We start from the raw sequence: 111,033 nt of genomic DNA on the forward strand, positions 1-111,033 counted from the left end.
CCGTGGCGGTTTTCTCTGGGAGTGTCGAGTTCCATCTCGACATGGGTTCAGGCTGTGCTGAGTTGTTTGAGTGTTTGTCGAGACGCCGCTGGCCGAGATGGAACTCGGCCTTCCCAGGGGCGTGGCCGGCTGACCGTGGCGGTTTTCTGGGAGTGTCGAGTTCCATCTCGACACAGGGGCCCAGGCGGCGCAGGGCAATGACTAGCCGCGCTGGTAGGTGCCGATCAGACGGTTCATCGCCAGGCAATGCGGCTCAACCTTCGCCAACAGCTCCCACAATGTGAGGCCTTCAGGCAGGTTCAGCTCGCTGTCCAGCGCCAATACCCAGAAATAATACTGATGCTTGCCGTGACCTTCGGGGGGCATCGGGCCGTTGTAACCTGCCTTGCCGAAGTTGTTCTTGCCCTGCGTATGCTGATCACAGCCTTCCGGAATCGAGGTGACCGAGCCGGGAATATTGTAGTGCACCCAATGCACAAAGCCGTAGGTGCCGTTAGCGGAGATTAGCGGCGCGTCCGGGTCATGGCAGACCACGGCATAGCTTTTGGTGCCTTCGGGGGCATTCTTCCAGCTTAGCGCCGGGGAGACATCTTCACCCTCGCCAGTATGCTTGCTGGGGATGGCGGCGTCGTTGCCGAAGGCGCTGCTGCTCAGTTGCAGATCATTGCTGAATGCGAAACCCATAATGTTCTCCTCGAAAATAGTCCGGGTGAAATTCGGTTGGTATCACGCGTCAGCGTATCAGGGCGCTGAGCAACCATAAACCCAGCAGACACCAGATCACGCCGCCGATAATGCGTTTGTTTATGAAGGCCCGCACCCCCGCATAGATCAGGATCAGCCCTAATACTACAAAAATGATGGTGAATATATTGCTGTCGACCCCCAGCGTCCGGGCAAAGCCATTGACGAAAGCCGAACTGGCGCTGCTGAGCACGTCAAAGATCCAGGCCAGACTGTCAACCAGCAAGCGGATCACGGTGCCTAAGGCTTCGCCCAGCCATTCAAAGGGATTGGTGTTCAGTTGCATCGATGCCTTCACTATACGGGTGGATGTGATGGAGCACTTTATCAGAAAACGGGTTTTGAGCTTAGTTCACTGGGGCGGGGTGGTGTTTGAAACCCTTCGCGGCGAGGCCGCCGCTCCTACCAGTGCAAGAGCACAGACTGCTTGGGTCGGAGCCCCGGCCTCGGGGCGAATGGGGGTTGCCTTTCGCGGCGAGGCCGCCGCTCCTGCCGTTGTGTTTAGACGCGTTCGATAACCGTGGCCACACCTTGACCCAGGCCAATACAGAGGCTGACCAGTGCGTAGCGCTTACCGGTGCGCTCCAACTGACGCAACGCGGTCAGGGTTAAACGGGCACCCGAGGCGCCGAGCGGGTGACCGACGGCGATGGCGCCGCCGTTGGGGTTCAGGCGCGGATCGTCGAAGGCAATGCCCAGTTGCTTGGCGCAGCCGAGTACCTGTGCAGCAAAGGCTTCGTTGATCTCGATCACGTCCATATCATCCAGACTCAAACCGGCACGGCTCAGCGCCTTCTTGCAGGCTTCCACCGGGCCCAGGCCCATCACCCGTGGGGCAACACCGGCCACAGCGCCAGCAAGAATCTTGGCCCGCGGCTTGATGGCGTACTTCTGACCGATGGCTGCAGAGCCGATCAGCAGCGCGGCGGCGCCGTCATTTACGCCTGAGGCGTTGCCGGCAGTGACTACGCCATCCTTGAATAGCGAACGCAGGCCGCAGAGCACCTCCAGTGTGCTGTCAGCGCGCGGATGCTCATCCTGATCAACCCGTTTGGCCGGCTTCTTGCGACCTTGAGACACTTCGATCGGGTGAATTTCTTCGGCAAAGAAACCCTCAGCACGCGCTGCTTCATACAGCGCCTGGCTGCGCGCGGCGTAAGCGTCAGCCTGTTCGCGAGTAATACCTAGCTCGGCGGCAACGTTGTCGGCGGTCTGCGGCATGCTGTCGTCGCCGTATTCATCTTCCACCTTGGGATTGGGGAAGCGTGCACCAATGGTGCTGTCAAACGCGCGGAAGTCGCGCGAATAGGCACTTTCGCTCTTGGCAATAACGAAAGGCGCGCGGCTCATGCTTTCGGCGCCACCGGCGACAAACAACTCGCCTTCGCCGGCTTTCACCGCACGCGAAGCATCCAGAATTGCTGCCAGGCCAGAGCCACACAAGCGGTTGATGGTGACGCCAGCGACTTCCTGCGGCAGACCGGCCAGCAGGCCGGCGTGACGCGCGATATTGCGTGCATCTTCACCGGCCTGATTGGTGCAGCCCATGATCACGTCTTCGTAATCCTGGCCTGCAAAACCGTTACGGGCGACCAGCGTACGTATCACTTCGGCAAGCAGGTCATCGGGACGCACGCGGGCTAGAGCACCAGCGTGGCGGCCAAACGGGGAGCGCAAACCATCATAAATATAGGCAGTCATTCAGATTACTCCTGGATATCGGGTGTGGTCAGCGGCAGGTCGAGCTGTACGCGGCGTCGCAGCCAGGGGCTGGGGCGGTAGCGCGGCTCGCCATACACGGCCTGCAGGTTGTTCAATACGGTGAGAATATTGCACTTCTTGTAATGTTCGCCGAACGCCAGCGGGCCTTTGGGGTAGCCCAGGGCCAGTTGGACGGCGCGGTCTAACGTTTCCGGTGTGGCAATGCCTTTCTGTGCGATCTCGCAGCCAAGGTTGACCACACTGGCAATCAGCCGCTGAATGATGAAGCCGGGAGAATCATTGATGATCTCCACCGGCACGCCATCGGCGCTTAGCGCCTGACGCGCCTGGGCCACGGTGTCGGCGCTGCTGGCTGGGTTACGCATCAGCACGCGGCGTTTGTCCCAGTCGGCGAAGCAGTCGATGGCTACCGTGCGCTCGGCCGGCAGTGCCTGGCGCGCCAAGCTGTTGGTGCAGTCTTCACCCAGGGGGGCGACCAGGCAGATCGCCTCCTGGCTCGGCAGGTTTGTGTCTTCCAGGGTCGCGCCAGCGGCGGACAGGGCTGCGGAGACATTACTGCGCACCACATCGTCATGTGCGTCGAGCCAGAACGGCCGGTTGACGATCACTGTCTCAGGCTCGACTTCGGGCCGCTCGATCTTCTGGCCATCTTGGTATCGATAGAAACCCTGCCCGGTCTTGCGCCCGAGCAAACCAGCGGCCACGCGCTGGGCGGCAATAAAGGACGGGGTGTAGCGCGGGTCGTGATAGAACTGCTCGTATACCGACTCCATTACCGCATGCGAGACGTCCAGGCCAGTCAGGTCGAACAGCTCGAACGGGCCCATGCGAAAGCCCGGACCATCACGCAGAATGCGATCGATCTGCTGCGGCGTAGCCACCCCTTCACTGAGAATCCGCAGGGCCTCGGTACCGAAGGCGCGGCCGGCATGGTTGACCAGAAAGCCGGGGGTATCCGGGGTAATCGCTGGAAAGTGCCCAGCGGTTTCGGCCAGCGCGACCAGGCCCTGCACATAGCGCTCATCAGTGCGTTCGCCGCGCACGACCTCGACAATTTTCATCAGCGGCACAGGGTTGAAGAAGTGAAACCCGGCGACGCGTTCCGGCCGCTTGCAGGTGCTGGCGATGCGCGTGACCGACAGGGAAGAGGTGTTGGTCGCCAGTACGCAATCGTCACGCACTATGGCTTCCAACTGATCGAACAGCTTCTGTTTGACCTCCAGCAGCTCGACGATGGCTTCAATCACCAGGTCGCAATCCTTCAGCGCTTCCAGTTCGGCGGCCGCTTGCATGCGTGTCATGGTGGCGTCGAAATCCGCTTCGCTGAGCTTGCCCTTGGCGACTGCCCGCTGCAGAAGATTGCGGTTGAAGCTGATAGCGTCGTCAATCGCTTCGGTGCGGGTATCGTAAATCAGTACCTGCTGGCCACTGCTGGCAAATAACTGGGCGATACCGCGGCCCATGGCGCCGGCGCCGATCACGCCAATTCGGTTGAACATGCAATGATTCCTTATTCACCCTATCAATTCCGCATGGCGGAATAGAATTTCGTTTAAGATGGTGCGAGATTAAATCCTGCCGGGGATCAGTGCAAGTTCGCTGGTTTGGCTCAGGCTGGCGCACATCAGGTTCAAGCTGGCCTGTGACATACTTGTCTTGCTGCAATACAACAAGATGCACGCCGGTCTTTGGCGGTCTGCGGAGCAAGGCCGCTTGAACAATCTCCGGGGTTGATAAAAATGAGTGTAGTAAAAAAGGGTAGGTGTCCGTGAATAAAGACCAACAGCAAGCCGTTGAACGCTCCGTAACCGGTTTCTTTCAAGATCTGGGTTGTGAATTGCTGGAGTATTCCGAAGGTCGCGCGGTGATTGGGCTGACCTTGGCGCCACGGCATATGAACAACGCCGGTAATCTGCACGGTGGGGTGACCGCCAGCTTGCTGGATATTGCCATGGGCTTGTGCGGCACCTGGGCGCCGACTGCCGAAGAGCGCCGGGTGGCCATTACCCTGTCGTTAAATGTTAATTTCTCCGCGACTGCCAAAGTAGGCACTCAGGTGCGCGCGGTGGCGACCTGCCGCAGTGCCGGGCACAAGGTGTTTATGGCCGCCTGTGATCTGCTGGATGAAAACGACAAGCTGATCGGCTTTGGCGAGGGTGTGCTGAAAAAGGGTGCCTACCGCAAGGACATGCCGTGAGTCGCCACGCATGAAATTGGCCCTGCTGCCCCTCGGCGTCGGCCTGGAGCTGCTGGCACTGCTGCTGCAGTTGCCCTGGCTCAGTTGGCTGGCGGCGGCGGTCTTTCTGCTGTATTTCCTGCTGCATTTCAGCCGCCTGAATCGCTACCCGCAATGGCTGGGCATTATCACGCTGGCGGTACTGGTTGCCGCTGCGCTGAACGCGCGTACCGATGCCAGCCTGTGGCCAAGACTCGCCGCGTCAGCTGCCTATTACACCAGCTTCCTTGCCGCGCTCGGATTAATGCAGTTGCTGGCAAAGCGTTTGCCGCAGCTCAGTGAGCTGCACAAGGCATTGCTGTCCGGCTCCAAGGTGGTGCTCTATCCGCGCTACGTGCTGACCGCCGGCAGCATCGGCTCGATTCTCAATTTCGGCATGATGAATCTGCTCTGCGGCACTCTCACTACCCACCTGAAACGCTACCCTTTGACGGATGACCAGCGCCGCGAAGGCCTGCGCAGCGTTATGGTCACCACTTTGCGCGGTTTTGCTCTGGTGCCTTTGCTGGCCCCCACCAGCGTGACCATCGCGATCATCTCCCGAGAAATGCCCGAACTGTCCTGGAGCGCGATGCTGCCCTACGGGATAGTGGCGGCAGTGATGATGATTCTGGTTGGTTGGCGCCGTGAAACCCGCGGGTTGCTGGCGCTGCGCGACAATATCGGCGATAGCACCAAGGCCAAAGGGATGATCGGGTTACTGATCGGCAGCCTGCTCGGCTTGCTGGCCATCGGCGCCTTGGCATCAGTGACGGCACTGACCGCGTCGCAGTCGGCGATGGTGCTGGTGCCGATAGGGGTGATCAGTTATTTGTTGTGGCGCGACCGTTCGCCCCAGCGGGCGCTGGAGGAAGTCGCCGAGAATATGCGCAGCATGCACAACGAGATGTTTATCTTCGGCTGTGCGGCGCTGCTGGGTGGAGCGCTCGGCGCCATCGCGCCGCTGGAAGACATGGCCGCCTGGCTGGCGGCGGAGCCCAAGTACAATCTGCTGCTGGCGATAGCCAGTTTGTTCAGTACCATCACGTTGGCGGTTATCGGGGTGGCACCAATTGTGTCGCTGTCATTGATCGCCGGTCTGCTGGCGCAACTCTCAGTGCTGGGCGTACCCATCATGACCCCTGCGGTGGGGCTGATGTGTGGCTTTTCCCTGGCGATGATCTGCTCGCCCTTTGGACCCTCGACCCTGATTCTGGCGCGTTACAGTGGCGAGACGCCGTTCCGGGTGGCCTTTGGCTGGAATGGCCGCTTTGTGATGAGTGTGATGCCGTTGTTGTTGTTGCTGTTGTTTGGGACTTATTGGTGGCATAGCTGAAAGCTTCAAGTCATAAGCCTCAAGCGCTTTGTCTGTGCTTATAGTTAGGCCTAAGTGAGCCGGGCGGCCGCTCGGCTCACAGTTTGCTACGTTCGCTGCCTGTAAACTGGCCGGGGTTTGGTGTAGTTTGCAGGCGATTCAGTGAGGGCATGTTGAGCCGCTACAGCTATATGAGGCGCCGGTCAGCCGTCCCGCTTTGCTGTACCGTCGGAGCCCCATGGATGGGCGACGCCGAGCGCCCAGGGATGGGACAGCGTGTCAGCAAAGCGGGACGGCTGATTGGCGGCCCGCACGGACTCAATGCTCAGCATGCCCTAACGCACAGCTTCGAACCAACGCATAACCTTTGAACAGGCCGCTACATGCCCGAGCTACCCGAAGTAGAAACCACCCGCCGCGGCATCGCTCCGCACCTCGAAGGTCGCAAGGTGACCCGGCTGATTGTGCGCGACAGCCGCCTGCGCTGGCCGATTCCCGAGGACCTGGCGATCCAGATTGAAGACCAGACCTTCAGCCAGATCCGCCGCCGAGCCAAATACCTGTTGATGGATATCGGCGGCGGCAGCCTGATCAGTCATCTGGGCATGTCCGGCAACTTGCGGCTGGTGCCGATTGGCAGCCCGGTGGCCAAGCATGAGCATGTGGATATCGAACTGGATTCGGGCATGGCGCTGCGTTATACCGACCCGCGGCGCTTTGGCGCCATGCTCTGGATCAAGGCCGGTGAGCTGCATCCGCTGTTGTCCCGCCTGGGGCCCGAGCCGCTGTCAGAGCTGTTCGACGGCGAGCGCCTCTATCAATGTTCGCGCGGCAAATCCATGGCAGTGAAACCCTTCATTATGGATAACGCAGTGGTGGTCGGCGTCGGCAATATCTACGCCACTGAAGCGCTGTTCGCGGCCGGGATTGATCCGCGCCGCGAAGCCGGACGCATCAGCCGTGCGCGTTATCAGATACTCGCCGAAGAGATCAAACGCATCCTCGCCTACGCCATCGAACGCGGCGGTACCACCTTGCGCGACTTTCTTGGCGGCGACGGCCAGCCGGGTTATTTTCAGCAGGAGCTGTTCGTCTACGGGCGCGGCGGGCAGCCCTGCAAGGTCTGCGGCATGGAGTTATCAGAATGTCGGCTGGGCCAGCGCAGCTCGGTATTCTGCCGTCGTTGTCAGCGCTAAAATGCGCGAATAAAGGCCATGGTTGGCATTTTTCACCCACCTGATTCCGAAACCGGCGTAATGTGCCTACAATGAAGGCTGAAGGCTACCCTGGATGGGAGTCTCGCCAAGAATAACGCCTATGGGCAACTATCAGGGATTCAACTATGCGCCTGTTACGTCACACTACCGCTCTCATGGCCGGCCTGCTGCTCAGCGCTAGCGTTCTGGCCCAAGAAAACTCGCATTCGCCTTACCAGGATCATGTAGAGAACCCCGGCATCTTCGCCATGGTCGGTGACCTGGTCATCGCGCGACCCTTGCTGTTGGGTGTCACTGCGATTGGCGCGGCGGCCTTTGTGGTCAGCCTGCCATTCACCCTGGCGGGTGGTAACGTGACAGAAGCGGGTCAGGAGCTGGTTTTGCGTCCTGGTACCGAGACTTTTGTACGCTGCCTGGGATGTACCAAAAGCGGTTATGGCCGTCGCCAGCAGGATGAAAATCTCTAATCAGGTTTTCCGTTCGATATGAGTTCAGGCCGCTGATCGTCACGTTGGTGGTCTGCAGCCTCTTTGTAGAGTAGTCAGGCTGATGCGCGTATTGTTCAAACCATTATGGGTACCCGTTGTTCTGCTGGTGCTCGTACTCCTGTTCGTCTGGAAATCCGAGCTGGCTACCCTGGCTGCGGGCATCGCCCTGTTCATGCTCGGGATGTTTCATCTTGAAGATGGTTTCCGTGCCTTCACTGGCGGCGCGCTTGAGCGCTGGCTGTCGCGAAGCACCAATCGTCTGTGGAAAAGCCTGCTATTCGGTATTACCAGCACTGCAGTGGTTCAATCCAGCTCCTTGGTGACCGTACTCAGTATTGCCTTTCTCAGCGCTGGAATGATCAGCCTGGGTGCCGGCATTGGCATTGTCTTTGGTGCCAACCTGGGCACCACCACCGGCGCCTGGTTAATTGCCCTGGTGGGTCTGAAGGTGGATCTTGCGGTGGTGGCCATGCCATTGCTGGTGTTCGGTGTGTTGCTGGGCCAGCGCACGCAAAGCCTGTGGAAAGGTCTGGGTCAGGTATTACTCGGCGTAGGTTTGCTGTTTCTGGGCATCGACCTGATGAAAGACGGCTTCGCCAGCTTCGAGGGCTTGCTAGTGCTGGACGGCTTTGCCGATCAGGGCTGGGTCAGCGTGTTGTTGTATGCGCTATTGGGCCTGCTAGCGACCATTCTGATGCAATCTAGCCATGCGGCGATGATGATTACCCTGGCTGCGTTAGCCACCGGGCAATTGGCTTATGGCAATGCGCTGGCCATGGCCATTGGCGCCAATCTGGGCACCACCGTAACGGCGTTGCTCGCTGCGCTGGGCAGCAATAATGCCGGGCGGCGGCTGGCGGCTGCACATATTCTGTTCAACGTGGTCACTGCGCTGGTCGCGCTGGCGATACTGCCGAACCTGGCGCGGTCGGTGGACTGGCTGGCAGAGGTGCTGGGCATTGCCGCCGATGCCTATACCCTCAAGCTGGCGCTGTTTCATACCCTGTTCAATGTCCTGGGGCTGGTCATCATGCTGCCCTGGATTCCACTGATGGTGAAGTGGTTGATGCGCTGGTTGCCTGATGCCGCGCCGGTTGGCAGTCCGCAGGCCAGCGACGCGGCCTTGAGTGAGCAGCCGCGCATGCGCGCGCAATTTCTCAATGATTCGGCTTTGTTGCACGCGGATACCGCGCTCAAGGTGTTGGGTCAGGAAGTGCAGAATCTTGGCGCGCTGAGCCGTCAGGTGATTGCCGCCGCATTGTATTTGCCGCCGGGCGATCTGAGCGACCTGTCACGTGAGCAACTGCACAAGGTGGTATTGCGCGCGGTGCCGGAAGATCATCGCGAGGATGCCGACGCGCTGTATGAACGGCACGTCAAGGGCGTCTATGCGGACATTATCGACTTTATCAGTCAGTTGGATCTGTCTTTGCTGCCCGCCCAGCAGCAGGCCTTGATGGATTACAACACGGCCGCCCGTGAGCTGATAGAGGCAGTAAAAGCCGCCAAGCATCTGCAATCCAATCTGCGTAAGCAGATCGATAGCCGTCAACCAGCTATCCATGAAGCCTATGACCTGTTGCGCGAGGAAGGTGGCCAGGCATTGGTGGATATGGGCCGGTTGATGAACATGCAGGGCGATACGCAAGCGCGGGGAGACCTGTTTGATGCCTACGCAGAGCAGGAAAAGCTATTTGCCGATCATTTCCAGCAAATCGTGCAGACGCGCCTGCGTAACCGGGAGTTGGATGGTTGGCAGGCGACCTCAATGCTCAATGACCTGCATTACCTGTTGCGCATCCGTCAGCATCTGTACCGGGCACATGCGGAGTTGCATGATCAGGATGAGCAGGCGTTGAGCCCCGCGTCCGACGAGCGCATCGAGCCCTCGCTCAGTCTGCTGTGACCGCGCGTGGCTCTGACCGACGCTGGGTCTGCTGCCCGGCGTTGCGTTTGATCAAGGCCTGACCCACGCCGCGCGGATCACTCGCGGCTCGCAGCTCGCCGGTTTGCTTGTTCCAGTGCACCGCGTGCATATCACCGTAATCCCGGCCCACTGGCTTGATGGTATGGCCTAGCGCTTCCAGCTCACCCTGTACCTCCGGGTTGAAGGCGCCATCCTCAATCTGAATATGATCCGGCAGATACTGGTGATGGAAGCGTGGTCTGCTGACCCAGGATTCCACCTTCTCACCTTCAATCGCTTCAAGCGCACCGAGCAGCACCATGGTGATAATCCGGCTACCGCCAGGCGTTCCCAAAACCGCCAGTTGCTCTTCGTTTTCCAGCATGGTCGGGGTCATGCTCGACAGCGGGCGCTTGCCCGGCCCGACGCTGTTCGGTTCGCTACCGGCCAACTGGTAAGCATTTTCGCCCGTGGGATCGGTGGCGAAGTCGTCCATTTCGTTATTCAGCAGCACGCCAGTGCCGGGCACGGTGAAGGCTGCACCGAATGGCAGGTTGATGCTGAGTGTGGCAGCCACGGCGTTGCCCTGACTGTCGATCAGCGAAAAATGGGTAGTGTCGGTACCTTCATTGAAGGGAGCAGGTTCCCCTAGCTCAGTGCTTGGCGTAGCTTTGCGCGGATCTATGCTTGAGGCCATCGCGCGCGCGTGCTCAGCGGATAACAGCTTGGCAGTCGGCACCTCGACGAAGTCGCTGTCGCCAAGCAGCATGCGGTCGCGGTAGCTGCGGCGCATCAACTCGACCAACTGGTGGGTCCAGGCGGCCGAGCCAGGAGTAGCGCGTGGCAGCACTTCCAGCCCCTGCAACAGATTAGCCAGGGCGATGCCGCCGGCGGAGGGCAGGGGTGAGCTGATGACCCGCATGCCGAAGCTGTTGAAACTCACCGGTTGGCGTTCAACTACGCGGTAGTTATCCAGATCAACCTGTTGCCAAACGCCACCGCCAGCTTGCACGGCGTCAAGCAGTCGCTTGGCGACCGGACCTTGATAGAAGCCTGCTTGGCCGCGCTCGGCCAGGGCTCGCAGAGTCTCGGCCAGTTCCGCCTGGTGGATCAGGGTACCTACCGCTGGAATCTCGCCGTCGCGCAGGAACAGCCGCGTGGTTTCCGCATTGCGGCGCATGGCTTCCAGGCGAAAACCGCCGAGCATGCGGTAGCGTTCGGTCACGCCGAAGCCTTGCTCTGCGGCGTCGATGGCCGGCTGCAGGCTCTGCTTCAGGCTCAGATTGCCATACTCCTCGGCCAGCAGCACCAGTGCCGCTGGCAAGCCGGGGATACCCGCCGCGTGGGGGCCATTCAGTGCGGGATCACGCTGGAACTGGCCCTCGGCATCCTGATAGAAGTCGCGATCGGCAGCCAGCGGGGCGGTTTCCCGGGCGTCGAGAAAATGGTATTCGACGCCTGCCTCGCGCTGTTGCCGGAGGAGGAAAAAGCCGCCGCCGCCAAGGCCGGAGCTGTAGGGTTCCACTACTGCCAGTGTGGCAGCAACAGAGACGGCCGCGTCGAAAGCATTGCCGCCCTGATCCAGTATGCGGTGGCCGGCTGCGGTGGCAGCAGGGTGGGCACTGGCTACCGCCTGTTGATCAGGTGTCTGCGTCTGGGCCTGCGCCAATGGCGCGAACAGTAAAGCGCACAGCAATAAAAGCGATGGGGCTTGCAGTTGCGGCCTGAACATCCGTCTAGCTGCCGGTCAGAATCTGATATTTGGCCATCAGCTCGTCCTGGCTTTCCACGTTATCGGGATCCAGAGGGATACAGTCCACCGGGCAAACTTGCTGGCACTGCGGTTCGTCATAATGCCCCACGCATTCAGTGCAGAGGTTGGGGTCTATTTCGTAAATTTCTTCGCCAGCGGAGATAGCCCCATTGGGGCACTCGGGCTCGCAGACGTCGCAGTTGATACAATCGTCGGTAATGATCAGCGACATGATTCAGTGACTCCGTTGGGCAATAGGCCCGGTTATTCGTGGTAGCGCTTGATCAGCGCGGCATTGACCGAGGGGTGCACGAATTTGGTAACGTCCCCATTGAGTGCGGCAATTTCACGCACCAGCGAGGAGGAAATATAAGAGTATTTCTCCGAGGGGGTCAGAAACAGGCTTTCAACATCGGGTGCGAGCACGCGGTTCATATTCGCTAGCTGGAACTCGTATTCGAAATCCGATACCGCGCGCAGGCCGCGCAGTAGCACATTGGCGTCTACTTTCTTGGCGAAATGCGCGAGCAGTTCGGCAAAGCCTACCACTTCGACATTGGGAATGTGCTTGAGTACTTCACGCGCCATGTTTACCCGCTCATCCAGGGTAAATACCGGGTTCTTCTTGGTGCTGGCGGCCACGGCAACGATCACCTTATCGAACAGCCGCGCAGCGCGCTCGACCAGATCCGTATGGCCTTTGGTGATCGGATCGAAGGTGCCGGGATAGAGAACCGTGTTCATGCGCATGTTCCTGCAGCAGTGGGGATGGGCAGATGGTAGCTGAATGCTGCCCCGGGGCCAACTGGCTTCAGCTGCAGTGCACTACGTCAGCCGCGCTGCCAGGTCTGTGGCGAGCCTCGAGACCAGGCCATATATCGACAGTTGCGGGTTGGCGCCAATGCTGGTGGGAAACAGCGAGCCGTCGAGTACCGACAGGTTCTCCAGTTGGTGATGCTGACCCTGGCTATTGGTCACCGCCAGCGTTGGATCCTCGCCCATCGCGCAACCGCCCATCACATGGGCACTGGCCAGGCGCACATCGTAGCGCGCATAACGCAAATTGTTGACCTGCTCTTGAAAGTCCTGCCAGTTGCTGCTCAAGCGGCCGTGGCTGTGGGTTGGCATGACGGCCGTCGCGCCCGCGGCGAACTGGATCTCGCCCATGGCCAGCCAGGCACGCCGCGCGCCGTCCCAGATATAGTCATCAAGCGGATAGTCCAGCACTGGATTGCCATCGTCACGGAGCATGACTTCGCCACCCTGGCTGCGTTCATCGAAGCCGTCACGCAACAACGCAATAAGAATATTGCTCTGCGCCAGTTTCTGCATACGCAGGAAATGTTCCTGGCCATGACCGCCGAGCAGCGCGGCGGTGATACTCGGTTGCATGGGCGGTACTTCCAGTTTGAAGCCTATCGGTCCTGTGGTGCCGTTGTTCCACTGAAAATGGTCGGAATACACCGACTGCGGTGCGCCGTAGAAACCATTAATAGTCTTGTCGTACTGGGCCAGGGAAAAATTCACCGGATGCAGGAAGGTGCGTTTGCCCAGGCGGCCATGCGGATCAGGCGCCTTGGAGCGCAGCAGCAGGGCTGGGCTGTTGATCGCGCCACCGGCAAGAATCACATGCCGCCCACGCAGTTGAACACTACGGCCGTCCGCGCGGTTCAGCTGTTCATTCATACCGCGGCAGCGTACTTCCGTTATCCGCTCGCCCTCGAACACCAATTGCTCGGCCTTGAGCCGGTGAATCAGGATAGCGCCCTTTTCCAGCGCGGCGGGCAGAGTGGTGACCAGCATCGATTGCTTGGCGTTAGTCGGGCAGCCGGTACCGCAATATCCTAGATTCCAGCAGCCGCGCACGTTGCGCGGGATGACTTGCCAGTGCCAGTCGAGCGCTTGGCAGCCCTGGCGAATGACGTCGTTGTTGGCATTGGCAGGGACAGCCCAGGGGGCCACACCCAGGCGTTCCTCCATCCGCGCGAACCAGGGTGCCATGCTTTGCGAGTCCAGCCCCTTGACCCCGTGCACCTGGGCCCAATGGGCCAGGGTCTGGTCTGGTGTGCGAAAACTACTGGTCCAGTTAACGGTGGTGGTGCCGCCCACGGTGCGGCCCTGCAAAATACCGATGCCGCCATCCTGGGTGGCACGGGCTGCGCCCTCCTGATAGAGCTCGGCGTAGGCTTTGGCTTCATCGTTCTTGAAGTCGCTGGAGGTTTTCAGTGCGCCCTCTTCGACCAGCAGCACCTTGAGCCCGGCGTTGGCAAGTATCTCGGCACTGGTACCGCCGCCTGCGCCCGTGCCGATGATAATCACGTCGGCTTCAAAGCTGCGGTCGGTCTCCAGTTCGCTGGCATCAATGACCTGCCAGCCGCGGGCAATACCTTGAAGAAATAGATCAGGAACGGGCATGTTGGGTCACCTGGTAAAGGGGCTAAAAGGGGCGTTTAAATCGTCGGCGGACCGGGGTAGCCAACGGCTTCCCAGGAAACCGGAGTGGCGTACCAGGCCATTTGCAGCAGCTGATTCAGCGCGCTGTGGCCCTGACGCAGCATGTCCAGGCGGCTATCGCGCCAGCGCTCGAGGAAGGCACGCACATCTTCATCGGTGGCGTTCTCCCAACTGCCCCAGATACCCGTCAGGGGGCCTCGGGTAAGTCCCATGCTGAGCATGCCGAGCAAATCAGTCAGCTGTTTTTGTACTGCCGTGGAGGTCCAGGCCAGGGTTTTGTCCAGCTGCGCAATTGCGCCATCCAGATTCGCTGGGTTCAGCGCCGGATGCGGGCCGATCAGGGTCGACATTATTGCCGTTAGCATGGGTATGTCGCTGCTGCGCAGCACCTGGAAGCCACTGGCCGGAGCGTCACTACTACAACCCGACAGCGTGGCAGTCAGGCCGGCCGTAGCCAGTACTGCGCTGGCGCCGAGGCCCAGCTTGAGCAGGCTGCGGCGGCTCAGTTGCGGTGCAGAGATAGTCGACATTGGGTGCGCCTCGTCTTGTTGTTATGGGCGTATTATTTTTTTTTAGGCAGTGCTTGGCGAAGCTCAGCGGGTAGTGCGAGTAGTAAGGCTCAGCGAATAAACAGCTTGTAAACCAGCTTGAGCAGCAGCCCGCCATAGGGTGGATAGATCGGCTTGGCGCCATTAAAGCGCTGCTTGATATACACACCCTTGGCCTTGCTGAACGTCAGAAAGCCCTCATGGCCATGGTAGTGGCCCATACCGGAGGGGCCGACGCCGCCGAACGGCAGATCATCCTGGGCCACATGCAATATGGTGTCGTTGATGCACATGCCGCCCGCGTGGGTCTGCTCCATCAGGCGCTGCTGTTCGGCTTTGTCGTAGCCGAAGTAATATAGCGCCAGCGGCCGGGGCCGGTCGGCAACGTATTGCATGGCCTGATCCATGCTGTCATAGGGCACAATTGGCAGTAGCGGACCAAAGATTTCATCCTGCATGACTTTCATGTCGTCGTTAACCTTGAGTAGCAAGGTCGGGGCAATGACCCGCGTCCGCTCGAAATTCTCGGCGCCGGGGTTCAGTTCGATCACCTGCGCGCCCTTGCTCCGCGCATCCTCCAGATAGCTTTGAATACGCTGATATTGGCGCGGGTTGATGATCTGCGTGTAGTCCGGATTGGCTGCCAGATGCGGATAGAGTTTTTTGAACTGTTTGCCCAGCGCGGCGACCAGCTCGTCGATACGTTCGCGCGGGCAAAGCACATAATCAGGCGCGACGCAGGTCTGGCCGGCGTTCACGCCCTTGCCGAAGGCAATGCGTTCGGCGGCGTCGTCGATCGGAACGTCCAGCGAAACAATCGCCGGCGATTTGCCACCCAACTCCAGGGTTACCGGCGTGAGATGTTCTGCGGCGGCGCGCATTACGTGGCGGCCGATACCGGTGCCGCCGGTGAATAACAGATGGTCGAAAGGCAAACGGGAAAAGGCTTCGCCCACCTCGGCTTCACCGGTGATGACTGCGACCTGATCCTCGGTAAACACCTCGGCCAGCATCTGCGCGAATGCCTCGGCGGTGGCCGGGGTGGACTCGCTCATCTTGATCAACACTCGGTTGCCCGCCGCGAGGGCCGCCGTCAGCGGTCCCATGGCCAGATAGAGCGGGTAATTCCAGGGCACAATGACGCCGACCACGCCCAGGGGCTGATAAATCACCTGCGCCTTGCCCGGTTGAAAGGCCATGCCCACGTGGCGCTTGGAGGGTTTCATCCAGCGCCGCAGGCGTTTGGTAACGTAGTTAATGCCCTCGACCGAAGGCAGTATTTCCGCAAGTTTAGTTTCATCAGCGGAGCGTCGGCCGAAGTCCTGATTTATCGCTTCTATCAGGCTTTGTTGATGGCCAAGTAGCGCACCTTTGAGCGAGTTGAGCATTTCCACGCGACTGTCGGCGCTGGGCATGGGCTGATGCCTGAAGGCCTGTTGTTGCGCGCTGAACAACTGCTGCATGCGCGCAATCGACTGTTGTTGATCCTGTATGTAGGCAATATCGGCTACCATGTCACTCTCCGCAGAGTCCGCGTACGGCTCTGTTTTATGGGATATGAGGCATTTTTAGAGCAAATACTCTAAGCTGTCAAACAGAGATTTGTAAGCCGCGCTAGCGGACCTCTTTGAGCCAATGGAAACAGGTAATGAAAACCCGCGATCGTATTCTTCAGGCTAGCTTGCAACTGTTCAATGAACAGGGTGAGCGGCTGGTCACCACCAACCATATTGCGCAGCATATGGGGATGTCGCCGGGTAACTTGTATTACCACTTTCGCAACAAGCAGCAGATCATCGCCGAGCTGTTCAGTCATTATGAAGCGCGGGTAGACGACTATTTGCGCGTACCCGAGGGCCGTGAGCTGGAGGTGGCGGACAAGGCGGTGTATCTGGAGTCAATCTTCCGCGGCCTGTGGGAGTATCGTTTTCTGCATCGCGATCTGGAGCATCTGCTCAACAGTGATGCTGAGCTTGCCGAACGCTATAGGCTGTTTTCCCGGCGCTGTGTACAGAGCGGTCAGGCGATCTATCAAGGCCTGGTGGATGCAGGCATTCTCTGCGCCGAACGTACGGACCCGCAGGCGCTGGCGATTAATAGCTGGCTATTGATGACTGGCTGGGTCGGGTACCTGTGCACTACGGTGCTGGATGCCGAGCAGCCGGATCTGACGCCAGAGTTGCTGCGCCGTGGGGTTTACCAAGTGCTCTCGCAGGAGGCGGGGTTGCTCACCGAGCGCGTCAGGCCTCAGGTGGAGGCGATGCTGCGCGAATACTATGCCCCGTTGCGCTAGTGCCGTCCCGCTGCACTGACGGGTTGGCTGGGGGCTCAAGCTGTTGCTGCAGCCATTGTGGTAGGCGCCGTTCCAGGTAGTAACCAGGCCTCCAGGGCGGGCCCTCGATAAATCCGACGTGGCCGCCACCGGCATGTAGCTCCAGCTGCGTGCTGGCTGACAGCTCCTGAGTTTCAGGCACACTGTGCGGATACACAAAGGGGTCGTCGGCAGACTGTACAATCAGCGTTGGCACTCTGATACCGCCAAGGAAAAAGCGGCTGCTGCAGCGGCGATAGTAGTCTGCCGCGCTGGCGAAGCCGTGCAGCGGGGCGGTCACGCGCTGGTCAAAATCCCACAGGCTGTCCATGCCTTCCAGAGAGCCCAGAGCGGCCAGCCGGGCGTGCTCGGCGTGCAGACCCTGGTGCGCAAACAGGCGCTGTTTATTGACTACATAGGCCAGCAGATCGCGCATGAAACGCGCCTGATAAATGCGCGAAAAACCGACGCTAATGCGATCGGCGCATTGGTCCAGACGAAAGGGCACCGAGACCGCCGCTGCGGCCGCCAAAGGACAATCGCTGGCGCTTTCGCCCAGGTACTTGAGCAAGACGTTACCGCCCAGGGAATAACCGATCGCAGCCAGCGGACGTCTTGCAGGCAGTGCGCTGCGTAGCTGGTTGACCACCTCGGCCAGGTCTTCGCTGGCGCCGGAATGGTAACCTCGAGCACGCTGGTTGGGCTCTCCGGAACAGCCGCGCCAGTTCACCGCCACGCTCTGCCAGCCCAGGCGGGCCAGCGCCTGTTGCTGGCCAAGAATATACAGCGAGTTTGAGCTGCCGGTCAGGCCGTGCAACAGGATCACGCAGGGAGTTTTTGCGTCGTGGCTGGACCCGTGTGGCTGCCCTGGCGCGTGCGTCGTCTCGACCCCGTCTAAATCCAGCCAGTCCAGATCCAGAAAATCGCCGTCGGCCAAGAACATGCGTTGCCGCCGCCGGGTGAGGGTCGGCGGCTTTCTGAACAGGGCGCCAAACAGCGTTTGCAGGTGCGCGCCAGGCAGCCAACGGGCTGGCCGGTAAACGCTCACGCGTGCCGTTGCCACAAGCTGTACCAGACCTGGCCAGCACGCTTCTCGCGGTGCAGGCTCCAATTGGCCGGCCGCTCCAGCGTGGCTGGGGCAGACTCGCTTTCGGTATAGATCCACGCATTGTCGGTCAGCCAGCCATGGCTCTCCAGGGCGGCGCAGCTGGGTGCCAGCAAGCCCTGGTGAAAGGGTGGGTCAAGAAACACCAGGTCATATGGCCGCTCCGGGCTATTGGCCAGGAGCTTCAGCGCGTCTTGCTGTTGAATATCCGCTTGCTCGCATTCCAGTGTCTGCAGGTGCCCGCGCAGGGTATTGACCACGTCGCGGCTGGTGTCGCAAGCCAAAGCGTAAGCGGCGCCACGGGACAAGGCTTCCAGCATCAAGGCACCGCTGCCGGCATAGGGGTCCAGGCAGCGGGCACCTTCAATTCGCCCGCTGAGCCAATTGAACAGGGTTTCGCGCACGCGGTCTGGCGTGGGTCGCAGGCCCGGCTGCTCGGTGAAGCTGAAGCGTCGGCTGCGCCACTGGCCGGCAATGATGCGTAACTGGCTGGTTCTGGCGGCTGTGGTTTTCATGCCTCGGGCGCCTCCGCCGCTGGGTTGGCGCTGGCGTCAGCGGGCGACTGGTCCGCCGCTTCTATCAGCGGCTGGCCAACGGTGAGCGTAAAGCGCTGTTCGGCGCTCAGGTGGCGCTGAAAAGCCTCGCGGACGTCGGCTACCGTGAGCTTCTCGACCTGATCGAGAAACAACTGCAGATGGTTCAGCGGCAGGTTATAGAAGCCGATCATGCCCAACTGGCTGACGATGGCGCTGTTGCTCGCGGTGGACAGCGGAAACTGGCCCATGATCTGACGCTTGCTGCGGATCAGCTCGGCCTCAGTCGGGCCCTCGCTGATAAAGGTGTCCAAGGTGCTGTTGATCACCTCCAGCGCCTGCTCGACCTGGTCGCTACGCGTTTGCATGTTGATCACGAAGGGGCCGGTGGCCTGCATCGGCGAAAAGCTGCTACTGACCGAATAGGACAGCCCGCGGGTTTCCCGGATCTCTTCCATCAGCCGTGAACCGAAGCCGGAGCCAAGTATCTGGTTGCCCACATACAGCGCCGGATAATCCTCGGCGCGGCGGCTGACGCCATGCTGGCCAACCATGATATGCGTCTGCTGGGAGTTGAAGTCGACATGTTCGCGGCTGGCCACGATAGGCTCGGGGTCGCTCACCACTGGGGCTGCGGGGCCTGCGGGCAGTGCTTGGGACACGCGCGCGGCAATGCGCTCGGCCTGCTGCCGGTCAATGTCACCGACCAGGGATATCACTGCATTGCCGGCGGCGTAGTATTGCTGGTGAAAGGTCCGTAGATGCGCCGGAGTGATCTCCGCCAGGCTGTCTGCCTGGCCCTGGGGCAAGCTGCCATAGGGGTGGTTGGGGTAAAGGCTGGCCCAGAAGGCTTCACTGGCTTGGGCCGAGGGGTTTTGCAAGCGGAACTGCAGGCCGGCCAGTAGCTGGTTACGCAGGCGCTGGTAGGCGTTTTCCGGGAAGTCAGGTTGGCTGATGACGCGAGTAAATAGCGCCAGTGCCGGGTCCAGCTTGTCGGCGGCGGTCAGGCTACGCACGCTAGCCAAAGCCATATCCCGATGTGAGCTGTTCTCGAATTCGGCGCCCAGGCTTTCAAAGCCAGCGGCGATTTCACCCGAGTCCATGCCGTCGGCGCCTTCGTTGAGCATGCCGTTGACCAGCGTGGCCAGGCCCGGTAGCTCTGCGTCGCGGCTGGCGCCAGCGGCAAACAGCAGTTGCAGATCAAGCATGGGCAGTTCACTGGCCTGCATGAAATATACCCGCGCCCCTTCCGCAGTGGTCCAGTGCTGTAGATCCAGGCTGCGCCGCGCTGGCGCCTTGTCACGGTCTATGCTTTGCAGGGTAGTCAGCGGTGGAATCGGGTCAAGTTCTGGATCGATATCCGGAACGCTGATCGCCGTCTCTGCGACCGGCTTGACCGGTGGCGTGGCGGGCGGCTGATTGCGCTTGCTGATGAGGGTGGCAAAAATCAGAACCAGTACCGCGATGGCCACAAACCAGCGCAGGGGAGACATCGGCTTGGCGGACATCAGTTGCTTTCCTCTTGTTCTGGGCGGGCTGCTTCGGTGCTCGGCGCGGTAGCGGCAGGCAGTACATGCCCGCGGGTCAGGCGTTCGCGGGTCAAGTATCGCTGGGCAACGTCACTCACCTGTTGCGCGCTGATGCTCTCCAGCGCTTGCTGATCCTCCTCGATCAGTTGCCAGGGCAGGCCGACACTTTCCAGCTGACCCATTTGCGTGGCCTGGTGGGCAATGCTGTCCCGGGCATAGACGTCAGCGGCAATCAGCTGCGTCTTGACCCGGGTTAGCTCGGCGGCGCTCGGAGGGGTGCTTTTCAGTTCGTCTATTTCTGCCCAGAACGCCTGTTCCAATTGCTCCAGACTGATGTCGAGCGCCTGATTGGGCAGGCCGCTGAGGGTGAACAGGGTATCGCCACGGGCAAAGCCGCTGTAACTGGCCGAAGCAGAGGTGGCGATCGCGTTGCCGCGCTCCAACCGGCTGGCCAGCCGGGCGCTGTAGCCGCTGTCGAGTACGCCGCTAAGCAGACGCAGCGCGTGTACCTCCCAGGCGTTTTCAGCGGTGCTCAGGCTGGGCACGTTAAAGCTCAGCAGCAGGCTGGGCAACTGCACATCCAGATGCAGGGTGACTTGGCGCTCGGCACCGCCGGGCAAGTCTAGGGGACGTTTGTGCTCGGGAATCTGGCCTGCCGGTATGGGTGCGAAATAGCTATCGACCAGCGGCTTGACCTCATCCAGGGTCACATCGCCGACAATGATCAGTACCGCGTTGCCTGGCTGATAATGGGTCTGGTACCAAGCTCGCAGGTCGTCCACGGTCAGCCGTTCTATGTCGTGCATCCAGCCGATCACCGGCTGCGAATAGGGGCTGGCGATATGCGCTTGGGTCAGGAAGCGTTCATAAGCCAGGCTGTTGGGGTTGTCATCGACACGCAGGCGCCGTTCTTCCTTGATCACTTCCATTTCGCGGATGAACTCATCTTCCGGCAGGGTGGCGGTATGCATCCGCTCGGCTTCCATTTCCAGCGCGATGGGCAACTGGTCGCGGCTCAGAACCTGGTAATAGGCGGTGTAATCGCGGCTAGTAAAGGCATTTTCTTCAGCGCCGAGGCTGCGTAAAACGCGTGAGGATTCGCCCGGGCCAAGATTCTTGCTGCCCTTGAACATCATGTGTTCCAGCGCGTGGGAGATACCCGTCTGCCCCGGCGGCTCATGGCTGCTGCCGACCTTGTACCAGAGTTGCGAGACCACCACAGGCGCGCGGTGGTCTTCGCGTACTATGACCTTCAGACCGTTGTCCAGGGTCAACTCGTGGGTCGGTTGCCGGGTGCTGTCTGCCGCCACTGGGCCAGCCAGGAGGGCCAGCAGCATATAAGAGAGGGAAATTTTCAGCCGTGCCATGTATGCATCCTGTAGGAACTTACCGCCTGCGGCGGAAGTGGGGTAGGATAACCTAACCTTTAACGCGGTGGCTAAACGGCCTTCGCCAGCCATAGATAGTGATCGTCAATGTTTGGTTCCAAAGACAAGCCAGAACACCCCGAAACACCCAAAAAAGACCAGGACCAGGCCAAAGCCGAGAAAAAAGGCCTGTTCGGCTGGGGGCGTCGCAAGCAGGAAGATACGCCCGAGCCGCCGGTCAACCACGACCAGGCAGCCCGGGATGCCGCCGCGTCGCTGTTTGCTGGCCTCGGTAGCGCCGAGTCAGCTCAGCCGAGCAGTGAGCAGAACGCCCAACAGAACCCGCTACAGAGCACCGAGCAAAGCAAAGAGCCGCAGGGCTTTTTTGCGCGGATGAAGCAGGGCCTGTCGAAAACCAGCGTCAATCTGGGCGATGGCATGGCCAACCTGTTTCTGGGCGAGAAGGATATCGACGACGAGTTGCTCGAAGAGCTTGAGACGCGCCTGTTGATGGCTGATGTCGGCATCGAGGCCGCGACCCTGATCATGGAGTCGCTGCAAACGCGCGTGCGCCGCCATCAACTGTCCAACCGCAAGGCCCTGTATGCGGCGTTGCAAGGCGAGCTGGAAGACTTGCTGGCGAATGTCGCCAAGCCCATGGTCATCAGCCCCGAGAAGAAGCCGTTCGTTATTCTGGTGGTAGGTGTTAACGGGGTAGGCAAAACGACGACTATCGGCAAACTGGCCAAGCGCCTGCAGGGCGAGGGCAAGCAGGTCATGCTGGCCGCCGGCGATACCTTTCGCGCTGCTGCTGTCGAGCAATTGCAAGTCTGGGGTGAGCGCAACAAGATTCCGGTGGTGGCTCAGCATACCGGCGCCGATTCTGCTTCGGTGGTCTTTGATGCATTGCAAGCAGCCACATCCCGCGGTGTGGACGTGTTGATCGCGGACACCGCCGGACGCCTGCACAATAAGGACCATCTCATGGACGAGCTGAAGAAGGTTAAGCGGGTGCTGGCCAAGCTCGATCCAGAAGCGCCGCACGAAGTGCTGCTGGTGCTGGATGCCGGTACCGGCCAGAACGCGATTTCCCAAACCAAACTGTTCGATCAGGCGGTGGGCCTCACCGGTCTGGTGCTGACCAAGCTGGATGGTACCGCCAAGGGCGGGGTGATTTTTGCTTTGGCCAAGCAGTTTGGCCTGCCGATCCGTTTTATCGGCGTGGGCGAACAGATCGACGATTTGCGACCCTTCACCGCATCGGAGTTTGTCAAAGCCCTGTTTGGTCGCGATTAAGCCATGATTCGTTTCAACCAGGTCAGCAAGCGCTATCCCAACGGCCATATGGGTCTGGACCAGCTCACCCTGCATATCAAGACCGGCGAAATGGTGTTTATTACCGGGCATTCCGGCGCCGGCAAGAGCACGCTGCTCAAGTTGATCATGTGCATGGAACGCCCCAGCTCCGGGCAGGTGCACGTGGGTGGGCAGAACCTGGCGGACCTGAGCAGCGATGACATCCCCTATTTGCGCCGTCAGGTCGGCGTGGTGTTCCAAAATCACCAGTTGCTGTTCGACCGCACCGTGTTCGATAACGTCGCCTTGCCGCTGATCATCAATGGCACACCGCCCGACGAGATTGGCCGGCGCGTGCGTGCGGCGCTGGACAAGGTTGGCCTGTTGAGCCGCGAAGCGTTGTATCCAATTGCGCTGTCCGGCGGTGAGCAGCAGCGCGTCGGCATTGCCCGTGCGGTGGTGCACAAACCGGCGTTGCTGCTCGCCGATGAGCCGACCGGTAACCTTGACCCGGAACTGTCAGCCGAGATTATGGGCCTGTTTGAAGATTTTAATCGGGTCGGCGTGACGGTGATCATCGCCAGTCACGATTTACCCTTGATCGCCACGCTGGACCACCGCATGTTGACGCTCGACCAGGGCACTCTGCTCAGGGATGGTGATCAGCATGGCTGAAGATAAACGTAACGGCCCTAGTAAAGCCGCTGTTAAAACCCCCAGGCGCCCGCAAAAGGCGCCCGCAAAAGGCGCGGCGCGTTCCGAGCGCAGTTGGCGGCATCCGCTGCGCAGCTGGGCCGGAAGCCATAGGGCCAGTGCCCGGCAGGCGGTAGATCGGGTCAGGCATCATCCACTGAGCAGCGCCATGACCATACTGGTAATGACCATAGTGCTGGCCTTGCCGATGGGTTTGGCCGTGCTGATCGGCCAGGTTGAGCGGCTTGGCGTTGATTGGCAGCGCGCTGCGCAACTGTCGGTATACCTGCAGGACAGCGTCTCCAGCGAAGCGGCTGAGCAATTGCTCGGCGAGATCCGTGCGGTTGAGGGCGTGGCAGAAGCCAGGTTGCTCGACAAGGCCCTGGCGCTTGAGGAGTTTCAGCAGCATTCGGGTATGGGTGAAGCACTGCAACAGCTGTCCTACAACCCTTTGCCCTCGGTTATTGTGGTTACCCCGGCGAGTCTTGACGGCGGCGCCGCTGCGCTGGAGCCGGTGCGCGACCAACTGGCGGCGCTGCCGGGCGTGGAACTGGTACAGATTGACCTGCTGTGGATCGAGCGTTTGACCAGCATCCTGGCTATGCTCGAGCGCTTTACCGGCGGCTTGGCAGTGTTACTGGTGCTGGCGCTGCTGCTGGTCATGACCAATACCATTCGGTTGGCGATCGAAAGTCGCCGCAACGAGATTCTGGTGATCAAGCTGGTGGGTGGTACTGATGCCTTTGTCCGCCGGCCATTTCTGTATATAGGTGTGCTTTATGGTCTCTTGGCCGGGCTGCTGGCGTGGTTGCTGCTGTGGCTAGGCATGCTCTGGTTGAACCTGACGGTGCGTGAGGTAGCGGCGCTGTACCAGAGCGATTTCGAGCTGGCCGGCATGCCCTTGCTGGACGGGCTGAGCCTGGTTGCCGCAGCGATGTTGCTGGGGCTGGTCGGCGCCTGGTTGGCGGTGGGACGGCATATCCGCGACATACAGCCGCAGTAGCAAACCGCTTTTAAAACGCTAAAATCTGGCTAACCTATTGATTTAAATAGATAAGGCATCCTGTAAGGGAACTTATTTAGACGATTCACACTCTCAGTTCGGAGTGATACACTCGTCCATCGTTATATTGGAGTTCAAGCATGAGCACTGCGTTGCAGCCCATACATAGCCTGGTCCCCGGCGCCAATCTGGAGGCCTATGTTCAGAAAGTGAGTGGCATCCCGATACTCAGTGTCGAGGAAGAGCGCACGCTAGCTGATCGTTTGTACTACAACGAGGATCTGGAAGCGGCACGCCAACTGGTTATGTCGCATCTGCGTTTTGTTGTGCATATTGCGCGCAGCTACTCCGGTTATGGTCTGAATCAGTCCGATCTGGTGCAGGAAGGCAATGTCGGCCTGATGAAGGCGGTCAAGCGCTTCAATCCGGAAATGGGTGTGCGCCTGGTGTCCTTTGCCGTGCACTGGATCCGCGCCGAGATTCACGAGTTTATTCTGCGCAACTGGCGCATCGTCAAGGTCGCCACCACCAAGGCCCAGCGCAAACTGTTCTTCAACCTGCGCAGCGCCAAGAAGAAGCTGTCCTGGTTGTCCCAGGATGAAGTCGATGCGGTAGCCGCTGATCTGGGTGTGGCCACGCGTGAAGTGCGCGAGATGGAAAGCCGACTTTATGGTCAGGATTTGGGCTTTGATGGCGCCCAGGATGATGACGATGACAGCGTAGCCTACGCGCCCGTGCATTATCTGGAAGACAAACGCTACGATCCGGCCACGCAGCTTGAGTCCGCAGACTGGTCCGACAGTTCGGTCAATCAGTTGCAGCAGGGCCTGGAGCAACTGGACGAGCGTAGCCGCGATATTCTCTATCAACGCTGGCTGGCTGAAGAAAAGGCCACGCTGCACGAGCTGGCGGCCAAATACCAAGTATCGGCCGAGCGCATTCGTCAGCTGGAAAAGAACGCGATGAACAAGCTGAAAAAGAATCTCGAGACCGAAGACGATCTCTGATTCGAATAGCTGCGCAGTTGATCAAAGGCATCCTCCGGGATGCCTTTTTTGTTACCTGGCTGGCAGCCGCGCAGTTCAGCCCGCATAATCCCCCGCTCAATCAATCCCGCTCAAACAATCAATGGAGCTTCGCATGACATTCCGCCCGCGCCTTGGTATGGCCACGCTGTTCAGTCTGATCATCATTGGTTTGTTTGCGCTCGGTAGTTGGATCATGGACAAGTCTGACGCGCAGCCCGAACCCCTTGAGTGGCGGGCTACCTACGAGGAGAGGCTCTGGGCTCCGCTGCGTGACGGCAATCTCACCTTGGCGGATGTCGAGGGCGTGATGGGTCAGCGTGGCGAGCTCTGGATGATCAGTGCCGACGGCGAGCCGCAGCTGATCAGTCGTCATGTTATGCACAGCGATGGCGCAGACTGGCGCTTGCAGGCAGTCATCAGTCTGGATGAGCGGCGCATGGACAGCTTGAAGACGGCGCAGGACTGGAAAGCCGACATGGTCGATCAATCGGTATCCCCGGCGGTCGGCGCGGCGCTGGTCGGGCAAGCGGTGGAGCGCATGAGTCTGACGCCGTTCAAGCCGATTGAGACCCCGCGCATTATCGCCACCCTGGGTGAACCGGACATGCGCCTGGAAGTCAGCGGCGATGATCAGGCCTGGGTTTATGGCCGCGCCGGCATCGTCGTTGCGGTAACCGGCGAGCAGGCCTACTCGATCATGTTCGGTCTGCGTGGCAATCACTGAAGGTTTACACCTCCAGACGATTGCGCCAGTAACGCAGACTCAACCATTCCGGTAACCGCCGGCCAGCCTCCATCTCACGCAAATAATGGGCGCCACCCAATTGCCGTGACTGCTGCTGAATCCAGTTAGCCCGGCGTTGCACATGCGCTGGCGGGGCCGCAGCGCTCCATTCGCGCGGATTCGGCAGCACTGCAGCGAGCTGCGCGGCCTGGCGGTCAGACAGATAGCTGGCATCGATGCCAAAGTGTTGTTGGGCCGCAGCTTGAACGCCAAACACCCCTTCATCCCATTCGACGATGTTCAGATAGATTTCGAGGATGCGCTGTTTCGGCCAGAGCACTTCGATCCACAGGGTAAACCAGGCTTCCAGCGCCTTGCGCGGCCAACTGCGACCGGACCAGAGAAACTGGTTTTTCGCTACCTGCTGGGTCAGTGTACTGGCGCCGCGCAGGCTGCCGCCCTGACGGTTATGTTCAACTGCGGCCTTGATTGCGCTGAGATCAAAGCCGAAATGCTGGGCAAAGTGCTGATCTTCGCCGGCAATCACGGCCATCTTCATACTATCGGGTATGCTCTTGTACGGCACCCATTGCCGACTGATCTCGATCTGGCTGTTATCCTGGCGAAACTCCACCCAGCGCTCAACCATCAATGCCGAGCCGGGGGAGGGGATCCAACGCAGGAGGATGACCGGGATCAGGCTCAAGGCCATAAGAATGGTCAGCCATTTGGCGGTCTTGAGCAGTAACTTTTTCAACATGGGCGGGTCGTCTGTCGGTTTGGCTCGCAGTATAGAACGAGGGATTCAAGCTTGGCCAAACTATTGCTTTTACTGGCGTCATTCAGTGGTTTTACCGGCGTGGCATTGGGCGCGTTCGCCGCGCACGGTTTACGCAGCCGCTTGCCGGAGAATCTGCTCGGTGCTTTTCAGACCGGGGTGCAGTATCAACTCTGGCATACCGCTGCCTTGATGGGCGTGGCGCTGCTGTTGCTGCGCTGGCCGGAGGCGACGCTGTTCAAGAGCGCGGGCGCGCTGCTGGTACTGGGCATGCTGCTGTTTTCCGGCAGTCTGTATGTGATGGCGCTGACCGGGATCACCAAGCTGGGCATTATCACGCCCTTTGGCGGGGTGGCGTTCCTACTCGGTTGGCTGTGCCTTGGCATCGGTGTCTGGCGGCATTTGTAGGTGTGTCAATTGGGCGCGGCGTGGCCATGGCGGCGCTCGTCGCGCTATACTGCGGCCTTTCCCGCACGACCACAGAGACCTTACCCATGCAGATCCAACTGAATGGCGAAGCCTGCTCCCTTGATCACCCTGTCAGCATTACCGAGCTGATTGAGCGATTGGGGCTGACCGGCAAGCGATTGGCCGTGGAACTGAATCTGGAGATTGTGCCGCGCAGCGAACACGCCCAGATACGGCTGGCCGACGGCGATCGGGTGGAAATCGTGCAGGCCATCGGCGGCGGCTAGCCGCTCCATCGGAGAACCGCATGACAGATACGACTCAGGACGCCTTTGAAATTGCCGGCGTGCGCTACCGCTCCCGTCTGCTAGTGGGCACGGGTAAATACAAGGACATGGACGAAACCCGCGAGGCCATCGAGGCCTCAGGTGCGGAAATCGTCACGGTGGCGATCCGCCGCAGCAATATCGGCCAGAACCCCGACGAGCCGAACCTGCTGGATGTGATCCCGCCAGACCGTTACACCATCCTGCCGAATACCGCCGGCTGCTACACCGCCGACGACGCTGTGCGTACCTGCCGCCTGGCGCGTGAACTGCTGAACGGGCACAAGCTGGTCAAGCTGGAAGTACTGGCCGATCAGAAGACCCTGTTCCCCAATGTGATCGAAACCATCAAGGCCGCCGAAGTGCTGGTCAAGGACGGCTTCGACGTGATGGTCTATACCAGCGACGACCCGATCATCGCGCGCCAACTGGCAGAGATGGGTTGTGTGGCAGTGATGCCGCTGGCCGGTTTGATCGGCTCTGGCCTGGGTATCTGCAATCCCTACAATCTGCGCATTATTCTGGAAGAAGCCACGGTGCCGGTGCTGGTTGATGCTGGTGTGGGTACCGCCTCGGATGCGGCCATTGCAATGGAGCTGGGCTGTGCCGGGGTACTGATGAACACCGCGATTGCACACGCGCAGAAGCCGGTGCTGATGGCCGAGGCGATGAAGCATGCGGTGCTGGCAGGCCGTAGCGCTTATCTGGCCGGGCGTATGCCGCGCAAGCTGTACGCCACGGCATCGTCACCGCTAGATGGCACCTTCTTCTAAGGGCTGTTTCCAACACGAGCTGTATCCGATCTGATCCAAATTCAGATCTGCCATTTAACGCTACCGAGCCTGACATGACCGAGAACCACGATCTGCCCGACACCTCCGATCTGCCCGAGGCGGGTGCCGAAGCAAGCTTTCCGCGCCGCGCCATCCGCAGTTTCGTGATGCGCGCCGGGCGCATGACCGACGCGCAGAAACGCGGAATCGATCTGGGCTGGCCGCGGTTCGGACTGAATCTGCAAAACGGGCTGCTGAACCTGGATACGCTCTTTGGCCGCGAGGCACCGCGCACGCTGGAGATTGGCTTCGGTATGGGCCAATCTCTGCTGGATATGGCCCAGGCCGCGCCGGAGCAGGACTTTATTGGCGTTGAAGTACACCTGCCGGGCGTCGGCTCGCTACTCAATGGCGTGCTGACAGCAGGAATCGATAATCTGCGGGTATTCGACTGCGATGCCATCGAAGTGCTGAATCAATCTATCCCTGACGGCAGTCTGGACCGCGTGCTGCTGTTCTTCCCCGATCCCTGGCACAAGAAGAAGCACAACAAGCGCCGCATCGTACAGTTGGCCTTTGCCGAGCAACTACGCAGCAAGCTGAAGATCGGCGGCGTATTCCATATGGCCACCGATTGGGAAGCCTATGCCGAACATATGCTGGAAGTCATGAGCGCCGCGCCCGGCTACCGCAATCTGGCCGCAGACGGCACCTACGTACCGCGCCCTGAAGAACGCCCGATCACCAAGTTTGAACGCCGCGGTGAGCGATTGGGGCATGGGGTCTGGGATCTGAAGTTCGAACGTATCGACTGAATCTGCCGGTAACGACCGGGAGAACCCCGTAGTCCTTCGTCTGTTCCGTGCTTTTATTACTCATTGGTGTGCTCGTACCGACGCTGGATGCGCGCCAGCTCGCCCGATTGGCGCAGTTGCTCCAGCGCCTGAGCCCAGGCGGCTACCAGCTCGTCGTCACAGTCGAGGCTGAAGGCGATGTACAGCGATGAGCGATAGATCTCGATGGGAATCTGCCGCAGTGTACCAGGGGCGATGTCCAGTTGTTGGCTGTGGTGAGCCACGCCCGCAGCGGTGTCGCCGATGATGATGTCGGTACGCCCGGCTAGCAGCATGCGGTAGAGCTGCTGGCTTTTGGTGGCGCTTCTGTCGAGGTTGTTGAAGCCCAGTGAGTGCAACAAATCGGGAACCAGGCCAGCGTGTCGCGTGGTGATCCGTGGGGCACGCAGCAGTTGCTCCAGAGAGTCTACCGGCTGCGCCGCACTAGCCAACTGATAAGGGTGAATGGACTCTTCCGTGATCGGGCCGACCCACTTGTATAGCGGCGCGCGCTCTGCGGTGCGGAACAGAGAATACATGATGGTCTTGGGCCGGTCATTCAGGGCGCGGGTGGCCCGCATACTAGGCAGCAGGACCACCTTAAAGTCATCCCCGGTCAGCGCCATGATGGCCTGAACAATCTCCGTGGTCATCCCGGTGAGCTGATTGTTTTTCTGGTAGTTGTACGGCGCCCACTCTTCGGTAACGACCTGATACTGCTCAGCCCTGGCGATAGTAATAGTGCCGAGCAATAAGCAGAGCAGCGCTGCAGAAAGTGTCGAATATTTCACGTGTTCTGCCTGGTCATCCGTGGGCTCCTCAAGAGTAGCTCTGATCACAAGCGTAATCTAAGCATAGACCCTGACACGAGTCTAAAGTCTGGTGCAGCCCCCTGGTAATGGCAAAACGTTTAAGTAGTGCTTTGCGGCTGGGCTGCACTGTTCTTTGCCAGAACGTCTGACAGCAGCGCAAAACCCAGCGGTCAATCAGATATACCCGCCCGCTTACACTGGCGCGTGGATCTGCGCCGATCTGCACGGCCATCTGCAAGCCATCGGTTGGCTTGGCCCTACCAGCCAACACTGTCTGCTGGCATAGAGTTGCCTGCGACAAGTTCAAAAGATGGCGTTTGTATGTGTTGCGAGCCAGTAAGGCGCATATGCCCATACCCGATGGATCCTCCAGCATGCGCTCCAGCAATGCTCCGGAATATCAAATACCTGAAGAAAATAAATTTGCCCCCTTTTTCTGCCCCCTTTTCCTGAAAAAGGTTCGAATGCAGATTGTTTTTAATTAATGCAAATAGTTATTATTAGTATTCGATATAATCTTGCCTAAGCTATGGCCTGAATGAGATGAGCCGGGTCAATGCTCGGCAGCTACAACGACGAGCTGTTTACCTACTCCGACGATTACTACCCTTGACCGTTCACAGTTGGCCGCCCGTTGCCTGATGGGGATCGAGCAACGGGCGGCCTGATCCTTACCAACTTGAAAAAACCACTTCACACTAGGAGCCTCCATGCACGTGAAGAACGTCTTCGACTACCATCCATTGGCGCTGGCCTTGCTTCTCAGTGGTCTGTCGCTAAGTGCCGTCCACGCTGCCGACAGCACAAATGCGGCAACGCCAAGCGACGCGCTGGTGTTGCAGGAAGCCTACATCTATGCGGAGGCGATCGAAAACCCGACCGGTCAGCTCAGTGGCCCGGTGGCAACGCGCAGCACCAGCGCAAGCAAGACTGACTCGGCGATCAAGGAGATTCCACAGTCGATTTCGGTCATCACTCGCGACGAAATGGATAACCGCAAAACTGACACCCTGGCCGAAGCCCTGAGTTACACGCCGGGCGTAATTGCCCAGCCGGGCGGCTTCAGTCGTGTGGGCGATGATTTCGTGATCCGTGGCTTCAACGTGGGGTCGGGCACGGGCGGTATCCTGCGCGATGGCATGAAGCTGCAAGGCAGCGTGTATGACGGCGGCATCGAACCCTACGGCCTGGAGCGCGTGGAAGTGGTCAAGGGCGCCTCTTCGGTGTTGTACGGCCAACTGTCGCCAGGCGGCCTGATCAACACCATCACCAAGCGCCCGACCGATACACCACTGCATGAAATCAACGTCGAATACGGCAGCCATGCGCGCAAGCAGTACAGCTTCGACCTGGGCGGTCCGATCGACGAAGCCGGGCAGTTTTCCTATCGCCTCACCGGCCTGTGGCGCGACAGCGACACTCAGACCACGGACACCGACGATGACCGCCGCTACATAGCGCCGGCCTTCACCTGGCGACCTGACGAGGACACCTCGCTGACGTTCCTGGCCAGCTATCAGGAAACCCGCACCAGTTTCGCTCCCCCCCTGGACTATGACCTGACGACCTCGTCCAGCGCCGCTTACCCCAAAGTCGACCGCGATCTGTTTACCGGCGAGCGAGGCTTCGACCACTACAACAACTACTCGACCACGATCGGCTACCTGTTCGAGCATAACTTCACGCCCAACCTGAAAATCCGTCACGCCTTGCGCCACTTCGAAGCTGACCTGAGCTGGGATTACATGCAAGTCGCCGATACCGGCAGTGCCGCCTTGCGCGACCAGGGCCTGCTGGCACGCCGGGCAAGCATCCGCCGCGAGCGATCCGAAGGCTGGACCAGCGACAACAACGTGCAATGGGCACTCAACAGCGGCCGCTGGCAGCACACTCTGCTGGCTGGCGTGGACTATTACCACAAGACCTACGACTCGCATCGTTTCGCAAGCGCGACCTCCATCTTCAACCCGGCCAACCCGGTGTACGGTGCACCGACGAGCATTACCTCCGCCGACAACGGCTCGGACCTGCACAGCGCTCAGTCGGGCGTTTACCTGCAAGACCAGATCAAGTTCGACAATAAGTGGATCCTGCTTCTGGGCGGTCGCCAGGACTGGGCGGAAAGCCGAACCTACGCCAACGCCACGGGTGCACGCACCCCACGCGATGACAAGAAAGCCACAGGCCGCGTAGGCCTGGTCTACGAAGCCGACAACGGCCTGGCCCCGTACGTCAGCTGGAGCCAGTCGTTCCTGCCAGCCAACGTGTTCAATCCGAACGCTAACACCTCGTTCAAGCCGACCGAAGGCGAGCAGTACGAGGTCGGCGTGCGCTACACTCCGCCAGGCACCAATGCACTGTTAAGCGCAGCGGTATACGACCTCAAGCAGAAAAACTCGCTGAGCACCGACCTCTCCGGCGACACCGTGCAGTTCGGTGAGACTCGCTCACGGGGCGTCGAGCTGGAAGCAAAAGCAGATGTCACTGCCAACCTCAGCACCACCGCTTCCTATGCCTACACTGATTCAAAAATCACGGATGACTCGGTGGCCAGCCGGGTTGGGACGCGCATCGACGGCGTGCCTTACCATATGGCCAGCCTGCGGGCCGACTATCGCCTGGCCCGTATGGGTTTGCCCAAGGTTGTAGTCGGCGGTGGAGCTCGCTTTATGGGCACCAGCCGTACTTCCAGCTCGGACACTGACGAGAAGGTGGACGCCTATACCCTGTTTGACGCGAAAGTCAGCTACGAAGTGGATAAGAACTGGACTCTGGCCATGAAGGCGCAGAATCTGGCCAATGAGAAATACTTGTTCTGCAACGCCTCGTGCCGTTATGGCGACGAGCGCACGTTGATCGGTTCGGTCAACTATCGCTGGTAACAGGCGGGTCGCGACACAACGAAAATCCGATGCCAGATCTCTGGCATCGCCTCGCGCAAACTGGCAGGGTGCATGTCGCTCCAGTTGGCTTCGATGCATGCCAGGCAGTCGGCCTTGAACTTGGGCCAGATCGAGTACTGTTGCTCCTCATTGATCACCACCAGAAACTGCGTGTCTTCACGGTCAACAGTACCTTGCGAATGTTCGGAATAGAGGGTTAGCGATAGACCGGATGACGACGGCAGAGCGCCACAACCTGTTCGCGTACCTGGTGCCTGACTTTCTCGCTATCGCCGTTTTCCAGGGCGTCCAGTACGTCGCACAACCAACCCGCTGCTTGCTCGCACTCGAACGCGCCGAAACCTCGGGTGGTAACCGCCGGGGTACCGATGCGCAACCCGGACGTCACGAACGGTGAGCGCGGATCGTTGGGTACCGAGTTCTTGTTGGCGGTAATGTAGGCGTCGCTCAGTGCCGCATCGGCTTCCTTGCCGGTGTAAGGCCTGCCGGACAGGTCGATCAGCATCATGTGGTTGTCGGTGCCGCCGGAGACGATCTTGTAACCACGACGTTGCAGCACGGCTGCCATGGTCCGGGCGTTGATCACCACTTGCGTCTGATAGGTTTTGAACTCGGGCGTCAGTGCTTCCTTGAAGGCGACGGCCTTGGCAGCGATCTGGTGCATCAACGGGCCGCCCTGAATGCCCGGAAATACCGCAGAATCGAGCTTTTTGTAGAACGCCTCATCTTGCCCCTTGGACAAAATCAAACCGCCTCGTGGTCCGCGCAGGGTTTTGTGTGTGGTGCTGGTGACCACGTGGGCGTGAGGCAATGGGTCCGGGTATTCGCCGGCGGCGACCAGCCCCGCGACGTGGGCCATGTCGACCCAGAAAATGGCCCCGATTTTGTCGGCAATGGTCCGCATACGCGCCCAGTCTTTGTACCGGGAGTAGGCAGAAAAGCCACCGATCAGCATTTTTGGGCGCGCTTCCAAGGCGATGCGTTCCATCTCATCGTAATCGAGAAACCCCGTTTTCGGGTCCAGCCCATAAGGGACGATCTTGTAATGACGGCCCGAGAAGTTTGAAGGGTTACCGTGGGTCAGGTGGCCACCTTGGGCCAGGTTCATCCCCATCACCGTGTCGCCGGGATTGATCAATGCCAGGAATACTGCAGCGTTCGCCTGGGCGCCCGCATGGGGCTGCACGTTGGCGTAATCACACCTGAACAAGGTCTTGACTCGCTCAATGGCCAGTCGCTCAGGCACATCAACATATTCACAGCCGCTGTAGTAGCGCTTGCCCGGATAACCTTCGGCGTATTTGTTGGTGAGCACGGTGCTCTGGATTTGCATTACCAGAGGGCTGGCATAGTTCTCGGAGGCGATCAGTTCTAGGTGGTCTTCCTGACGATGTTCTTCGTTATGAATCGCTTCACACAACTCGGCGTCGAATGCGTCAAGGGTCAGCGTGGAGTCGTACATGATGAAAGGTCCTTGTTTGGAAAGTAAGTCGGTTTACGACAGGAGCCGAATGACACGCGCGGCAATGTCGTCGATCTGCGAGTCATCGCAGATCAGCGGCGGAAGCAGTCGTAAGGTCGTGCCGCGAGTCACCGTGATCAGCAGGCGGTGTTCGTCGCGCGCCCGGCCGACCAGTTCGGCGCACGGGCGGTTCAGTTCGATACCGACCATCAGGCCCAGGCCGCGAATACTGACGACCTCGCTGTGGTTGCGTAGCGCTCGCTGCAGCGCGGTCAGCAGCCGATGGCCGGAGGTGGCTGCGCGCTGCGGGATATGATCGCGTTGCATTATGTCGAGTACGGTGCATCCCACGCGACAAGCCAAGGGGTTGCCGCCGAACGTGGACGCATGATGGCCCGGGGAAAACAGTTCGGCAGCCTTGCCGCGAGCCAGGCACGCACCAATGGGAAAGCCATTCCCCAGGGCCTTGGCCAGCGTGATGACATCCGGGACAATCCCCGCATGCTGGAAGCCAAACCAGGCGCCGGTGCGCCCCATCCCGGTTTGCACTTCATCGACCATCATCAGCCAGTTGTGCTTGTCGCACAGTTGCCGCAAGGCCTGTAGATAACCGGCGGATGCCGCATGCACACCGCCCTCACCCTGCACCGGTTCGACCAGCACCGCCACGATGTTGGGTGATTGCTCCGCGACTTGGCGGACCGCCTCGATATTGTCGTAAGGCACCCGCAGGAAGCCTGGCATCAAGGGCTCAAAACCACGCTGCACGGCGGGGTTGCCGGTGGCCGCGAGGGTGGCCAAAGTGCGACCGTGAAAGCTGTTTTCCATCACCAGCACTTGTGGCTGCACGACACCCCTGGCCTTGGCATGCAGCCGGGCCAGCTTGAGCGCCGCCTCGTTGGCCTCAGCCCCCGAGTTACAAAAAAAGGCACGCTGCATGCCCGATAAAATGCACAAGCGCTTACCCAATTGCTCCTGCCATTCGATGCGAAACATATTGGTGGTGTGCAGTAACTGGCTGGCTTGCTCGGCAATGGCTACGGCAATTTCGGGGTTGGCATGCCCCAGGCTGGTCACCGCCACGCCGGCAATTGCGTCCAGGTATTCGACCCCGTGGTTGTCCCACAGAGATGCCCCTTGGCCTCGGCTGAAGGAGACCGTCTGACGAGCATAGGTGTGCATGAGGTACGGAGGTGCAGAGGACATTGCATGCGTTCCTGTAAAGATGGATCAAAACATTAGGGTGTTGTCAGCAGCGACTATTCGCCGGCTTGAGCAAGAGCATCCGCAGTCGGCCAGTAGTAGGCATCCGGCATCGCACGCGCGCCGAAAATGGCTTGGCCGACACGCACCACGGTGGCTCCTTCTTCAATCGCAATTTCAAAGTCGCCGGACATGCCCATGGAAAGTTCTTCCAGCCCAACGCCCTGCGGGGCGAGCTCGCGCAAACGATCGCGCAGTTCGCGCAGGCGTACAAAACAAGGACGAACACGGGCCACGTCGGCTGAAAACAGTGCCAGCGTCATTAATCCGCGCACCCGTAACGCCGGGAACGATGGCAGCGCAGATATAAAATCCGCGACAGCCTCGGGCGCCAGGCCGTACTTGCTGGCTTCGTCGGAGGTATTAACCTGGACGAACACATCCAGTTGGCGTTTCTCAATGTGCAGGCGACGATCCAGGGCCTCCGCCACTCGCAGGCTGTCCAGCGCCTGAAATTCACTGGCAAAACGCGCCACCTGCTTGACCTTATTGGTTTGCAAGTGGCCGATAACCGACCATTGCAGGTCTACCAGATCGCTCATGGCCTGCCACTTGTTCTGCGCTTCCTGCACCTTGTTCTCACCCAGCATCCGGCAGCCGGCTGCGTAGGCCAGGCGCAGATGCGCTTCGTCAAAGGTTTTGCTGACCGGCAGCAGACGTACACTCGCGGGGTCACGTCCAACCCGCTGGCAGGCATTGGCGATACGTTGCTGTACCGCTGCCAGGTTGTGGCGAAAGTCCTCGACGCTGGTGGCCTGGGGATAACGGCCATGACGCTTGTGCAGGGGGGCGATGTCTTGCGGCTGGGCGAACATCAGTGAGAGGCTCCTTTGGTCACAACAGCGTCTTCGGCGGTAGTTGCCACGGTCTGACGACGCGGCAAGCGCCCATTGAGCAAGGCATAGGCGGCCAGACCGATCAGCAGCCCCCAGAACGCGCCGCCAATCCCCAGCATGGTGATATTGGCAGCGGACGCCAGAAATGTGATCAGCGAGGCTTCGCGGGATTTGACGTCAGCCATGGCACTGGCCAGGCTCGCGGCGATGGTGCCGAGCAGGGCCAGCCCGGCCAACGTTGTGATAAAGGTGGCCGGGAACACCATGAACACGGCAGCGAGGGTCACCCCGAAAATCCCGACGAAAATGTAGAAGACACCGGCGGCAATCCCGGCGATCCAGCGCTTGGACGGATCCTCGGAGGCCTCCTTGCCGGTGCAGATGGCGGCGGTAATGGCTGCGACGTTGAAGGCGTGAGAGCCGAACGGCGCCATCAACAGAGAGCCCAGCCCGGTCACAGCCAGGATGGGGCTGGCGCTGGTTTTGAAGCCATCATTGCGCAGCACCAACATGCCCGGCATGTACTGGCCGGTGAGGGTAATCAGAAACAACGGCAGTGCGACACTGAGCAACGCATTGACCGAGAACTCGGGCCGCGTGAATACCGGTGTCGCGAATTGCAGCGTCAACCCTGAAAAATCCACGCGGCCTTGCGTCAGTAGAAACCCCAGCCCCAGCACGAGAATGCCCACCACCGCATAACGCGCGGTAAAGCGCTTGAGCACCACGTAAGCGGCAATCAGCAATCCCGCCAGAACGGGATCAAGACTCATGCCCGCAAACGCGCCGATCCCGAACTGCAGCAGGATACCGGCCAGCAGGCCTGCGGCCACGCCCGGCGGAATCAGGCGGATGACCTTGTCGAAGCAGCCGGACAAACCCAGCAGAACGAAGGCAGCGGCCGAAATGATATACGCGCCTATCGCTTCGGCGTAGGGCGTGGTGGACAACGCAACGACCAGAAACGCCGCGGCGGGTGTCGACCAGGCGGTAATGATCGGTTCACGGCTCACCCAGCTGAGAAGCAGCCCGGTCATTCCCACGCCAATCGACACCGACCACACCCAGGATGCCGTCAGATCGGGGCTGAGTCCGGCGACCTTGGCGGCTTGAAAGATCAGGATGAACGTGCCGCCGTAATTGACGATGACTGAAATCATCCCGGCGACAACCGGATGCAGAAGGTCACGCAGATGCAGGCGCGACGCAGCGGCCGAAGAAGACATGATGGCTTTGCTCCTTGCAAAATGAGGTGGTTAACCTCGGGTGAGAGGTGTTGTATAACGCTTGAATGGAATGTTTTGCCCATAGGCTTTCCAGCTGAATGCCAGACCACTTTGCGGCGAACCGCGATGGTTCAAGCCCCCCGCATCAGCCATGCACCCGGGCAAACCCCTTCATGAAGTCGGTCAAGTCCTCGACCGCCTGTAGCGTGATCGCGTTGTAGAGGCTGGCACGCATCCCTCCGACCGAGGCGTGCCCTTTTAGCCCATTGAGCCCGGCCTGCTCGGCCCGCCGTAAGAACGCTTTTTCCAGCCCCGCATCAGCGAGCACAAACGGCACGTTGTTAATCGAACGAAACGGGGCCTGCACGCTGTTGCGGTAAAAACCATCGCTATTATCGAGGGTGCGATACAGCAACTCGGCCTTGGCCTGATTTTGCCGGTGAATGCCTTCGAGGCCACCGCTGCGCTTAATCCATTTGAGCGTCAGGCCGGCGAGGTACCAGGGAAAGGTCGCCGGCGTGTTGAGCATCGACTGCGCGTCAATGCTCCGCGCGTAGTTGAGTAGGTCGGGGGTGAACACCTGCGCAGTCGCCAGCAACGCCGGGTCAACAATGACCACCGTCAGCCCGGCCACGCCCATGTTTTTTTGCGCGGCGGCATACACAAGGCCATGTCTGGCTACGTCTATAGGCTTGGAAAGCAAGCTGGAACAGGCATCGCACACCAAGGGTGCCGGGCCATTAGGGGCATCGACAAATTGTACGCCGTGTACGGTTTCGTTCTCGGTGTAGTGCAGGTAGGCGGCGGTCGGGTTGAGGTTCCAGCCCGAGACGTCGGGGATGCGATCAAAGCCAGACGCCTTGCCGCTGGCGACGATGCGAACGTCACAGTAGCGCTGGGCGGCTTCAATGGCTTTGCCTGACCAGAGTCCGGTATGCAGATAGTCGGCCGTGCGTTTATTGCCCAACAGGTTCATCGGCACCTGGGCAAACTGCAGCGAAGCGCCTCCTTGCAGGAAGAGCACCTTGTACTCGCCGGGGACCTGCAGAATGTCCCGCAGATCCTGTTCGGCCTGGTAGGCAACCTCCATGAATACCTCGCTGCGATGGCTGATCTCCATCACCGACATGCCCGTACCCGCGAAGTCAAAAAACTCCTCATGCGCTAGGGTAAGTACCTCCATCGGCAACGCCGTCGGGCCTGCGCTGAAATTGTGTGACCTGGCCATAGCTGAATAACCCCTGTTAAAAACCGCTCGCAACGCACGTGATCGCCGCGCACAAAGGCAGTGGCGAGAGGCCAATTCTACGGATAGAATGGACTGCCTTTGCAGGCCAATTTTTTAAAGCAGAGCAGACCGCATGGCGAGAACGTTCGAGCTCGAAACGCTGAAGATGCGCCTTAACGATGCTGAGTTTCAGTTGCTGGATCTGCACCAGCGGATTCAGCGCGCACTGCGAGAGCTGATCCTCGATGGCGCCCTTGACCCCGGTTTGAAGCTACCCGCGACTCGGGTGTTGGCCAAGTCGCTCGGGATTGCCCGCGACACCGTGGAGAACGCCTATGTGCAACTGCACCGGGACGGTTTTATCGTGCGGCGCGGGGGTGCTGGCAGTTATGTCTGCGAAACAGTGGGCACCGAATTGCGCGGCGCAGCGCGGCGACGCATCAAAGCGCAAGAGGTCAACAGCAACCAGGCAGTGCCAGGGGCGGGGCTGAGCCAGCGCGGACGGATGATCTTCGACAGTGGCGGCGTGAACGATCAGCAGGTGATCAGGGCGTTTGCCACCGGCCTGCCGGAAACCCGCACCTTTCCGACCGATGTCTGGGAACGCCTGCAGCGCCAGGTGATGAAGGACTATCGCGCCAACGTGCTATTGCACGGCGACCCGCAAGGTGCCGAGCCGCTGCGCAAGGCGATTGCCACCTACTTGAACCTCGAGCGCGGGGCCAAATGCTCCCCCGACCAGATCCTGGTGCTGAGCAGCACTCGCCAGGCTCTCTTTCTGTGTGCGCAGTTGCTGGTGGACGCCGGCAAACCGATCCTGCTGGAAAACCCGGGCTACTACGGTGCCAAAAAAGCCTTTGAAACTGCCGAGGCCAAGGTTGTGCCCATCGATGTCGATGAACTGGGCATACGCACCGACCTGCTGTACGCCGACCGTAGCGGCGCCAATTGCGTCTATGTTACGCCTTCTCATCAATACCCAACTGGCGCGACCTTGCCACTGGAGCGCCGGCTTGAGCTGATCAACTGGGCTGCGGAGAAGGGCAAGTGGGTCATTGAAGATGACTACGACAGCGAGTTCCACTACGACGGGCAACCAACCGCCTGCGTGCAGGGCCTGGACAAGTACCAACGCACCCTCTACCTCGGCACCTTCAGCAAGACTCTCTACCCCGGGCTGCGAATGGGCTATATGGTACTGCCCCACGAGTTGGTCAAAGCCTTCACCTACGCGCGCAGCATGATGGACGGCCACACTCCACAGATCCTGCAGCTGACCCTGGCGCGCTTTATGGAGGACGGCCATTACAACGCCCATGTCCGGGCCATGCGTAAGCTGTATGCCGGGCGCCGCTCGGTTATGCTCGACGCGATCGGCAAGCATCTGCACGGCATCGTTACCGCCTTGCGTCCTCCTGGCGGGCTACAAATCCCCTGCCTGTTGCACGATGGCTGGCCTGAGGAAAAAACCATCCGCCAGGCAGCCAGTGCGGGCGTCCAGCTTTCCGGTCTGAGCCGGTTGTACGCCAGCGAGGAGAAGAAACAAGGCTGGCTATTGGGTTACTCGTCCTTGACCGCTTATGAAATCGAAGTGGCCATGCTGCGCCTGGCCAATGCACTGAAAACCCGGTAGGGCAATGTCTGGCGGCCAGTGGCCTAGCGCATGGTTTATGGCGCGCTTCATCTGTTTGGCGCAGGCGACAGCGGCCACTGACAGGGGTCGTAACGCATTCCGCCGAGCAGTGCGAGAATCATGTCACCCGACGCCAGTAATGCCAGACATCGCCTGGCTCTCCCAGCAGGGCCAGGCATTACCCGAGCAATATAAGGTGCTCTGTCGAAGGCTGAGAGGGCACTACGCGTAAACTTTGGTATCAGCGGTAATATCGCCGCGTTAAAGCGGTTCCGGTATGGGTCGTAGAGCATGTCTGGGTGAAATGGTTGAAGCGATACACATTACCTGCGGTGAAGCTGACGACCACAAGACCTGCGAAGATGATGAGTTGAGGAGCCGGATGCGTTAATCGTGCCCGTCCGGAGCTCTGGGGGGCGACGGTGCCAACATCGTCGTCTACCCGACCTTTTTTGCTCGTTTCACTCACAGGCAAAAGACCTGACCTGACCCTGATTTCGACCCTGATTTCACATTACTCGCCTGTAAACCTCTTCGATATAGTCGAAGACATGCTCCGGAACGGTATATCGGTATTGCTTGCGGCGGTTGCCAGAGATCTTTCTGCTGTTGCTCAGGCACATCATGACCAGTTGGGTCAGGTCGCTGCCGCGCACGTCGAAGCGCTCGTCTAAGCACCGATAATTGGTGTCATAGCGCTCCAGGAAGGTGGTTTCCTTTTGAAGCTCCTCCTCTAGCGTTAACTGGGCCATTTTCAGAGTAAGCACTACGCTGGGCGTGGCATCCCAGTAGCGGTAGATGGTCTCGTGGCCCTGGAAGATGAAATCGTACTGGCCATAGTCAATCCACCGAACCTTCCAGAAATCCCGGGCAGGGCGCGAGAATGCTTGCAGGGCTTCAAGGTACTGCCGCTCCTGCCGTTTCATGGCGACCGACACGGGCAGGGCCTGAGCCAGCACGGTCAGGTTGATGTCTTCGTGTTTGAGCGCGAACAGCACATGACCGAGCACGTCCTCGGCATCCGGCGCGAGGCTCTGAGGGACGGCTAGAGCATTACCGATTTTCTCAATGCGCGTCACCGGACGCACCACAGCGGGACAGGTAAGCGGAACCGGCGGCTAATCGAACCCCATCCACCCCAACAATACCCCCACATACGCCTCCATAACTCAACTGGTCCCTGTGACCGGTCAGTTCTACACTGGTCGGCATCTGATCAACAGGGAGCACCCCATGTCTTACGAAACACTCGACTACCAGGTACAGGATGGCATTCTGACTTTGACTCTGAACCGTCCCGATCGCATGAACGCCTTCAACGCTGCGATGTGCCGCGAACTGATCGCAGCTTTTGACGCTGCCGATGCCGATGACAATGTGCGGGTCATCATCATGACCGGCGCGGGTAAGGCGTTCTGCGCTGGTGCTGATTTGGAAAAGGGCGGTGATACCTTTAACCGGCACAAGCGCCAGAGTGAGCCGGAGGGTGACACGCTGCGGGACGGTGGCGGTACGGTGTCACTGCGTATTTACGAGTCCACCAAGCCGGTGATTGGTGCCTTTAATGGTGCGGCGGTGGGTGTGGGCGCGACCATGACGTTGCCGATGGATATTCGTATGGCTTCGACCAAGGCGCGGTTTGGTTTTGTGTTTGCGCGCCGTGGTATCACCATGGAAGCCTGTTCCAGCTGGTTCCTGCCGCGCTTGGTCGGCCCTATGCAGGCTGCTGAGTGGGTGTATACCGGCCGGGTGTTTGATGCCGAAGAGGCGCTCAAGGGCGGTCTGATTCGCAGTATTCACGAGCCGGAAGAACTGCTGCCTGCCGCCTATGCGCTGGCGCGCGAAATTGCTGACAACACCTCGGGCATGTCCGCGTTGCTCAACCGTCAGTTGTTGTGGCGCATGATGGCGGCGGATCATCCGATGGAAGCGCACAAGGTCGATTCGCGGGCGATTGCCTTTATGGGCGAATCGGAAGATGCCAAGGAGGGCGTGCAGTCCTTCCTGGAAAAACGTCCGCCGCAGTTCAAGCTCAGCCCAAGCAAGGATCGCCCTGCGTTCTACCCCTGGTGGGATGAGCGGCCCTTCAAGTAATTCCGCCTACGCAGTGTAAACAATCGTTTGCACTTGCGCGCTTCGAGCGGGTCAATGGGAATGTTACTCTTGTAACTCTTTCCATTGACCTGCCCGGGAGCTATTACCATGAGTCGCCATTTTGAATCCGCTGTCGGACTCTGCGAAAACCGTGATCCGGCTACCGAAGGCTTTGTTTTCAACCAGACCATGTTGCGCATCAAGTCGCCTGAAGCGACGTTGGATTTCTATACGCGCATTATGGGTATGACGCTGGTGAAAAAACTGGATTTCGAGCAGATGAAATTCAGTCTGTATTTTCTCGCCGCGATCGATACCCATGAGTTGGTCGACTGGTCGCATGATTCCCGCGAGCGTTTGGTACAGACGTTTGGTCGTCCAGCAATGCTGGAGTTGACGCATAACTGGGGCACCGAGGACGACGCAGATTTCAGCTATCACAACGGCAATGACGAGCCCAAGGGCTTTGGTCATATCGGTTTTGCCGTGCCGGACCTGGAGGCGGCCTGCGCGCGTTTCGAGGAGCTGGGAGTCAGCTTCGTCAAACGCCCGCAGGATGGCAAAATGAAAAATATCGCTTTCATTCGCGATCCGGACGGCTACTGGATTGAGCTGTTTACGCCGGGTGATCTGCCCGCTGTGCTGGGCTGATCTTCAGACCAGCAACTTCTCCAGCGCGGCGCGCGGCCCAGCCGGTATCGCGCAGGAGCGATTGCTGGTGCGTTCGACGAATACGTGAACGAAGCGGCCTGCGGCGCAGGCTTCTTCGACCCCTGCCTTGAACACAGCCAATTCATAGTGCACTGAGCTGTTGCCTAGCTTGGCTACGCGCACGCCGATTTCGATCGCCTCGGGAAAAGCGATAGGGGCGAAGTAGTCGCAGCCGGAACTGACGACAAAGGCTATCTGCTCGCCCCGGTGGATATCCAGCCCGCCCTGTTCAATCAGCCAGCTATTTACCGCGCTGTCGAAGTAGTTGTAATACACCACGTTGTTCACATGCCCATAGACGTCATTGTCGTGCCAGCGGGTGGTGATGGGATGAAGATAGGGGTAGTCGCTGCGTTTGGGTTTGTTGCTCATATCAAAGTCTTCTCTCAGGAAGCGTGGTTCCACTAATCACGGGTTCGGCATCGGCGGCCTTGGGCGACACCCTCCTTAGACACGCCGTAAACCCATCCCTGGGGGCTCGACTGCGCCCGTCCTGGGCGCAGACGGTCTACTGCGGGTATCACCCAAGGCCGCCTGGCATTGGTGTTGTCTGCTGGAAAAAACTAAAACGCTTCGCGATAAATCGCCAGTGCATCTGTTTCGGTCATTTCCCGTGGATTATTAACCAGCAGGCGCTGTTGCAGCATCGCGTCCTTGGCCAGTTGTGGCAGGCTGTCTTCGGGTACGCCGGCATCACGTAGGCGCGAGGGCAGGTTGCAGCGTGGGCTGAGGTCGGCCAGTGCGGCTACCAGCTGTTCGGTCAGGCTGGTGGCATTGCCGGGTTTCAGGTCGGTGACCAGTAGTGGTGCCAGTTCGGCATACAAATGTTCGGCGGCGGGGGCGTTAAAGCCGATCACCGTGGGCAGTACCAGGGCGTTGGATAGGCCATGGGGAATATGGAAATGGCCGCCCAGCGGATAGGCTAATGCATGCACTGCAGCAACTGGCGCGTTGGCGAAGGCTTGGCCAGCGAGCAGTGCGCCGAGCAGCATGGCCTGGCGGGCTTCGCGGTTGCTGCCGTTATGCACGGCTTCGTCCAGATTGGCCGCCAGTAAACGCAGTGCTTCGCGGGCGAGCATGTCGGACAGGGGGTTCTTTTTGATCTTGCTGGTATACGCCTCGATCGCATGCACCATGGCATCGATGCCGGTTGCGGCGGTAACGGCTGGCGGCAGGCCCAGGGTCAGGTCGGCATCCAGCAGGGCCATATCCGGCAGCAGGATCGGCGAGACCACGCCCATCTTGGTGGTTTCGCCAGTGGTGATAATGGAGATCTGCGTGACTTCCGAGCCAGTGCCGGCGGTGGTCGGCACCTGGATCAGCGGCAGGCGCTGACCCTTGGCATTGCCGACGCCGTAGATATCGGCCAACTGTTGCTGACAGCCGGGATGCGCGAGAAAGGCCACCAGCTTGGCTACGTCCATGGAGCTGCCGCCGCCGAAACCGATCACCAGATCGGCGTGCATGGCTCGGCCCTGTTCGACTGCGGCCATGACCACCGACTCTGGCGGGTCGGCCTGTACGGCATCGAAAATGTCTACCGCCATTCCGGCTTTGGCAAAGCCTGGCAGTATCTCGTTGAGCATGCCCAGTTTGGTGATGCCCGGATCGGTGACGATCAGCACGCGGGTGGCGCCGCGCTCCTTGCAGAGTTCGGCCAGACGAATGGCCGAGCCGGATTCGCAGAGAATCTGGGCGGTGGTGGCAAACAGGAAGGGAGACATGGGTACCTCGGTAAATGAGACAGTTTGCGATACTGTATGGGGGCGGGGGCTGGGCTGCAAGTGGTAGGCGACCGGTGAAGGTCAAACCCTTCGCGGCGGGGCCGTCGCTCCCACCGGCTGTGCTACTACCATGCAGCTTCTACCGGGGAGGGCCGCACACTTTGTTGGTAGGAGCGGCGGCCTCGCCGCGAAGGGGTTGGCTGGCCACTAAAGAAACATTTCCAGCAAATCATTAAGAAACAGCCGGCCACGCTCGGTCGGGCGCAGCTGCTGGTCCCAGGGTTCGAGCAGGCCTTTGCGCACGGCTTCATTCAGCACAGGCGCAATCGCTTCAATCGGCTGGCCGGTGCGGGCCAGGTAATACGCGGTGGGCACGCCATCGCTCAGGCGCAGGGCATTCATCAGGAAATCGAACGGTAGATCACCCGCAGTAATGACCTTGCGGCCGGCGCAGTAGTCTTTGCCCGGATCCAGGTAATCCTTGGGCAGGCGGGTCTTCCAGTAGCGTTCGATACGGCCGTCGGGATGGCTTAGCTTGCCGTGGGCACCGGCGCCGATACCGAGAAAGTCGCCGTACTGCCAGTAATTCAGGTTGTGCCTGGCCTGGCGGCCCGGCTGGGCGTAGGCGGAGACTTCGTATTGTGCTAGCCCCGCTTGCGCAAGCCTGGCCTGGCCGGCCTCCTGAATGGCCCATAGTGTGTCTTCAACTGGCAAAATCGGCGGCTGACTGTAGAACACCGTATTGGGCTCCAGGGTCAGCTGGTACCAGGACAAATGCTCTGGCCCCAGCGCGATGGCCTGGTTGATATCCGCCATGGCATCGTCCAGGGACTGGTCCGGCAGGCCGTGCATCAGGTCCAGGTTGAGGTTGTCGAAGCCAGCCTTGCGTGCCATGGCTACCGCTGCCAGGGCTTCCTGATCGTCATGAATACGCCCCAACGCCTTGAGGTGGCGGGCGTTGAAGCTCTGGATGCCGATCGACAGGCGATTAATGCCGGCCGCCCGGTAGCCGGCAAACTTGGCTTGCTCGAAGGTGCCGGGGTTGGCTTCCAGGGTGATTTCGATATCCGTGGCGAAGTTCAAGCGACTGGCCATGGCGTCGAGCAGGCGGCCGAGACTCTCTGCGGAAAACAGGCTGGGCGTGCCGCCGCCAAAAAAGATTGAGGTCAGTTCGCGGTCTTGTTCGCACCCCTGGGCGCCGGGCAGGTCCAGCTCCAGGTCGGCAATCAGCGCGTCTACGTACTCGGCTTCAGGCAGGCCTTGCGCACTGACGTGCGAATTGAAGTCGCAATAGGGGCATTTGCGTACGCACCAGGGGATATGCACATAGGTCGCCAGGGGCGGCAACGGCAAGTTGTCCGAGTGACTGGCTGGGCTGGCTTGCCGTTTGGAGCTGGTCGCGTGCAGCTTGGTCAATTGAGTCCCAGCCGCGTACGCAATTGCGCCATGGCCTTGGCGCGGTGACTTAGGTGGTTTTTCTCCGCTGGGCTGAGTTCAGCGCTGGAGCAGTTGGCTTCGGGTGCCCAGAACAGTGGGTCGTAGCCAAAACCATGATCGCCGCGGGGCGCGTTGAGGATGCTGCCGTGCCAGACGCCTTCACAGATAATCGGCGTGGGGTCTTCGGCATGCAGCATCAACACCAGAACGGAAATAAACCGGGCACCGCGCTGCTCGGTGGGTAGCCCTTCAAGCGCCTCCAGCAGTTTGGCATTGTTTGCGGCGTCACCGCCGGCACCGGCGTAGCGGGCGGAATAGATGCCGGGGGCACCAGCTAACGCATCCACGGCAATACCGGAATCGTCCGCCAGCGCCGGCAACCCCGAAGCGCTGCAGGCATGACGCGCCTTGATGATGGCGTTCTCGACGAAGCTGAGGCCGTCTTCGACCGCTTCCTCGGCCACAAACTGGTTTTGCGGCAACACTGTGACCTGCTCGCCGAGCATGGCTTGCAGTTCTTTGAGTTTGCCGGGATTGCCGCTGGCGAGAATCAGTTGCTGAAAGGGCAGGCGCACATCATTCATCGGGGAAGAACTCCTGCTGGAAGCGCAGGGTTTGCGCAGTGCCGCCGGTGCTCGGGCGGACCTCTACCTCAAAGCGCAACAGGCCGCGCTGGGTAGAGGTGTAATTGGCGACAAAGTAGATTGACTCCTCTTCCTGCAAACGGATAAATCGCAGCGTCGACCTCTGACCCAGCATATTGGTCACGTTGCCGGTCAGAATGGCATCGACCGCAACCGGACCCTCGGCTGTCTGGCGTTGCACGGCAATGCTGACCACGCCGTGGGTGGGGCCGCGCGTCAGCCCGGTGTTGGCCGCGATATCGGGTTGCAGATAGCTGCTGTTGAAGGTGTTGTAGTACACCAGCAGATCGCCGAAGCGCTGCGGGCTGGTTTGCTGGGCGCTGGCGAGTGCGGGCAGCAGGAGCAGGCTCAAGAGCAGGGCGCGGAACATGATGATTCTCCTTCAGGGGCTATTTAGGCCTAGCGGGTAACCCGGTAAATGGCGATTTCGCCCAATAAATTCGGCCACAGGCCGCTGAGTACACCGCTGCGGTGGGTCTGATCGACCACCAGGCGGTCAAGGATGCGAATCGAGCGCTCACGGCACAGCGCTTCGAAATCCTTGAAGGTGCAGAAGTGGATATTGGGCGTGTTATACCAAGTGTAGGGCATGAACTCGGAGACCGGCATGCGACCCTTTGTACCCAGATATAAACGGCAGCGCCAATGGGCGAAGTTGGGGAAGGTCAGGATCGCCTCGCGGCCGATGCGCAGCATCTCTTCCAGCACCTGATCGGGGTAGTGCACGGCTTGCAAAGCCTGGGTCATCAGTACGCTGTCAAAGGTGTTGTCACCAAAATTGCTCAGGCCGGTATCCAGATTCTGCTCGATCACGTTGACGCCGTTGTTGATGCAGGCGTTGATCTTCTCCGGGTCGATCTCCAGGCCATAGCCGGTGACCTTGCGCTGCTCGGACAGGTAGCGCAGCAGTTCGCCGTCGCCACAACCCAGATCCAGCAACCGGCTACCCGGCTTGATCCACTCCTGAATGATTTCCAGATCTGCGCGCATGCTCATGCGTCCACCTCGATTTGGTTCATGTACGCTTGCAAGGCCTGCACATAGCGGGGAATCGGCAGCAGGAAGGCGTCGTGGCCCTGGGCTGCTTCAATTTCCAGGTAGCTGACCTGCTTGCGCGCGGCGAGCAGGGCGTCGACCAGTTCGCGTGAGCGCGCCGGCGAGAAGCGCCAGTCGGTGGTGAACGACATGACCATGCAGCGCGCCTGAATACCTTCCAGCGCTTTCGCCAGGTTGCCATCATGGACGCCAGCGGGGTCGAAATAATCCAGCGCCTTGGTCATCAGCAGATAGGTGTTGGCGTCAAAGCGCTCTGAGAATTCCTGACCCTGGTAGCGTAGGTAGCTTTCCACCTGAAACTCGACACTGGTGAAGTCGTAATTGAGCACATCGGTACGCAGCTCGCGGCCGAATTTCTCGCCCATGGAGTCGTCTGACAGATAGGTAATATGCCCGACCATGCGCGCCAGCATCAGCCCGCGTTTGGGGATCACACCGAAGGCGGCGTAATCGCCGTTGTGGAAATCCGGATCGGTGATGATTGCCTGGCGCGCCACTTCGTTAAAGGCGATATTCTGCGCCGAGAGTTTCGGTGCCGTGGCAATCGCCAGGCAGTGGCGAATACGCTGCGGGTAACTGATCGCCCATTGCAGCGCCTGCATGCCGCCCAGGCTGCCACCAACCACCGCGGCCCAGGTGTCTATGCCCAGTTGGTCGGCCAGCAGCGCCTGGCTGTGCACCCAGTCCTCCACGGTCAGCACCGGGAAGCTGGCGCCATAGGGCTTGCCGGTCGCCGGATTGATGCTCGAGGGGCCGGTGGAGCCGTGGCAGCCGCCCAAGTTGTTGAGGCTGACAACAAAGAAGCGGTTGGTGTCGATGGCTTTGCCCGGGCCGATGCAGGCGTCCCACCAACCCGGCTTGCGCTCATCTGCGCTGTGAAAGCCGGCGGCGTGATGGTGGCCGGACAGCGCATGGCAGATCAGCAGCGCATTGCTGCGGCTGGCATTCAGTTGGCCGTAGGTTTCATACACCAGCTCGAACTGTTCCAGGGACTTGCCGCAGGCGAGTTTCAAGGGCTCGCTGAAGCTAAGGCGCTGGGGTGTTACCAGTCCGACGGAGTCGGCAGGGAATGTCGACATGAATAGGCAGTTCCTTTATAGGTTGGCGGTGGCCAGCCAGGGGCGGTGCCAACAATCGAGGCGCCAGTCTAAAGAGCGCCACCGCTGGACGCAATATTTCCCAGCGGGGCGATGCCTAGCATCTCTGGCAGTCGCTCGGGTGCCTGGATAAGTACGCGTTTCTGCCTGCTTTGCTGACCGCTGAGCAAGCTGACCTGCCGTTTGCTGACGGCGAATTCCTCTGCCAGAAATGCCAGCAATAACAGATTGGCCTTGCCATCAACCGGTGGAGCGCTGATGCGGATTTTCAGTCGTTCGCCGTGCTGCCCGGCAAAACCCATGGTTTTGGCGCCGGGCTGCAGATGGCAATCGAGGATCAGATCGGCGCCGCGCCAGTGATAGAAGCTCACTAGTTATGCCTTTTTCGGGGCCGCCTAATCAGATTGCCAGCGTCAGTCCGCGCGGCATACCGGTCGCGGCGGCGATGTTGGCAATGATCAGCATGTCGAACAAGCGTAGCGCGATAAAGCCGAAAATCGGCGACAGATCTAGCCCGCCCATCGACGGCAGAATTTTGCGGATCGGCGCAAGCACGGGTTCACATAGCTGGTGCACCAGCAGCGCGGCGGGGTTGCTGCTGGTGGGCGCGACCCAAGACAGGATCACGCTGATGATCAGCGCAAAGAAGAAGATCTTCAGGAACAGCGCGGTCAGCGCGATCATCGACCAGACCAGCAATTGCAGTACGTTCGGCAAGGCATAGCCCATCAGCTTGATGATCACCGTCATCAGCAGCATCTGCAGGATCAAGGCAAGTACCAGAGAGGCAAAGTCGATACCGCCAAAGCCGGGGATTACTCGGCGCACAGGCATCAGCAGTGGTTTGGTGGCGCGCACAATGAACTGGGAGACCGGGTTGTAGAAGTCGGCCTTGACCAGTTGCAGCACGAAGCGCAGCAGTACGATAAGCAGGTACAGACTGCCGAGGGTCTGGACGATGTAGATGGCGGCCATATTAACGCTGTTCATGCGATTTCCTCAGGCTAGTTCTTTGGTCATTTCGGCGGCGCGTGCGGCGGCGGCCTGCATGGCGCGCGCGACGATCGCAGGCAGGTCATCTTCGGCAAAGCTGTTGATCGCGCGCTCGGTGGTGCCGCCGGGGGAACACACGCGGCGGCGCAGCTCGGCCGCATCCACGTCACTGTGCACGGCCATATCGGCGGCGCCCAGGGCGGTGAATAGCGTCAGGCGCTCAGCGGTGTCGCGCGGCAGGCCGAGTTGTTCGCCGGCGGCGGTCATGGCTTCCATCATGTAGAAGAAGTAGGCCGGGCCGCTGCCGGACACGGCGGTTACTGCGTCGATCAGCTCTTCGCGCTCCAGCCACAGGCTGATACCCACGGCGTTGAGGATAGCTTCGGTTTGTTGCTTTTGCGTGTCGCTGACCTGTGCGTTGGCGAACAGACCGCTGACACCCTGGCGGCGTAGCGAGGGGGTGTTAGGCATGCAGCGGACGATGGCTGTGCCGCTACCCAACCAGCTTTCCAGGCTGGCGCAGCTGATGCCCGCCGCAATGGAGATGATCAATTGGCCTGATTTGCGCTGTGCCGGCAGGGCGCGACAGACTGCCTGCATCACCTGCGGCTTGACTGCCAGCACCAGGACGTCACATTCGGCGGCAAGCAGATCATTATCTGTGCCAGTGCGAATGCCGAACTGCTTGCCCAGTCGCTCGGCCTGCTCGGCGGTGCGATCGCTGGCCAGAATCTGGCCGGGCTTGATGTTCTGCTGCAGCATGCCGCCGATCAAACTGGTGGACATGTTGCCGGCGCCGATGAATCCGATGGTCGGAGCGCTCATGGGGTTATCCTTGCTCGGAATGGGTGGGGGGGTGAATGCGCTCGCCGAACAGCGCGGTGCCGATGCGCACCTGAGTAGCGCCTTCCTGCACGGCTTCGGTCAGGTCATCGCTCATGCCCATAGACAGTGTATCCAGTGGCAAAGGCAAGGCCTGCAAGGCTTCGCGCAGGGCTTTCAGCGGCGCACGGCGGCCTTCGCTATCCGATGCGGGTGCGGGTATCGCCATCAGGCCGCGTAACTTCAGGTTGGGCAGCGTAGCGACCTCGGCGGCCAACGCCGCCAGCTCCTCGGGTAATACGCCGGATTTGCTAGGCTCGCGACTGATGTTTACCTGTAAACAGATGTTCAAGGGGGGCAGGTCAGCGGGCCGCTGCTCGGACAGCCGCCGGGCGATTTTCAGCCGATCTACGCCATGCACCCAGTCGAAATGTTCGGCGATGGATTTGGTCTTGTTCGACTGGATGGGGCCAATGAAATGCCATACCAGCGGCAGCTCGCTCAACTGCGCCTGCTTATCCAGGGCTTCCTGCAGATAGTTCTCGCCCACATGTCTTATGCCAGCGGCCCAGGCGTCACGTATCGCGCTGGCTGGACGGGTTTTGCTGACAGCAATCAAGGTGACCTCTTGAGGATTGCGCCCGGCACCGAAGGCAGAACGCTGAATACGCTCATGAACGTTTGCAATATTCTCTGCTATCGTAGACATTACGGACATTAAAACCTGCCAATCTAAGAAAAATCTTCTGGCATTCTACATGCTTGCTGGTTGTTATGGGGAACCCTATGGATATTACCGAGCTGTTAGCCTTCAGCGCCAAACAGGGCGCGTCGGACTTGCACCTGTCGGCCGGACTGCCGCCCATGATTCGTGTCGATGGCGATGTACGCCGCATCAACGTACCCGCTATGGATCACAAGATGGTTCATGGTCTGATCTACGACATCATGAACGACAAGCAGCGCAAGGATTTCGAAGAATTTCTGGAAACGGACTTTTCCTTTGAGGTGCCCGGTGTGGCGCGCTTCCGGGTTAACGCCTTCAACCAGAATCGCGGCGCCGGTGCGGTGTTCCGGACCATCCCCTCGAAAGTGCTGAGCATGGACGATCTGGGCATGGGCGATGTGTTCAAGAAAATTTCTGATGTGCCGCGTGGTCTGGTACTGGTGACCGGGCCGACCGGCTCGGGCAAATCCACCACCCTAGCCGCCATGCTCGACTATCTGAACAACACCAAATATCAGCACGTATTGACCATCGAAGACCCGATCGAATTCGTTCACGAGTCGAAAAAGTGCTTGGTCAACCAGCGCGAAGTACACCGCGATACACTGGGTTTTGCCGAGGCCCTGCGTTCGGCACTGCGTGAAGACCCGGACATCATCCTGGTGGGTGAGATGCGTGACCTGGAAACCATTCGGCTGGCGCTTACCGCTGCAGAAACCGGTCACCTGGTGTTTGGCACCCTGCACACCACCTCCGCAGCCAAAACCATCGACCGTGTAGTCGACGTGTTTCCGGCCGAGGAGAAATCCATGGTGCGCTCGATGTTGTCCGAATCGCTGACGGCGGTGGTATCACAAACGCTGCTGAAGAAGATCGGTGGCGGCCGGGTAGCGGCCCACGAGATCATGATCGGCACGCCGGCCATTCGTAACCTGATTCGTGAAGACAAGGTGGCGCAGATGTATTCGGCTATTCAAACCGGCGGCAACATCGGTATGCAGACGCTGGATATGTGCCTCAAGAGCCTGGTCGCCAAGGGCCTGGTTACCAAGGAAAGTGCGCGCGAAAAAGCCAAGAATACTGACGGATTCTAACGCGCAGCAATTATAGCGGTGCAGGCGTGAATGCCTGTACCCAGGAGTGAGAAGAGGCACATCATGGAGTTTGAAAAACTGTTGCGGCTGATGGTTGAAAAGGGTGCATCAGACCTTTTCATCACTGCCGGCGTTGCCCCGAGTATGAAGGTCAACGGCAAGATACTGCCCGTCACCAAGACGCCCCTGTCGCCCGAACAAACGCGCGAAACGGTGCTTGGCGTGATGACCGAGTCCCAGCGCCGTGAATTCGCCGAAAAGCGTGAGTGCAACTTTGCTATCAGTGCCCGCGGGATCGGCCGCTTCCGGGTCAGCGCCTTCTACCAGCGCAACCTGGTGGGCATGGTGTTGCGCCGTATCGAAGTGAATATTCCGAGTATGGAAGAACTGCGTCTTCCGGAAATACTCAAGCAGCTGTCAATGACCAAGCGCGGTCTGGTGATTTTTGTTGGTGCCACCGGTACCGGCAAGTCCACCTCTCTGGCATCAATGATCGGTTACCGCAACAAGAATTCCAGCGGCCACATCATTACCATCGAAGACCCGATCGAGTTTATTCACCAGCATCAGAACTGCATCGTTACCCAGCGCGAGGTCGGCATCGATACCGATTCTTTCGAAGTAGCGCTGAAGAACACTCTGCGTCAGGCGCCGGATGTGATTCTGATCGGTGAAGTACGTACCAAGGAAACCATGGACCACGCGGTGGCCTTCGCTGAAACCGGCCACCTGTGCCTGGCGACGCTGCACGCCAACAATGCCAACCAGGCGCTGGACCGGATCATTCATTTCTTTCCCACCGAAATGCATCAGCAGGTGTGGATGGATCTGTCCCTGAACCTAAAGGCAATCGTTGCCCAGCAACTGATTCCGACGCCGGACGGCAAGGGTCGCCGAGCGGCGATTGAAGTATTGCTGAATACGCCACTGGCGGCAGACATGATTCGCAAGGGTGAAGTGCACGAGCTCAAGCCGTTGATGGCGCGCTCTACCGAGCTGGGTATGCAGACCTTTGATCAGGCCTTGTATCGGCTCTATAGCCAAGGCGAGATCACCTATGAAGATGCTTTGCTGCATGCCGACTCGGCCAACGATCTGCGCCTGTTGATCAAGCTGGGCTCAGAAACCGACGGCAAGCAGCTGATGGGCAGCAAGAATGATTTTGCTCTGGAGGGCGACGACGAGGATCACCGCCGCTAACGCGGTGATTAGTTGGCAGCGGCGTCAGGTACTGCCAGTTCGATGCGGTCACGGCCGGAGCGTTTGGCCAGCAGCAGGGCAAGATCTGCCTGATTGATGGTGTCAGAGTAACTGCAGCCCTGCTGATACTCTGCCACGCCAATGCTGGCGGTTGCTCTAATGGTTTCTTCTCCATTGCGCACTACCAGGTTGGCTATGGATGTGCGGATACGCTCCATGACTTGGGCCGCGTGCTCCAAATTGGTTTCCGGCAGGATAATCAAAAACTCTTCTCCTCCCCAGCGTCCGCACAGGTCCTGTTCCCGCACTTCAGCATCCAGTACGCGGGAAATCTCCACCAGCACCAAATCGCCTAGCTCGTGCCCGTGATCATCGTTGATCGATTTGAACCGATCAATATCGAGCATGGCGATGCTGAACGAGCGGTTGTACCTGCGCGCGCGCTCGGTTTCTTCCTTGAGCCGTTCCAGCAGTAGCCGGCGATTGCCCAAGCCCGTCAACGGGTCATGGTTGGACGCCTCACGCAGGGCCAGGTTCAGGTCGTGCATCATTTTCTGATAGTGGTCGGAAATCCGTGCCACTTTGCTCAACTGACGCAGTTGCTTGTTAAGGCGCTCGGTCAGGGTTAGCTCGTTTTCCTTGGCAAGGGTCTGATAGACATCCGAAATGCGGCTGATACGGTCAATCCGCCGGGCTAGATCGCGGTGCGCGGACCAGAGTCGTTCCAGCGGCTCATAAAGAGCGTTCTGGCGGGTGCTTTCATCGGCCAGTAGCTCTTCTATCAATGCTTCCAGAGATTTATCGGCGCCAGCCATAATCAGCCACTGAGTATGTCGAAGGGAAAGGAGCAGTCTTCCTTGAATTCCTCAGCCAACTCGGCGACGCGCTCATTGCGAGTGTCGTAGTGCCATTTCACACTGACCGATTTGCCCTCGCCGTGGGCCGCTTCGAGTTGGTCGAAAATATCCATTAGCGCTTTGATGCTGCTGGTATTTAAATACAGCAGGTGCAACTGGAGACTCAATGGGCGAGCGTTGTCGCGCAAATATTTCTCGATCCAGTCAAACACCTGGGTGAACAGTTCAAAGGAGTTTTCCGGGTAAGAATCGCCCTGCATGTACAGTAAACCCGCTTCCCAGTCGCTGCGGATCTCGGGGGTGGACTGGGTGCCGGGTATTGAAAAATCATTCATGTCGTTTAACTCGTTTACCTTCAGATAACAGCGCGCAGGCTGAGAAAACCCCGACCTTCGGTCACTGGGCGCAAAGAGGCATGGAGCGGCTGGCTGGACTTACGCGCGATGTCGATCAAGCCCAGTCCTGCACCGCTGCTTTTCTCCGCGTTTCGCGGTTTGCGCAGTTGCTCCTTGTACAGCGCTTTGAGTTCGGCCTTGTCCAGCCCGGCCAGATCGTTGACCGCCTGGAGCAGCGTCTCACCATCGCGCTGTTCCACCAGGTTGCCGGCCGAAACAACATAATGGCCCTCGGCATCACGCGAGACCACAACCGTGGCCCCCGACTCCTGCTCGCTCCAACCGCGGACCCGTGCATAGTGGCTGATGTTCTGGGTCATTTCGATATAAACGGCGAAGACATCCATCGCCGCAGAGGGGTGTGCGTGGTCGGCGCTGAGATAGTTACGCAGTGCGTTGCCTATTTCTTCAATCAGACTGCGCGATATAGGTCCGTTAAAACACAGCATAATTTGCTGGTTGTCGAACCGCTCGCGCATGGCAAACAAGTCAATCGTATCCATCACTGCTCCATTAAGGCAGGGTTGTCATCGGAGGCCAGGGCAAGCCCGGGCTGGTCAATCGAAACGAAAACACAACAGGGTAATGTCGTCACGCTGAGCATAGTCACCCTGGTAGACGGCCAGAGTGTCACTGAAAGCGTCGCTTTGCTGCTCCAACGGTAGCCGTGCGTGCTGTACTAGCATATCGGCAAAGCGGCTGTTGCCAAAGCCAAAACCGTTCTCGCCACCGGCCTGATCCAGAAAGCCATCGGTACTCAAGTAAAAGGTACGGCCGGATTTCAGGGCAACGCTCTGGTTGACATACTGCGTCTGGCGCTTGTCGCCCAGTGCCCGCTTGGCGCCCGGTATCAGGTCGACGCGTTCGCCGTCACTGTAGTACAACGCAATCTTGGCCCCGGCAAAAATGACCTCGCGCTGGTCCAGATTTACGTAGGCCAGGCCTACATCCATATTAGTTGCCAAGGCTTTGTATTCCGGCGCATCACTGAGCATCTTGCGAATGATCTGGTCGGTGCGTTGCAGCACGCCTGCTGGATCGAGCATGCCGCAGTCACTGATGGCTTGATCCAGTGCGGCGTGCGCGAGCATGGTCATCAGTGCGCCGGGGACGCCATGGCCAGCGCAATCCACTACGCCGAGCAGGCAATGCTGACCTTCATTGCGGAACACATAGAAGTCGCCACCGACCACATCCCTGGGCCGCCATAGCACCGCATGATGCTCACCCAGAGCGCTGACCAGTTCGCGATCGGGCAGGATCGAACGCTGAATCAGGCTGGCATAGTCAATCGAGTCGCCGATTTTCTTTTGTGCGTTGGCCATTTCCTGGTTAGCCTGCTCTAGCTCGCTGGTACGCTCTTGCACGCGCTGTTCTAGCTCAAGAGTATGGTGCCTGACCTTGTTGGCCATGATGCCGAAGGCCGTATTCAATTCTCCGATTTCGTCGTCACGGGCCGCCGGCATCTGTACATCGTAGCGGCCGGCCGCCATGGCCTGAGCACTGCGCTTGAGTTGGCGCAGAGGGTTGAGCAGCAGGCGTTCTATTGCCAATGCAAAAAGCAGCATCAGTACCAGAATCAGTCCGCCCAGGGCGAAAAGAATGGGCAGCAGCCACTGGCTGTCTATGACCTGAGCACTGTCCAGGTCCACCCCGTTGGCGACGAACCAGCCCAGCTCTGGCAGATAGCTCAGCGCGAGTAATTGAGGTTCGCCATCGAGCGTGACCCGCAGCGTGACCACGCTGTCTGGTTCAGCCAGAGCGCGTAGCATCGCGCTGCGCACTTCATTGCGCTGAGCCTCGTCGGCAAGCATGCCAAACAGACTGAATTGCTCTTGCGCATTGGCGTCAGCGCCGGAGTTCAGGGCAATCAGGTCGGCATTCTGGTGTGCTTGAATGGCGCCATTCTGGTCGAATATCATCGGGCTTACGCCGGGTACATCGCTGGCGATGAAGTCGCGCACGAAGTCCGACAGGTCCAGCCCCGAGCCGGCCAACCCGATGGTAGTGCCGTCGTGGTCATTAACCAGGATATTGAACCAAACCTTAGTGGTGTTCAGCGTAGGGTTAAAGTCGACGTTAATGTTGTACAGCTCGGTGTCGCGCAGCGTGCTGAAGAACCAGCTGTCGGCGGCTTTATTCGCGTCGAGAATATAGCGTGGTTGCTGGTTGAGAGGTTCGTCGTCACTGTTGAAATAGTAGCCTTGACTCGACACGCTGCCGATAAAGTAGGCATGGTCGCGAAAATCCTTGCGGTAACCTTCAGCTTCGATGAAAAACAACTCGCGCTTGGCTTCATCCGCTTCATCCAACAACCATTGGCGGGTAACTTCAGAATCAGCCAGGCGCAGTGATAGGGCCAGTTCCCGGGAAATGGGCGCGCGGATTTTCTCCCGGTTCAGCAGCGTGGCATTGCGCGCATAGCCATCACCGAAATGCGCATGGATGCTTTGCAATGCCAGCCAGCCGATTAGCGCAGCGGGCACCAGCGCCAGCAGACAAGCCAGCAGCAGGGCCAGCAATGATTTGCCGCGTAAGCCAAAAGTTGCCATAGCACTCGACCCTCTTCCTTGTTTTGTCAGGCCTGATAAACCAGCTTGCCGTGGCTGATAGTGTGGGTGACTTTGCAGGGTGCCCCCGTGCCGATAAACGGACAGTTGGCGCCCTTGGACAGCCAGTTATGGCCAATCAGGCTCGCCGCCACCGGGTCAAAAAGGGTGATGTCCGCGCGCTCGTGGAGGCTGATTGAACCTGCGGGCAGGTTCAGCGCGCGGGCCGGTCCACAGGTCAGGCGTGCCAGTAGCGCAGGCAACTCCAGCAAGCCATCGGCGACCAGTGTCAGTGCTAGCGGCAGGAGTATCTCGACGCTGCTGATGCCTGGCGCGGAAGCGGCAAAGGGCACGCGTTTAGCTTCCTGCTCATGGGGCTGGTGGTGCGATGCGATGGCTTGCACCACGCCGCTTTGAACGGCCTGACGCAGCGCATGGCGATCCTGCCTGCTGCGCAGCGGGGGTTGTACGTGCAACAGGCTGGAGAAACCTTCCAGATCCTCGTCACACAACAGTAACTGATACATGGCCACGTCTGCGCTGACGCGCAAGCCGCGGGCCTGGGCGTCGGCTAGCATATCCATGGCGCGGGCACTGGTCAGGCCGCTGAAGTGCGCCTGTACGCCAGTCTGTTCGACCAGCAGCAGGTCCCGAGCCAGGGCTACGGTTTCGGCTGTTTCCGGAATCCCGACCAGCCCCATACGGGCGGCAGTGGCACCTTCATGAGCGCTGCCGCCTTCGGCAATGTCCGGGTCCTGGGGCATAAAGACCACGGGCAGGTCGAAGCTGGCCGCATACTCCAGCGCGCGGCGCAGAATGCGGTTGCTTTTCATCGGTGCCAGACCCTGGGTAAAGGCCACACAGCCAACATCCCGCAGGGCCACCAGCTCGCTCAAATGTTCGCCATCCAGCCCGCGCGTCAGCGCGCCAAAGGGGAACACGCGGACCTGGCCGGCCTGAGCGCAGCGATCCAGAATCAGTTCGGCTACCGCGGGTGTATCCAGTACCGGTAGCGTATCGGGCAGGCTGCACAGGCTGGTTACGCCGCCAGCGGCGGCGGCGCGGGTTTCGCTGTCGATGCTGCCCTTGCGGGTGTGGCCGGGTTCGCGCAGGCTGACATTCAAATCCACCAGCCCGGGGCTGGCAATCAGTCCGCGGGCGTCGATGCGCTGGTTGGCAGTGAAGCCTTCCGGGGCCTCGCCGATGCCGACGATATGGCCGGCGGCGATATGCAGATCGGTAATCTGGTCCAACTGGCTGGCCGGGTCAATGACCCGGGCGCCTTCAATTGTCAGTCGCATGCTGGGGTTTCCTGACCTGATTTCCTGACCTGGTTAGCTAACAGGATTTCCTGGTTGTGCTGGCGCTGGGCGTTTTGTCCGGTCATGGCCATGGACATCACGGCCATGCGCACGGCGATCCCGTAGGTCACCTGATTGAGGATCACCGACTGGGCGCCATCGGCGACTTCGGATTCGATTTCCACCCCGCGATTGATGGGCCCAGGGTGCATGACCAAGGCATCCGGCTTGGCCAGCGCCAGGGTTTCCCGGGTCAGGCCATAGAGCCGGTAGTACTCGCCTTCACTGGGCAGCAAGCCGCTTTGCATACGTTCTTTCTGCAGGCGCAGCATGATCACTACGTCGACATCGCGGAGGCCGACACGCAGATCGTTGAATACGCGCACGCCGTATTGCTCTATGCCGGCCGGCAGTAAGGTACGCGGGGCGATCACGCGAATATCCGGGCAGCCGAGGGTTTTCAGCGCCTGCATATTCGAGCGGGCCACGCGCGAATGCAAAATGTCTCCGACGATCGCCACTGACAGCTTAGTGAAGTCGCCCCGATGACGGCGTATGGTCAGCATGTCGAGCATCGCCTGGGTCGGGTGTGCGTGATTGCCGTCGCCGGCGTTGATAATCGCCACATCCGGACAGACGTGCCCAGCGATAAAATGCGCGGCCCCGGAGTCGCCGTGGCGGACCACGAACATGTCCGCGGCCATGGCCTCCAGATTGCGCAGGGTATCGTAGAGAGTTTCGCCCTTGCTGGTCGAGGAGGTCTGAATATTCAGGTTAAGTACGTCGGCTGAGAGCCGCTTGGCCGCTAGCTCGAAGGTGGTACGGGTGCGGGTCGAATTCTCGAAGAACACATTGCACACGGTTTTGCCGCGCAGCAGCGGCACCTTCTTCACTGCCCGTTCGCCGACCTCCAGAAAGGAGTCGGCGGTGTCGAGCAGCTCGGTGAGCAGCTCGCGGGACAGGCCTTCGATGGTCAGAAAGTGCCGCAGCTGACCCTGGAAATTGAGTTGCAGATGGCTGGGTGGGGTGCTCATGGGCCTCTCAGTGTGTGGCAACAGGGTTCAGGGTGAGCTGCAGCGGGTCAGGGCCGGTCAGTTTTACCCGCTGGCCGGCGGGCAGGGCCAGACTGCTGCCCAGCACATCAGCGCGTATGGGCAATTGCCGTGCTTCGATGTCCAGCAAGGTTACCAGGGTAACGGACGCAGGCCGGCCGTAATCGAACAACTCATTGAGTGCGGCGCGGATGGTGCGCCCGGTCATCAGCACGTCATCGACCAGAATCAGGTGGCGATCATCTACCGAGAAGGGCAGCTCGGAGGGCTGAACCCCCGGCTGCAGCCCGTTTTGGGCAAAGTCATCGCGATAGAAGGCGATATCCAGTGTGCCCAGCGGCGCATCCGGCAAGCACAAACCACGCAGCTGTTCTGCCACCCACACGCCACCGGTATGAATGCCAACGAAGGCTGGATCCTCAATTTGGTGCTGGGTCAGGTAGTCGGTTAGTTCGCCAGCCATGCGTTGCAGCAACGGGCCGACCTCGGGTAGGGCGCTCATGGCGTCTCCTTGGGTTGGTCGCCAAGCCAGGTTTCCAGCAGCAGGGCGGCGGCCAGACTGTCCACCGGGTTGTCCCGGTAGCTGGTCGGGCTGCGTCCGCTGTCGCGCAGGCTCTGTTTGGCTTCGAATGTGGAAAGGCGTTCGTCGATGCAGTGTACCGGCAGGTTATAACGGCCATGCAGGCGGCGGGAAAATTTCTCTGCGCGGCCGCTCATCTCGCTGGGGCTGCCATCCATGTTAAGCGGTAAGCCGACCACCAGAGTGTCGGGCTTCCACTCGGCAATCAGACGAGCAATGTCATCCCAGTTGGGTACTCCATCTTTGGCGCGCAGCACGGCTACCGGCTCGGCGCGGCAGGTCAGCGTTTGGCCGACCGCAACGCCTATCTGCTTGGTGCCGTAATCGAAGGCCATGGCTCGTTGCGGTGCTGCCATCAAGCGTGCCCGGCCTGGCTGGTAAGCAGACGCAGGTCTATGCCCAGGCTGCGCGCGGCGGCCAGCAAGCGCTCTTCACTGGGTAGCTCGAACAATATGTGCGGGTCGGCAGGGCAGCTCAGCCAGACGTTGTCAACCAGCTCCTGGTCTAGCTGGCCAGCGTCCCAGCCAGCATAACCCAGGGCGATCAGCACCTCGGAAGGACCGATCCCATGCGCCATGTCGAGCAGAATGTCGCGCGAGGTGGTCAGTTGCATTTGTCCCAGGTCCATACTGGCCTCCCACTGCTCTGGGCCCCGGTGCAGTACGAAGCCGCGCTCGGTCTGTACTGGTCCGCCGTTATAAATAGGGAAGCTGGCAACCTTGCCGGGCTGATCTACGGCCGGTTGCAGTTGTTCGAGTATATCGGCCAGATGCAGGTCGCTGGGTTGATTGACGACCAACCCCATGGCGCCGTCCTTGTTATGGTGACACAGGTAGATCAGGCTGTTGACGAAACGCGGATCTGCCATATGCGGCATGGCAATCAGGAAATGATGCTTGAGGTAGTTCGCATTGGTTTGGCTCATGCCCATAGTATTGGGCTTTGCGCGAGAAGCTTCAAGCGCCAAAGGGCCGCACACAGGGTCTCAGAAACTGGAAACCCGGTCGCCGGGCTCAAAACGCCAGGTACGAATAATCTCCAGCACGTCGACATCCATCAGGTCGCCGGTGAAAGGCGCATAGGGTGCTGCCAAACGCACGATGCGTAGCGCGGCGTTGTCCAATACCCGGTGTCCGGAGGACTCCAGTACCTGTACTTCGCGCAGGGTGCCGTCGCGGTTGATCGAAACGAGCATGCGCAGGCTGCCGTAAATGCCGTTGTCACGTGCTTCGGCAGGGTAGTTCTGATTACCGATACGCTCGACCTTGCGGCGCCAGGCATCTTTATAATAAGCGCCCTTGTCCTGCATGGTCGACGCGGCATTGAGGCGATGTACGCGAGGCCGATTGGCGTATTGCTGACGCTCTTCGGCGAGCTGTGCCTCGAGGCTGGCTATTTCCTGCGACAAGCGAGTGATGTCAAAGCGTTGCAAGGTCACGCTGGTGTCTACCGGCTCGGGTGTCGGCGGGGCTTTGACCACGCGTTCGGGTTGCGGCGCGGTGGTGGTGACCACTTGCTGTTCGCGGACCGGTTCGGGCTCCGGAGCGCTCGCCTCCTGTGGCGGGGCGACCTCGTTGATTTCGGTGTCCTGAAACACTGCTTCTTCAGTGGTGCTGGGGGCGGCCTTGTGTTCCAGCGTGCCGCTACCCTCCTGATTCATCTGCGCCAGATAGTCGGCTTTTTCCGGCTGTTGCTCGGAAGGCTGGGTCGCCAGGGTGATCTCCAGGGTCTTGGAGAGTTCGCTGGGTGTTGGCAGATCAAAGGTGATGCCAAGAATCACCAGGGCATGCAGGACCGCTGCCAGAAACAAGGTAAAACCCAGGCGATCGCGGGCCGTAACCACAGGGGGCTCAGGCTGATTGGCGATATCCGGGGGTGTCACGGCTTTATTCATGCTGTCCGTAGGCTGGCGGCGGCTGACATTTTCCTGCGAAGTCTGCCGCGCCCGTCGTCAAAAGTCTATGCGCCCCTGCGTGCTTTGAGACGTTGATCAATGACGTCCATCAGCTGGCCGCCAATATCGGTGTGATAGGCAGCGTCAATTTCGCGGATGCAGGTTGGGCTGGTCACATTGATCTCGGTCAGATAGTCGCCAATCACGTCCAGCCCGACAAACAGGAGGCCGCGTTCGCGCAGGCTGGGTCCGACCTGATTGGCGATCCAGCGATCGCGCTCGGTTAGCGGTCTGGCTTCGCCGCGACCACCGGCGGCCAGGTTGCCGCGCGTCTCGCCATGCTGTGGGATACGTGCCAGACAGTAGGGCACGGGCTCACCGTCGATCATCAGAATGCGCTTGTCGCCATCCTCTATCTCGGGCAAATACCGCTGGGCCATGATCTGTTGCTGACCAAACTGAGTCAGGGTCTCGATAATCACACTGAGGTTCGGATCGTTCTCCTGGATACGAAAAATCATCGATCCGCCCATTCCATCGAGCGGTTTGAGAATAACGTCACGGTGTTTTTTTGCAAAAGCGCGCAGAATGCTCGCGCGGCGGGTAACAACATGTTCTGGCGCGCATTGAGGGAACTGCGTGGCAAACAGCTTTTCGTTGCAGTCGCGCAAGCTGGCAGGTCGGTTGACGACCATGGCGCCGGCGCGTTCGGCGGCTTCGAGAATGTGTGTCGCGTAGAGAAACTCGTTGTCGAAGGGCGGATCCTTGCGCATCAGAATCACATCCAGCTCGGCCAGCGGCCTGTGTTGATGCTCTTCCAGGTCGAACCAATGCTGCGGATCGGCATGAACCTTGAGTGCGCGCATGCAGCCCATGGCTTTCCCATCGGCCAGATAGAGGTCCTGGGGCTCCATGTAGTGCAGCTCCCAGCCCCGCGTTTGAGCGGCCAGTAACATGGCCAGTGAGCTGTCTTTCTTATACTGGATCGCGTGTATCGGATCCATGACGATGCCAAGGCTAATGCGCATAAGGTGGTCGGTCCGCATGTATAGTTGAGCATTGATGGCTGAGCGATGATGGCTAAGCGGTGTGCGAGTCAGTGTACTCTGCGGATGGCTTGTGATGAAGGGTTGACTAATGTCGGCGGATGTCTCATATCTGGTGCGTGGCGGTAAAAAAGCGGAAAACGGTGTTGCCTCAATAGATTGGCTGCATAAACTATGTTAAAAGTACGCGGAAAAGGGATCGGCTGGTGATGCGTCGGCATCATGCCATTTGCGCTAACCACCCACCATTAATAACAAGGGCTGGTCATAATGGAAGAAAATTTCGAAAGCCTGAAAGTCATGGTCATTGACGACAGCAAGACTATCCGCCGTACGGCAGAAACACTGCTGAAAAAAGTCGGATGCACCGTTATTACTGCTGTTGACGGCTTTGATGCGTTGGCCAAAATCGCCGACAACCACCCCGATATTATCTTTGTCGATATTATGATGCCGCGTCTCGATGGCTATCAGACCTGCGCGTTGATAAAGAACAACAGCGCCTTCCGCGGTACACCGGTCATTATGCTGTCGAGCAAGGATGGTCTGTTCGATAAGGCCAAGGGGCGCATTGTCGGTTCTGACCAATATCTGACCAAGCCTTTCAGTAAGGAAGAGCTACTGGGTGCGATCCGTGCCCATGTTCCACAATCGAACGATTTAGCAGGTGCGTCGGGCGCTTGAGTTTGCCGCCGCCTTATAGCCATACCGGGGGAGTTGCATGGCCAGAATTCTAGTAGTAGATGATTCGCCGACCGAGCTGTACAAGCTGACAGGCATGCTGGAGAAGCATGGGCACGAAGTGCTCAAGGCCGAAAATGGCGCAGACGGGGTTGCGCTGGCACGCCAGGAGAAACCGGATGTGGTGCTTATGGATATTGTCATGCCTGGTCTGAATGGTTTTCAGGCGACTCGGCAATTGACCAAGGATCCTGAAACGGCCCATATCCCGGTGATTATCGTCACCACCAAAGATCAGGAAACCGATAAGGTCTGGGGCAAGCGGCAGGGCGCCAAGGATTACCTGACCAAGCCGGTTGAGGAAGATACCCTGATCAAGACATTGAAGTCGGTGCTGGGCGGCTGATAACAGTTGCTGGCATGTTGCCGCATAACAACCAGAACAGGCAAAGCATGGCAGAATCAATACATCCTTTCGATCTTCTTCAGCAACTGGCCGCGCGCTGTCGTCGTCAGGCCATCGGCCTGCCAGCGCAAGACGTGGTCAGTGAAACCTGGAGTGGCGTTGGTTTCCGGGTTGCCGGGCAGCCAATGGTCGCGGCCATGGGTGAAGTCAGTGAAATCCTGCATGAGCCGCGCTATACCGCATTACCTCGGGTCAAATCCTGGGTTCGCGGAGTGGCGAATGTGCGCGGCCGCCTGCTGCCCATCATCGATTTGAGCCGGTTCTTCGGCTCCACCGTCAGCATTCCCCGTAAGCAGCGGCGCGTCCTGGTTCTCGACCGCGATGGCCTGTTTGTGGGGTTATTGATTGATGAGCTGCTGGGCATGCAGCATTTTCCAGTCAGCAGTTTTAGCACCGAATTGCCCAGCATTGAGGAAGGCTTTAGACCTTTCGTGGTGGGAGCTTATGTCCAGGAGTCGGCATCATTGGTATTCAACTTCCGGGCATTGGCGCGCGATCAGGCGTTTCTCGACGTGGCGATCTGATTGAGGGAGGGGGCGGCCGGTCAACCCGGTGTCGCGACTAAATCCAGGATAGCAAGAATAATGTTGTAGGCCAGGTAGGGGCCAGATGATGAAAAAGTTTGATAAGCAGATACTGTCCAACATGCGCAGCAATCGCACGCTCACCGGCTTGTTTGCCGCTCTGATCGTTTCTTTGCTGCTGCTCTTCGTCAACTTCCTGTACCTGAACATTCAGAGTGCCTACGACACCGAATACATAGGTCACGCTGGTGAGCTGCGGGTGTTGTCTCAGCAGATATCCAAATCTGCCAGTGAGGCAGCAACGGGTACGCCCGAGGCCTTCGCACTGCTGCTCGACGAGCGTAATGACTTCCAGCAACGCTGGGAGTACCTGACCGATGGACGCGAAGAAACCGGCCTGCCGGCGGCTCCCCAGTCGTTGCAGGAGGAAATGCAGACGGTGCAAAGCAACTGGGATCGAGTGCGTAACAACGCTGACGAGATTCTTGCCAGCGAAGCGACTGTGCTGTCGCTGAATGAAGTGGCCCTGACGCTGTCCGACACCATCCCGCAGTTGCAGGTTGAATATGAGGACGTGGTAGACGTGCTCATCGATAGTGATGCCGCCGCAGACCAGGTGGCTATTGCCCAGCGTCAGTCGTTGCTGGCCGAGCGCATCCTCAACTCGGTAAACCGAGTACTGGCAGGTGATGAAGACGCGGTGATGGCGGCGGACAGTTTCGGCCGCGATGCGAGCCTGTTTGGGCGCGTGCTGCAAGGCATGATCGAAGGCAACCCAGCCATCGGCATCGAACGGGTGACGGATGCCGACGCCCTGGTGCGGTTGAACGATATTGCCGACCTGTTCACTTTCGTATCCGAATCGGTTGATGAGATCCTGCTGACGTCTCCCGAGCTGTATCAGGTGAGTCTGGCTGCCAGTGAAACCTTTACCGACTCCCAACTGCTGTTGGACAACGTATCGCAGCTCACCGCTGGCTTTGAGGCGCGTAGTGATGCGCGCTGGATCAATACCTTGCTGGGTTATGTACTGGCGTTAGTTGCTCTTGGCAGTATTTTGCTGATCGGTGTGCAAATGACCCGCGAAACGCGCCTGCGCTTGGCTGAAACGGCAGAAAAAAATGACAAGAACCAGGCGGCAATTCTGCGTCTGCTCGATGAAATTGCCGACCTTGCCGATGGTGACTTGACCGCCCAGGCAACGGTAACGGAAGACTTTACCGGGGCGATTGCCGACTCTATCAACTTCTCCATTGACCAACTGCGTGCCCTGGTACAAACCATTAACGAAACCGCACTGCAGGTATCCTCGGCCGCCCAGGAAACCCAGGGAACAGCAATGCATCTGGCCGAGGCCTCCGAGCATCAGGCCCAGGAAATTGCCGGTGCCTCGGCTGCGGTGAACGAGATGGCCGTGTCGATTGACCAGGTATCGGCCAACGCCGCCGAATCCTCCGCGGTAGCAGAGCGCTCGGTAGCCATCGCCAACAAGGGTAACGAGGTGGTGCAAAATACCATCACCGGCATGGATACCATTCGCGAGCAGATTCAGGACACCTCCAAACGGATCAAGCGTCTGGGTGAATCTTCCCAGGAGATTGGCGACATCGTTAGCCTGATCAACGATATCGCCGACCAGACCAACATTCTGGCCTTGAATGCCGCTATCCAGGCCTCTATGGCGGGTGATGCCGGCCGAGGCTTCGCGGTGGTAGCGGACGAAGTACAGCGCCTTGCGGAACGTTCTTCCTCGGCAACCAAGCAGATCGAGGCGCTGGTAAAGACCATTCAGACCGATACCAACGAGGCGGTTATCTCCATGGAGCAAACCACCTCCGAAGTGGTACGGGGTGCGCGTCTGGCGCAGGACGCGGGTGTCGCGCTGGAAGAAATCGAAAAAGTATCCACCAGTCTCGCGGCGTTGATTCAGAACATCTCCAACGCAGCACGCCAGCAGGCCTCTTCTGCGGGCCACATCTCCAATACCATGAACGTGATCCAGGAGATCACCTCGCAGACCTCTGCCGGTACTACCGCTACCGCACGCAGCATTGGCGAACTGGCTGTCCAGGCAGAGTCCATGCGTCAGTCGGTTGATGGCTTCACCCTGCCGCAGCAGTACTGACAAGAGACGTCGGGTAGCCTGCTGGCTGCCCGTAAGCCGGCATGAGCAAAGGACACATTGTGCAGAGAACGCCTAACTGGTCATTGCAGCAAGTGCCGGAGATGGATGCAGAACAATTCCATCAATGGCAGGCATTGCTCGAGTCGCGGACCGGCGTCTGCGTCAATGACCAACGCAAGGTGTTTTTGCAGACCAGTCTTTGTGCGCGGATGCGTGAGCTGAATATGGCCGACTACCAGGCGTATTACCAACACGTCACCCAGGGGCCTGCGGGTGCGATTGAATGGTCTGCGCTGATTGACCGTTTGACTGTGCGCGAGACCAGTTTTATGCGTCACAGACCTTCCTTTGACGCCGTGGGCCGGCATCTGCAGGCACTGTTGGTGGCACGCGCAGCCACGCAGCCGCTGCAGCTGTGGAGCGTAGGCTGTGCCAGTGGTGAGGAAGCCTACTCACTGGCCATGATCAGTGAGCAAGCGTTACTTCAGGCGGCCAACCAGCAGGCGGCCAGCAAGGCGCCGGGCTATGGCATATGGGCCACGGATATCAGCCTCAAGGCGTTGGAACAGGGGCGCGCAGCGCGCTACTCACGTTCCAGACTGGGCGGCCTCAATGAGGCGGAGAAGCAGCAGTGGCTGCAAGAAGCGGACGCAGAACAGTGCGAAATAGTCCCGGCACTGCGTGACCGGATTTGCTTTGCCAGGTTGAATATCCTGGAATTGGCCCAGGCCCCGATCAGGGACCTGGATATCATTTTTTGCCAGAACCTGCTCATTTATTTCCGCCGCTGGCGCCGCCGTGATTTGTTGAATCTGCTGGCCAAGCGGTTGGCACCTGGCGGTATGTTGGTGATCGGATTGGGTGAGATAGTGGACTGGAATAATCCTCTGCTGGAGCGTCTGCCCGATGATCGGGTACAGGCCTATGTGCGACGGGATATCAATGGACGTCTGGAGTGAATATGGGTGATCGGCACGACTATGTCGCCCTCGACTGGGTCAAAGGCGAAATTTCCGAGACGCTGAATCAGGCGCGTCAGGCCCTTGAAGCTTTTGTCGAGAACCCTGAGGATTCGACTCGGCTGCGCTTCTGTCTGACCTATATCCATCAGGTTCACGGCACGCTGCAGATGGTCGAGTTCTATGGTGCAGCGCTGCTTGCAGAGGAAATGGAAAAGCTCGCCCAAGCGCTGATGCATGGTAGCGCCAGCCGTGAAGGCGAAGCGCTGGATGTGTTGATGCAGGCCATCCTGCAGTTGCCCACCTACCTTGACCGTGTGCAGAGCGGCCGCCGCGACCTGCCTCTGGTCTTATTGCCACTGCTCAACGACATGCGTACCGCGCGCGGTGACAAACTGCTCTCAGAGACGTCACTGTTCAGCCCCGACGTGGATACCGGCGAGCCCGTCGACGTATCCGAGCGGTTAACCAATTTCACCGATGAACACACCGTATGGCAGCTACGCAAATTGCGTCAGGCCATGCAGATTGCCCAGGCCGGCATCATTCGTAATCAGGCTGTGGCCAGCAATGCCAAGCAGCTGGGTAAAGTATTTGCGCGCTTGCAGGCACAATGCCGTGGCTCTGCCCATGCGGACCTTTGGGCCGCGTATGCAGGCGTGGTCGAAGGCGTTGAGCACGGCACCATCGAGAATGGTGCGGCTATTCGCCAATTGCTGCGCCAGGCTGACAGGGAACTCAGGGTGCTGCTTGACCAGGGCCCGACGGCGCTGGATACACCGCCAGCGCCGGAGCTGCTACGCAACCTGCTGTTCTATGTGGCCAAGAGCCCAGGCGGAAGCCCGCGCCTGGATGCGCTCAAACAGCGTTATCAGCTTAAAGCCCTGCTGACAGAAGACGATATCGCCAATCAGGCCACCGGGTCGCGACTGGTCGGGCCGGATCGCAGTGCGATGCAGTCAGTAGTCCAGGCGCTGGGTGAAGAGCTGCTGCAGGTAAAAGATCGGCTGGATCTGTTTGTTCGCAGTGATCGCAGCCAGTTGGGCGATCTCGCCGCGCTAGCGCCCGGGATGAAACAGATTGCCGATACGCTAGCGATGCTGGGTTTGGGGCAGCCGCGACGCGTCTTGCAGGAACAGATCCAGCAGGTCGAGCATCTGGCTGCGGGGCAGAGCGAGATCAACGATGCTGCGCTGATGGACGTGGCCGGCGGGCTGCTATACGTCGAGGCCAGCCTGCAAGGCATGCTGGGTCTTGAGCGCCAGGATACGGCTGACAGCAAGGGCGCTGAGATGCCGCCTCTTGCTGCCACTCAGGACATGACGCTAGTCCATCAGCAGGTCATTCAGGAAGCACGCAACGCCCTTGAGCAAACCCGTGAGGCGATCAATGCCTTTATTGCCAGCCAATGGGACCATAGCCAGCTTGAGCCGGTCAGTGATTTGCTCAACAGCGTCCGCGGTGGGTTGGCTATGCTGCCGTTGGAGCGTGCTGCAGCGACGGTGGGCAGTTGCCGCCGGTATATCGATGACCAGTTGCTGGGCCCTAAAGCGATCCCTGACTGGGTTGCACTGGACGCATTGGCCGATGTCATCACCAGTGTGGATTACTACCTCGAGCGTCTGGCTGAGGATGATGCCGAACGCAGTGACAATATTCTCGCGGTCGCTGCCGAGCGCTTACGTACCCTCGGCTATGATCTCGACGGCGAGATCGGTAGCAGTGCTGAATCACGTGAGCCACCGGCGCCAGAGCGTCCTTTGGACATTGCAACCGCGACGCCAGCGCCGATTGAACTGCAGGCCAGCACCGCACCTGAGAACGACAGCGATACGGCTGCCGAGAGTCGTGCTGACGCCGCTCAGCCGGCCTCGGCTGAACTACCACAGCCAGTCGCGCAGAATCCTGCGGTAGAGCAGGATGACCAGGACGACGAGCTGGACGCCGAACTGGTAGAGATCTTTGTTGAGGAGGCTGGCGAAGTTCTGGATACGCTGAGCGAGTTCACTCCGCTGTGGCAATCCAATGAGGAAGATCACAAGGCTCGGGCTGAAGTGCGGCGGGCGTTCCATACCCTCAAGGGTAGTGGTCGGATGGTCAAGGCGGGGATACTCGCCGAACTCGCCTGGTCGGTTGAGAATATGCTCAATCGGGTTATCGATCGCAGCATTGAACACACGCCGGTCATCTTCGAGGTGATCAATGCCGTACGGGCTTTGATGCCGCGTTTGGTAGCGGATTTTGAGCAGAACGATCAGCAGCCTCTGGCTGAGGTGGCACAGCTAGCGGCGCTGGCCGATGCGCTGTCCCAGGGTGAGTCAGGCGAAGAGCTGATGCTGGCCTTGCAGGCCGAGCCCGATGCACAGGAACTCGATTCCAGCGATGAATTCGTTGCGGATACGTCAGTTGAAGCCGAGATGCATGGCGTTGAGCCGTCGGCCGATCAGGCTGAGGAGCAGCGCGCGCCTGAGCCTATTGCAGAGCTGCAGGATGAAGGGCTTGATGACCTGTCGGTTGAGCCGTCCAATGCAGAACCAGAACCAGAACCAGAACCAGAACCAGAACCAGAACCAGAACCAGTGCTGCAAGCTGTCGCTGATAGTGGTCTGGATCCAGTGCTGCTGGAAATCTTCCGCAACGAAACCCAATCGCATATCGAGCAGGTCAACGCTTTCCTGGCGCAATGCGCCGAGGCGTTGCCACGGCCCGTCAGCGACGCGCTTCAGCGCGCGCTGCACACGCTTAAGGGCAGCGCGCACATGGCCGGTATCCAGCCGATTGCGCTGCTGGCCACACCGCTGGAAAAGCTGGCCAAAGACTTCAAGGCCAATCTGATCTCGGTGGAACAACCCTTGGTCGATTTGCTCACGGATGGCGTCCAGCTGATAGAGGCGGGCGTCGCGCAGCTGGATACTACTCCCGAGCTGAACATCCCTGGGACCGAGCAGTTTCTCGAGCAACTGGAGACGGTGCGCCAGCACGCTATGGCCGCGCGCCACAGCAGTCGCAACGATGTGCAGGAAAGTACTGGCAGCGTAAGTTTGCTGTCGATCTTCCTGACCGACGGCATCGACCAATTGATGGACGCAGCCGATGTGCTGCAAGCGCGCCAGCAAGGTCAGAACATTGAGCTGAACAGCCACGGACTGCGTCAGAGCTTACGCGCGTTGGCGGACGTGGCGGTTGAAGTGGACTTGCCGCAGATCGAGGGCCTAAGCCAGTGCCTGGAAGATGTGCACGAGGCCTTGGGGGCTGGGCATGTGCAGTTGGATGAGGCGGCAATAAGCGCCCTTGCCATAGGCCACGAGCGCTTGATCGGCATGATGGATCAGGTCGCCGCGCATCAGCATATTCCGCCGGCTACGGCCGAAATTGCGGCGCTGCGTGCGTTGCTGCCCGCAGCCGCTTCGGCGCCAAGTCGCATTGAACCGGAGATCGCCGCCGCAGGCACCTGGAACCCGCGCGATGCGGTGACGGACGCGGAGCTGGTGGAAATCTTTCTTGAAGAGGCACAGGAGATTATCGACAGTGCCTCGGCTAGCTTGCAGCAGTGGATTGCTGACAGCGGCAACAGTCTGGCCGTTGAGTCATTGCAGCGCGATTTGCACACGCTCAAGGGCGGTGCACGGATGGCCGAGATTCCGCCGGTAGGGGATCTTGCCCACGAGTTGGAGTTTCTTTACGAGGGGCTGGCTGATCAACGTTATCAGCCCAGCGATGGGCTGAATGAGCTGTTACATGCCTGCCACGACAGCCTGGCGGAAATGGTTGAAGGTGTTGTCGCTGGGCGGATTATTAGCGACGGTTCTGGCTTAATTGCTGCGATCAAGGGCTTCCGTGCCAGACCTGATCTGCCACCGCAGTTGCCTGGGCAGGTGCTGGCAATGGCCGACAGGCAGCCAGAAGTGCAGGCCCTGGCTGAGCAGACGGTCGCTGATCCGTTGCTGGCTATGTTCCTGGAAGAAGCTATCGAACTCATGGCTCCCTGTCATGCATTGCTGGTGCAGCGCGATGGGGACAGTGGCGGGGCAGCGGAGCTGCTGCATCGCGTGCAAACCCTCAAGGGCAGCGCGCGCATGGCGGGTCAGACGGCACTCGCGGATCAGGCCAAGGAGTTGGAGGCAGCCCTGCAGATGCAAGGTATGCCCGAAGAGACACTAGATGACGGGCTGATGGCTCTATTGGCCGGTCTGGAAGGTTTGGCCGCGCGCGGAGATCTGGGCCCGGCTGACTGGAGCATGCCAGCGTTGCCGGAAACCAGCGCGCCGGTCAGCGCCCCGGCCGAGCCGCTGCCGCCGCAGATCAGTGCCGCGCCGCGGCAAACACTGGCTCAGGTAAAAGCCATTCTTCAGGGTGCTATGCAGGCCAGTGAAGCGGGAGACGATAACCAGAACCGGGTATCCGGGCAGGAAACCGTCAAAGTATCCGCCAAGCTGCTTGAGGAACTGGTCAACCTGGCCGGGGAGACATCGATTTTCCGTGGTCGTATCGAGCAGCAGGTGAATGACCTGGGTAATACCCTCAGCGACGTAGACGCCACTATTGAACGGGTGCGCGACCAGTTGCGACGGCTGGATATGGAAACCCAGGCGCAGATTCTGTCGCGGCACCAGGAGGAGATAGAGCAAGGCGGTTACGAGGAGTTCGATCCATTGGAAATGGACCGTTACTCGCAGTTGCAGCAACTCTCGCGCTCGCTGTTCGAGTCGGCCTCCGACTTGCTTGATCTGAAGGAAACCATGGCGGCCAAGAGTCGCGATGCTGAAACGCTGTTGCTGCAACAGGCGCGGGTCAATACCGAATTGCAGGAAGGCCTGATGCGCACGCGCATGGTGCCTTTTGATCGGCTACTGCCACGCATGCGTCGGGTGGTTCGCCAGGTGGCCGGAGAGCTTGGCAAGCAAGTGGCGCTGGATGTAGGCAATGCCGAAGGCGAGATGGATCGTAGCGTATTGGAGCGCATGATCGGGCCGCTGGAACATATGTTGCGCAATGCAGTTGATCACGGCATCGAGATGCCTGATCAACGTGCGGCGCAAGGCAAACGGGAAGAGGGCCGCATCCGTATTGACCTGCACCGCGAAGGCGGTGAGATCGTGCTGCAACTAGCCGATGACGGTGCCGGTATCAACCTTGACGCGGTCAAGCGCAAGGCAATCGAGCATGGTTTGATGGACGCCGACGCCGAGTTGACCGACCAGGAAATTCTGCAATTCATTCTCGAGGCGGGATTCTCGACCGCCGACAAGGTGACACAGATTTCCGGGCGGGGTGTCGGCATGGATGTCGTCAATGCCGAGGTCAAGCAGTTGGGCGGCAGCATGAGCCTGGACACCCAGCCCGGTCAGGGCAGTGTGTTCACCATTCGCCTGCCGTTCACCGTATCGGTGAACCGCGCGTTGATGGTCTATTCCGGGGACGATCTGTACGCTATCCCGTTGAATACCATCGAGGGTATTGTGCGGGTCTCCGGCTATGAGCTGGAGGCCTATTATGCGCCGGACGCGCCGCCGTTCGAATATGCGGGTAAACGTTATGACCTGCGTTACCTGGGCAATCTGCTAGTGACCGGTCAACAACCGAGGCTAAGCGGGCACACGCTGCCTTTGCCGGTGATTCTGGTGCGCGGGGCCGAGCATACCGTGGCAGTGCAGGTCGATGCCCTGGCGGGTTCGCGCGAGATCGTGGTAAAGGGTTTGGGTAAGCAGTTTGCGGTAGTGCCGGGGATTTCCGGTGCGACCATTCTCGGTGACGGTCGGGTGGTGGTGATTCTCGATCTGCTGGCGGTTATTCGTGCCCAGCAGGCGTTGCAATCCCTGCAGCGGTTGGCTGCCGAACGGGCCCAAGCGATTACCGAGAAAGAGGCCGAACGTTCGACACTGGTCATGGTAGTGGACGATTCGATCACAGTACGCAAGGTGACATCGCGCCTTCTTGAGCGCCATGGCATGGAAGTGATTACCGCCAAGGACGGGGTTGAAGCGATTGCGCGCCTACAGGATGTGCATCCGGACATCATGCTGCTGGATATCGAAATGCCGCGCATGGACGGTTTTGAAGTGGCCACGCTGGTGCGTCACGATGAACGGCTGATGGATCTGCCGATCATCATGATCACCTCGCGTACCGGTGAAAAACACCGCGAGCGCGCCCGTACCATTGGCGTTAATGATTATCTAGGTAAACCCTATCAGGAAGCTCAGCTACTGGAGGCGATAGGCAAGCTGGTCAAGATTCGTGGCTGAAGCCTTCGCTCCGGCTATCGGACTGCTGGCGGCCAACCCGGATAAACGTCGGCTGTTGCACTCGGTGCTCAGCCACTTCGGCTACCGGGTGGTGTTCTGTGATGACCCAGCGCAGTTGGACTGTCGGCGACTGGCTGCCATCACCACCGAGGCCTGGCTGCTGGAGCTGCCGGAGGAATCAGCGCTGTCGGACTGGTTGTTGGAGCACAGCGCGGTGCCAGTACTGCTGGGTGCTGGCGAAATTCCGCCGGCTGACAGCGAGGATTATCCGCGCTGGGAGCGGCGCCTTTACAACAAGCTACTGCCGTTGTTGGGTCCCGTGGAGGGCGGGCAGTTGCCGAGCATGTTGACGTTCAAGGGCACTACCAAGGAGGTGCATAACGCCCGCCAGCCAGCACGTTGTGTGTGGTTGCTGGGAGCGTCCCTGGGCGGGCCGGCGGCGGTCAAGGTGTTTCTCGACAGCCTGCCGGCGGATTTGCCTATCGCTTTTATTTACGCCCAGCACATTGACGCCGGGTTCGAGAGCCGCCTGCCGAGCATCATTGGCCGCCAGAACGACTGGCGTATTATCAATTGCGTGGCTGGTACCGCGCTACATGACGGCGATGTGCTGGTTGCGCCGATCAAACGCAGCCTGAGCTTTTCTCCGGAAGGCCGGGTGCGTCTTAGTGATACGCCTTGGCCGGGCTGCTATCAGCCCTCGATTGAGACGTTGCTGGATCAGGTAGGCGGTGCGTTTGCGCCAGCCTGCGGCGCTATTATTTTCAGCGGCATGGGTGAGGATGGCGTGCAAGCCTGCCGGCGCCTGCGCAAGCAGGGCGTCGAGGTGTGGACCCAGGATCCCCGTAGTGCTGCCTGCTCGGTGATGCCCGAAGCGGTAGCGGCTGAGGGCTTGAGCAGCCGGCAGGGCGATCCGGCAGAGCTGGCCGTTGCGTTGCAGGCGTGGCTGGCGCAGGAGTAGCCACTGGCGCTGTAGCTGCCAGCGGAAATCTATCAAGAGGAAAGCACATGTCAGATGCACTGGAAAGCCTGAATGGTCTTATTGTTCCGCTTACCGAGCAGGGGCTGTTGTTGCCGAACGTTGCCGTGGCAGAGCTGGTCAGTTTTCGCATAACCCGTGATGTGCCGGGCGCGCCGGACTGGTTTCTAGGCTGGACGCGCTGGCGTGAGCAGCAGGTCCCGCTGGTCGATCCTTATCGGTTGCTGGGTCAGACGCCGGATAACAGTGGGCGCCAGCCTCGTACCTTGATCATGAATGCCATTGGTGGGCGTGAAGGGGTGCATTTTATCGGCATGCGGGTGTGGAGTATTCCACGCTCGCGCAAAGTGCTGCGCGGGGAAATCAATGAAGTAGACGGCTCTGAGCTAGGCGAGCCTGCTCCTTATATCAGCCAGTCAGTACAGCTGGCTGATGAGGCTGAATGCTTGATAATTCCCGATCTGGAGGCTATCGAATTGGCGTTGGAGCAGGCCGGCCTGCTGCGAGGCTGAGCGGCCTGCTCCACTCAGATAGGGAAGCTGAGCCGGGCTTCGGTACCGCCACCGCTGCGGTTGAGCAGTTGCACTGTTGCACCGTGGGTTTCGGCAATGCGTTTGACAATCGCCAGTCCCAGGCCGGTGCCGGTAGTGGTTCTGGCCCGATCGCCGCGAATAAAGGGTACGAACAGTGATTCACATTCGGTCGGGTCGATCCCCGGCCCGCGATCCAGCACCGCGACCACCAGATAAGGCTGAGCCGCTGCACGTGTCACATAGGTGCAAACCTCGATGCCACTGCCGCCATGGTATAGCGCGTTGTCGATCAGGTTGCTTATCACCCGTTTTATCGACAAGCGCCTGAGCTTGATCTTAGGTACGGGTTCCAGGCATAGCCGGACTTTCTCCTCGCCGGTATTCAGCGGTGCGACGACTTCCCTGATGATGTCGTTAATGTCTTCCGGCTCAACCGCTTCAGTGCTGCCATCGCGCATGAACGCCATGAACTGATCGAGAATCGCGTCCATGTCTTCGATATCGCGAATCATGCCTTCGGTCAGATCTGGGTCGGCGGAGGATAGCAGCTCGGTGGATAGCCGCATGCGTGTCAGTGGGGTACGCAGGTCGTGGGAGACACCGGCCAACAACATCGAGCGGTCCCGGTTGGCCTGTTCGACATCCTGGGCCATTTGGTTGAAGGCCCGATACACTTCGGCGATTTCGGCCGGACAATTGGTATCCAGCAAACGTACGCTCTGGCCCTTGCCGATGCGCCTGGCGGCGTGCTCGAGTTTTTTCAGCGGTTTGTTCAACTGACGCACGAATACCCACGCGGCGGCGGTCGACAGGATGCCGATCGCCAGAAACCACAGCACTACCATCCAGATGCGTTGGCCACGCAACGGGTGAGCATAGAGAGGAACTTTCAGCCAGTTGTCCTGGTAGGCCGGTTGGTGCACCCAGATTGTGGGTTCACCCTGAATGCGCACGCGCACTTCAGTGCGGTCTCCGAGTTCGGCCCGCAGCTGATTGGTGAATATGCCGGTGTACGGCCAATGCACTTCGCCGCGCGGCACCTGATAGTGGGGGACCAAGCTCATGCCGGTCATTTTTTCGATGTCGGCACGGGTTTCCGGGCCGGCGGCCCAGTAAGAACCGATCAACATCGCGGTACCGTGACTGTACTGGCGGTCGACCAACAGGTCTTCGTTGCTCATCAGATAGAACATGGTGAGCAACTTGGAAAACAGTGTGACCAGTAACACCAGCAGAATAGTGCGGGCAAAGAAGCTACGTGGCAGCAGCGGGTGCCAGCCAGGGCCGCCCTTCACGAATGCTTACCGTCCGGCACAAAGACGTAGCCCACACCCCATACAGTCTGGATATAGCGAGGCTTGGATGGATCGGGCTCAAGCATGCGCCGCAAGCGCGAGATCTGCACGTCGATCGAGCGCTCCAGGGCATCCCACTCGCGGCCACGGGCCAGTTGCATTAACTTGTCGCGCGTCAACGGTTCGCGAGGGTGCTGGACCAGTGCCTTGAGTACCGCGAATTCCCCGGTGGTGAGCATATGCACCTCTTCGCCGCGGCGTAGCTCGCGAGTGGCCAGGCTGAGCACAAACTCGCCGAAGGTGACCTCTTCGTCCTCGCCACCGGGAGCACCCGGTACCTGTGGCGCCTGACGGCGCAGCACCGCTTTGATACGGGCGACCAATTCACGGGGATTGAAAGGCTTGGGCAGGTAGTCGTCTGCGCCCTGTTCCAGGCCGAGAATTCGGCTGGCTTCGTCGCCTTTGGCGGTGAGCATGATGATCGGCGTGGTGTTTTCCTGGTCGCGCAGGCGCTTACAGGCGGTCAGGCCGTCTTCGCCAGGCAGCATCAAGTCCAGCACGATGAGCGAATACAGCTCGCGGGCCAGCAGTCTATCCATCTGCTCGGTGTTCTCCACTGCACGCACCCGGTAACCCTGTTCGGTCAAAAAGCGCTCAAGTAGCCTGCGTAATCGAACGTCGTCATCAACAATTAGGATTTTTTCGCCTTCGCTGATCATGCGCTATTCCACCTTATTCAAGTTGTAAGCATTGTCGCTGAAGCCGCCGGTGTTAGTGCTCGGGCATTGTTACAAGAGGTTTCTTTTGTACAAGTTTTTCGGCGTTTTGGCCAGACTTCTCCCGCTGTCTTACGGTCACCCCCAACCAGGTATCTGTCGGTTATACTGCCGGGCCTGCCAACCTTGATCTGGATACTTCAGTATGGAATCTATTGCCTCGCGTATTGCCAGTGAACTGACGGTTCGCCCGGAACAGGTCGACGCCACTGTCAGACTGCTTGATGAAGGTGCCAGCGTGCCCTTCATTGCCCGTTACCGCAAGGAGGTCACCGGCAGCCTGGATGATACCCAGCTGCGCTATCTTGAGGAGCGGCTGCGCTATCTTCGCGAAATGGAAGACCGACGCCAGACGATTCTCAACAGCATCACCGAACAGGGCAAGCTAACCGCCGAACTGGAGCATGATATTCGCGGCGCTGAGACCAAGACCCGGCTGGAAGACCTGTACCTTCCGTACAAGACCAAGCGCCGCACCAAAGGCCAGATTGCTATCGAAGCAGGCCTTGAGCCGCTGGCGGATCAGCTGTTTGCTGATCCGACCCTGAGCCCCGAGCAGACCGCCGCAGGCTATGTTGATGCGGACAAAGGCTTTGCCGATGTCAAAGCGGCGCTGGACGGCGCTAAATATATTCTTATGGAGCGTTTCAGTGAGCAGGCCAGCCTGCTGGAAACGCTGCGTCGTGCATTGCGTGAAGATGGTCGGGTGGTTTCCAAGCTGGTGCCGGGCAAGGAGCAGGACGGTGCCAAGTTTCGTGACTATTTTGAGTACGCCGAGGCGCTGAGCAAGGTCCCGTCGCATCGCGCGCTGGCAATCTTGCGTGGCCGCAACGAAGGCATGCTGAGTATCGCCCTGGAGTTGGGTGATACTGACGCGCCTGCCGGTACGCCCCATCCCTGTGAGGGCATGATCGCCCAGGCTTTTGACATCCGTGATCAGGGCCGCGCAGCCGACAAATGGCTGGCCGAAGTGGTGCGTTGGACCTGGCGGGTAAAATTGCTCGGGCATCTGGAAACCGAATTGCTCGGCGATCTGCGTGAAGGTGCCGAGGACGAAGCGATTCGCGTGTTCGCCAGTAACCTCAAGGACCTGCTGTTGTCAGCCCCCGCCGGGCCGCGGGTCACGCTCGGGCTGGACCCTGGGCTGCGCACCGGGGTCAAGGTGGTGGTGGTGGATGCCACCGGCAAGTTGGTTGATCACACCACCATATTCCCGCATGCGCCACGTAACCAATGGAACGAGTCGCTGGCCGTGCTGGCTGCGTTGAGCAAGAAACACAGCGTCACACTGGTTGCGATTGGCAATGGCACAGCGTCACGGGAATCCGACAAGCTGGCCAGCGAATTGCTCAAACTCTGTCCAGAGTTGCCGATGCAAAAGATTATGGTCTCGGAAGCGGGCGCCTCGGTCTACTCTGCGTCGGAACTGGCCGCCAAGGAGTTTCCGCAGCTGGATGTAACCTTCCGCGGCGCGGTGTCCATTGCCCGGCGCCTGCAGGATCCGCTGGCTGAACTGGTCAAAATCGACCCCAAATCCATCGGCGTTGGTCAGTACCAGCACGACGTTTCGCAAGTGAAGCTGGCGCGCAGCCTGGATGCGGTGGTGGAGGATTGCGTTAACGCGGTCGGCGTAGACTTGAACACCGCCTCGGCGCCTTTGCTTACCCGCGTCTCGGGTCTGAACCCGAGCATCGCGCAGAATATTGTTGATTATCGTGACCAGCATGGCGCTTTTGCCAGCCGCCGCGAACTGCTCAAAGTCAGCCGCCTGGGCGACAAGACCTTTGAGCAGGCCGCTGGCTTCCTGCGGGTGATGAACGGCAGCAATCCACTGGACGCCTCGGCGGTGCATCCCGAGGCCTATCCGCTGGTCGAACGTATTGCCAGCGAGACCGGTCGGGACATTCGTGGCCTGGTCGGCGATTCGGTATTCCTGCGTCAATTGGAGCCGTCGCGCTACACCGACGAGCATTTCGGCGTGCCGACCATCACCGATATCCTCAAGGAGCTGGACAAGCCCGGCCGTGATCCGCGCCCCGAATTCAAGGCGGCTACTTTTCAGGACGGCGTGGAAAGCATTCGCGATCTCAAGCCCGGTATGCAGCTTGAAGGCGTGGTCAGCAACGTGGCCAATTTTGGCGCCTTTGTTGATATCGGCGTGCATCAGGACGGCCTGGTGCATATTTCCATGTTGTCGCAGCAGTTCGTCAAGGACCCGCGGGAAGTGGTCAAGGCCGGCGATATTGTTCGCGTCAAGGTGATGGAAGTGGACATTGCGCGGCAACGCATCAGCCTGACCATGCGCCTGTCTGATGAGCCTGGTGCTGCAGGTGAGAAGGTTGGGCAGGCGTCAGGCGCGCAAGGTGAGCGCAATCGGAATCAGGGTAAGGGCCAGGGCCGCAATCAGTCTGGCGGGGCTGGTGCGCCAGCGCCAGCCGGTGGTACCTTTGCCAACTTGTTTGCCAATGCCAAAGACCTGAAGAAGCGCTGACCATGAGCCAACACCCCCATCTGCATGAGATCGCGAAAAACCGCATGAGTCCGTTTACCAAGATGCTCGGCTTGGAATTCAAGTCGCTTGAAAAGGGCTTGTGCACCCTGTTGCTGAGCATCCGCGAGGAGCATTTCAACGGTACGGCGCGGGTGCATGGCGGCGTGATTTTCTCGCTGCTGGATTCGGCCATGGGCGCTGCTGCCTTCAGCGTGCTGGAGCCGCACGAATCCACTGCTACAGTGGAATGCAAGATCAACTACACGCGCGCGGTGATCGGTGGCGAACTGGAATGCTTTGGTAAGGTCGTACATGCGGGTACCCGCACCGTAGTGGTGGATGGGGAAATCTGGCAGGACGGTGCGCTGGTGGCCAAGGCGCTGGGTACTTTTGCCCGGATCTGATCCGTACTAATCACGTTCACGCTGGTACGCAGATCGTGCTGCCAGCCTGACAGCTTCAGGAGTGGCAACCTTGTCACCAACGTTTAGCAATACCCTTGAACTGCTGGCCCAACCGACCTACCGCGAGCGGCTAAATGGCTGTCAGCATGGGATTGAAAAAGAAAGCCTGCGAACCACGCCAAGCGGTGATCTGGCGTGTACACCGCACCCGCTGGCGCTGGGCTCGGCGTTGACGCATCCGACCATTACTACCGATTATTCAGAAGCGTTGATCGAGCTGATCACCCCAGTCAGTACCAGCCTGGATACGCTGTTTGAGCATCTGGATATCACGCACCGCTTTGTTTACAGCCAGTTGGAACATGAGCTGCTGTGGACCGAGTCGATGCCCTGTAAGCTGCCGGCGGTGGATGCTGATATTCCGATCGCCTGGTATGGCACCTCGAATATCGGCATGCTTAAGCATGTCTACCGGCGCGGTTTGGCCATTCGCTATGGCAAGGCCATGCAGTGCATTGCCGGCATTCATTACAACTTCTCGCTGCCGCCTCAGCTCTGGGCGGTGTTGCAGGAGCAGGCGGGCGACGCACGCTCGGCGCAGGATTATCAGTCCGAGCGCTATATGGATCTGATCCGTAACTTCCGCCGTTATGCCTGGCTGCTGATGTATCTGTTTGGCGCCTCGCCGGCGGTCTGTGCGACCTTCCTGCAAGGTCGTGATCACAAGCTGTTGCCGCTGGGCGAAAAAAGTCTGTACCTGCCCTATGCGACCAGCCTGAGGATGAGCGACCTGGGTTACAACAACAACGCTCAGTCCGGTCTCAACGTCTGCTACAACAGCCTGGACAGCTATATTGCCAGCATGCAGGAAGCCATCAGCTTGCCTTATGCGCGTTATGATCAGATGGGTACGCATGACGCGCAGGGTCAGTGGCAGCAACTCAATACCAACCTGTTACAGATCGAGAACGAGTTCTACAGCCCTATTCGTCCCAAGCGAGTGACGCGCAGCGGCGAGAAGCCGGTATACGCCCTGGCTTCGCGCGGGGTGGAGTACATCGAAGTACGCTGTATGGATATCGACCCCTTTGTGCCGCTGGGTATAGAGCCGACCAGCGCCTGTTTTCTCGACAGCTTTTTACTCTACTGCGCTCTGCAGGACAGTCCTGCACTGACTGAAGAGGCTTGCACCGAGACCAGTGACAACTTTGCCCTGGCGGTCAAACGCGGCCGCGAGCCAGGCCTGCAGTTGGCGGATGGCGGCCAGTCGCGGGATCTGAAGGAATGGGGTCTGGCGCTGCTGGATGACATCGCTGAGTGTGCGAGTCTATTGGACCGCAGCCATCAGACCAGTGCCTACCGTGACAGCCTGGCGTTGCAGCGAGCGAAACTCGAGGATGCAGCGCTTACGCCTTCGGCACGAGTGTTGGCGGCGCTTGCCGAACACGACAACAGCTTCTTCCGCTTTGCCCTGGCCCAATCTCAAGCACATGCTCGCGAGCTGCTCAGCCGGCCGCTGGATGCCGAGACACTGCGCGCTTGCAGAGCCCAAGTCGACAGCTCCCTGGCGGAGCAGGCGGCCATAGAGGCGGCAGATGAAATGGATTTTGACAGCTTTGTCGAGAGCTATCTGAGTCAGCGCGCCTGAGCTTCAGGCGCGCCACTCGATGGGACCCTACTACTGGGTGACCAGGTTGGTGAAAAGCAAGTCATCTACCAGCGGCTTGCCTTCCTCTTCTTCCAGTACCGCACGGACGGCCTCCAGCGCCTGCTTCTTGAGCTGCTCCTTGCCTTCCAGCGTGGCCAGCCCTTCAGGCGTCTGACGCCCGAACAACGACACCAGGGAGTTGCGAATCAACGGGTCGTGATACTGGATGCGCTCCACTGCAGTCGGATCGTTGGCGCGTAGCGCTACATCGACTTTCATGTACTGGATGCGCGGCCCAGGCCCTATGGTGCCAACAAAGGAAGGGCTTAACTCCACATACTGTGCTCCCGGCGCGGCGGCCTTCTCACTGGCCTGTACCGGCAGCCAGACCGCCATCGACAACAACAGCACATACAGGGTGTTTCTCAATGACATCAGCGTTGACTCCCTTATCGTTGGCCTCAGGATAGCCGAGCTGGCCCTTGTCGCCAAACTTTCGTCGCCAGACTTTCTTCGGTAAACATTGCCTGTCGGATTCTTATGGGTGTCAATCAATTCAAGGTATGGTCATTGACCCCGTTGCCCTGCATGCGACTAGACTGTATGAAAACCTGATAACAGTGGAGTCGTCATGAAAGCTGTATTGTGCAAATCCTTTGGCCCGCCGAGTAACCTGGTACTGGAAGAGGCCGCTGATCCGGTCGCCAAGCCCAACGAAGTAATAGTCGATATTCACGCAGCCGGTGTTAACTTTCCCGACACTTTGATCATTGAAGGCAAATACCAGATCAAGCCGCCATTCCCGTTTTCACCCGGCGGTGAAGCGGCGGGCGTGATCGCCAGCGTCGGTGACAAGGTCAAACACTTGAAGCCGGGTGACCGGGTCATGGGTCTGACCGGTTTTGGCAGCTTTGCCGAGCAGGTTGCCATCGATGCGTCGCGTATCCTGCCGATGCCCAAGGATATGGATTTCGTTACCGCCGCCGGTTTCAGCATGACCTATGGCACTTCAATGCATGCGCTCAAACAGCGCGCTAACATTCAGCCTGGCGAAACGCTGCTGGTGCTCGGTGCTTCCGGCGGCGTGGGCTTGGCTGCAGTGGAGATCGGCAAAGCCATGGGCGCCCGAGTCATTGCCGCTGCGTCCAGCGCCGAGAAGCTGGAAGTAGCCAAGGCCGCTGGCGCCGATGAGCTGATCAACTACAGCGAAGTCAGCCTCAAGGATGCGGTCAAAGAGCTGACCAAGGGCCAGGGCGCGGATGTGATCTATGATCCGGTCGGCGGCGATCTGTTTGATCAGGCAGTGCGCTCGATCAACTGGAAGGGTCGTTTGCTGGTAGTGGGTTTTGCCAGTGGCCGCATTCCCGAATTCCCGGCGAACCTGGCGCTGCTCAAGGGCTCGTCCATCGTCGGCGTGTTCTGGGGCTCGTTTGCTGCCCGTGAGCCGCAGGCCAACCTGGAAAACTTCCAGCAACTGTTTGCCTGGTTCAGTGAAGGCAAGCTCAAGCCGTTGGTGTCTCTGACCTACAAGCTAGATGAGTACGAGGACGCACTCGAAGTGCTCAGCTCGCGCAAGGCCGTCGGCAAGGTCGTGGTTAAAGTCCGCGACTGATCATCCGTGCTCTTTATCAAAGTCCGGCGCCGGTAAAGCCTTGCTGGCGCCAGGCTTCGTAAATCAGCACGGCGGCACTGTTGGACAGATTCAGGCTGCGGCTGCCCGGCATCATGGGCACGCGCAGCACCTGATCCGCAGGCAGGGCGTCGCGTACCTCGGCAGGCAGCCCACGGCTTTCCGGCCCAAACAGAAATAAATCCCCCGGCTTGAATGTCACCTCACTGAACCCGTGCTTGCCCTTGGTGCTCAAGGCAAAAACCCGTGCTGGCTTTACTGCTGCCAGGCAGGCGTCCAGATTGGGGTAGGTCTTCACCGCAGCAAATTCGTGGTAGTCCAGCCCGGCTCGGCGCAAGCGCTTGTCATCCAATTCAAACCCAAGCGGTTCGATCAGATGCAGCTGGCAGCCGGTGTTGGCGCACAGACGAATGATGTTGCCGGTATTGGGCGGGATTTCAGGTTCGAGCAGGGCGATATGGAACATAGGCGTGCCATTGGATGCGATGTGGAGCGCAGTCTAGGTGTTGGCGCGCGTAGCGGCAAGCCGCAAGCGGGCAACTGCTTTTCCTTCGTCCATAAAAAAAGGCGACTCTGGCCTGCCTGAACCAGAGTCACCCCAAATACACCCAATGTTACTAAAGCATCAAGCGTGCCAGCTTTACCGGGAAGCCGGGTTATTCGCTCTCGTCTTCGTCATTGCCGTCGATATTCATACCCAGTTCTTTGATCTTGCGGGTCAGCGTATTACGACCCCAGCCCAGCAACTGCGCTGCATCGCGGCGTCTGCCGGCGGTGTGCTTAAGGGCTGTTTCGATCATGATGCGCTCGAACGCCGGTACCGCAATATCGAGCAAATTGGACACGCCGCGGGCCAGCTCCTGATCGGCCCAGGTGCGCAAACTTTGCTCCCAATGGCCATCGGGCGCACTGTCCTGGTGCTGGGTGAGCATTTCCGGGGGCAGATCTTCGATCAGGACCTCACGGCTGGAGGCCATGACGGTGATCCAGCGGCAGGTGTTCTCCAGTTGGCGTACGTTGCCGGGCCAGGGCAGGTTGCGTAGGTAGTCCTGAGTTTGCGGCTTAAGTACCTTGGGCTCGACCGCCAGCTCCTGAGCCGCGCGTGCGAGGAAATGTTGGGCCAGTGCGGGAATATCTTCGCGGCGCTCGGATAGCTTGGGAATGTGAATGCGGATCACATTGAGGCGATGGAACAGATCTTCGCGAAAGCCGCCGGCCTGTACCAGTCCTTCCAGGTTCTGGTGGGTGGCGGCAATGATTCGCACATCGACCTTGATCGGCGTATGCCCGCCGACCCGATAGAACTCGCCGTCGGCCAGCACGCGCAGCAGGCGCGTCTGGGTTTCGGCGGGCATGTCGCCGATCTCATCGAGAAACAGGGTGCCGCCGTCAGCTTGTTCGAAACGTCCACGGCGTTGCACTGCAGCGCCGGTAAAGGCGCCTTTCTCGTGACCGAACAGTTCCGATTCCATCAGATCCTTGGGAATCGCTGCCATGTTCAACGCAATAAAGGGATTGCGTGCCCGCGGGCTGTGGCGATGCAGGGCGTGGGCTACCAATTCCTTACCGGTACCGGATTCACCGTTGATCAATACGGTGATGTTCGAGTGGGAAAGGCGGCCGATAGCGCGAAAGACCTCCTGCATGGCTGGAGCTTCGCCGATGATTTCAGGCGTGCGCGCCTGCGCTGGATCCGGCTCCTGACCATCCTGCTCGCGGCTGTGTGCGAGTGCCCGGCGTACCAGGGCAACGGCCTCGTCCACGTCGAATGGTTTCGGCAGGTACTCGAATGCCCCGCCCTGATAGGACGCCACCGCACTGTCCAGATCGGAATGCGCGGTCATGATGATCACCGGCAGTTTGGGAAACTGCTCGCGAATGCTCGCGAGCAATTCCAGACCGCTGGTACCGGGCATGCGGATGTCGCTGATCAGTACGTCCGGGTGCTGACGTTGCAGGCGGGCCAGAGCGCTGTCGGCATTATCGAAGCTGACCGGCTCCATGCCCTCCTGCTGCAATGCCTTTTCCAACACCCAGCGGATTGATCGGTCGTCATCAACAATCCAGACATTTTCAGCTCGGCTCATAGGGTTAGTCTCCCGGTATGGGTTCCAGTGGCAGGAACAGGGTAAACACGGTGCGGCCGGAGGTGCTCTCGCATTCAATCAAGCCCTGGTGCTGGCTAATGATGTTCTGCGTAATAGAGAGCCCCAGTCCGGTGCCTTCGGCACGGCCGCTGACCATGGGATAAAAAATGCTTTCAACGATTTCGGCAGGAATGCCCGGCCCGTTATCAATCACTTCCAGACGGCAAACCAGCCGATGGCGTACCTGGCCGATGGTGAACTGGCGCAGCGCGCGGGTGCGCAGCGTGATGCGGCCCTGGCGCAGGGCGCCACTTTCGGCGATCGCCTGCATGGCGTTGCGTACGATGTTCAATAGCGCCTGAATCAATTGTTCGCGGTCAGCCATAATGTCTGGGATGCTCGGGTCGTAGTCGCGGCGCAGGGTTAGTTCGCCCTGGGTTTCCGCTTCGATGAGGCTGAACACGCGTTCGGTAATTTCGTGAATATTTAATGGCTGCAGATTGGGCGGACGATAAGGCCCGAGCATACGGTCGACCAGATTACGCAACCGGTCTGCCTCTTCGATGATGACATCGGTGTAGTCGCGTAGCGACGCTTCTGGCAGTTCGCGAGCCAGCAGCTGCGCCGCGCCGCGGATGCCGCCCAGCGGGTTCTTTATTTCGTGGGCCAGGCCCCGAACCAGCACTTTGGTGACTTCCTGTTTGGACAGCTGGGCTTCTTCCTTGGTGATGCGCAGCAGGCGGTCACGTGGGTGCAGCTCCATCAACAACCAGTTGGTGTTCTGGGTGCCTATGGGGGTTACTGAGTAGTCCACCATCAGCGTATGGCCGTTGGTCAGGTTGAGCTGCGCTTCGCGTTTGGTGAAAGGGTTGCCGTTCTGAATGGCGCTTTCCAGCGACTGTACGGCGGCCTGGGCATCATTGAATAGCTCACCAAAATGTTGCAACGAAACGCGCTGGCCGCTTACCGCAAGTAGAATCTCCGCTGCGGGATTCATGTAGTTCACCCGTAGCTCGGCATCCAGCATGATGACGGCCGTGGTCAAGTTATCGAGAATCTGGCGTAAAAAGCGATCAGTCAGCATGACTATTTCCCTGGTTTGTGCAGACAAATGCAAGAAGCGAACCAATACGGGGCGCTCCGTCGTCTACTGGTCAGTCACACAAGACCTAACACGACAGGCGGCTGGGTGGCGGGTCCGCCACGGACGCCGCCCTGGCGCGTAAAGGCCTGTGTCAGCGAGTTGCGTGCTGCGGATCAGTTGGATTAATGCGTCACGCGCTAACGGCGACTAAGCGTCGGCGCAAGGCGGATGAGCAGGTTTGACGCAGGCTGTGCACGGAAAAAGCCGCTTGCGCCGTGAGTATGCACAATAATAGTGCATTACGACAGCCAGCATAGTGCGTGGGCCGGGCCGGCAGTGTGTCAGTTGCCGGCGCCCGGATTGGGAGTGCTTGGGCGGGGTGCCTGATTCGAGCCGGTGCGGCCTGGTTGATTCACCGAGGTGCGTTGCAGGTGCACGGTAATGGTCGCGGTGCTCTGCACCACATTGCCGCGCGCGTCATAAACTACCGCAGTCAGAGTATGGCTGCCGCGGTCAATGCCGATAAGATTAAGGCGCTGCGACGGTTGGCCGTTGCCCGCTACCGCTTCCTCGCGCAACTCTCCATTCATTACGGCGCGCAACAGGTGGCCACTGGACAGCGGTGGATCGGTGTTGACTGTCAGGCTCAAGGTGCCTTCGTTGCTGCGGATGGCTTCATCGTCAGAAGGGCTGGCGATTTTCAGCACGCGGTAATAGCCGCCTGCGGCCTGTCCGTTGTCGCTGCCCTCGGCGGCAACATCATTGCGCTGCACTGAGGGCGGCGGCTGCACGGTATTGGTCGGTCGTAGTTCGACGGTTTTGGCGTCAGGGTGCGGGCGATCGGAATAGATGGTATTGCCGTTGGCATCTTTCCAGGTATAGATCTGGGCCGCGGCGGGAATACTCATCAGGGCGAAGAGTGCGCCTAGCGCCAGTGGCAGGTAAATACGCGGCATGACGGATGACTCCTGTAAGGTCAGTCTTAAGACTTGCACTCAAATGGGTATCTGGCAAGGGCTGGAGGACCGGCGAAAAAAAAGGGCGCCCGAACGGGCGCCCTTTCTAGTGTCACACAGCCTAAATCAGACGCTGTAGTACAGGTCGTATTCCAGCGGGTGAACGAAGGTGCGAACCTTGAGTTCCTCGGCGGCTTTCAGCTCGATGTAGGCATCGATCAGCTCGTCGGTGAACACGCCACCTTTGGTCAGGTACTCGCGGTCGGCGTGCAGGGACTCCAGTGCTTCTTTCAAGCTGCCGCAGACCTGAGGAATCTGGCTGGCCTCTTCAGGCGGCAGATCGTACAGGTTCTTGTCCGCTGCATCGCCAGGGTGAATCTTGTTCTGAACGCCGTCCAAACCAGCCATTAGCAGTGCGGCGAAGCACAGGTAGGGGTTGGCAGCCGGATCAGGGAAGCGTGCTTCGATACGGCGCGCTTTCGGGCTGGAAACGTAAGGAATACGGATCGAAGCGGAGCGGTTGCGGGCCGAGTAGGCGAGCATGACCGGAGCTTCAAAGCCCGGTACCAGACGCTTGTAGCTGTTGGTAGACGGGTTGGTGAAGGCGTTCAGCGACTTGCCGTGCTTGATGATGCCGCCGATAAAGAACAGAGCGGTGTCGGACAGGCCGGAATAGCCTTCGCCAGCGAAGGTGTTCTTGCCATCTTTGGAGATGGACATGTGTACGTGCATGCCAGAGCCGTTATCGCCATACAGCGGCTTAGGCATAAAGGTAGCGGTCTTGCCAAAGGCATCGGCAACGTTGTGTACGCAGTACTTCAGCGTCTGTACTTCGTCAGCCTTGGCAACCAAGGTATTGAACAGTACGCCGATTTCGTTCTGGCCGGCAGTCGCTACTTCATGGTGATGCACTTCGATAGTCAGGCCCATTTCTTCCATGGCATTACACATGGCAGTACGGATTTCGTGGTCGTGATCGACCGGCGGCACAGGGAAGTAACCACCCTTGACGCCCGGGCGGTGACCCTTGTTGCCGGTTTCGATGTCACCATCGGTGTTCCAGGAGGCCTGTTCGGAGAAGATCTTGAACATGGAGCCGGAGATATCGGACTTGAACTTCACTTCGTCAAAGACGAAAAACTCGGGCTCGGGACCGACAAATACGGTGTCACCAATACCAGTGGATTTCAGATACTCTTCAGCGCGCTTGGCGATGCCGCGCGGATCGCGCTCGTAGCCCTGCATGGTGGAAGGCTCGATGATGTCGCACACCAGAATCAGCGTGGGTTCTTCGGTGAACGGGTCGATGACAGCGGTGCTGTCATCGGGCATCAGGATCATGTCGGAAGCTTCAATGCCTTTCCAGCCGGCAATCGAGGAGCCGTCAAACATTTTGCCTTCTTCAAAGAAATCATCTTTGACATCACGGGCCGGCATGGTGACGTGCTGCTGCTTGCCTTTGGTATCAGTGAAGCGCAGGTCAACCCACTTCACGTCAAATTCTTTGATCAATTGAATCGCTTTCGACATGGTTTCCTCCAGAAGGAATCATTTGCCGGGCATCTGGCCCGGCGCTTCTAAATTCGAGCGGCATGCATCTGCACAACCGCTTGCATTGCCGCTTGCATTACAAACGAGCAAAAGATGTGCCATTTCGGAGCATCAGCTGTAAACCTTGCTATAGCGGGGTTACAGCGAGTGAGTCGAATGAGCGCAATCTTTATATGCACCAAAATAGTGCCATTGTATTATCTGGCGCTTTATTTTGGTGCTTTTCGGCCAATATGTATGTTGGCCGCCATATAATGCGCTTATCTGCTGTACCTTACATCATCCAGGCGTCTGTTTCGGGCAAATAACCGAGGAAGCACACCGATAATCGGCTGCTGCGTACAAAAAACATACACTGTCACCTCTGGGTCTGTATAATGCCCACCTCTTTTTTCAGTTAGCTTGACTGCGGTCAGGCAATCCAGGATGTCCATAGTGATCGAGAATCTCCGCAACATTGCCATTATTGCCCACGTTGACCACGGTAAGACCACGCTGGTTGATAAGCTTCTGCGCCAATCTGGCACCCTCGAGCGGAACGAGCTCGACACCGAGCGCCTGATGGACTCCAACGATCAGGAAAAAGAGCGCGGCATTACCATTCTGGCCAAGAACACCGCCATTAACTGGAACGGTCACCACATCAATATCGTGGATACCCCCGGTCACGCCGACTTCGGCGGCGAAGTAGAGCGCGTTATGTCCATGGTTGATTCCGTACTGCTGCTGGTAGATGCGCAGGACGGCCCCATGCCGCAAACCCGCTTCGTGACTCAGAAGGCTTTCCAGGCCGGCTTGCGTCCAATCGTGGTAGTCAACAAGGTTGACCGTCCGGGCGCACGTCCAGATTGGGTTGTGGATCAGATGTTTGATCTGTTCGACAACCTCGGTGCTACCGAAGAACAGCTGGACTTCCCGATTGTATTCGCCTCGGCGATCAACGGTGTTGCTGGTCTGGAGCACGACAATCTGGCTGAAGATCTGACCCCACTGTTTCAGGCTATCGTTGATAACGTCCCTGCACCCCAGGTTGACCGTGATGGCCCGTTTCAGATGCAGATCTCCGCACTGGATTACAACAGCTTTCTCGGCGTGATCGGCGTAGGCCGCATCGCCCGTGGCCGCGTCAAGCCGAACACCCCGGTCACTGCAATTGACGTTAACGGCAAGCGCCGCAACGGTCGTATCCTCAAGCTGATGGGTCACCATGGCTTGCACCGTGTCGACGTTGATGAAGCTGCCGCTGGCGATATCGTCTGCATCAGCGGTTTCGAGGAACTGTTCATTTCCGACACTCTGTGTGATCCACAGACTGTTGAGGCGATGACGCCCCTGTCGGTTGACGAGCCCACCGTGAGCATGACCTTTCAGGTTAACGACTCGCCGTTCTGCGGCAAAGAAGGCAAATTCGTCACCAGCCGTAACATCAAGGAGCGTCTGGACAAGGAGCTGCTGTATAACGTGGCCCTGCGTGTTGAAGAAGGCGATAGTGCCGATAAATTCAAGGTCTCCGGCCGAGGTGAACTGCACCTGTCGGTACTGATCGAAACCATGCGCCGTGAAGGCTTCGAAATGGCCGTAGGCCGTCCTGAAGTCATCATCCGGGTTGTCGATGGTGTGAAGCAGGAGCCCTTTGAAAACGTCACCATCGATCTGGAAGAGCAGCACCAGGGCGCGATGATGGAACAGATGGGCCTGCGTAAGGGTGATCTGACCAACATGGTTCCAGATGGCAAAGGTCGTGTGCGTTTGGAGTACACCATTCCGGCTCGCGGTCTGATCGGCTTCCGTAACCAGTTCCTGACCATGACCTCGGGTGCCGGTATCATCACCAGCATCTTCAGCCACTATGGCCCGATGAAGTCAGGCGAAATGAGCGGTCGTCAAAATGGCGTACTGGTCTCCGTGGCTACGGGCAAGGCGCTGACCTACTCGCTGGAAACACTGCAGGCGCGTGGCAAGCTGTTCCTGGGCCACGGCGACGAAGTGTACGAAGGCATGCTGGTGGGTATCAACAGCCGTGACAACGACATGGGCGTTAACCCGACCAAGGGCAAGAAGCTGGATAACATGCGTGCTTCGGGCAAAGATGAAACTATTGCGCTGGTACCACCGATACGCTTTACTCTGGAGCAAGCGCTGGAGTTTATCGAAGACGACGAACTGGCTGAAATCACGCCTAAGTCGATCCGTCTGCGCAAGAAGTTGCTGTCCGAGAACGAGCGTAAGCGTTCCGGTAAAAACTAAGCTTTAGCCAGCTGACCAAACCCGCCAGGGGTAACTCTGGCGGGTTTTTTGTTGCTTCTGCGCGGAGTCGGCCTGGTGGAAGTTCAGCTCTGCAGATCGGCCAGCATTGCGGTGGCCACTGCCTCAGCGACCTTGATGCCGTCTACGCCGGCCGAGAGGATACCGCCGGCATAGCCTGCGCCCTCGCCAGCGGGGTATAAGCCCTGGGTATTAAGGCTTTGCAACGAGACATTGTCGCGCTTGATGCGGATCGGTGACGAGGTGCGGGTTTCGATGCCAGTCAGTACGGCATCCTCGCGGTCGAAGCCGCGAATCTGTTTGCCAAAGGCCGGTAAGGCTTCACGAATGGCGTCAATGGCGTAGCTAGGCAGGGTGGTTGCCAGATCGCCAAGCAGTACGCCGGGTTGGTAGGAGGGCTGCACCTCGCCAAGGCTGCTTGAGGCCGTGCCGCGGATAAAATCACCCACCAGTTGGCCGGGCGCGCAGTAATCGCCGCCGCCCAGCTCAAAGGCGCGAGACTCGAGCTGTTCCTGCAGTTCCATACCGGCCAGCGGACTGCCGGGGAAGTCCTGTTCCGGGTGGATACCTACCACGATACCCGCATTGGCATTGCGTTCATTGCGTGAGTACTGGCTCATGCCGTTGGTGACCACCCGGCCAGGCTCGGAGGTGGCTGCTACCACCATGCCGCCGGGGCACATGCAGAAGCTGTAAACTGCGCGCCCGTTTTTGGCGTGGTGCACCAGTTTGTAGTCTGCGGCGCCCAACTGCGGATGGCCGGCGTATTTACCCAGCCGGGCCTTATCGATTAACGATTGCGGATGCTCGATACGAAAGCCCACCGCGAAGGGTTTGGCCTCAACATACACGCCGCGCTCGTGGAGCTTGCGGAAGGTGTCGCGCGCGCTGTGCCCTAGAGCGAGGATGACATAGCGGCTGTGCAGCGCTTCGCCGTTAGCCAGCTGGACGCCATCAATGCGTCCGTCGGTAATCATGAAGTCTGTCACGCGGCTGTCAAACCTGACCTCGCCGCCCAGCGCCTTGATCTCCTCGCGCATGCTCGAGACCACACCAGTGAGCCGAAAGGTGCCGATATGCGGTTTGCTGACGAACATGATTTCCTCCGGCGCGCCAGCGCGGACAAATTCATGCATGACCTTACGGCCGTAGAATTTCGGATCCTTGATCTGGCTGTAGAGCTTGCCGTCAGAGAACAGTCCGGCGCCGCCCTCACCGAACTGTACGTTGGATTCCGGCGATAATACCTTGTTGCGCCAAAGCGCCCAGGTGTCCTTGGTGCGGCTGCGTACATCCTTGCCGCGCTCCAGCACAATAGGCTTGAAGCCCATCTGTGCCAGCGTTAGCGCGGCGAACAGGCCACAGGGCCCAAAGCCGATGACCAGCGGCCGTTCGGCTAGGTCAGCAGGCGCCTGAGCAACCGGGTAATAACCGGTATCGGGTGCCGGGCGGACGTTGTGATCACGGGCAAAGCGCTTGAGCACGGGGGCTTCGTTGCGCAGTGTTACGTCGATGATGTAGACGAAGGTGATCTCGCTGTTCTTCTTGCGTGCGTCATAACTGCGTTTAAAGACGGTGAAATCCAGCAGCTCGGCATCGGCAATCTTCAAGCGCGCAACAATGGCTGGGCGTAAGGCCTCGGCGGGGTGATCTAGCGGCAGTTGCAGTTCATTGATGCGAATCATGCTGGTGTCCTGGCCGGTGACCCCGGCAGAGGTTGAGAGCGAGAGGGTAAGCGGCGCGCGTTGGGGTGCCGCCGTAGGCCGCTTAGTTTACCTTCGGCCCATTGCGCTGTCATGCGCAAGCGCGGTTGGGGTTTCCGATTGGCGGCTTGATCATGCGCATGGAGAAAGCCAGGCGCAAACGCTTGGGGAGCTGTTATCGGTGGTGTAAGCCCGCGTTGTATGCGGCCATAGATCAGGGTGGCGGCAGGCTATCGGTTTTCGATTGGCTGAAGAACCAGCGTTTGGCCAAGCCGCCCAGCGCCAGCAACAATGCCAGGATGATGAGCGGCAACAGTGTACCAAGCCCCAGTGCCTGTTCCGCCTGACTGGCCGACACCATCCCGTGCACCGCTTGTGCGTACACGGTCCATTTGACTGCCAGACCAACAACCGCAGCGACAAAGAACCCAGCTAACGGCAGGTGCAGCACGCCGCCGGCCAGATTGACAAAGGCATGTGGGAAGCCAGGCAAAATGCGCAGCGCGCACTGGGTGAGAAAGTCGCTGCGTTTGCCGAGCAGGTTGAGTACCTGTCTGGCCAGCCTGCCAGGTCGCCAAGCATCCCCCAGGCCTTTACCCAGGCGATAAGCACCCATCGCCCCGGCCACGCTGCCGACCAGCAGCATACTGATACTGAGCAGCGGCGCATGAAAGGGCGCGATAAGCCAGAAGCACAAGCTGCCGGGCAGTCCGAAGCTCATAAGCAAGGCCATCACTATGACCATGCCAATCACGGCCAAGGGATGGCCGGCCAATTCGGCCCCCCAGCGCAACAGATAGCTGATCTCAATGGGCAGAAGAACAGCCCCCAGGATCAAGACGAATAGAACCGCCCCAAATAAGTATAAGGTTAAGGGGCGTTGCGTGAGTCTTGGCCTGTCGGGCATAGGTGAGGCGATTCCTGGCATAGGCCATTATGGCAAAGGAGTGTGCGGGTGTATGGTGGCCTGCTGCCTGAGTGAAATCAACCGGTGCAAATCGTGGGCGGCAGCCGGGCTGCGGGAACGCCGAGTGATTGGCAGGGTCCTATTTCACATTGTCATGTCTGATCTTGGAGTATTGTCATGAGGTTAATTCCTGGACCTGGGTTGTGCACAGCGCCGCGCTGGAAGATCGGCGTTACCCTGCTGGGCGCATTGCTGCTGCTTGGCGGCTGTTCCGATGCGCCATCGGAATCCGCGGCGGTGGCCGATATGGCCCAAGACGCGCCTCAGACGGTGGTCGCTGCAGACCCGCTAATTGCTGCGGATGAGAGCCGGATGGTGTTGCGCGGCCAGTTGGTGTATCGCTCCAGGGGGGCGTTGGCACCGAATAGCCACGCGTTGATCGAACTGCGTGATATGTCTGAGTCAGTACAGCCCGGCGCTGCCGTGATTGCCGAGCAGCGTTTCAGTCTCAACGGCAGGCAGGTGCCGTTGGAGTTTGCCTTGGAGCTGAGCGCCGCTGACCTCTCGGTAGACCGCGAATATCAGCTCAGAGCTGCGCTGGCAGAGGCCGAACGCACCACCTGGATATCTGAGCCAATCAGTATCACACCCGAACCAGGGATGCTCGAGTTGGGCGAGGTCACGTTGATGCCTTTCCGCGCTGCCGCGTTCAGTAGCGTCCTGCAATGTGGTCGTCTTCAGGTGAGCGCCGGTTACGAGGGCGACACCCTGGTGCTAGAAGCAAACGGTGAGAAGCATCTGCTACTGCCGGTTGCGTCTGCGTCGGGTGCGCGTTTTGAAGCTGAGGGTGATCCCGATACGCGCTTTTGGAGCAAAGGCAGCAGCGCCGATCTGATTATCCACGCCAAGCGTTATCCGCTCTGCGTCCCGCCAGGGGAGATCATCGAGCCCTTTGTGGCCAGAGGCAATGAGCCTTTCTGGCGGCTGGATCTGGAGGCCAGCACATTGCGTCTGACGCGCCTTGAGGAAGAGGTGATTGAGGCGGCCGACTATACTCAAACCGTCGAGTCCAGCAGCCAGCGCAGAGTGCGGGCAGCTCAGGGCGATCTGCTGGTTGACATGCAAGTGACCCAAGCGCTGTGCAAGGACAGCATGAGCGGCATGCTCTACCCGCAGACGGTTGAGCTGACCTATGCGGACCAACGCCTTCAAGGTTGTGGAGGGGATTCTCTGCGGCTGGTTCAGGGCGTGGAATGGATGGTCGAAGATATTAATCAGGCGGGGATCATTGATCGATCGCATGTGACCGTGAATTTTGGCCCCGATGGGCTCTTGTTCGGCCAGGCCTCTTGTAACAACTATCGTGGTAAATATGAACTGAGTGGAGAGGGATTGACCTTGTCTGCTGCCGCGACCACCCGCAAAGCCTGCGCGCCAGCGCTGATGCAGCAGGAACAGCGGGTATTGACGGCGTTGGCCTCGTTACAGCGCTTTGATTTCACTGAAGACGGTGCCCTGATACTCTATGCGGGCGACGGGCAGCGCCTCACCGCCCGAGCGCCCTGATAACGTATAACGCAAAAGGATGTATCCATGCTGGCTTTGGTGATTGGTCTACTGTTGTTTCTCGGGGTGCACTCCACCCGATTGTTTGCCGCACAGTGGCGGGCGAAACAGATCAGCAAGAGGGGGCTACTGCCGTACAAGGGCGCCTATGCTGTGGTTTCGCTGCTCGGTCTGCTGTTGATTATCTGGGGTTACGGTCAGGCACGCCTGGACCCTACCTGGCTCTGGGTATCGCCGGTCTGGACGCGTCACCTGGCGGCGTTGTTGACGGTGCCGGCGTTTATTTTGCTGGCCGCCACCTATATTCCTGGCACGCACATCAAGGCGCGCGTCGGCCACCCTATGTTGTTGGGGGTCAAGTTCTGGGCCATCGCTCACTTGGCAGCCAACGGTACTTTGGCTGATCTGCTGTTGTTCGGCGGCTTCCTGGTCTGGGCTGTGGCGCTGTATGTGGTTTCGCGTCGTCGTGACCGGATGGCAGGCGTGACTTATGCAAGAGGCCGAGCGGTGATGGATGCGGCGGCGGTCGGCGTTGGCCTGGTAGCTTGGGTGATTTTTGCTCTGTGGTTACACGGCCCACTGATCGGCGTGAAACCGTTTGGCGGCTAGACTTGGCGCTGTCGACGGGTTATTCCCAGGTCAGCCGGTGCAATTGCCAATTACCGTCCTCTTCCAGCCAGCTCAGTGTTAGCGCATAGACCTGGGCGCTGTCTGGAATGAAGCGTTCAGCACCACTCAAGCTGACCTGAGCCCGGGTTTGGGCTTGCCCGTTGTAGATCGGGTCGATCTCGGTTTCCTGGTTGATTACCAGCACATTGACTCGCTGATTCTGCAGAAAACTCAGTGTCATAGTGCGCCGTGCCCAGTCACGATCGAGCTCGCCGCGGGCCAGGAAGTCGGCATGCAGCACGCCCATTACTCGGTCTGTCGAGCGTGCTTCGATACCTTCGCGTAGTTCATTCAGGCTGTGGTTGAGGCGTTCATCGGCGCTCTGCGAGCCGCATCCTGTGATCAGCACGGCCAGAACGATCAGCGCGATGAGCGGTAGGGGTGAGCGGAGCATGGGCAACATAGACAGAGTGCTCTTCGGCCAGTAATGTTGTGCCTATCAGATAGCGGCCGGTCGGCTGCCCATCAGGCCAGGAGCGGTCATCATGCAGCTGTTGTACCCAGAGATCAAACCCTTCGCCCGCCACGAACTGGCAGTGGAGAAGCCCCATGTGCTCTATGTGGATGAGAGCGGCCAGGCCGATGGCTTGCCGGTGGTCTTTATACATGGCGGGCCCGGCGCGGGCTGCGACAGCCTGAGCCGGCGGTTCTTTGATCCCTCGGTGTATCGCATCATTACCTTTGACCAGCGCGGCTCTGGCCGCTCGACGCCGCATGCGAGCCTTGAGAACAACACCACTCAGCATCTGATTGACGACCTGGAAGTCCTGCGCAAGCATCTGGGGTTAGAGCAATGGGTCCTGTTTGGCGGCTCCTGGGGCTCGACGCTGGCGCTGGCGTATGCACAGGCGCATCCCGAGCGCGTGCTCGGACTGATCTTACGCGGCATCTTCCTGTGCCGTGATCAGGATATTCGCTGGTTCTATCAGGAGGGCGCCAGCCACGTTTTCCCGGATTACTGGGAAGATTATCTGGCACTGATTCCCGAGGACGAGCGACATGATATGGTCAGCGCCTATTATCGGCGCCTGACCGGCGACGATGAAATCTGCCGTATGCATGCTGCCAAGGCCTGGTCAGTATGGGAAGGCCGCTGCGCGACATTGCGTCCCAGCTCGCAAGTGGTCGAGCGGTTCAGCGATGCCCGCCGTGCCTATGCAATCGCGCGTATCGAATGCCATTATTTCGTCAATCATGCCTTTCTGGATGCCGATCAGTTGCTCAATAACATGGAGCGCATCGCGCACCTGCCCGGTATTATTGTGCATGGCCGCTACGACATGGTCTGCCCGCTGGATAATGCTCATAGCCTGCACCAGAAGTGGCCGGGCAGCGAGCTTAAGATCATTCGTGACGCCGGTCATGCCGCCTCGGAAAGCGGTATTGCCGACGCCCTGGTACGAGCTACCGAGACGTTGTCGCGGCAGTTGCTCAATCTGCCGCCGCTGGTGGAATAATCAGGTCACTCGCGCGATGAAAGCCTTACTACAGCGTGTCACCCAAGCCCGGGTCGAGGTCGGTGGAGAAATCGTCGGCAGTATCGACCAGGGTCTGTTGGTGCTGGTGGGTGTCGAGCCGCAGGATGACCACGCCACAGCCGACAAGCTGCTGCAGCGCTTGCTCAGGTACCGGGTATTCAATGACGCTGATGGCCGTATGAACTGTTCAGTGCAAGACGTACAGGGCGGCTTGTTGTTGGTATCGCAGTTCACGCTCGCTGCGGATACACGCAAGGGCTTGCGTCCCGGTTTCTCCACCGCAGCTGCCCCGGCCGTTGCGGAACAATTGTTTGACTATTTGTTGGCGCAAGCAGGGCAGGCCCATGCCTGTGTGGCGAGCGGACGTTTTGGTGCGGATATGCAGGTGCACCTGATTAACGACGGGCCTGTGACCTTTTTGCTTGAAATATAGCCCTGCGCGTGTCGGTCTAGGGTGCCAAGGCGGCCTCGACAAATTCCAGCCGGTCCTGGCCAAAGAACATCTGGTCACCGACAAACAACGTTGGGGCGCCAAACACACCGCGCGCGACCGCTTCGGTCGTGGTGGTTTTTAGCTGCTCCTTGACCTGCGGTTCACTTATACGCTGCAACACCGCCGTCGGATCGAAACCGGCTTTGGCCAGCACCTTGCCGACCACTTCCGGCTGATTCATATCCTGCTCGTCCACCCAGATCGCAGTGAATATCGCCCGCAGGTAAGGGTCGAAGTCTTTGCTGCCGAGAAACGCCGTGGCGCCACGCATCAGCTGTAGCGTGTTGATCGGAAAATACGGATTGTGATTGAGCGTTACACCGTAGCGCTGGGCGTAGCGCTGGAAATCGGTGCGCGTATAGTTGCCCTTGGCCTCCACGCTGGCAGGCGAGCTATTACCGGTGGCCTGGAAAACGCCACCCAGTAGCATCGGCCGCCAGATGATGTCTGCGTTGGTGCGCTTGGCCAGTGCGGGTAGCTGAGTCCAGGCAAGGTAGGTAGCAGGGCTGCCCACGTCAAAGAAGAACTCGATGCTTTTGCTCATGTTGCTGTCCTTATTGGCAGATTGATCGGGGCTGCTCGGTGGTTCAAAATGGACCTTCAAAAGGTTTCCATCCAGGGACGCAGATCCAGTTCGTGGGTCCAGCCGTCCCGCGGCTGGCAATGCAGCTGCCAATACTGCTCGGCGATGTGCTCGGGGTTGAGGATGCCGTCCTGATCCTTCAGTGCGTAGCGCTCAGGGAAGGTGTCACGGATAAAGGCAGTGTCGATTGCGCCATCGATGATCGGATGTACCACGTGAATGCCCTGGGGCCCAAGTTCGCGCGCCATGCTTTGAGCCAGTGCGCGGAGGGCGAATTTGGCCCCGGCGAAAGCGCTGAAACCGACCCCGCCGCGCAAGGAGGCGGTGGCTCCGGTAAAAATGATGGTGCCTTTTTGCCGGGGTAGCATCGCCTTGGCTGCTTCGCGCCCGGTCAGGAACCCCGCCAGTGCAGCCATTTCCCAGACCTTGCGGTAGACGCGTTCGGTGGTTTCGGTGATCGAAAAGCGCACGTTGGCGCCAATATTGAACACCACCACTGCAATTGGACCAATATCCCGTTCGATATGCTCGAACAGCTCGACCATCTGTTCCTCCACGCGGGCGTCGCAGCCAAAGGGGTGGGCGCTGCCGCCAGCGCACTGGATCTCTTCTATTAGGTTGGTCAGTTGCTCGGCATTTCGCCGGGTGGCACACAAGGTATAGCCTTCGCGCGCGAAACGTTTGGCAATTGCGCCACCGGTAGCGTCGCCGGCGCCAATAACTACTGCAACAGGGGGGCGGGACATAGCGTGATCCTTTTTTGCTTGGTGACGGGCAATCAATATGTAAGTTCTTTTTTGGAACTATTAGATATTCAGTTCCTTTTTAGAACTTGTCAAGTTAGTCTTGCCTCTTCAACAAATGAGGATAGTGCATGCGCTGGGAAGAACTGGACCAGCAGCCTTGTTCATTGGCCCGCACCTTGGCGGTCATAGGCGATAAATGGACGTTGCTGATACTGCGCGATTGTTTTCTGGGTATTCGCCGCTTTGATGAGTTCGAGCGGCGATTGGGAATTACTCGGCATCTGCTCGCGGATCGCTTGAAGAAGCTGGTCGAGCACGGCGTATTGACCAAGGTTGCTTATCAGCAGCGTCCGCTACGTGAAGAGTATCGGATGACAGACAAAGGCTTGGACCTACACCCAGTCATGCTGACGTTGGTCAGTTGGGGTGATCGATATATGGCCGATGAGAGGGGCGCGCCTGTGCTGCATGTGCACAAAACCTGCGGCCAGGTGATGAAACCGGTGCTGGTATGCTCCGAATGCGCAGAGCCAGTGGTTGCCAGGGATGTGCGGGTGGAGGCTGGTAAAGGCTGGGAAGAAGAGGCAGGCTTATTGCCCTGTTCAGCTCGCCTCTACAGCGAATAGCGCAACAACGGCTGGAGCAGGTATTGAGTTGGGTGAATGCTTCATGTTCATGAGAATGGGGTACATCCCCCAGGTTGAAAGCTGCTGGTCCGCTAAAACAAACGAGCAATCAGGGCGGTCACCGCCGTTTCCACGCGCAGAATGCGTTCGCCCAGCTGCACCGGCTGGAAACCGCTTTCAATCAGCTTATCCACTTCATAGGGGATCCAGCCGCCCTCCGGGCCAATCGCCAGGGTGGTGGGCTGCGCGACGGCGCGCGGGCAGGGTGGATACATGCCCGGGTGGGCTACCAAGGCCAGAGTGCCGGCGGCAATTTGCCCTAGATGGTCTTCCACAAAAGGTTTGAAGCGTTTCTCGATGCGTATGCGCGGCAAAACCGTGTCGCGCGCTTGCTCGAGACCGAGTAGCAGATTCTCTTCGATCTGTGCAGGCTGAAGAAATGGCGTTTGCCAAAAGCTCTTTTCCACCCGGTAGCTGTTCAACAGGATGATGTCGGCAACGCCAAGGGTGGCGCAGTGCTGGAGAATGCGGCGAAACATTTTGGGCCGTGGCATAGCCAACAACAGGGTCAGCGGTAGCTTGGCCGGCGGGCTATGATCAAGCTGGACGGCCACTTCGGCTAGTTCATCAGTCAGGTTGACAAGTTGACCCTGGCCCATCAGTCCGCCGAGCCGGCCTACTTTTAGACTATCGCCGACCTGTGCCTGATGTACCTGCAGTAGGTGCTGCAAGCGTCTGCCGCGCAATTGGGCATGGTTGGCACTGACAAAATCTTCATCTCGTAGCAGCAGCAGATTCATGCCGGTGGCGGTTCTTCGGCATCCGAGTCGGTTACATCACGCTTGATCGGCTTGAGCATGGAGCTAAACAGAATGCCGACTTCATAGAGCAGCCACATAGGAATGGCCAGCAGCGCCTGGGAGATCACATCCGGAGGTGTGAGCACCATGCCGGTGACGAAACAGCCGACCACGACATAAGGGCGAATCCTGCGCAGCTTGGCTACATCGACCGCGCCGGCCAGCACCAGCAGAATGGTCGCCACGGGGATTTCGAAGGCCAGCCCGAACGCCATAAACAGCGTTAGAACAAAATCCAGATACTTGTTTATATCGGTCATCACCGCCACGCCTTCCGGCGCGGTACTGGTAAAAAACCCGAACACCAGCGGGAAGACCACATAGTACGCAAAGGCCATACCGGAGTAGAAGAGCACGATGCTGGAGGCCAGCAGCGGCACGGCCAGGCGCTTTTCGTGCTTGTACAGGCCGGGTGCGATAAAGCTCCACAGCTGATGCAGTACGAATGGCATGGCGATAAACAGGGCACTGACCAGCGCCAGTTTGAACGGCGTCAGGAACGGAGAGGCGACATCGGTGGCGATCATGCTGGTGCCTTCGGGCATAAAGGCGCGCAGCGGCTCGGAGATGAAGGTGTAGAGATCGTTGGCGAAATAGAACAGCCCGGCGAATATCAGCATCCAGATCAGGATAATACGCAGCAGCCGGGAGCGTAGTTCGGTCAGGTGGGCTACCAGGGGCATGTCTTCGGCCAATTGCGCCGGGGTACGCTTATCGCTCATGGTGTGGTGTCTGCGGCTCGGCTACGGGGTCATTCGGATCGCTTAATGTGTCTGGGTGATCCGTTGTGCTTGCGGGTGTGGCAGGCTGCAGGGCTACCTCTTCATCCGTCACGGCAGCTGTAGTCTGATCGGCAGGTGTGACACTTTGGCTGCTGTTGCGTTTCACATTCGAGACAGGTTTGGCAGCGCTTTGGTCTTCGCTTTTATTGCGCGGTTTTTCAAGCGAAGACATGATTTTTTCATTGTGCAACTGCTGGCGAATTTCATCCGCACCGATCTCGCGCTCAACCTGAGCGCGCACGTCGGCAAAGCCGCGCTTCATGCGGCCAATCATCAGGCCAACGGTGCGAATGAACCCAGGCAGGCGCTCGGGGCCGAGCACAACCAAGGCAATCACTGCAATCACCAGCAGTTCAAGGAAACTGACGTCAAACATGAAGGATCAGTCCTTGGTCTGCGATTCCTGCTTGCGCTGAGGCTCGACGTCGAGTGTGTCGCCGCTCTTGTGTTCGTGATTCGGCTTGTCTTCGTCGGTGTTGATGGATTTGCGAAAGCCCTTGATGGCTTCACCCAAATCGCTGCCCACACCCTTGAGCCGCTTAGTGCCGAACAGCAGGATGACGATGACCAGTACGATCGCTAATTGCCAAATGCTAATGCCGCCAAAACCCATTACAGACCTCCAGGGGCTAATGCCCTATGTATGTTGTCGCGCGGCCTTCTCGGCGAGGCCGGAAAGGTCGAAGCGTCGCTCCAGTTCTTTCAGAATATCCTCTGGTCCGAGGCCCAAATGGCTGAGCATCACCAGGCTGTGAAACCAGAGATCGGCGGTTTCATAAATCAGGTCTGACTTGTCGTCGCTGTGCTGGCAATCCTTGGCGGCCAGTAGCGTTTCTGTACATTCCTCGCCGACTTTCTCGAGGATCTTGTTCAGACCTTTGGCGTGCAGGCTGGCCACGTAGGAGCTGTCTGCATCGGCTTGCTTGCGCTGCTCGAGTACCTCGGCGAGCTGGCGCAGGGTGTCAGTCATGTTTGTGTTCATAAATCTGTTTGGGGTCCTTGAGTACGGGATCAACGATGTGCCATTGGCCCTCTCTGAATACCCGGTAAAAGCAGCTTTCGCGCCCGGTGTGGCAGGCCATGCCGCCCAATTGCTCGACCATCAGGATAATCACGTCGGCATCGCAGTCCAGGCGCAGTTCGTGCAGTACTTGCACATGGCCTGATTCTTCACCTTTGCGCCAGAGTTTCTGCCGTGAACGCGACCAGTATATGCCGCGCCCTTCGCTGGCTGTTAGTTCCAGCGCTTGGCGATTCATCCAGGCGACCATCAGTACGCGTTGGCTGTGTACGTCCTGAGCGATAGCGGGCACTAGGCCATCGGCATCCCACTTGATCATATTCAGCCAGGCGCTGTTGTCTGTCGAGTCAATCATATTAGGAAGTGTGCCAGTTATGGGTCAGGTCGCGCCAGTGGTTGTTGCGTCAGCGACGGTATTCACTGCGCGGCAGGCCGCGCCGCAGGACCAGCCAGCCACCCACCACGATCAATAGCCAATGGGTAGGTTCAGCTTGGCTCCAGAGTGCCGGCTCGGTACCCAGTCCGCTGGCGCCTATCAGGCTGAGTAACAAGCCTGCCAGCCGTAGCCCGGTATTATTGGTGCGGGCCATGACCGGTTGTATGGGTTGTTGGGCCAACCGATCAAGGGCCTGGCGGGTGCTGTGTAACAGCGGTGGCACCTGCTCGAGCTGTTGCTGCCAATTACGCAGTTGATGTTGGGGCATGGCGCGCTCGCGCATCCAGCGCTCCAGATAGGGCTGGCCGGTGGCCCACAGATCCAGATCGGGATACAGCTGGCGCCCCAGACCTTCAATATTCAACAGGGTTTTCTGCAGTAGCACCAGTTGCGGCTGTACTTCCATATTGAAGCGGCGTGCGGTCTGGAACAAGCGCAGTAGTAGTTGGCCGAAAGAAATGTCTTTCAATGGCCGCTCGAATATCGGCTCGCAAACACTGCGGATAGCGGCTTCAAATTCATTTATTCGCGTCTCGGCAGGTACCCAGCCGGAGTCGATATGCAGTTGCGCTACGCGGCGGTAATCACGTTTGAAGAAAGCCATGAGATTACGCGCCAGATAGTTCTGGTCTTCGGGTGTCAGGCTACCGACGATACCGAAGTCGATGGCGATATATTGCGGCTCCCAAGGGTGGCTGCGCGAGACGAAAATGTTGCCCGGGTGCATGTCGGCATGAAAGAAACTGTCGCGGAACACCTGGGTGAAAAAAATCTCAACGCCGCGCTCGGCGAGCTTCTTCATATCGGTACGCTGATCGAGCAGGGCGGGCATATCAGTAACCGCCAGACCGCTGATGCGCTCCATGACCATGACTTTGTGCCGGCACCAGTCCCAATAGATCTTGGGTACGTAGAGCAGTGGCGAGTCTTCGAAATTGCGCCGTAGTTGCGAAGCGTTAGCCGCTTCGCGGTGCAGATCGAGTTCATCGAAAATGGTGTTCTCATAATCTCGCACCACATCCACTGGACGCAGGCGCCGACCTTCCAGCGAATAGCGTTCGAGTAAGCGCGCGGCGAGAAACAGCCACTGGATGTCCTGGCCAATGACCTCACCGATACCCGGGCGGATCACTTTGACCACCACTTCGGTGCCGTCCATCAGCCGCGCAGCGTGAACCTGGGCGACCGACGCGGAGGCCAGTGGCTCGGCACTGAAGCTGGAAAAAATCGACTCGATGGGCTGGCCGAGTTGCTCTTCGATACGTTTGCGCGCTTGATCAGCGGGGAAGGGCGGAACCTTGTCCTGCAGGCGAGCTAGTTCCAGAGCGATATCATCGGGTAGCAGGTCGCGGCGGGTTGATAGAATCTGCCCGAACTTGATAAACACCGGTCCCAGGTCTTCGCACGCCAGGCGCAAGCGCGCGCCGCGAGAGAGCTCTTTGGGGGCTGGACGCAAACGCCAAGGGCCGACTTTCAGCAGGAAACGACCAGCCCAGGGTAGGGGGAAGGCATCCAACAACTGATCCAGCCGGTAGCGGGTGAAGATGTGCAGAATACGGAGCAAGCGTAACAGGGCGGTCAGATTCATACGTCGGCGGTGTCCGGGTCAGGTGCGTTAAGCCGGGCCAGCCGTGCTTCCAGACGGTCCAGATCGAGGCGAAGCTGATGAAGCTGGTCGGCACTCACGCGGGCTTCGGCATTGCCTACTAACTGCCGGCTTTCTTCAGTTAGGTATTCGGACAGACTGCGGCCCAGGCTGGAGTGCGCCTGGCTGCCCCATTCTCGGCCGGTACGCAGCATATTAGCGAGGGTATGCCCGGCAACCGGTCCGATCCAGCGGGCCAGCTCGGCCTCGCCGTCCAGCTGTAAACCGGTTAACGCATTCTGCAAACTGACCAGTACTTGACTGTCGCCACTTAGCTGCACGGCAGGGTTCTGCAGCAACTGCTGGCGTTGCTCGCTGACCATGAGCTGGGCCAGCAGGGCGCTGGGGGCGCTCAAGGTACAGTCGGGAGCGCGATCTGACGACGCCAGCAATTGCACGCCCTGCGAGCCCGGAACTATAAAGAGTAGCCAGTCCGGTTCCCGCGCCCGGATCAAGATCACCTTGCCGTCGAGCTGGGCCAGGCGCCTGGCGGTTAGCGGATCGCGGGCCAAAGCCGCCGCCAGGCTGCGTTGCACGCCGGAAAGCAGTGCCCGGGTGAGCATCAGGGTTTGATGCCCCGATGCAGTGCCACCACGCCGCCGGTCATGTTGTGGTAAGTCACGCGGGCAAAGCCGGCCTCGACCATCATCGCCTTGAGCGTTTCCTGATCAGGATGCATGCGGATCGATTCTGCCAGATAGCGATAGCTTTCTGAGTCGTTGGTCACCAGCTTGCCCATCAACGGCAGCAGCCGGAAAGAATACTGGTCGTAAGCCTTGGACAGCATCTTGTTGCCCGGCTTGGAAAACTCCAGGACCAGCAAGCGCCCGCCAGGCTTGAGGACACGCAGCATGGAAGCGATAGCGCGATCCTTGTGCGTAACATTGCGCAGGCCAAAGGCAATGGTAATGCAGTCAAAGTGATTGTCCGGGAAGGGCAGCGCCTCTGCGTCCGCCTGGACAAACCGCACGTTGCCAGCAATACCCAAATCGAGCAAACGGTCGCGACCGACCTTGAGCATGGAGTCGTTGATGTCGGCCAGCACGACCTCGCCGCCAGGGCCGACCAGCTTGGAAAATCGGCGTGTCAGGTCGCCGGTGCCGCCGGCGATATCAAGCACCTTGTTGCCCGGGCGCACACCGGATAACTCGATGGTAAAACGCTTCCACAAACGATGGATGCCGCCTGACATCAGGTCGTTCATCAGGTCGTAACGCGCCGCGACCGAGTGAAATACATCGGCAACGCGTTGCGCCTTCTCGGATTCGGCGACCGTCTGAAAGCCGAAGTGGGTGGTGTTATCTTGGTTCTGCTTGTCCGTCATGGGATCCGTCTGCCTGGGCAAATCAGCCCACATTCTACCCGCTTTTTTCGCCCCAGCGGGGGTTTTCAGTAGGGTCAAGTGATGCACGGACGGATGACGCCCCGCCACCTTTGGGGCATGCTATGTCTTTTCACCGCGACCCATCATTAGAAGAAGAGAGACGAACATGGCAACTGTCGATATCACCCGTGAGCATAACCTCGGCAAGGAAGTCGCTCGAGAGCGAGCCCAGAAGCTGGCTGATAAGCTGGCGCAGAAACTGGATGCAAAATGCACTTGGGAAGGCGATGACCTGACCTTCAAGCGCAGCGGTGCAGATGGTTGCATCAGTGTGTCGGAGGATCAGGTAAGGGTGACCGTCAAGCTGGGGCTGATGCTCACGCCCATGGCGGGCATGGTTAAAAGCGAAATCGACAAGGCGCTGGACAAGTATCTGGGCTGATTTGCCGTTTTAGTATGTGTTTTCTAATTTTGCTGCGTAACTTGGCCGCTAAGGGTCGATTACCGACTCAGATGTGTATCCACTCTTCGTTATCAGGAGTCATCACCATGGCTAAGAACACCGCAAAGAAAATCGAAATTGAAGCTGCATCCTTTACTGGCGACGTAAAGAACTACGCTCACCAGATCTGGTTGGCAGGCCTGGGTGCCTACGCCAAGGCTGGCAAGGAAGGCGCTGACTATTTCAAAAAACTGGTTTCCGAAGGCGAAGCCGTCGAGAAGCAAGGTAAGGAGCTGGTCTCCAGCCAGGTCGAGTCTGCTACCAGCAAGGTTAATAGCAAGGTCGAGAGCTTCAAAGAGCGCTTTCAGGCGCGCACTGGCGACAGCCTAAACAAGGTCGAAGAAGTATTCGATGACCGTGTTGCCTCTGCCTTGAATCGTCTGGGTATCCCCAGCAAGAAGGACATTGACCAGTTGTCTGCTAAGCTGGATGATCTGAGTGCTGCACTCAAGTCGATCGACAGCAAGTAAGGTTACAGAGGAGTTACTCCATGGCGGGCAAGAAGAAGCAGGACAAAGACAACAACTGGGTCAGTGAGATCGAAAGCTACTCACGTCAGATCTGGTTGGCAGGTTTGGGCGCTTATGCCAAGGTTGGCAAGGAGGGCGTCAAGCTCTTCGAAAACCTGATCAAGGACGGCGAGGTGGCCGAGAAAGCCGCCAAGTCCGAAATTGACAAACAGGTTGGAACCATCAAGGGCAAAGCTGGCAAGAGCAAGAAGGATTCCGTTGCGGCGGCACAGTCCAAGGTCGACAAGGCTCGTGGTCGTGTGTCCGGTAAATGGAATGAGCTGGAAGAAGCCTTTGACAAGCGTTTGAACAGTGCCGTGTCCCGCCTGGGAGTTCCCTCGCGTGATGAGGTCAAGGCGCTTAACAGCAAAGTTGACGAGCTGACTCGAATGATCAGCAAGATGACAGCTGGAAAAGCACCGGCCAAAGCCGCGACGAAGGCCGCGCCTAAAGCTGCTCCGAAAGCTGTCGCTAAGCCAGCGCCCACTAAGGCCGCCGCGGCGAAAGCACCGGCCAAGCCGAAGACGGTAGCCAGCAAGCCAGCTACAGCCAGTGCGGCAGCCAAGCCTAAACCGGCTTCGGCAGCAGCTAAACCTGCAGCCAGGAAGGTCGCGCCGAAAGTCGCTCCGAAACCAGTTGCTAAGCCTACTGCTAAGCCAGCAGCAAAAGCCACACCCAAGGCTACCCCAGTAGCGAGCAAGCCGGCTGCACCAGCTGCGCCGGCAGCCACGGCAACGGTTGCTCCTGCGGCGGAGAAGCCCTCAGATTCTTGAGGCTTTGGCAGTACCAAAACCCGACCCGCGCAAGCCGGTCGGGTTTTTTATGGGTAGGTTATGGGCGAGCCGTTATTAGTATGTTTTTTCTAAAATGACTGGGTAGTCTCGATGTTGTGGTTGGCAGCGATGCCGACCGAACCCTTATTAGCGAGGAGTGACTACCATGGCACAGGTTAAAAAAGAGCGTCTGATTGATTCGGGCATTAACGTTGCCACCGAAGTAACCGACAGTTTGAGAACTCAGGCACGCCAGGTTTGGCTGGCGACCCTAGGTGCTTATGCCAAAGTGGGTAAAGAAGGAGCCGCCTATTTCAAGGAGCTGGTGGGCGAAGGCCAAGCGCTTGAAAATCAGGGCAAGGAATTGATCTCCGAGCAGGTTGATAGTGCCACCAGCAAGGTGGAGCAATTCACGGCTGAGTTAAAGTCTCGCGTCGATTCGGCTACTGGCGGGCGCATGCAGAAGGTCGTTGGCTCGCTGGAAAAGGGCCGCGCCGAATTGTTGGGCCGGGTGGGCATTCCCAGCCGTAGTGAATTGCAGAAGCTGTCTGCCAAACTGGACGAGCTGAGCGCATCGCTCAAAGACGCGAAGCTCGGCTGACCGTCAGGTTGTTGTCCCCTTTACCCGGCCTTAGGCCGGGTTTTTTATGTATAGCGGTTGATCAGCATCAGCATCCATTCGCGGGTGTCGGCATCCAGATACGGCAACAGCAAGCCAAGGACCTGGCGCACGCCAAGGGAGGCGTCTTGCTGGTCGCCGCGGGTGATGCGCTGGTAGTCCAGCCAGAACAGGAAAGTCTGGCACAGGGCGTCCAACAAGCGCTCAAGACTGCCATCATCGCAGTCCATATGGCCTTGATCGCGCAATGCCAGTAGAACGCGCAGCAGCGTCTTGCGCAGAGCGGCGATCCAGTGTTGCATGGCGCGGTTGATAAAGTCGTAACGCCCGCTCAGGTTGGAAAGATCCTGGAACAGAAAACGGTAGCTGATAATCGACTCGAACAGCAGGTGCAGGAATAGCCAGTAGTCCTCCGGGCTTAGTTCATCCGGATCGATATCCAGGTGCAGCAGCTTTTGGGTGTTGTCGATAAAGGCCTCTAGCAGAGCTTCTAGCAGAGCCTCCTTGCCGCGGAAATGGTAGTACAGGTTGCCCGGGCTGATATCCAGTTCATTGGCGATATCCAGCGTGGTCACGTTGGGTTCGCCGTGCTCGTTGAACAGCGCCAGTGTACATATCAGGATACGTTCGCGGGTTTTCATGCAGCTCCTTCAGCAATCATGGACATAGCGCCCCGGCGCGGGGCCAAGCGTCGGACAATCAAGGCTGCCAAGGCTGCCAGTGGCTGGCTGTAATGCACCGCTGTGACGTCGCAGCCAGCCGCTCCAGTGCGGCCACCAGCTGCCGCGGTGCTCGACACTATTTGCCAGCCAGCCAGTAGCGTCCGCTATCGCCGGGCCACTGCGCAATACCGCGCCCGGATGCTCCGGAGGGTTTATCAGGCTCTGAATATGGCCGCTGTGGCTCTGCACAAAGAAAGCGTCGCCCCCGAGGCGTCCGCCAGGAAAGCAATTGGCCCAAGGCACAATATGATCACGCCGCGCGCCGAGATGCCAACTGGGCTGAGTGCAAGCCTTAAGATCGATGGAGTGGCCGAGCAGGCAGAGGTGGCCAGGCCGGCTCAACGGATCGCGCTGAAACAGGTCGAGCAAGTCTTCTACCAAGCGGGCCGGCAGGCGAGTACTGTCCTGGCTCCAGTAGAGGATGTCGCGCCGGGCCAACGGCTGGTCCAGCGCATAGCGGGCCAACGCCTGAGGCCAGACGAATTGCTCCGGCCGCAGCCAGGCAAAACTGGCGGCAAGCTGGCGGGCACTCAGATAGCCTTGCTGCCATAAGCGGGCACGCAACCTTTGTTGCGTGGCCGGGCCACTCAGGTGCAGCAACGGGGTATCCAGATGCGGGTTGATCGGGGTGACCAGATAGCTGGCCGAGCAGAGTCTTGCACCGT

The 111,033-nt window shown here is 59.2% G+C and carries 112 protein-coding genes and 1 pseudogene (1 of these 113 only partly in view); 44 read left to right on the forward strand and 69 right to left on the reverse strand.

Features of this window, described 5'->3' with window-relative positions; translation table 11 throughout:
* Positions 1 to 201 precede the first annotated feature (201 nt).
* The 4 genes from K787_RS0114575 to K787_RS0114590 all read right to left on the reverse strand — a co-directional run bounded on the left by K787_RS0114575 (position 202) and on the right by K787_RS0114590 (position 3,965).
* Positions 202 to 684, reverse strand: a complete 483-nt coding sequence (locus K787_RS0114575) for a YbhB/YbcL family Raf kinase inhibitor-like protein (protein WP_022963542.1) — start codon at positions 682 to 684, stop codon at positions 202 to 204.
* A 49-nt stretch (positions 685 to 733) separates the two neighbouring features.
* Positions 734 to 1,030, reverse strand: coding sequence for a hypothetical protein (locus K787_RS0114580; RefSeq protein ID WP_022963543.1), 297 nt, complete (start codon positions 1,028 to 1,030; stop codon positions 734 to 736).
* 215 nt (positions 1,031 to 1,245) lie between these two features.
* Complete coding sequence (locus K787_RS0114585; RefSeq protein WP_022963544.1) at positions 1,246 to 2,445, reverse strand: 3-oxoadipyl-CoA thiolase; 1,200 nt, start codon at positions 2,443 to 2,445, stop codon at positions 1,246 to 1,248.
* Between the two features lie 5 nt (positions 2,446 to 2,450).
* Positions 2,451 to 3,965 (reverse strand): 3-hydroxyacyl-CoA dehydrogenase, encoded by a 1,515-nt coding sequence (locus tag K787_RS0114590; protein WP_022963545.1) that lies wholly within the window; start codon positions 3,963 to 3,965, stop codon positions 2,451 to 2,453.
* A gap of 269 nt (positions 3,966 to 4,234) precedes the next feature.
* Between K787_RS0114590 and K787_RS0114600 the strand changes: the two genes are divergently transcribed.
* The 5 genes from K787_RS0114600 (at position 4,235) to K787_RS23295 (ending at position 9,607) form a co-directional block, all read left to right on the forward strand.
* The gene (locus K787_RS0114600) at positions 4,235 to 4,663 is read left to right on the forward strand and encodes a PaaI family thioesterase (protein WP_022963546.1); all 429 of its coding nucleotides are present in this window, start codon (positions 4,235 to 4,237) and stop codon (positions 4,661 to 4,663) included.
* 10 nt (positions 4,664 to 4,673) lie between these two features.
* Entirely contained in the window at positions 4,674 to 6,017 is a 1,344-nt protein-coding gene (locus tag K787_RS0114605; RefSeq protein ID WP_022963547.1) for a hypothetical protein, read from the forward strand.
* Between the two features lie 362 nt (positions 6,018 to 6,379).
* Entirely contained in the window at positions 6,380 to 7,192 is an 813-nt protein-coding gene (gene mutM, locus K787_RS0114610) for a bifunctional DNA-formamidopyrimidine glycosylase/DNA-(apurinic or apyrimidinic site) lyase (protein WP_022963548.1), read from the forward strand.
* A 146-nt stretch (positions 7,193 to 7,338) separates the two neighbouring features.
* Positions 7,339 to 7,680 (forward strand): hypothetical protein, encoded by a 342-nt coding sequence (locus K787_RS0114615; RefSeq protein ID WP_022963549.1) that lies wholly within the window; start codon positions 7,339 to 7,341, stop codon positions 7,678 to 7,680.
* Between the two features lie 82 nt (positions 7,681 to 7,762).
* A complete protein-coding gene (locus tag K787_RS23295) occupies positions 7,763 to 9,607 on the forward strand; it encodes a Na/Pi cotransporter family protein (protein WP_022963550.1) in 1,845 nt (614 codons plus the stop codon).
* On the opposite strand, the gene ggt is transcribed toward K787_RS23295, so the two are convergent.
* From ggt to K787_RS0114650, 6 genes are all read right to left on the reverse strand, one after another.
* A complete protein-coding gene (gene ggt, locus K787_RS23300) occupies positions 9,594 to 11,339 on the reverse strand; it encodes a gamma-glutamyltransferase (RefSeq protein WP_022963551.1) in 1,746 nt (581 codons plus the stop codon). The two genes, K787_RS23295 and ggt, sit on opposite strands and share 14 nt — an antisense overlap.
* A gap of 4 nt (positions 11,340 to 11,343) precedes the next feature.
* Positions 11,344 to 11,592 carry a YfhL family 4Fe-4S dicluster ferredoxin gene (locus K787_RS0114630; RefSeq protein WP_022963552.1) on the reverse strand — a complete coding sequence of 83 codons (249 nt, stop codon included), beginning with the start codon at positions 11,590 to 11,592 and terminating at the stop codon, positions 11,344 to 11,346.
* Positions 11,593 to 11,624: 32 nt separating this feature from the next.
* Positions 11,625 to 12,104, reverse strand: a complete 480-nt coding sequence (gene coaD, locus K787_RS0114635; protein WP_022963553.1) for a pantetheine-phosphate adenylyltransferase — start codon at positions 12,102 to 12,104, stop codon at positions 11,625 to 11,627.
* 81 nt (positions 12,105 to 12,185) lie between these two features.
* Positions 12,186 to 13,775 carry a GMC family oxidoreductase gene (locus tag K787_RS0114640; RefSeq protein ID WP_022963554.1) on the reverse strand — a complete coding sequence of 530 codons (1,590 nt, stop codon included), beginning with the start codon at positions 13,773 to 13,775 and terminating at the stop codon, positions 12,186 to 12,188.
* Between the two features lie 35 nt (positions 13,776 to 13,810).
* Entirely contained in the window at positions 13,811 to 14,344 is a 534-nt protein-coding gene (locus K787_RS0114645) for a hypothetical protein (protein ID WP_022963555.1), read from the reverse strand.
* Between the two features lie 89 nt (positions 14,345 to 14,433).
* A complete protein-coding gene (locus K787_RS0114650; protein ID WP_022963556.1) occupies positions 14,434 to 15,876 on the reverse strand; it encodes a coniferyl aldehyde dehydrogenase in 1,443 nt (480 codons plus the stop codon).
* A 134-nt stretch (positions 15,877 to 16,010) separates the two neighbouring features.
* Here K787_RS0114650 and K787_RS0114655 point away from each other — a divergent pair, with 134 nt between their 5' ends.
* Positions 16,011 to 16,655, forward strand: coding sequence for a TetR/AcrR family transcriptional regulator (locus K787_RS0114655; protein ID WP_022963557.1), 645 nt, complete (start codon positions 16,011 to 16,013; stop codon positions 16,653 to 16,655).
* On the opposite strand, the gene K787_RS23305 is transcribed toward K787_RS0114655, so the two are convergent.
* The 4 genes from K787_RS23305 to K787_RS0114675 are packed head-to-tail and all read right to left on the reverse strand — an operon-like array spanning position 16,603 to position 21,207.
* Positions 16,603 to 17,736: a hydrolase gene (locus K787_RS23305; protein ID WP_022963558.1), complete on the reverse strand. Its 1,134-nt coding sequence runs from the start codon at positions 17,734 to 17,736 to the stop codon at positions 16,603 to 16,605. The two genes, K787_RS0114655 and K787_RS23305, sit on opposite strands and share 53 nt — an antisense overlap.
* Complete coding sequence (gene rsmD / locus K787_RS0114665; RefSeq protein ID WP_022963559.1) at positions 17,718 to 18,293, reverse strand: 16S rRNA (guanine(966)-N(2))-methyltransferase RsmD; 576 nt, start codon at positions 18,291 to 18,293, stop codon at positions 17,718 to 17,720. Before rsmD ends, K787_RS23305 begins: the two co-directional genes overlap by 19 nt.
* Entirely contained in the window at positions 18,290 to 19,819 is a 1,530-nt protein-coding gene (locus tag K787_RS23310; protein ID WP_022963560.1) for a M16 family metallopeptidase, read from the reverse strand. Before K787_RS23310 ends, rsmD begins: the two co-directional genes overlap by 4 nt.
* Positions 19,819 to 21,207: a M16 family metallopeptidase gene (locus K787_RS0114675; RefSeq protein ID WP_022963561.1), complete on the reverse strand. Its 1,389-nt coding sequence runs from the start codon at positions 21,205 to 21,207 to the stop codon at positions 19,819 to 19,821. Before K787_RS0114675 ends, K787_RS23310 begins: the two co-directional genes overlap by 1 nt.
* A 108-nt stretch (positions 21,208 to 21,315) precedes the next feature.
* On the opposite strand from K787_RS0114675, the gene ftsY reads away from it, so the two are divergent.
* The 5 genes from ftsY to K787_RS0114700 all read left to right on the forward strand — a co-directional run bounded on the left by ftsY (position 21,316) and on the right by K787_RS0114700 (position 25,951).
* Entirely contained in the window at positions 21,316 to 22,503 is a 1,188-nt protein-coding gene (ftsY, locus tag K787_RS0114680) for a signal recognition particle-docking protein FtsY (protein ID WP_022963562.1), read from the forward strand.
* 3 nt (positions 22,504 to 22,506) lie between these two features.
* Positions 22,507 to 23,178, forward strand: coding sequence for a cell division ATP-binding protein FtsE (gene ftsE, locus K787_RS0114685; protein WP_022963563.1), 672 nt, complete (start codon positions 22,507 to 22,509; stop codon positions 23,176 to 23,178).
* Complete coding sequence (gene ftsX / locus K787_RS0114690; RefSeq protein WP_022963564.1) at positions 23,171 to 24,199, forward strand: permease-like cell division protein FtsX; 1,029 nt, start codon at positions 23,171 to 23,173, stop codon at positions 24,197 to 24,199. The genes ftsE and ftsX overlap by 8 nt, the downstream gene beginning before the upstream one ends.
* A 140-nt stretch (positions 24,200 to 24,339) precedes the next feature.
* On the forward strand, positions 24,340 to 25,206 hold the full coding sequence (rpoH, locus tag K787_RS0114695; protein ID WP_022963565.1) for an RNA polymerase sigma factor RpoH: 867 nt from the start codon (positions 24,340 to 24,342) through the stop codon (positions 25,204 to 25,206).
* Positions 25,207 to 25,339: 133 nt separating this feature from the next.
* Complete coding sequence (locus K787_RS0114700; protein WP_022963566.1) at positions 25,340 to 25,951, forward strand: hypothetical protein; 612 nt, start codon at positions 25,340 to 25,342, stop codon at positions 25,949 to 25,951.
* 4 nt (positions 25,952 to 25,955) lie between these two features.
* Here K787_RS0114700 and mtgA read toward each other — a convergent pair whose 3' ends face one another.
* Complete coding sequence (mtgA, locus tag K787_RS23315; RefSeq protein ID WP_022963567.1) at positions 25,956 to 26,711, reverse strand: monofunctional biosynthetic peptidoglycan transglycosylase; 756 nt, start codon at positions 26,709 to 26,711, stop codon at positions 25,956 to 25,958.
* 51 nt (positions 26,712 to 26,762) lie between these two features.
* Between mtgA and K787_RS0114710 the strand changes: the two genes are divergently transcribed.
* From K787_RS0114710 to trmB, 4 genes are all read left to right on the forward strand, one after another.
* Positions 26,763 to 27,137, forward strand: coding sequence for a DUF423 domain-containing protein (locus K787_RS0114710; protein ID WP_022963568.1), 375 nt, complete (start codon positions 26,763 to 26,765; stop codon positions 27,135 to 27,137).
* An 86-nt stretch (positions 27,138 to 27,223) separates the two neighbouring features.
* Positions 27,224 to 27,424 carry a sulfur carrier protein ThiS gene (gene thiS / locus K787_RS0114715; protein WP_022963569.1) on the forward strand — a complete coding sequence of 67 codons (201 nt, stop codon included), beginning with the start codon at positions 27,224 to 27,226 and terminating at the stop codon, positions 27,422 to 27,424.
* Between the two features lie 20 nt (positions 27,425 to 27,444).
* On the forward strand, positions 27,445 to 28,236 hold the full coding sequence (locus K787_RS0114720) for a thiazole synthase (RefSeq protein WP_022963570.1): 792 nt from the start codon (positions 27,445 to 27,447) through the stop codon (positions 28,234 to 28,236).
* Positions 28,237 to 28,310: 74 nt separating this feature from the next.
* A complete protein-coding gene (gene trmB, locus K787_RS0114725) occupies positions 28,311 to 29,051 on the forward strand; it encodes a tRNA (guanosine(46)-N7)-methyltransferase TrmB (RefSeq protein WP_022963571.1) in 741 nt (246 codons plus the stop codon).
* Positions 29,052 to 29,107: 56 nt separating this feature from the next.
* Here the strand turns inward: trmB and K787_RS0114730 are convergent, their stop codons facing one another.
* Positions 29,108 to 29,860, reverse strand: a complete 753-nt coding sequence (locus tag K787_RS0114730) for a substrate-binding periplasmic protein (RefSeq protein ID WP_022963572.1) — start codon at positions 29,858 to 29,860, stop codon at positions 29,108 to 29,110.
* A 154-nt stretch (positions 29,861 to 30,014) separates the two neighbouring features.
* Between K787_RS0114730 and K787_RS25880 the strand changes: the two genes are divergently transcribed.
* A complete protein-coding gene (locus K787_RS25880; RefSeq protein ID WP_339650191.1) occupies positions 30,015 to 30,167 on the forward strand; it encodes a DNA topoisomerase IB-related protein in 153 nt (50 codons plus the stop codon).
* A gap of 424 nt (positions 30,168 to 30,591) precedes the next feature.
* On the forward strand, positions 30,592 to 32,763 hold the full coding sequence (locus tag K787_RS0114740; RefSeq protein ID WP_022963574.1) for a TonB-dependent siderophore receptor: 2,172 nt from the start codon (positions 30,592 to 30,594) through the stop codon (positions 32,761 to 32,763).
* On the opposite strand, the gene K787_RS24360 is transcribed toward K787_RS0114740, so the two are convergent.
* The 6 genes from K787_RS24360 to serC all read right to left on the reverse strand — a co-directional run bounded on the left by K787_RS24360 (position 32,751) and on the right by serC (position 38,799).
* A complete protein-coding gene (locus tag K787_RS24360; protein WP_052185388.1) occupies positions 32,751 to 33,008 on the reverse strand; it encodes an MbtH family protein in 258 nt (85 codons plus the stop codon). The two genes, K787_RS0114740 and K787_RS24360, sit on opposite strands and share 13 nt — an antisense overlap.
* Positions 32,981 to 34,246: a serine hydroxymethyltransferase gene (gene glyA / locus K787_RS0114750; RefSeq protein WP_022963576.1), complete on the reverse strand. Its 1,266-nt coding sequence runs from the start codon at positions 34,244 to 34,246 to the stop codon at positions 32,981 to 32,983. Before glyA ends, K787_RS24360 begins: the two co-directional genes overlap by 28 nt.
* Before the next feature lie 33 nt (positions 34,247 to 34,279).
* Positions 34,280 to 35,452 carry an aspartate aminotransferase family protein gene (locus tag K787_RS0114755; RefSeq protein WP_022963577.1) on the reverse strand — a complete coding sequence of 391 codons (1,173 nt, stop codon included), beginning with the start codon at positions 35,450 to 35,452 and terminating at the stop codon, positions 34,280 to 34,282.
* 53 nt (positions 35,453 to 35,505) lie between these two features.
* A complete protein-coding gene (locus K787_RS0114760; RefSeq protein ID WP_022963578.1) occupies positions 35,506 to 36,324 on the reverse strand; it encodes a YggS family pyridoxal phosphate-dependent enzyme in 819 nt (272 codons plus the stop codon).
* Positions 36,324 to 37,571, reverse strand: coding sequence for a benzoate/H(+) symporter BenE family transporter (locus K787_RS0114765; protein ID WP_022963579.1), 1,248 nt, complete (start codon positions 37,569 to 37,571; stop codon positions 36,324 to 36,326). The genes K787_RS0114760 and K787_RS0114765 overlap by 1 nt, the downstream gene beginning before the upstream one ends.
* A 145-nt stretch (positions 37,572 to 37,716) precedes the next feature.
* Positions 37,717 to 38,799 (reverse strand): 3-phosphoserine/phosphohydroxythreonine transaminase, encoded by a 1,083-nt coding sequence (gene serC / locus K787_RS0114770; protein WP_022963580.1) that lies wholly within the window; start codon positions 38,797 to 38,799, stop codon positions 37,717 to 37,719.
* 133 nt (positions 38,800 to 38,932) lie between these two features.
* On the opposite strand from serC, the gene pdxR reads away from it, so the two are divergent.
* Complete coding sequence (gene pdxR, locus K787_RS0114775) at positions 38,933 to 40,432, forward strand: MocR-like pyridoxine biosynthesis transcription factor PdxR (RefSeq protein WP_022963581.1); 1,500 nt, start codon at positions 38,933 to 38,935, stop codon at positions 40,430 to 40,432.
* Positions 40,433 to 40,941: 509 nt separating this feature from the next.
* On the opposite strand, the gene K787_RS23320 is transcribed toward pdxR, so the two are convergent.
* Positions 40,942 to 41,511, reverse strand: coding sequence for a hypothetical protein (locus K787_RS23320; protein ID WP_022963582.1), 570 nt, complete (start codon positions 41,509 to 41,511; stop codon positions 40,942 to 40,944).
* A gap of 154 nt (positions 41,512 to 41,665) precedes the next feature.
* On the opposite strand from K787_RS23320, the gene K787_RS0114785 reads away from it, so the two are divergent.
* On the forward strand, positions 41,666 to 42,526 hold the full coding sequence (locus K787_RS0114785; protein ID WP_022963583.1) for a crotonase/enoyl-CoA hydratase family protein: 861 nt from the start codon (positions 41,666 to 41,668) through the stop codon (positions 42,524 to 42,526).
* Positions 42,527 to 42,634: 108 nt separating this feature from the next.
* Complete coding sequence (gene gloA, locus K787_RS0114790; RefSeq protein ID WP_022963584.1) at positions 42,635 to 43,177, forward strand: lactoylglutathione lyase; 543 nt, start codon at positions 42,635 to 42,637, stop codon at positions 43,175 to 43,177.
* A gap of 3 nt (positions 43,178 to 43,180) precedes the next feature.
* Here gloA and K787_RS0114795 read toward each other — a convergent pair whose 3' ends face one another.
* From K787_RS0114795 to K787_RS0114845, 11 genes are all read right to left on the reverse strand, one after another.
* Positions 43,181 to 43,609 (reverse strand): acyl-CoA thioesterase, encoded by a 429-nt coding sequence (locus tag K787_RS0114795; protein WP_022963585.1) that lies wholly within the window; start codon positions 43,607 to 43,609, stop codon positions 43,181 to 43,183.
* A gap of 191 nt (positions 43,610 to 43,800) precedes the next feature.
* Positions 43,801 to 44,961 (reverse strand): iron-containing alcohol dehydrogenase, encoded by a 1,161-nt coding sequence (locus tag K787_RS0114800; protein WP_022963586.1) that lies wholly within the window; start codon positions 44,959 to 44,961, stop codon positions 43,801 to 43,803.
* 207 nt (positions 44,962 to 45,168) lie between these two features.
* A complete protein-coding gene (gene hemW, locus K787_RS0114805; RefSeq protein WP_052185390.1) occupies positions 45,169 to 46,368 on the reverse strand; it encodes a radical SAM family heme chaperone HemW in 1,200 nt (399 codons plus the stop codon).
* Positions 46,369 to 46,373: 5 nt separating this feature from the next.
* A complete protein-coding gene (rdgB, locus tag K787_RS0114810) occupies positions 46,374 to 46,982 on the reverse strand; it encodes an RdgB/HAM1 family non-canonical purine NTP pyrophosphatase (RefSeq protein ID WP_022963588.1) in 609 nt (202 codons plus the stop codon).
* Positions 46,975 to 47,412: a DUF4426 domain-containing protein gene (locus tag K787_RS0114815; RefSeq protein WP_022963589.1), complete on the reverse strand. Its 438-nt coding sequence runs from the start codon at positions 47,410 to 47,412 to the stop codon at positions 46,975 to 46,977. The genes rdgB and K787_RS0114815 overlap by 8 nt, the downstream gene beginning before the upstream one ends.
* A gap of 29 nt (positions 47,413 to 47,441) precedes the next feature.
* Positions 47,442 to 48,032, reverse strand: a complete 591-nt coding sequence (gene metW / locus K787_RS0114820) for a methionine biosynthesis protein MetW (protein ID WP_028614971.1) — start codon at positions 48,030 to 48,032, stop codon at positions 47,442 to 47,444.
* Positions 48,033 to 48,034: 2 nt separating this feature from the next.
* Complete coding sequence (gene metX, locus K787_RS0114825; protein WP_022963591.1) at positions 48,035 to 49,177, reverse strand: homoserine O-succinyltransferase MetX; 1,143 nt, start codon at positions 49,175 to 49,177, stop codon at positions 48,035 to 48,037.
* Positions 49,178 to 49,245: 68 nt separating this feature from the next.
* Positions 49,246 to 49,566, reverse strand: a complete 321-nt coding sequence (locus K787_RS0114830) for a DUF167 family protein (RefSeq protein ID WP_022963592.1) — start codon at positions 49,564 to 49,566, stop codon at positions 49,246 to 49,248.
* 28 nt (positions 49,567 to 49,594) lie between these two features.
* Positions 49,595 to 50,185 (reverse strand): YggT family protein, encoded by a 591-nt coding sequence (locus tag K787_RS0114835; protein ID WP_022963593.1) that lies wholly within the window; start codon positions 50,183 to 50,185, stop codon positions 49,595 to 49,597.
* 9 nt (positions 50,186 to 50,194) lie between these two features.
* On the reverse strand, positions 50,195 to 51,013 hold the full coding sequence (gene proC / locus K787_RS0114840) for a pyrroline-5-carboxylate reductase (protein WP_022963594.1): 819 nt from the start codon (positions 51,011 to 51,013) through the stop codon (positions 50,195 to 50,197).
* Positions 51,014 to 51,017: 4 nt separating this feature from the next.
* Entirely contained in the window at positions 51,018 to 51,719 is a 702-nt protein-coding gene (locus tag K787_RS0114845) for a YggS family pyridoxal phosphate-dependent enzyme (RefSeq protein ID WP_022963595.1), read from the reverse strand.
* A 77-nt stretch (positions 51,720 to 51,796) separates the two neighbouring features.
* Here K787_RS0114845 and K787_RS0114850 point away from each other — a divergent pair, with 77 nt between their 5' ends.
* Positions 51,797 to 52,831 carry a type IV pilus twitching motility protein PilT gene (locus K787_RS0114850; RefSeq protein ID WP_022963596.1) on the forward strand — a complete coding sequence of 345 codons (1,035 nt, stop codon included), beginning with the start codon at positions 51,797 to 51,799 and terminating at the stop codon, positions 52,829 to 52,831.
* A gap of 63 nt (positions 52,832 to 52,894) precedes the next feature.
* Positions 52,895 to 54,031, forward strand: a complete 1,137-nt coding sequence (locus K787_RS0114855) for a PilT/PilU family type 4a pilus ATPase (RefSeq protein ID WP_022963597.1) — start codon at positions 52,895 to 52,897, stop codon at positions 54,029 to 54,031.
* An 8-nt stretch (positions 54,032 to 54,039) separates the two neighbouring features.
* Here the strand turns inward: K787_RS0114855 and siaD are convergent, their stop codons facing one another.
* The 11 genes from siaD to gshB all read right to left on the reverse strand — a co-directional run bounded on the left by siaD (position 54,040) and on the right by gshB (position 63,687).
* Positions 54,040 to 54,846, reverse strand: a complete 807-nt coding sequence (gene siaD / locus K787_RS0114860) for a biofilm regulation diguanylate cyclase SiaD (RefSeq protein ID WP_022963598.1) — start codon at positions 54,844 to 54,846, stop codon at positions 54,040 to 54,042.
* Positions 54,847 to 54,848: 2 nt separating this feature from the next.
* On the reverse strand, positions 54,849 to 55,223 hold the full coding sequence (siaC, locus tag K787_RS0114865; protein ID WP_022963599.1) for a biofilm regulation phosphoprotein SiaC: 375 nt from the start codon (positions 55,221 to 55,223) through the stop codon (positions 54,849 to 54,851).
* A 20-nt stretch (positions 55,224 to 55,243) separates the two neighbouring features.
* Positions 55,244 to 55,786 (reverse strand): biofilm regulation protein kinase SiaB, encoded by a 543-nt coding sequence (siaB, locus tag K787_RS0114870; protein ID WP_022963600.1) that lies wholly within the window; start codon positions 55,784 to 55,786, stop codon positions 55,244 to 55,246.
* A gap of 54 nt (positions 55,787 to 55,840) precedes the next feature.
* Positions 55,841 to 57,835, reverse strand: a complete 1,995-nt coding sequence (siaA, locus tag K787_RS0114875) for a biofilm regulation protein phosphatase SiaA (RefSeq protein WP_022963601.1) — start codon at positions 57,833 to 57,835, stop codon at positions 55,841 to 55,843.
* Between the two features lie 26 nt (positions 57,836 to 57,861).
* Positions 57,862 to 59,133, reverse strand: coding sequence for a dihydroorotase (locus K787_RS0114880; RefSeq protein WP_022963602.1), 1,272 nt, complete (start codon positions 59,131 to 59,133; stop codon positions 57,862 to 57,864).
* On the reverse strand, positions 59,124 to 60,167 hold the full coding sequence (locus K787_RS23325) for an aspartate carbamoyltransferase catalytic subunit (RefSeq protein ID WP_022963603.1): 1,044 nt from the start codon (positions 60,165 to 60,167) through the stop codon (positions 59,124 to 59,126). The genes K787_RS0114880 and K787_RS23325 overlap by 10 nt, the downstream gene beginning before the upstream one ends.
* Positions 60,168 to 60,174: 7 nt before the next feature.
* Positions 60,175 to 60,687 (reverse strand): bifunctional pyr operon transcriptional regulator/uracil phosphoribosyltransferase PyrR, encoded by a 513-nt coding sequence (gene pyrR / locus K787_RS0114890; protein ID WP_022963604.1) that lies wholly within the window; start codon positions 60,685 to 60,687, stop codon positions 60,175 to 60,177.
* Entirely contained in the window at positions 60,684 to 61,121 is a 438-nt protein-coding gene (ruvX, locus tag K787_RS0114895; protein WP_022963605.1) for a Holliday junction resolvase RuvX, read from the reverse strand. The genes pyrR and ruvX overlap by 4 nt, the downstream gene beginning before the upstream one ends.
* On the reverse strand, positions 61,121 to 61,690 hold the full coding sequence (locus tag K787_RS0114900) for a YqgE/AlgH family protein (RefSeq protein WP_028614972.1): 570 nt from the start codon (positions 61,688 to 61,690) through the stop codon (positions 61,121 to 61,123). Before K787_RS0114900 ends, ruvX begins: the two co-directional genes overlap by 1 nt.
* 60 nt (positions 61,691 to 61,750) lie before the next feature.
* Entirely contained in the window at positions 61,751 to 62,659 is a 909-nt protein-coding gene (locus K787_RS0114905; protein WP_022963607.1) for an energy transducer TonB, read from the reverse strand.
* Positions 62,660 to 62,724: 65 nt separating this feature from the next.
* Positions 62,725 to 63,687: a glutathione synthase gene (gene gshB / locus K787_RS0114910; protein ID WP_022963608.1), complete on the reverse strand. Its 963-nt coding sequence runs from the start codon at positions 63,685 to 63,687 to the stop codon at positions 62,725 to 62,727.
* A gap of 288 nt (positions 63,688 to 63,975) precedes the next feature.
* On the opposite strand from gshB, the gene K787_RS0114915 reads away from it, so the two are divergent.
* The 8 genes from K787_RS0114915 to K787_RS0114950 all read left to right on the forward strand — a co-directional run bounded on the left by K787_RS0114915 (position 63,976) and on the right by K787_RS0114950 (position 76,196).
* Positions 63,976 to 64,389 carry a response regulator gene (locus K787_RS0114915; RefSeq protein ID WP_022963609.1) on the forward strand — a complete coding sequence of 138 codons (414 nt, stop codon included), beginning with the start codon at positions 63,976 to 63,978 and terminating at the stop codon, positions 64,387 to 64,389.
* 37 nt (positions 64,390 to 64,426) lie between these two features.
* Positions 64,427 to 64,792: a twitching motility response regulator PilH gene (pilH, locus tag K787_RS0114920; protein ID WP_022963610.1), complete on the forward strand. Its 366-nt coding sequence runs from the start codon at positions 64,427 to 64,429 to the stop codon at positions 64,790 to 64,792.
* A gap of 47 nt (positions 64,793 to 64,839) precedes the next feature.
* The gene (locus K787_RS0114925) at positions 64,840 to 65,376 is read left to right on the forward strand and encodes a chemotaxis protein CheW (RefSeq protein ID WP_022963611.1); all 537 of its coding nucleotides are present in this window, start codon (positions 64,840 to 64,842) and stop codon (positions 65,374 to 65,376) included.
* 88 nt (positions 65,377 to 65,464) lie between these two features.
* Complete coding sequence (locus K787_RS0114930; RefSeq protein ID WP_028614973.1) at positions 65,465 to 67,501, forward strand: methyl-accepting chemotaxis protein; 2,037 nt, start codon at positions 65,465 to 65,467, stop codon at positions 67,499 to 67,501.
* A 59-nt stretch (positions 67,502 to 67,560) separates the two neighbouring features.
* Positions 67,561 to 68,460, forward strand: coding sequence for a CheR family methyltransferase (locus K787_RS0114935; RefSeq protein WP_022963613.1), 900 nt, complete (start codon positions 67,561 to 67,563; stop codon positions 68,458 to 68,460).
* Between the two features lie 2 nt (positions 68,461 to 68,462).
* Positions 68,463 to 74,705, forward strand: a complete 6,243-nt coding sequence (locus tag K787_RS0114940) for an Hpt domain-containing protein (protein WP_022963614.1) — start codon at positions 68,463 to 68,465, stop codon at positions 74,703 to 74,705.
* The gene (locus K787_RS0114945) at positions 74,698 to 75,666 is read left to right on the forward strand and encodes a chemotaxis protein CheB (RefSeq protein ID WP_022963615.1); all 969 of its coding nucleotides are present in this window, start codon (positions 74,698 to 74,700) and stop codon (positions 75,664 to 75,666) included. Before K787_RS0114940 ends, K787_RS0114945 begins: the two co-directional genes overlap by 8 nt.
* A 47-nt stretch (positions 75,667 to 75,713) precedes the next feature.
* Positions 75,714 to 76,196: a chemotaxis protein CheW gene (locus K787_RS0114950; RefSeq protein WP_022963616.1), complete on the forward strand. Its 483-nt coding sequence runs from the start codon at positions 75,714 to 75,716 to the stop codon at positions 76,194 to 76,196.
* A gap of 14 nt (positions 76,197 to 76,210) precedes the next feature.
* Here K787_RS0114950 and K787_RS0114955 read toward each other — a convergent pair whose 3' ends face one another.
* Together K787_RS0114955 and ompR are read right to left on the reverse strand one after the other, a co-directional pair.
* Positions 76,211 to 77,512, reverse strand: a complete 1,302-nt coding sequence (locus K787_RS0114955) for a HAMP domain-containing histidine kinase (protein ID WP_022963617.1) — start codon at positions 77,510 to 77,512, stop codon at positions 76,211 to 76,213.
* Positions 77,509 to 78,231 carry an osmolarity response regulator transcription factor OmpR gene (gene ompR, locus K787_RS0114960; RefSeq protein WP_022963618.1) on the reverse strand — a complete coding sequence of 241 codons (723 nt, stop codon included), beginning with the start codon at positions 78,229 to 78,231 and terminating at the stop codon, positions 77,509 to 77,511. Before ompR ends, K787_RS0114955 begins: the two co-directional genes overlap by 4 nt.
* A 202-nt stretch (positions 78,232 to 78,433) precedes the next feature.
* On the opposite strand from ompR, the gene K787_RS0114965 reads away from it, so the two are divergent.
* The 3 genes from K787_RS0114965 (at position 78,434) to gshA (ending at position 82,831) form a co-directional block, all read left to right on the forward strand.
* Positions 78,434 to 80,779: a Tex family protein gene (locus tag K787_RS0114965; RefSeq protein WP_022963619.1), complete on the forward strand. Its 2,346-nt coding sequence runs from the start codon at positions 78,434 to 78,436 to the stop codon at positions 80,777 to 80,779.
* A 2-nt stretch (positions 80,780 to 80,781) separates the two neighbouring features.
* Positions 80,782 to 81,183 (forward strand): PaaI family thioesterase, encoded by a 402-nt coding sequence (locus K787_RS0114970; RefSeq protein WP_022963620.1) that lies wholly within the window; start codon positions 80,782 to 80,784, stop codon positions 81,181 to 81,183.
* A 70-nt stretch (positions 81,184 to 81,253) separates the two neighbouring features.
* On the forward strand, positions 81,254 to 82,831 hold the full coding sequence (gene gshA / locus K787_RS0114975) for a glutamate--cysteine ligase (RefSeq protein ID WP_022963621.1): 1,578 nt from the start codon (positions 81,254 to 81,256) through the stop codon (positions 82,829 to 82,831).
* 30 nt (positions 82,832 to 82,861) lie between these two features.
* Here gshA and K787_RS0114980 read toward each other — a convergent pair whose 3' ends face one another.
* Positions 82,862 to 83,266, reverse strand: a complete 405-nt coding sequence (locus K787_RS0114980; RefSeq protein WP_022963622.1) for a flagellar basal body-associated FliL family protein — start codon at positions 83,264 to 83,266, stop codon at positions 82,862 to 82,864.
* Between the two features lie 196 nt (positions 83,267 to 83,462).
* Between K787_RS0114980 and K787_RS0114985 the strand changes: the two genes are divergently transcribed.
* Complete coding sequence (locus K787_RS0114985; RefSeq protein ID WP_022963623.1) at positions 83,463 to 84,443, forward strand: NADPH:quinone oxidoreductase family protein; 981 nt, start codon at positions 83,463 to 83,465, stop codon at positions 84,441 to 84,443.
* Positions 84,444 to 84,459: 16 nt separating this feature from the next.
* Here K787_RS0114985 and trmL read toward each other — a convergent pair whose 3' ends face one another.
* The 5 genes from trmL to glnA form a co-directional block, all read right to left on the reverse strand.
* Positions 84,460 to 84,927 carry a tRNA (uridine(34)/cytosine(34)/5-carboxymethylaminomethyluridine(34)-2'-O)-methyltransferase TrmL gene (gene trmL / locus K787_RS0114990; protein ID WP_022963624.1) on the reverse strand — a complete coding sequence of 156 codons (468 nt, stop codon included), beginning with the start codon at positions 84,925 to 84,927 and terminating at the stop codon, positions 84,460 to 84,462.
* 190 nt (positions 84,928 to 85,117) lie between these two features.
* Complete coding sequence (ntrC, locus tag K787_RS0114995) at positions 85,118 to 86,548, reverse strand: nitrogen regulation protein NR(I) (protein ID WP_022963625.1); 1,431 nt, start codon at positions 86,546 to 86,548, stop codon at positions 85,118 to 85,120.
* Between the two features lie 4 nt (positions 86,549 to 86,552).
* Entirely contained in the window at positions 86,553 to 87,632 is a 1,080-nt protein-coding gene (gene glnL, locus K787_RS0115000) for a nitrogen regulation protein NR(II) (protein WP_022963626.1), read from the reverse strand.
* A gap of 341 nt (positions 87,633 to 87,973) precedes the next feature.
* The gene (locus K787_RS0115005) at positions 87,974 to 88,588 is read right to left on the reverse strand and encodes a DUF4124 domain-containing protein (protein ID WP_022963627.1); all 615 of its coding nucleotides are present in this window, start codon (positions 88,586 to 88,588) and stop codon (positions 87,974 to 87,976) included.
* A 126-nt stretch (positions 88,589 to 88,714) separates the two neighbouring features.
* Positions 88,715 to 90,118 (reverse strand): glutamate--ammonia ligase, encoded by a 1,404-nt coding sequence (gene glnA, locus K787_RS0115010; protein ID WP_022963628.1) that lies wholly within the window; start codon positions 90,116 to 90,118, stop codon positions 88,715 to 88,717.
* A 456-nt stretch (positions 90,119 to 90,574) separates the two neighbouring features.
* On the opposite strand from glnA, the gene typA reads away from it, so the two are divergent.
* A complete protein-coding gene (gene typA, locus K787_RS0115015) occupies positions 90,575 to 92,386 on the forward strand; it encodes a translational GTPase TypA (RefSeq protein ID WP_028614977.1) in 1,812 nt (603 codons plus the stop codon).
* 83 nt (positions 92,387 to 92,469) lie between these two features.
* On the opposite strand, the gene K787_RS0115020 is transcribed toward typA, so the two are convergent.
* Together K787_RS0115020 and K787_RS0115030 are read right to left on the reverse strand one after the other, a co-directional pair.
* Positions 92,470 to 94,089 (reverse strand): NAD(P)/FAD-dependent oxidoreductase, encoded by a 1,620-nt coding sequence (locus K787_RS0115020; protein ID WP_022963630.1) that lies wholly within the window; start codon positions 94,087 to 94,089, stop codon positions 92,470 to 92,472.
* A 232-nt stretch (positions 94,090 to 94,321) separates the two neighbouring features.
* A complete protein-coding gene (locus tag K787_RS0115030) occupies positions 94,322 to 94,945 on the reverse strand; it encodes a VTT domain-containing protein (protein WP_201765112.1) in 624 nt (207 codons plus the stop codon).
* Positions 94,946 to 95,191: 246 nt separating this feature from the next.
* On the opposite strand from K787_RS0115030, the gene K787_RS24365 reads away from it, so the two are divergent.
* On the forward strand, positions 95,192 to 96,580 hold the full coding sequence (locus K787_RS24365) for an META domain-containing protein (protein WP_084672120.1): 1,389 nt from the start codon (positions 95,192 to 95,194) through the stop codon (positions 96,578 to 96,580).
* A gap of 27 nt (positions 96,581 to 96,607) precedes the next feature.
* Complete coding sequence (locus tag K787_RS0115040) at positions 96,608 to 97,189, forward strand: NnrU family protein (protein ID WP_022963633.1); 582 nt, start codon at positions 96,608 to 96,610, stop codon at positions 97,187 to 97,189.
* A 19-nt stretch (positions 97,190 to 97,208) separates the two neighbouring features.
* Here the strand turns inward: K787_RS0115040 and K787_RS0115045 are convergent, their stop codons facing one another.
* On the reverse strand, positions 97,209 to 97,652 hold the full coding sequence (locus K787_RS0115045) for a hypothetical protein (protein ID WP_022963634.1): 444 nt from the start codon (positions 97,650 to 97,652) through the stop codon (positions 97,209 to 97,211).
* An 82-nt stretch (positions 97,653 to 97,734) separates the two neighbouring features.
* Between K787_RS0115045 and pip the strand changes: the two genes are divergently transcribed.
* Positions 97,735 to 98,706 (forward strand): prolyl aminopeptidase, encoded by a 972-nt coding sequence (gene pip, locus K787_RS0115050; protein ID WP_022963635.1) that lies wholly within the window; start codon positions 97,735 to 97,737, stop codon positions 98,704 to 98,706.
* A 16-nt stretch (positions 98,707 to 98,722) separates the two neighbouring features.
* Positions 98,723 to 99,160 (forward strand): D-aminoacyl-tRNA deacylase, encoded by a 438-nt coding sequence (dtd, locus tag K787_RS0115055; protein ID WP_022963636.1) that lies wholly within the window; start codon positions 98,723 to 98,725, stop codon positions 99,158 to 99,160.
* 16 nt (positions 99,161 to 99,176) lie between these two features.
* Here dtd and K787_RS0115060 read toward each other — a convergent pair whose 3' ends face one another.
* Together K787_RS0115060 and K787_RS0115065 are read right to left on the reverse strand one after the other, a co-directional pair.
* Entirely contained in the window at positions 99,177 to 99,764 is a 588-nt protein-coding gene (locus K787_RS0115060; RefSeq protein WP_028614981.1) for a 2-hydroxychromene-2-carboxylate isomerase, read from the reverse strand.
* Between the two features lie 56 nt (positions 99,765 to 99,820).
* A complete protein-coding gene (locus K787_RS0115065; RefSeq protein ID WP_022963638.1) occupies positions 99,821 to 100,549 on the reverse strand; it encodes an SDR family oxidoreductase in 729 nt (242 codons plus the stop codon).
* 128 nt (positions 100,550 to 100,677) lie between these two features.
* Between K787_RS0115065 and K787_RS0115070 the strand changes: the two genes are divergently transcribed.
* Positions 100,678 to 101,175: a winged helix-turn-helix transcriptional regulator gene (locus tag K787_RS0115070; protein ID WP_022963639.1), complete on the forward strand. Its 498-nt coding sequence runs from the start codon at positions 100,678 to 100,680 to the stop codon at positions 101,173 to 101,175.
* 92 nt (positions 101,176 to 101,267) lie between these two features.
* On the opposite strand, the gene K787_RS0115075 is transcribed toward K787_RS0115070, so the two are convergent.
* The 9 genes from K787_RS0115075 to ubiE are packed head-to-tail and all read right to left on the reverse strand — an operon-like array spanning position 101,268 to position 107,243.
* Positions 101,268 to 101,975 (reverse strand): 16S rRNA (uracil(1498)-N(3))-methyltransferase, encoded by a 708-nt coding sequence (locus K787_RS0115075; RefSeq protein WP_022963640.1) that lies wholly within the window; start codon positions 101,973 to 101,975, stop codon positions 101,268 to 101,270.
* Complete coding sequence (gene tatC, locus K787_RS0115080; protein ID WP_022963641.1) at positions 101,972 to 102,757, reverse strand: twin-arginine translocase subunit TatC; 786 nt, start codon at positions 102,755 to 102,757, stop codon at positions 101,972 to 101,974. The genes K787_RS0115075 and tatC overlap by 4 nt, the downstream gene beginning before the upstream one ends.
* Complete coding sequence (tatB, locus tag K787_RS0115085; RefSeq protein ID WP_022963642.1) at positions 102,747 to 103,193, reverse strand: Sec-independent protein translocase protein TatB; 447 nt, start codon at positions 103,191 to 103,193, stop codon at positions 102,747 to 102,749. The genes tatC and tatB overlap by 11 nt, the downstream gene beginning before the upstream one ends.
* A 6-nt stretch (positions 103,194 to 103,199) precedes the next feature.
* Positions 103,200 to 103,430 (reverse strand): twin-arginine translocase TatA/TatE family subunit, encoded by a 231-nt coding sequence (gene tatA, locus K787_RS0115090; protein ID WP_022963643.1) that lies wholly within the window; start codon positions 103,428 to 103,430, stop codon positions 103,200 to 103,202.
* A gap of 24 nt (positions 103,431 to 103,454) precedes the next feature.
* The gene (locus tag K787_RS0115095; RefSeq protein WP_022963644.1) at positions 103,455 to 103,787 is read right to left on the reverse strand and encodes a phosphoribosyl-ATP diphosphatase; all 333 of its coding nucleotides are present in this window, start codon (positions 103,785 to 103,787) and stop codon (positions 103,455 to 103,457) included.
* Complete coding sequence (gene hisI, locus K787_RS0115100) at positions 103,780 to 104,193, reverse strand: phosphoribosyl-AMP cyclohydrolase (RefSeq protein ID WP_022963645.1); 414 nt, start codon at positions 104,191 to 104,193, stop codon at positions 103,780 to 103,782. The genes K787_RS0115095 and hisI overlap by 8 nt, the downstream gene beginning before the upstream one ends.
* A gap of 49 nt (positions 104,194 to 104,242) precedes the next feature.
* Complete coding sequence (gene ubiB, locus K787_RS0115105) at positions 104,243 to 105,862, reverse strand: ubiquinone biosynthesis regulatory protein kinase UbiB (RefSeq protein ID WP_022963646.1); 1,620 nt, start codon at positions 105,860 to 105,862, stop codon at positions 104,243 to 104,245.
* On the reverse strand, positions 105,859 to 106,482 hold the full coding sequence (locus K787_RS0115110) for a ubiquinone biosynthesis accessory factor UbiJ (RefSeq protein WP_022963647.1): 624 nt from the start codon (positions 106,480 to 106,482) through the stop codon (positions 105,859 to 105,861). The genes ubiB and K787_RS0115110 overlap by 4 nt, the downstream gene beginning before the upstream one ends.
* Complete coding sequence (gene ubiE, locus K787_RS0115115) at positions 106,482 to 107,243, reverse strand: bifunctional demethylmenaquinone methyltransferase/2-methoxy-6-polyprenyl-1,4-benzoquinol methylase UbiE (protein ID WP_028614982.1); 762 nt, start codon at positions 107,241 to 107,243, stop codon at positions 106,482 to 106,484. Before ubiE ends, K787_RS0115110 begins: the two co-directional genes overlap by 1 nt.
* A gap of 166 nt (positions 107,244 to 107,409) precedes the next feature.
* On the opposite strand from ubiE, the gene K787_RS0115120 reads away from it, so the two are divergent.
* The 4 genes and pseudogenes from K787_RS0115120 (at position 107,410) to K787_RS0115135 (ending at position 109,628) form a co-directional block, all read left to right on the forward strand.
* A complete protein-coding gene (locus tag K787_RS0115120; protein WP_022963649.1) occupies positions 107,410 to 107,685 on the forward strand; it encodes a polyhydroxyalkanoic acid system family protein in 276 nt (91 codons plus the stop codon).
* 107 nt (positions 107,686 to 107,792) lie between these two features.
* Complete coding sequence (locus K787_RS0115125) at positions 107,793 to 108,215, forward strand: phasin family protein (protein WP_022963650.1); 423 nt, start codon at positions 107,793 to 107,795, stop codon at positions 108,213 to 108,215.
* A gap of 20 nt (positions 108,216 to 108,235) precedes the next feature.
* Positions 108,236 to 109,018 (forward strand): annotated as a pseudogene (locus K787_RS0115130) (phasin family protein); the annotation flags it as partial.
* A 175-nt stretch (positions 109,019 to 109,193) separates the two neighbouring features.
* A complete protein-coding gene (locus K787_RS0115135; RefSeq protein WP_022963652.1) occupies positions 109,194 to 109,628 on the forward strand; it encodes a phasin family protein in 435 nt (144 codons plus the stop codon).
* Between the two features lie 44 nt (positions 109,629 to 109,672).
* Here K787_RS0115135 and K787_RS0115140 read toward each other — a convergent pair whose 3' ends face one another.
* Together K787_RS0115140 and K787_RS23330 are read right to left on the reverse strand one after the other, a co-directional pair.
* Positions 109,673 to 110,287 carry a TetR/AcrR family transcriptional regulator gene (locus tag K787_RS0115140; protein ID WP_022963653.1) on the reverse strand — a complete coding sequence of 205 codons (615 nt, stop codon included), beginning with the start codon at positions 110,285 to 110,287 and terminating at the stop codon, positions 109,673 to 109,675.
* 9 nt (positions 110,288 to 110,296) lie between these two features.
* Positions 110,297 to 111,033, reverse strand: the final stretch of a protein-coding gene (locus K787_RS23330) for a PHA/PHB synthase family protein (protein WP_022963654.1). 895 nt of this gene lie beyond the right edge of the window; only the last 737 of its 1,632 coding nucleotides appear in the window; its start codon lies beyond the right edge, outside the window; the stop codon is at positions 110,297 to 110,299.

This window comes from Halopseudomonas pelagia CL-AP6, assembly GCF_000410875.1.
Classification (GTDB): domain Bacteria; phylum Pseudomonadota; class Gammaproteobacteria; order Pseudomonadales; family Pseudomonadaceae; genus Halopseudomonas; species Halopseudomonas pelagia.

What these genes read in the sequence shown, in the direction of transcription:
- K787_RS0114855 (WP_022963597.1), top strand. Translation starts at nt 52,895, where the DNA reads ATGGAGTTTGAAAAACTGTTGCGGCTGATGGTTGAAAAGGGTGCATCA.
- K787_RS0115045 (WP_022963634.1), bottom strand. Translation starts at nt 97,652, where the DNA reads ATGTTGCCCATGCTCCGCTCACCCCTACCGCTCATCGCGCTGATCGTT.
- K787_RS0114905 (WP_022963607.1), bottom strand. Translation starts at nt 62,659, where the DNA reads ATGAATAAAGCCGTGACACCCCCGGATATCGCCAATCAGCCTGAGCCC.
- K787_RS0114675 (WP_022963561.1), bottom strand. Translation starts at nt 21,207, where the DNA reads ATGGCACGGCTGAAAATTTCCCTCTCTTATATGCTGCTGGCCCTCCTG.
- K787_RS0114755 (WP_022963577.1), bottom strand. Translation starts at nt 35,452, where the DNA reads ATGTCCTCTGCACCTCCGTACCTCATGCACACCTATGCTCGTCAGACG.
- ftsY (WP_022963562.1), top strand. Translation starts at nt 21,316, where the DNA reads ATGTTTGGTTCCAAAGACAAGCCAGAACACCCCGAAACACCCAAAAAA.
- pyrR (WP_022963604.1), bottom strand. Translation starts at nt 60,687, where the DNA reads ATGAGCGCCCTACCCGAGGTCGGCCCGTTGCTGCAACGCATGGCTGGC.
- K787_RS0114575 (WP_022963542.1), bottom strand. Translation starts at nt 684, where the DNA reads ATGGGTTTCGCATTCAGCAATGATCTGCAACTGAGCAGCAGCGCCTTC.
- K787_RS0114800 (WP_022963586.1), bottom strand. Translation starts at nt 44,961, where the DNA reads ATGTCTCCCTTCCTGTTTGCCACCACCGCCCAGATTCTCTGCGAATCC.
- metX (WP_022963591.1), bottom strand. Translation starts at nt 49,177, where the DNA reads ATGTCGACATTCCCTGCCGACTCCGTCGGACTGGTAACACCCCAGCGC.
- pdxR (WP_022963581.1), top strand. Translation starts at nt 38,933, where the DNA reads ATGGCGAGAACGTTCGAGCTCGAAACGCTGAAGATGCGCCTTAACGAT.
- K787_RS0114970 (WP_022963620.1), top strand. Translation starts at nt 80,782, where the DNA reads ATGAGCCAACACCCCCATCTGCATGAGATCGCGAAAAACCGCATGAGT.
- K787_RS0115065 (WP_022963638.1), bottom strand. Translation starts at nt 100,549, where the DNA reads ATGTCCCGCCCCCCTGTTGCAGTAGTTATTGGCGCCGGCGACGCTACC.
- siaB (WP_022963600.1), bottom strand. Translation starts at nt 55,786, where the DNA reads ATGGATACGATTGACTTGTTTGCCATGCGCGAGCGGTTCGACAACCAG.
- K787_RS0114585 (WP_022963544.1), bottom strand. Translation starts at nt 2,445, where the DNA reads ATGACTGCCTATATTTATGATGGTTTGCGCTCCCCGTTTGGCCGCCAC.
- K787_RS0115040 (WP_022963633.1), top strand. Translation starts at nt 96,608, where the DNA reads ATGCTGGCTTTGGTGATTGGTCTACTGTTGTTTCTCGGGGTGCACTCC.
- rpoH (WP_022963565.1), top strand. Translation starts at nt 24,340, where the DNA reads ATGAGCACTGCGTTGCAGCCCATACATAGCCTGGTCCCCGGCGCCAAT.
- ntrC (WP_022963625.1), bottom strand. Translation starts at nt 86,548, where the DNA reads ATGAGCCGAGCTGAAAATGTCTGGATTGTTGATGACGACCGATCAATC.
- mutM (WP_022963548.1), top strand. Translation starts at nt 6,380, where the DNA reads ATGCCCGAGCTACCCGAAGTAGAAACCACCCGCCGCGGCATCGCTCCG.
- K787_RS0114580 (WP_022963543.1), bottom strand. Translation starts at nt 1,030, where the DNA reads ATGCAACTGAACACCAATCCCTTTGAATGGCTGGGCGAAGCCTTAGGC.
- K787_RS23325 (WP_022963603.1), bottom strand. Translation starts at nt 60,167, where the DNA reads ATGAGCACCCCACCCAGCCATCTGCAACTCAATTTCCAGGGTCAGCTG.
- hisI (WP_022963645.1), bottom strand. Translation starts at nt 104,193, where the DNA reads ATGATTGACTCGACAGACAACAGCGCCTGGCTGAATATGATCAAGTGG.
- K787_RS0114940 (WP_022963614.1), top strand. Translation starts at nt 68,463, where the DNA reads ATGGGTGATCGGCACGACTATGTCGCCCTCGACTGGGTCAAAGGCGAA.
- K787_RS0114650 (WP_022963556.1), bottom strand. Translation starts at nt 15,876, where the DNA reads ATGGTAGCCGATATTGCCTACATACAGGATCAACAACAGTCGATTGCG.
- siaD (WP_022963598.1), bottom strand. Translation starts at nt 54,846, where the DNA reads ATGGCTGGCGCCGATAAATCTCTGGAAGCATTGATAGAAGAGCTACTG.
- trmL (WP_022963624.1), bottom strand. Translation starts at nt 84,927, where the DNA reads ATGTTCCATATCGCCCTGCTCGAACCTGAAATCCCGCCCAATACCGGC.
- trmB (WP_022963571.1), top strand. Translation starts at nt 28,311, where the DNA reads ATGACCGAGAACCACGATCTGCCCGACACCTCCGATCTGCCCGAGGCG.
- K787_RS0114760 (WP_022963578.1), bottom strand. Translation starts at nt 36,324, where the DNA reads ATGTTCGCCCAGCCGCAAGACATCGCCCCCCTGCACAAGCGTCATGGC.
- K787_RS23310 (WP_022963560.1), bottom strand. Translation starts at nt 19,819, where the DNA reads ATGTCCGCCAAGCCGATGTCTCCCCTGCGCTGGTTTGTGGCCATCGCG.
- dtd (WP_022963636.1), top strand. Translation starts at nt 98,723, where the DNA reads ATGAAAGCCTTACTACAGCGTGTCACCCAAGCCCGGGTCGAGGTCGGT.
- K787_RS0114900 (WP_028614972.1), bottom strand. Translation starts at nt 61,690, where the DNA reads ATGAGCCAAACCAATGCGAACTACCTCAAGCATCATTTCCTGATTGCC.
- mtgA (WP_022963567.1), bottom strand. Translation starts at nt 26,711, where the DNA reads ATGTTGAAAAAGTTACTGCTCAAGACCGCCAAATGGCTGACCATTCTT.
- K787_RS0115020 (WP_022963630.1), bottom strand. Translation starts at nt 94,089, where the DNA reads ATGATTCGCATCAATGAACTGCAACTGCCGCTAGATCACCCCGCCGAG.
- K787_RS0114980 (WP_022963622.1), bottom strand. Translation starts at nt 83,266, where the DNA reads ATGTCATTGAGAAACACCCTGTATGTGCTGTTGTTGTCGATGGCGGTC.
- K787_RS0114845 (WP_022963595.1), bottom strand. Translation starts at nt 51,719, where the DNA reads ATGTCTACGATAGCAGAGAATATTGCAAACGTTCATGAGCGTATTCAG.
- K787_RS0115060 (WP_028614981.1), bottom strand. Translation starts at nt 99,764, where the DNA reads ATGAGCAAAAGCATCGAGTTCTTCTTTGACGTGGGCAGCCCTGCTACC.
- K787_RS0114700 (WP_022963566.1), top strand. Translation starts at nt 25,340, where the DNA reads ATGACATTCCGCCCGCGCCTTGGTATGGCCACGCTGTTCAGTCTGATC.
- glnA (WP_022963628.1), bottom strand. Translation starts at nt 90,118, where the DNA reads ATGTCGAAAGCGATTCAATTGATCAAAGAATTTGACGTGAAGTGGGTT.
- K787_RS0114630 (WP_022963552.1), bottom strand. Translation starts at nt 11,592, where the DNA reads ATGTCGCTGATCATTACCGACGATTGTATCAACTGCGACGTCTGCGAG.
- K787_RS0114795 (WP_022963585.1), bottom strand. Translation starts at nt 43,609, where the DNA reads ATGAGCAACAAACCCAAACGCAGCGACTACCCCTATCTTCATCCCATC.
- ompR (WP_022963618.1), bottom strand. Translation starts at nt 78,231, where the DNA reads ATGATCAGCGAAGGCGAAAAAATCCTAATTGTTGATGACGACGTTCGA.
- proC (WP_022963594.1), bottom strand. Translation starts at nt 51,013, where the DNA reads ATGAGCGCTCCGACCATCGGATTCATCGGCGCCGGCAACATGTCCACC.
- K787_RS0114850 (WP_022963596.1), top strand. Translation starts at nt 51,797, where the DNA reads ATGGATATTACCGAGCTGTTAGCCTTCAGCGCCAAACAGGGCGCGTCG.
- ggt (WP_022963551.1), bottom strand. Translation starts at nt 11,339, where the DNA reads ATGTTCAGGCCGCAACTGCAAGCCCCATCGCTTTTATTGCTGTGCGCT.
- K787_RS0114835 (WP_022963593.1), bottom strand. Translation starts at nt 50,185, where the DNA reads ATGAACAGCGTTAATATGGCCGCCATCTACATCGTCCAGACCCTCGGC.
- glnL (WP_022963626.1), bottom strand. Translation starts at nt 87,632, where the DNA reads ATGCTGACTGATCGCTTTTTACGCCAGATTCTCGATAACTTGACCACG.
- K787_RS0115110 (WP_022963647.1), bottom strand. Translation starts at nt 106,482, where the DNA reads ATGCTCACCCGGGCACTGCTTTCCGGCGTGCAACGCAGCCTGGCGGCG.
- ubiE (WP_028614982.1), bottom strand. Translation starts at nt 107,243, where the DNA reads ATGACGGACAAGCAGAACCAAGATAACACCACCCACTTCGGCTTTCAG.
- metW (WP_028614971.1), bottom strand. Translation starts at nt 48,032, where the DNA reads ATGCGCGCAGATCTGGAAATCATTCAGGAGTGGATCAAGCCGGGTAGC.
- K787_RS0115075 (WP_022963640.1), bottom strand. Translation starts at nt 101,975, where the DNA reads ATGAATCTGCTGCTGCTACGAGATGAAGATTTTGTCAGTGCCAACCAT.
- K787_RS0114915 (WP_022963609.1), top strand. Translation starts at nt 63,976, where the DNA reads ATGGAAGAAAATTTCGAAAGCCTGAAAGTCATGGTCATTGACGACAGC.
- K787_RS0114815 (WP_022963589.1), bottom strand. Translation starts at nt 47,412, where the DNA reads ATGTTCCGCGCCCTGCTCTTGAGCCTGCTCCTGCTGCCCGCACTCGCC.
- ruvX (WP_022963605.1), bottom strand. Translation starts at nt 61,121, where the DNA reads ATGGCAGCACCGCAACGAGCCATGGCCTTCGATTACGGCACCAAGCAG.
- coaD (WP_022963553.1), bottom strand. Translation starts at nt 12,104, where the DNA reads ATGAACACGGTTCTCTATCCCGGCACCTTCGATCCGATCACCAAAGGC.
- gshB (WP_022963608.1), bottom strand. Translation starts at nt 63,687, where the DNA reads ATGCGCATTAGCCTTGGCATCGTCATGGATCCGATACACGCGATCCAG.
- tatB (WP_022963642.1), bottom strand. Translation starts at nt 103,193, where the DNA reads ATGTTTGACGTCAGTTTCCTTGAACTGCTGGTGATTGCAGTGATTGCC.
- ftsE (WP_022963563.1), top strand. Translation starts at nt 22,507, where the DNA reads ATGATTCGTTTCAACCAGGTCAGCAAGCGCTATCCCAACGGCCATATG.
- K787_RS0115135 (WP_022963652.1), top strand. Translation starts at nt 109,194, where the DNA reads ATGGCACAGGTTAAAAAAGAGCGTCTGATTGATTCGGGCATTAACGTT.
- K787_RS0114950 (WP_022963616.1), top strand. Translation starts at nt 75,714, where the DNA reads ATGTCAGATGCACTGGAAAGCCTGAATGGTCTTATTGTTCCGCTTACC.
- K787_RS0114590 (WP_022963545.1), bottom strand. Translation starts at nt 3,965, where the DNA reads ATGTTCAACCGAATTGGCGTGATCGGCGCCGGCGCCATGGGCCGCGGT.
- gloA (WP_022963584.1), top strand. Translation starts at nt 42,635, where the DNA reads ATGAGTCGCCATTTTGAATCCGCTGTCGGACTCTGCGAAAACCGTGAT.
- ubiB (WP_022963646.1), bottom strand. Translation starts at nt 105,862, where the DNA reads ATGAATCTGACCGCCCTGTTACGCTTGCTCCGTATTCTGCACATCTTC.
- siaA (WP_022963601.1), bottom strand. Translation starts at nt 57,835, where the DNA reads ATGGCAACTTTTGGCTTACGCGGCAAATCATTGCTGGCCCTGCTGCTG.
- siaC (WP_022963599.1), bottom strand. Translation starts at nt 55,223, where the DNA reads ATGAATGATTTTTCAATACCCGGCACCCAGTCCACCCCCGAGATCCGC.
- K787_RS0114880 (WP_022963602.1), bottom strand. Translation starts at nt 59,133, where the DNA reads ATGCGACTGACAATTGAAGGCGCCCGGGTCATTGACCCGGCCAGCCAG.
- K787_RS0115070 (WP_022963639.1), top strand. Translation starts at nt 100,678, where the DNA reads ATGCGCTGGGAAGAACTGGACCAGCAGCCTTGTTCATTGGCCCGCACC.
- tatC (WP_022963641.1), bottom strand. Translation starts at nt 102,757, where the DNA reads ATGAGCGATAAGCGTACCCCGGCGCAATTGGCCGAAGACATGCCCCTG.
- rsmD (WP_022963559.1), bottom strand. Translation starts at nt 18,293, where the DNA reads ATGAAAACCACAGCCGCCAGAACCAGCCAGTTACGCATCATTGCCGGC.
- K787_RS0114785 (WP_022963583.1), top strand. Translation starts at nt 41,666, where the DNA reads ATGTCTTACGAAACACTCGACTACCAGGTACAGGATGGCATTCTGACT.
- glyA (WP_022963576.1), bottom strand. Translation starts at nt 34,246, where the DNA reads ATGTACGACTCCACGCTGACCCTTGACGCATTCGACGCCGAGTTGTGT.
- ftsX (WP_022963564.1), top strand. Translation starts at nt 23,171, where the DNA reads ATGGCTGAAGATAAACGTAACGGCCCTAGTAAAGCCGCTGTTAAAACC.
- thiS (WP_022963569.1), top strand. Translation starts at nt 27,224, where the DNA reads ATGCAGATCCAACTGAATGGCGAAGCCTGCTCCCTTGATCACCCTGTC.
- K787_RS0115125 (WP_022963650.1), top strand. Translation starts at nt 107,793, where the DNA reads ATGGCTAAGAACACCGCAAAGAAAATCGAAATTGAAGCTGCATCCTTT.
- K787_RS0114655 (WP_022963557.1), top strand. Translation starts at nt 16,011, where the DNA reads ATGAAAACCCGCGATCGTATTCTTCAGGCTAGCTTGCAACTGTTCAAT.
- K787_RS0114925 (WP_022963611.1), top strand. Translation starts at nt 64,840, where the DNA reads ATGGCAGAATCAATACATCCTTTCGATCTTCTTCAGCAACTGGCCGCG.
- K787_RS0114605 (WP_022963547.1), top strand. Translation starts at nt 4,674, where the DNA reads ATGAAATTGGCCCTGCTGCCCCTCGGCGTCGGCCTGGAGCTGCTGGCA.
- serC (WP_022963580.1), bottom strand. Translation starts at nt 38,799, where the DNA reads ATGGCCAGGTCACACAATTTCAGCGCAGGCCCGACGGCGTTGCCGATG.
- K787_RS0114615 (WP_022963549.1), top strand. Translation starts at nt 7,339, where the DNA reads ATGCGCCTGTTACGTCACACTACCGCTCTCATGGCCGGCCTGCTGCTC.
- K787_RS0114930 (WP_028614973.1), top strand. Translation starts at nt 65,465, where the DNA reads ATGAAAAAGTTTGATAAGCAGATACTGTCCAACATGCGCAGCAATCGC.
- K787_RS0114985 (WP_022963623.1), top strand. Translation starts at nt 83,463, where the DNA reads ATGAAAGCTGTATTGTGCAAATCCTTTGGCCCGCCGAGTAACCTGGTA.
- tatA (WP_022963643.1), bottom strand. Translation starts at nt 103,430, where the DNA reads ATGGGTTTTGGCGGCATTAGCATTTGGCAATTAGCGATCGTACTGGTC.
- K787_RS23295 (WP_022963550.1), top strand. Translation starts at nt 7,763, where the DNA reads ATGCGCGTATTGTTCAAACCATTATGGGTACCCGTTGTTCTGCTGGTG.
- K787_RS0114965 (WP_022963619.1), top strand. Translation starts at nt 78,434, where the DNA reads ATGGAATCTATTGCCTCGCGTATTGCCAGTGAACTGACGGTTCGCCCG.
- K787_RS0114765 (WP_022963579.1), bottom strand. Translation starts at nt 37,571, where the DNA reads ATGTCTTCTTCGGCCGCTGCGTCGCGCCTGCATCTGCGTGACCTTCTG.
- K787_RS0115005 (WP_022963627.1), bottom strand. Translation starts at nt 88,588, where the DNA reads ATGCCGCGTATTTACCTGCCACTGGCGCTAGGCGCACTCTTCGCCCTG.
- K787_RS24365 (WP_084672120.1), top strand. Translation starts at nt 95,192, where the DNA reads ATGAGGTTAATTCCTGGACCTGGGTTGTGCACAGCGCCGCGCTGGAAG.
- K787_RS0114645 (WP_022963555.1), bottom strand. Translation starts at nt 14,344, where the DNA reads ATGTCGACTATCTCTGCACCGCAACTGAGCCGCCGCAGCCTGCTCAAG.
- K787_RS0114720 (WP_022963570.1), top strand. Translation starts at nt 27,445, where the DNA reads ATGACAGATACGACTCAGGACGCCTTTGAAATTGCCGGCGTGCGCTAC.
- rdgB (WP_022963588.1), bottom strand. Translation starts at nt 46,982, where the DNA reads ATGAATGATGTGCGCCTGCCCTTTCAGCAACTGATTCTCGCCAGCGGC.
- K787_RS0115140 (WP_022963653.1), bottom strand. Translation starts at nt 110,287, where the DNA reads ATGAAAACCCGCGAACGTATCCTGATATGTACACTGGCGCTGTTCAAC.
- pilH (WP_022963610.1), top strand. Translation starts at nt 64,427, where the DNA reads ATGGCCAGAATTCTAGTAGTAGATGATTCGCCGACCGAGCTGTACAAG.
- K787_RS0114640 (WP_022963554.1), bottom strand. Translation starts at nt 13,775, where the DNA reads ATGCCCGTTCCTGATCTATTTCTTCAAGGTATTGCCCGCGGCTGGCAG.
- pip (WP_022963635.1), top strand. Translation starts at nt 97,735, where the DNA reads ATGCAGCTGTTGTACCCAGAGATCAAACCCTTCGCCCGCCACGAACTG.
- K787_RS0115095 (WP_022963644.1), bottom strand. Translation starts at nt 103,787, where the DNA reads ATGACTGACACCCTGCGCCAGCTCGCCGAGGTACTCGAGCAGCGCAAG.
- K787_RS0114740 (WP_022963574.1), top strand. Translation starts at nt 30,592, where the DNA reads ATGCACGTGAAGAACGTCTTCGACTACCATCCATTGGCGCTGGCCTTG.
- K787_RS0115120 (WP_022963649.1), top strand. Translation starts at nt 107,410, where the DNA reads ATGGCAACTGTCGATATCACCCGTGAGCATAACCTCGGCAAGGAAGTC.